Source organism: Variovorax sp. W1I1 (genome assembly GCF_030815625.1).
Taxonomy (GTDB): domain Bacteria; phylum Pseudomonadota; class Gammaproteobacteria; order Burkholderiales; family Burkholderiaceae_C; genus Variovorax; species Variovorax paradoxus_C.
Window position 1 is genome coordinate 4382656 of the sequence record NZ_JAUSWZ010000001.1, and the last position, 115343, is coordinate 4497998.

Annotated in this window: 95 protein-coding genes and 4 pseudogenes (2 of these 99 only partly in view); 50 read left to right on the forward strand and 49 right to left on the reverse strand. The window is 66.2% G+C overall.

Annotation, left to right across the window (positions count from 1 at the left end):
• Positions 1–3154, reverse strand: a pseudogene (locus QFZ83_RS32780) (hypothetical protein); its annotated part reaches 5621 nt to the left of the window's first position; the annotation flags it as partial.
• Positions 3155–3158: 4 nt separating this feature from the next.
• On the opposite strand from QFZ83_RS32780, the gene QFZ83_RS20645 reads away from it, so the two are divergent.
• Positions 3159–3887 (forward strand): hypothetical protein, encoded by a 729-nt coding sequence (locus QFZ83_RS20645; RefSeq protein ID WP_307509611.1) that lies wholly within the window; start codon positions 3159–3161, stop codon positions 3885–3887.
• Between the two features lie 611 nt (positions 3888–4498).
• Here QFZ83_RS20645 and QFZ83_RS20650 read toward each other — a convergent pair.
• Positions 4499–4609: pseudogene (locus tag QFZ83_RS20650) on the reverse strand (ESPR domain-containing protein); the annotation flags it as partial.
• A 342-nt stretch (positions 4610–4951) separates the two neighbouring features.
• Here QFZ83_RS20650 and QFZ83_RS20655 point away from each other — a divergent pair.
• Complete coding sequence (locus tag QFZ83_RS20655) at positions 4952–6088, forward strand: DUF2827 domain-containing protein (protein WP_307509613.1); 1137 nt, start codon at positions 4952–4954, stop codon at positions 6086–6088.
• A gap of 15 nt (positions 6089–6103) precedes the next feature.
• Complete coding sequence (locus tag QFZ83_RS20660; protein ID WP_307509616.1) at positions 6104–6961, forward strand: hypothetical protein; 858 nt, start codon at positions 6104–6106, stop codon at positions 6959–6961.
• A gap of 69 nt (positions 6962–7030) precedes the next feature.
• On the opposite strand, the gene QFZ83_RS20665 is transcribed toward QFZ83_RS20660, so the two are convergent.
• The 5 genes from QFZ83_RS20665 to QFZ83_RS20685 form a co-directional block, all read right to left on the reverse strand.
• Positions 7031–9613 (reverse strand): bifunctional aconitate hydratase 2/2-methylisocitrate dehydratase, encoded by a 2583-nt coding sequence (locus QFZ83_RS20665; protein WP_307509617.1) that lies wholly within the window; start codon positions 9611–9613, stop codon positions 7031–7033.
• A gap of 75 nt (positions 9614–9688) precedes the next feature.
• On the reverse strand, positions 9689–10249 hold the full coding sequence (locus tag QFZ83_RS20670) for a hypothetical protein (protein WP_013540031.1): 561 nt from the start codon (positions 10247–10249) through the stop codon (positions 9689–9691).
• A gap of 38 nt (positions 10250–10287) precedes the next feature.
• Positions 10288–11286, reverse strand: a complete 999-nt coding sequence (locus QFZ83_RS20675; RefSeq protein ID WP_307509619.1) for a CoA ester lyase — start codon at positions 11284–11286, stop codon at positions 10288–10290.
• The gene (tam, locus tag QFZ83_RS20680) at positions 11283–12062 is read right to left on the reverse strand and encodes a trans-aconitate 2-methyltransferase (protein ID WP_307509623.1); all 780 of its coding nucleotides are present in this window, start codon (positions 12060–12062) and stop codon (positions 11283–11285) included. Before tam ends, QFZ83_RS20675 begins: the two co-directional genes overlap by 4 nt.
• A gap of 19 nt (positions 12063–12081) precedes the next feature.
• Entirely contained in the window at positions 12082–13068 is a 987-nt protein-coding gene (locus QFZ83_RS20685; RefSeq protein ID WP_042578072.1) for a malate dehydrogenase, read from the reverse strand.
• Positions 13069–13251: 183 nt separating this feature from the next.
• Between QFZ83_RS20685 and QFZ83_RS20690 the strand changes: the two genes are divergently transcribed.
• The 19 genes from QFZ83_RS20690 (at position 13252) to accD (ending at position 34170) form a co-directional block, all read left to right on the forward strand.
• Positions 13252–14019 carry a GntR family transcriptional regulator gene (locus QFZ83_RS20690; protein ID WP_306879727.1) on the forward strand — a complete coding sequence of 256 codons (768 nt, stop codon included), beginning with the start codon at positions 13252–13254 and terminating at the stop codon, positions 14017–14019.
• Between the two features lie 228 nt (positions 14020–14247).
• Complete coding sequence (gene sdhC / locus QFZ83_RS20695) at positions 14248–14694, forward strand: succinate dehydrogenase, cytochrome b556 subunit (protein ID WP_307509624.1); 447 nt, start codon at positions 14248–14250, stop codon at positions 14692–14694.
• Between the two features lie 13 nt (positions 14695–14707).
• Positions 14708–15073 carry a succinate dehydrogenase, hydrophobic membrane anchor protein gene (gene sdhD, locus QFZ83_RS20700; RefSeq protein ID WP_013540025.1) on the forward strand — a complete coding sequence of 122 codons (366 nt, stop codon included), beginning with the start codon at positions 14708–14710 and terminating at the stop codon, positions 15071–15073.
• A gap of 15 nt (positions 15074–15088) precedes the next feature.
• Positions 15089–16897 (forward strand): succinate dehydrogenase flavoprotein subunit, encoded by a 1809-nt coding sequence (gene sdhA / locus QFZ83_RS20705; RefSeq protein ID WP_013540024.1) that lies wholly within the window; start codon positions 15089–15091, stop codon positions 16895–16897.
• Positions 16898–16944: 47 nt separating this feature from the next.
• Positions 16945–17646, forward strand: a complete 702-nt coding sequence (locus QFZ83_RS20710) for a succinate dehydrogenase iron-sulfur subunit (RefSeq protein ID WP_013540023.1) — start codon at positions 16945–16947, stop codon at positions 17644–17646.
• 23 nt (positions 17647–17669) lie between these two features.
• Positions 17670–17984 carry a succinate dehydrogenase assembly factor 2 gene (locus tag QFZ83_RS20715; RefSeq protein WP_013540022.1) on the forward strand — a complete coding sequence of 105 codons (315 nt, stop codon included), beginning with the start codon at positions 17670–17672 and terminating at the stop codon, positions 17982–17984.
• Positions 17985–18008: 24 nt separating this feature from the next.
• On the forward strand, positions 18009–19319 hold the full coding sequence (gltA, locus tag QFZ83_RS20720; RefSeq protein ID WP_306879734.1) for a citrate synthase: 1311 nt from the start codon (positions 18009–18011) through the stop codon (positions 19317–19319).
• Positions 19320–19447: 128 nt separating this feature from the next.
• Entirely contained in the window at positions 19448–20893 is a 1446-nt protein-coding gene (locus QFZ83_RS20725) for an IS1182 family transposase (RefSeq protein ID WP_307503597.1), read from the forward strand.
• A gap of 232 nt (positions 20894–21125) precedes the next feature.
• Positions 21126–22088, forward strand: coding sequence for a LysR substrate-binding domain-containing protein (locus QFZ83_RS20730; RefSeq protein ID WP_307509628.1), 963 nt, complete (start codon positions 21126–21128; stop codon positions 22086–22088).
• Between the two features lie 37 nt (positions 22089–22125).
• Positions 22126–23547 (forward strand): 3-isopropylmalate dehydratase large subunit, encoded by a 1422-nt coding sequence (leuC, locus tag QFZ83_RS20735; RefSeq protein ID WP_307509631.1) that lies wholly within the window; start codon positions 22126–22128, stop codon positions 23545–23547.
• A gap of 14 nt (positions 23548–23561) precedes the next feature.
• Positions 23562–24212, forward strand: coding sequence for a 3-isopropylmalate dehydratase small subunit (gene leuD / locus QFZ83_RS20740; RefSeq protein WP_306879740.1), 651 nt, complete (start codon positions 23562–23564; stop codon positions 24210–24212).
• 46 nt (positions 24213–24258) lie between these two features.
• On the forward strand, positions 24259–25347 hold the full coding sequence (leuB, locus tag QFZ83_RS20745; protein ID WP_307509634.1) for a 3-isopropylmalate dehydrogenase: 1089 nt from the start codon (positions 24259–24261) through the stop codon (positions 25345–25347).
• Positions 25348–25437: 90 nt separating this feature from the next.
• Positions 25438–26580: an aspartate-semialdehyde dehydrogenase gene (gene asd / locus QFZ83_RS20750; RefSeq protein ID WP_306879744.1), complete on the forward strand. Its 1143-nt coding sequence runs from the start codon at positions 25438–25440 to the stop codon at positions 26578–26580.
• Between the two features lie 277 nt (positions 26581–26857).
• Positions 26858–29506, forward strand: a complete 2649-nt coding sequence (locus QFZ83_RS20755) for a FimV/HubP family polar landmark protein (RefSeq protein ID WP_373424165.1) — start codon at positions 26858–26860, stop codon at positions 29504–29506.
• Between the two features lie 27 nt (positions 29507–29533).
• Positions 29534–30355: a tRNA pseudouridine(38-40) synthase TruA gene (truA, locus tag QFZ83_RS20760; protein WP_307509639.1), complete on the forward strand. Its 822-nt coding sequence runs from the start codon at positions 29534–29536 to the stop codon at positions 30353–30355.
• Positions 30352–31053 carry a phosphoribosylanthranilate isomerase gene (locus tag QFZ83_RS20765; protein WP_307509641.1) on the forward strand — a complete coding sequence of 234 codons (702 nt, stop codon included), beginning with the start codon at positions 30352–30354 and terminating at the stop codon, positions 31051–31053. Before truA ends, QFZ83_RS20765 begins: the two co-directional genes overlap by 4 nt.
• A gap of 48 nt (positions 31054–31101) precedes the next feature.
• Positions 31102–32388: a tryptophan synthase subunit beta gene (gene trpB / locus QFZ83_RS20770; RefSeq protein WP_307509643.1), complete on the forward strand. Its 1287-nt coding sequence runs from the start codon at positions 31102–31104 to the stop codon at positions 32386–32388.
• Positions 32388–33233 (forward strand): tryptophan synthase subunit alpha, encoded by an 846-nt coding sequence (gene trpA, locus QFZ83_RS20775; protein WP_307509644.1) that lies wholly within the window; start codon positions 32388–32390, stop codon positions 33231–33233. Before trpB ends, trpA begins: the two co-directional genes overlap by 1 nt.
• Before the next feature lie 64 nt (positions 33234–33297).
• A complete protein-coding gene (gene accD, locus QFZ83_RS20780; protein WP_013540010.1) occupies positions 33298–34170 on the forward strand; it encodes an acetyl-CoA carboxylase, carboxyltransferase subunit beta in 873 nt (290 codons plus the stop codon).
• Positions 34171–34260: 90 nt separating this feature from the next.
• Here the strand turns inward: accD and QFZ83_RS20785 are convergent.
• Positions 34261–34822, reverse strand: a pseudogene (locus tag QFZ83_RS20785) (YggT family protein).
• Between the two features lie 88 nt (positions 34823–34910).
• Here QFZ83_RS20785 and QFZ83_RS20790 point away from each other — a divergent pair.
• From QFZ83_RS20790 to QFZ83_RS20815, 6 genes are all read left to right on the forward strand, one after another.
• Positions 34911–35876 carry a glycosyltransferase gene (locus QFZ83_RS20790; RefSeq protein ID WP_307509646.1) on the forward strand — a complete coding sequence of 322 codons (966 nt, stop codon included), beginning with the start codon at positions 34911–34913 and terminating at the stop codon, positions 35874–35876.
• Between the two features lie 27 nt (positions 35877–35903).
• Positions 35904–36530, forward strand: a complete 627-nt coding sequence (locus QFZ83_RS20795) for an LON peptidase substrate-binding domain-containing protein (RefSeq protein WP_307509648.1) — start codon at positions 35904–35906, stop codon at positions 36528–36530.
• A gap of 123 nt (positions 36531–36653) precedes the next feature.
• Positions 36654–38216 (forward strand): lysine--tRNA ligase, encoded by a 1563-nt coding sequence (lysS, locus tag QFZ83_RS20800; protein WP_306879762.1) that lies wholly within the window; start codon positions 36654–36656, stop codon positions 38214–38216.
• Positions 38213–39490, forward strand: coding sequence for an Hsp70 family protein (locus QFZ83_RS20805; protein WP_373425392.1), 1278 nt, complete (start codon positions 38213–38215; stop codon positions 39488–39490). Before lysS ends, QFZ83_RS20805 begins: the two co-directional genes overlap by 4 nt.
• Position 39491: 1 nt before the next feature.
• Complete coding sequence (locus tag QFZ83_RS20810) at positions 39492–40031, forward strand: M48 family metallopeptidase (RefSeq protein WP_307509651.1); 540 nt, start codon at positions 39492–39494, stop codon at positions 40029–40031.
• Between the two features lie 17 nt (positions 40032–40048).
• On the forward strand, positions 40049–40735 hold the full coding sequence (locus QFZ83_RS20815) for a class I SAM-dependent methyltransferase (RefSeq protein WP_307509654.1): 687 nt from the start codon (positions 40049–40051) through the stop codon (positions 40733–40735).
• 5 nt (positions 40736–40740) lie between these two features.
• Here QFZ83_RS20815 and QFZ83_RS20820 read toward each other — a convergent pair whose 3' ends face one another.
• The 24 genes and pseudogenes from QFZ83_RS20820 to QFZ83_RS20935 form a co-directional block, all read right to left on the reverse strand.
• Entirely contained in the window at positions 40741–41610 is an 870-nt protein-coding gene (locus tag QFZ83_RS20820; RefSeq protein ID WP_307509657.1) for a hypothetical protein, read from the reverse strand.
• A gap of 22 nt (positions 41611–41632) precedes the next feature.
• Entirely contained in the window at positions 41633–42982 is a 1350-nt protein-coding gene (locus QFZ83_RS20825) for a galactosyl transferase GMA12/MNN10 family protein (RefSeq protein ID WP_307509659.1), read from the reverse strand.
• A gap of 27 nt (positions 42983–43009) precedes the next feature.
• Complete coding sequence (nagZ, locus tag QFZ83_RS20830) at positions 43010–44104, reverse strand: beta-N-acetylhexosaminidase (protein ID WP_307509661.1); 1095 nt, start codon at positions 44102–44104, stop codon at positions 43010–43012.
• Complete coding sequence (acpS, locus tag QFZ83_RS20835) at positions 44101–44511, reverse strand: holo-ACP synthase (protein ID WP_306879776.1); 411 nt, start codon at positions 44509–44511, stop codon at positions 44101–44103. Before acpS ends, nagZ begins: the two co-directional genes overlap by 4 nt.
• Entirely contained in the window at positions 44508–45296 is a 789-nt protein-coding gene (locus QFZ83_RS20840; RefSeq protein ID WP_307509664.1) for a pyridoxine 5'-phosphate synthase, read from the reverse strand. Before QFZ83_RS20840 ends, acpS begins: the two co-directional genes overlap by 4 nt.
• Positions 45293–46066: a DNA repair protein RecO gene (recO, locus tag QFZ83_RS20845; RefSeq protein ID WP_307509667.1), complete on the reverse strand. Its 774-nt coding sequence runs from the start codon at positions 46064–46066 to the stop codon at positions 45293–45295. The genes QFZ83_RS20840 and recO overlap by 4 nt, the downstream gene beginning before the upstream one ends.
• Position 46067: 1 nt before the next feature.
• Positions 46068–47042, reverse strand: coding sequence for a GTPase Era (gene era, locus QFZ83_RS20850; protein WP_307509670.1), 975 nt, complete (start codon positions 47040–47042; stop codon positions 46068–46070).
• Between the two features lie 7 nt (positions 47043–47049).
• Positions 47050–47736 carry a ribonuclease III gene (rnc, locus tag QFZ83_RS20855; RefSeq protein WP_306879781.1) on the reverse strand — a complete coding sequence of 229 codons (687 nt, stop codon included), beginning with the start codon at positions 47734–47736 and terminating at the stop codon, positions 47050–47052.
• Between the two features lie 17 nt (positions 47737–47753).
• Entirely contained in the window at positions 47754–48122 is a 369-nt protein-coding gene (locus QFZ83_RS20860; RefSeq protein WP_013539994.1) for a DUF4845 domain-containing protein, read from the reverse strand.
• 34 nt (positions 48123–48156) lie between these two features.
• Complete coding sequence (gene lepB / locus QFZ83_RS20865) at positions 48157–49122, reverse strand: signal peptidase I (RefSeq protein ID WP_307509674.1); 966 nt, start codon at positions 49120–49122, stop codon at positions 48157–48159.
• Positions 49123–49129: 7 nt separating this feature from the next.
• Positions 49130–50941, reverse strand: a complete 1812-nt coding sequence (gene lepA, locus QFZ83_RS20870; protein WP_013539992.1) for a translation elongation factor 4 — start codon at positions 50939–50941, stop codon at positions 49130–49132.
• Positions 50942–51463: 522 nt separating this feature from the next.
• Entirely contained in the window at positions 51464–52948 is a 1485-nt protein-coding gene (locus tag QFZ83_RS20875; protein WP_307509677.1) for a DegQ family serine endoprotease, read from the reverse strand.
• Positions 52949–53055: 107 nt separating this feature from the next.
• On the reverse strand, positions 53056–54126 hold the full coding sequence (locus tag QFZ83_RS20880; RefSeq protein ID WP_306879788.1) for a MucB/RseB C-terminal domain-containing protein: 1071 nt from the start codon (positions 54124–54126) through the stop codon (positions 53056–53058).
• 23 nt (positions 54127–54149) lie between these two features.
• Positions 54150–54815: a sigma-E factor negative regulatory protein gene (locus tag QFZ83_RS20885; protein WP_306879790.1), complete on the reverse strand. Its 666-nt coding sequence runs from the start codon at positions 54813–54815 to the stop codon at positions 54150–54152.
• A gap of 17 nt (positions 54816–54832) precedes the next feature.
• Positions 54833–55507: an RNA polymerase sigma factor RpoE gene (gene rpoE / locus QFZ83_RS20890; RefSeq protein ID WP_080898215.1), complete on the reverse strand. Its 675-nt coding sequence runs from the start codon at positions 55505–55507 to the stop codon at positions 54833–54835.
• A gap of 10 nt (positions 55508–55517) precedes the next feature.
• On the reverse strand, positions 55518–55862 hold the full coding sequence (locus QFZ83_RS20895; RefSeq protein ID WP_307509682.1) for a hypothetical protein: 345 nt from the start codon (positions 55860–55862) through the stop codon (positions 55518–55520).
• A 151-nt stretch (positions 55863–56013) separates the two neighbouring features.
• Entirely contained in the window at positions 56014–57258 is a 1245-nt protein-coding gene (fabF, locus tag QFZ83_RS20900) for a beta-ketoacyl-ACP synthase II (RefSeq protein WP_013539986.1), read from the reverse strand.
• Between the two features lie 96 nt (positions 57259–57354).
• Positions 57355–57594, reverse strand: a complete 240-nt coding sequence (acpP, locus tag QFZ83_RS20905) for an acyl carrier protein (protein ID WP_007830471.1) — start codon at positions 57592–57594, stop codon at positions 57355–57357.
• A gap of 99 nt (positions 57595–57693) precedes the next feature.
• Positions 57694–58438 (reverse strand): annotated as a pseudogene (gene fabG / locus QFZ83_RS20910) (3-oxoacyl-ACP reductase FabG).
• 27 nt (positions 58439–58465) lie between these two features.
• Positions 58466–59419 (reverse strand): ACP S-malonyltransferase, encoded by a 954-nt coding sequence (fabD, locus tag QFZ83_RS20915; RefSeq protein WP_306879811.1) that lies wholly within the window; start codon positions 59417–59419, stop codon positions 58466–58468.
• A 50-nt stretch (positions 59420–59469) separates the two neighbouring features.
• Positions 59470–60447 (reverse strand): beta-ketoacyl-ACP synthase III, encoded by a 978-nt coding sequence (locus QFZ83_RS20920; protein WP_306880271.1) that lies wholly within the window; start codon positions 60445–60447, stop codon positions 59470–59472.
• Positions 60447–61544 carry a phosphate acyltransferase PlsX gene (plsX, locus tag QFZ83_RS20925; RefSeq protein WP_306879813.1) on the reverse strand — a complete coding sequence of 366 codons (1098 nt, stop codon included), beginning with the start codon at positions 61542–61544 and terminating at the stop codon, positions 60447–60449. The genes QFZ83_RS20920 and plsX overlap by 1 nt, the downstream gene beginning before the upstream one ends.
• 61 nt (positions 61545–61605) lie before the next feature.
• Entirely contained in the window at positions 61606–61788 is a 183-nt protein-coding gene (gene rpmF / locus QFZ83_RS20930) for a 50S ribosomal protein L32 (RefSeq protein WP_007830466.1), read from the reverse strand.
• Positions 61789–61952: 164 nt separating this feature from the next.
• On the reverse strand, positions 61953–62510 hold the full coding sequence (locus tag QFZ83_RS20935) for a DUF177 domain-containing protein (protein ID WP_306880272.1): 558 nt from the start codon (positions 62508–62510) through the stop codon (positions 61953–61955).
• An 83-nt stretch (positions 62511–62593) separates the two neighbouring features.
• Here QFZ83_RS20935 and QFZ83_RS20940 point away from each other — a divergent pair, with 83 nt between their 5' ends.
• From QFZ83_RS20940 to QFZ83_RS20950, 3 genes are read left to right on the forward strand one after another with little or no spacing between them, the layout of a single operon-like run.
• Positions 62594–63175: a nucleoside triphosphate pyrophosphatase gene (locus tag QFZ83_RS20940; protein WP_307509686.1), complete on the forward strand. Its 582-nt coding sequence runs from the start codon at positions 62594–62596 to the stop codon at positions 63173–63175.
• Positions 63172–63933 (forward strand): SAM-dependent methyltransferase, encoded by a 762-nt coding sequence (locus tag QFZ83_RS20945; RefSeq protein WP_307509690.1) that lies wholly within the window; start codon positions 63172–63174, stop codon positions 63931–63933. Before QFZ83_RS20940 ends, QFZ83_RS20945 begins: the two co-directional genes overlap by 4 nt.
• Before the next feature lie 2 nt (positions 63934–63935).
• Positions 63936–65087 (forward strand): MFS transporter, encoded by a 1152-nt coding sequence (locus tag QFZ83_RS20950; RefSeq protein WP_307509693.1) that lies wholly within the window; start codon positions 63936–63938, stop codon positions 65085–65087.
• Positions 65088–65102: 15 nt separating this feature from the next.
• On the opposite strand, the gene QFZ83_RS20955 is transcribed toward QFZ83_RS20950, so the two are convergent.
• Genes QFZ83_RS20955 through QFZ83_RS20970 form a run of 4 tightly spaced genes read right to left on the reverse strand, consistent with a single transcriptional unit; the run spans position 65103 to position 68281 of the window.
• Positions 65103–66134, reverse strand: coding sequence for a S49 family peptidase (locus QFZ83_RS20955; protein ID WP_307509696.1), 1032 nt, complete (start codon positions 66132–66134; stop codon positions 65103–65105).
• A 3-nt stretch (positions 66135–66137) separates the two neighbouring features.
• Complete coding sequence (locus tag QFZ83_RS20960; RefSeq protein WP_307509699.1) at positions 66138–66506, reverse strand: Rieske 2Fe-2S domain-containing protein; 369 nt, start codon at positions 66504–66506, stop codon at positions 66138–66140.
• A gap of 10 nt (positions 66507–66516) precedes the next feature.
• The gene (locus QFZ83_RS20965; protein WP_013539975.1) at positions 66517–67191 is read right to left on the reverse strand and encodes an HAD family hydrolase; all 675 of its coding nucleotides are present in this window, start codon (positions 67189–67191) and stop codon (positions 66517–66519) included.
• Entirely contained in the window at positions 67184–68281 is a 1098-nt protein-coding gene (locus QFZ83_RS20970) for an RluA family pseudouridine synthase (RefSeq protein WP_307509703.1), read from the reverse strand. Before QFZ83_RS20970 ends, QFZ83_RS20965 begins: the two co-directional genes overlap by 8 nt.
• A 546-nt stretch (positions 68282–68827) precedes the next feature.
• Here QFZ83_RS20970 and QFZ83_RS20975 point away from each other — a divergent pair.
• Positions 68828–72109 (forward strand): Rne/Rng family ribonuclease, encoded by a 3282-nt coding sequence (locus QFZ83_RS20975; protein ID WP_307509706.1) that lies wholly within the window; start codon positions 68828–68830, stop codon positions 72107–72109.
• 64 nt (positions 72110–72173) lie between these two features.
• Here the strand turns inward: QFZ83_RS20975 and QFZ83_RS20980 are convergent, their stop codons facing one another.
• The gene (locus QFZ83_RS20980; RefSeq protein ID WP_307509708.1) at positions 72174–73040 is read right to left on the reverse strand and encodes a LysR family transcriptional regulator; all 867 of its coding nucleotides are present in this window, start codon (positions 73038–73040) and stop codon (positions 72174–72176) included.
• Between the two features lie 109 nt (positions 73041–73149).
• On the opposite strand from QFZ83_RS20980, the gene QFZ83_RS20985 reads away from it, so the two are divergent.
• Positions 73150–74697 (forward strand): MFS transporter, encoded by a 1548-nt coding sequence (locus QFZ83_RS20985; RefSeq protein ID WP_307509711.1) that lies wholly within the window; start codon positions 73150–73152, stop codon positions 74695–74697.
• Positions 74698–74709: 12 nt separating this feature from the next.
• Here QFZ83_RS20985 and QFZ83_RS20990 read toward each other — a convergent pair whose 3' ends face one another.
• The 4 genes from QFZ83_RS20990 to hemC are packed head-to-tail and all read right to left on the reverse strand — an operon-like array spanning position 74710 to position 78823.
• Complete coding sequence (locus QFZ83_RS20990) at positions 74710–75993, reverse strand: heme biosynthesis protein HemY (RefSeq protein WP_307509714.1); 1284 nt, start codon at positions 75991–75993, stop codon at positions 74710–74712.
• 7 nt (positions 75994–76000) lie between these two features.
• Positions 76001–77101 carry a uroporphyrinogen-III C-methyltransferase gene (locus QFZ83_RS20995; protein WP_307509718.1) on the reverse strand — a complete coding sequence of 367 codons (1101 nt, stop codon included), beginning with the start codon at positions 77099–77101 and terminating at the stop codon, positions 76001–76003.
• Entirely contained in the window at positions 77098–77880 is a 783-nt protein-coding gene (locus QFZ83_RS21000; protein WP_307509721.1) for a uroporphyrinogen-III synthase, read from the reverse strand. Before QFZ83_RS21000 ends, QFZ83_RS20995 begins: the two co-directional genes overlap by 4 nt.
• A 16-nt stretch (positions 77881–77896) precedes the next feature.
• Positions 77897–78823 (reverse strand): hydroxymethylbilane synthase, encoded by a 927-nt coding sequence (gene hemC / locus QFZ83_RS21005; RefSeq protein WP_307509724.1) that lies wholly within the window; start codon positions 78821–78823, stop codon positions 77897–77899.
• Between the two features lie 83 nt (positions 78824–78906).
• Between hemC and ppc the strand changes: the two genes are divergently transcribed.
• The 6 genes from ppc to QFZ83_RS21035 all read left to right on the forward strand — a co-directional run bounded on the left by ppc (position 78907) and on the right by QFZ83_RS21035 (position 92781).
• The gene (gene ppc / locus QFZ83_RS21010) at positions 78907–81750 is read left to right on the forward strand and encodes a phosphoenolpyruvate carboxylase (RefSeq protein WP_306879830.1); all 2844 of its coding nucleotides are present in this window, start codon (positions 78907–78909) and stop codon (positions 81748–81750) included.
• A 164-nt stretch (positions 81751–81914) separates the two neighbouring features.
• Positions 81915–82133 carry a hypothetical protein gene (locus QFZ83_RS21015; protein ID WP_306879831.1) on the forward strand — a complete coding sequence of 73 codons (219 nt, stop codon included), beginning with the start codon at positions 81915–81917 and terminating at the stop codon, positions 82131–82133.
• Positions 82130–90325 carry a GH36-type glycosyl hydrolase domain-containing protein gene (locus tag QFZ83_RS21020; protein WP_307509727.1) on the forward strand — a complete coding sequence of 2732 codons (8196 nt, stop codon included), beginning with the start codon at positions 82130–82132 and terminating at the stop codon, positions 90323–90325. The genes QFZ83_RS21015 and QFZ83_RS21020 overlap by 4 nt, the downstream gene beginning before the upstream one ends.
• A gap of 87 nt (positions 90326–90412) precedes the next feature.
• Positions 90413–90814 (forward strand): GFA family protein, encoded by a 402-nt coding sequence (locus QFZ83_RS21025; RefSeq protein ID WP_307509730.1) that lies wholly within the window; start codon positions 90413–90415, stop codon positions 90812–90814.
• The gene (locus QFZ83_RS21030; protein WP_307509732.1) at positions 90811–91338 is read left to right on the forward strand and encodes a hypothetical protein; all 528 of its coding nucleotides are present in this window, start codon (positions 90811–90813) and stop codon (positions 91336–91338) included. Before QFZ83_RS21025 ends, QFZ83_RS21030 begins: the two co-directional genes overlap by 4 nt.
• Positions 91339–91536: 198 nt before the next feature.
• Entirely contained in the window at positions 91537–92781 is a 1245-nt protein-coding gene (locus QFZ83_RS21035) for an MFS transporter (protein WP_307509735.1), read from the forward strand.
• On the opposite strand, the gene QFZ83_RS21040 is transcribed toward QFZ83_RS21035, so the two are convergent.
• Positions 92765–93703: a LysR family transcriptional regulator gene (locus QFZ83_RS21040; RefSeq protein WP_307509739.1), complete on the reverse strand. Its 939-nt coding sequence runs from the start codon at positions 93701–93703 to the stop codon at positions 92765–92767. The two genes, QFZ83_RS21035 and QFZ83_RS21040, sit on opposite strands and share 17 nt — an antisense overlap.
• 48 nt (positions 93704–93751) lie before the next feature.
• On the opposite strand from QFZ83_RS21040, the gene QFZ83_RS21045 reads away from it, so the two are divergent.
• Both QFZ83_RS21045 and QFZ83_RS21050 read left to right on the forward strand, forming a co-directional pair.
• Positions 93752–94300 carry a GNAT family N-acetyltransferase gene (locus QFZ83_RS21045; protein ID WP_307509742.1) on the forward strand — a complete coding sequence of 183 codons (549 nt, stop codon included), beginning with the start codon at positions 93752–93754 and terminating at the stop codon, positions 94298–94300.
• 278 nt (positions 94301–94578) lie between these two features.
• Positions 94579–96903 carry a hypothetical protein gene (locus QFZ83_RS21050; RefSeq protein WP_306879841.1) on the forward strand — a complete coding sequence of 775 codons (2325 nt, stop codon included), beginning with the start codon at positions 94579–94581 and terminating at the stop codon, positions 96901–96903.
• A gap of 78 nt (positions 96904–96981) precedes the next feature.
• Here QFZ83_RS21050 and QFZ83_RS21055 read toward each other — a convergent pair whose 3' ends face one another.
• Entirely contained in the window at positions 96982–97374 is a 393-nt protein-coding gene (locus QFZ83_RS21055; RefSeq protein ID WP_307509745.1) for a tautomerase, read from the reverse strand.
• A gap of 98 nt (positions 97375–97472) precedes the next feature.
• On the opposite strand from QFZ83_RS21055, the gene QFZ83_RS21060 reads away from it, so the two are divergent.
• On the forward strand, positions 97473–97985 hold the full coding sequence (locus QFZ83_RS21060; RefSeq protein WP_013539959.1) for a helix-turn-helix domain-containing protein: 513 nt from the start codon (positions 97473–97475) through the stop codon (positions 97983–97985).
• A gap of 6 nt (positions 97986–97991) precedes the next feature.
• Here the strand turns inward: QFZ83_RS21060 and QFZ83_RS21065 are convergent, their stop codons facing one another.
• From QFZ83_RS21065 to QFZ83_RS21075, 3 genes are read right to left on the reverse strand one after another with little or no spacing between them, the layout of a single operon-like run.
• Complete coding sequence (locus tag QFZ83_RS21065; RefSeq protein ID WP_307509747.1) at positions 97992–99275, reverse strand: AI-2E family transporter; 1284 nt, start codon at positions 99273–99275, stop codon at positions 97992–97994.
• Positions 99272–100018, reverse strand: a complete 747-nt coding sequence (locus tag QFZ83_RS21070) for a LytTR family DNA-binding domain-containing protein (RefSeq protein ID WP_013539957.1) — start codon at positions 100016–100018, stop codon at positions 99272–99274. Before QFZ83_RS21070 ends, QFZ83_RS21065 begins: the two co-directional genes overlap by 4 nt.
• On the reverse strand, positions 100015–101091 hold the full coding sequence (locus QFZ83_RS21075; protein ID WP_373457530.1) for a sensor histidine kinase: 1077 nt from the start codon (positions 101089–101091) through the stop codon (positions 100015–100017). Before QFZ83_RS21075 ends, QFZ83_RS21070 begins: the two co-directional genes overlap by 4 nt.
• 58 nt (positions 101092–101149) lie before the next feature.
• Here QFZ83_RS21075 and argH point away from each other — a divergent pair, with 58 nt between their 5' ends.
• From argH to QFZ83_RS21100, 5 genes are all read left to right on the forward strand, one after another.
• Positions 101150–102547 (forward strand): argininosuccinate lyase, encoded by a 1398-nt coding sequence (gene argH, locus QFZ83_RS21080; protein ID WP_307509753.1) that lies wholly within the window; start codon positions 101150–101152, stop codon positions 102545–102547.
• Positions 102548–102587: 40 nt separating this feature from the next.
• On the forward strand, positions 102588–104066 hold the full coding sequence (locus QFZ83_RS21085; RefSeq protein WP_306879848.1) for a rhomboid family intramembrane serine protease: 1479 nt from the start codon (positions 102588–102590) through the stop codon (positions 104064–104066).
• 183 nt (positions 104067–104249) lie between these two features.
• Positions 104250–105476: an efflux RND transporter periplasmic adaptor subunit gene (locus tag QFZ83_RS21090; protein ID WP_307509756.1), complete on the forward strand. Its 1227-nt coding sequence runs from the start codon at positions 104250–104252 to the stop codon at positions 105474–105476.
• Between the two features lie 9 nt (positions 105477–105485).
• Complete coding sequence (locus tag QFZ83_RS21095; protein WP_306879851.1) at positions 105486–108665, forward strand: efflux RND transporter permease subunit; 3180 nt, start codon at positions 105486–105488, stop codon at positions 108663–108665.
• Positions 108665–110104, forward strand: coding sequence for an efflux transporter outer membrane subunit (locus QFZ83_RS21100; RefSeq protein WP_306879852.1), 1440 nt, complete (start codon positions 108665–108667; stop codon positions 110102–110104). Before QFZ83_RS21095 ends, QFZ83_RS21100 begins: the two co-directional genes overlap by 1 nt.
• Here the strand turns inward: QFZ83_RS21100 and QFZ83_RS21105 are convergent, their stop codons facing one another.
• Positions 110105–111418 (reverse strand): hypothetical protein, encoded by a 1314-nt coding sequence (locus QFZ83_RS21105; protein WP_306879854.1) that lies wholly within the window; start codon positions 111416–111418, stop codon positions 110105–110107. It abuts the gene before it with no gap.
• 13 nt (positions 111419–111431) lie between these two features.
• Positions 111432–111971: a hypothetical protein gene (locus tag QFZ83_RS21110; RefSeq protein ID WP_013539945.1), complete on the reverse strand. Its 540-nt coding sequence runs from the start codon at positions 111969–111971 to the stop codon at positions 111432–111434.
• Positions 111972–112137: 166 nt separating this feature from the next.
• Between QFZ83_RS21110 and QFZ83_RS21115 the strand changes: the two genes are divergently transcribed.
• From QFZ83_RS21115 to QFZ83_RS21125, 3 genes are read left to right on the forward strand one after another with little or no spacing between them, the layout of a single operon-like run.
• Complete coding sequence (locus tag QFZ83_RS21115; RefSeq protein WP_234974970.1) at positions 112138–112713, forward strand: RNA polymerase sigma factor; 576 nt, start codon at positions 112138–112140, stop codon at positions 112711–112713.
• Between the two features lie 7 nt (positions 112714–112720).
• Positions 112721–113485 carry an anti-sigma factor domain-containing protein gene (locus QFZ83_RS21120; protein WP_306879855.1) on the forward strand — a complete coding sequence of 255 codons (765 nt, stop codon included), beginning with the start codon at positions 112721–112723 and terminating at the stop codon, positions 113483–113485.
• Between the two features lie 31 nt (positions 113486–113516).
• The gene (locus QFZ83_RS21125; RefSeq protein WP_306879856.1) at positions 113517–114281 is read left to right on the forward strand and encodes an SGNH/GDSL hydrolase family protein; all 765 of its coding nucleotides are present in this window, start codon (positions 113517–113519) and stop codon (positions 114279–114281) included.
• A gap of 7 nt (positions 114282–114288) precedes the next feature.
• Here QFZ83_RS21125 and opgC read toward each other — a convergent pair whose 3' ends face one another.
• A protein-coding gene (gene opgC / locus QFZ83_RS21130; protein WP_306879857.1) for an OpgC domain-containing protein crosses the window boundary here: on the reverse strand, positions 114289–115343 show its 3' portion. It continues 88 nt past the right edge of the window; 1055 of the gene's 1143 nt are visible here — the last part of the coding sequence; its start codon lies beyond the right edge, outside the window; it ends in the stop codon at positions 114289–114291.

Consider the following 115343-nt stretch of genomic DNA (forward strand, 5'->3'; position numbering starts at 1 on the left):
CACTGGAAGTCGAGGTCGACAGGCTATCAATGCTGCTGGTAGCAGTGCTCAAGCCGCTCGAAGTAGACGTCGACAGGCTACCGATGCTGCTCGTCGCCGTGCTCAGGCCAGACGACGTGGAGGTTGAGAGGCTGCTGATACCGCTGGATGTAGACGTCGACAGACTGCTGATACTGCTTGTGGCTGTGCTCAGGCCGGACGACGTCGAAGTCGAAAGGCTGCCGATGCTGCTCGTAGCAGTGCTCAAGCCAGACGAGGTCGAAGTCGACAAGCTGCTGATGCCGCTGGTCGCCGTGCTCAAGCCACTTGAGGTCGAGGTCGACAAGCTGTCAATGCTGCTCGTCGCGGTGCTCAGACCCGAAGAGGTCGAAGTCGACAGGCTGGAGATACCGCTGGTCGCAGTGCTCAGGCCAGACGACGTCGAGCTCGACAGGCTGCCAATGCTGCTGGTTGCAGTGCTCAGACCAGAGGACGTCGAAGTCGACAGGCTGCCAATGCTGCTGGTTGCAGTGCTCAGACCGGACGACGTGGAGGTCGACAAGCTGCCGATGCTGCTCGTCGCAGTGCTCAATCCCGACGATGTCGACGTCGACAAGCTGCCGATGCTGCTCGTCGCAGTGCTCAATCCCGACGATGTCGACGTCGACAAGCTGTCGATGCTGCTCGTCGCGGTGCTCAGACCCGAAGAGGTCGACGTCGACAGGCTGCCGATGCTGCTGGTCGCAGTGCTCAGGCCGGACGACGTCGAAGTCGACAAGCTGCCGATGCTGCTCGTGGCGGTGCTCAGGCCGGACGAGGTCGAAGTCGACAAGCTGCCGATGCTGCTGGTCGCAGTGCTCAGGCCAGACGACGTCGAAGTCGACAGGCTGTCGATACTGCTCGTGGCTGTGCTCAGGCCCGACGACGTCGACGTCGACAAGCTCCCGAGGCTGCTCGTTGCTGTGCTCAAACCACTCGACGTGGACGTCGACAGGCTGCCAACGTTGCTGCTGACCGTGCTCAGGCCGCTGGACAATGAGGCGGTGACGGTTTTCAACTGCAAGACGTTGACTGCGTCCTGGTCTGCACTGCCCGGAGCCACGCCTGTGACCTGGCGATTGCCCACATTCACTTCGCCTGCCGAACTCTGCTTGCCGGCCAGACCGAAAGCGAGGTAATTGATCAGCGCGCCCACATTGGCGGCGGACCCTGCTCCCAGAGCTACGCTGTTGGGCATGTTGGTCACAGCGCCCCTGCCGATGGCAACGCTGTCGGTGCCATTCGAGATGGCCCCCTGCCCGATCGCCACGCTGTCGGCGCCGAGTGCCTGGCTGTCGGCCCCCGTGCTGTTGGCATGGAAATACTTCGTGCCCTTGTCGTTGATGGTGTTGACGGTGGTGCTCAGGGCGCCCAGATTGCTGTTGGTCGTGCTCAGCCCCGTCGACAGGCTGCCGATACCGCTGACGGAAGAGCTCAGCCCCGTCGAGAGGCTGCTCACGCTGCTGTTGGTCGTACTCAAGCCGGTGGACAGACTCGAGATCCCGCTGGTCGCCGTACTCAGTCCGCTCGAGGTCGAGGTCGACAAGCTACCAACGCTACTCGTAGCGGTGCTCAGACCGGACGAGGTGGAGGTCGACAGGCTGCTGATGCCACTCGAGGTGGACGTCGACAGGCTACCGATGCTGCTCGTCGCAGTGCTCAGGCCAGAAGACGTCGAGGTCGAAAGGCTGCCGATGCTGCTGGTGGCCGTGCTCAGGCCGGACGAGGTGGAGGTCGAGAGGCTGCTGATTCCGCTCGAGGTGGACGTCGACAGGCTGCCGATGCTGCTCGTAGCCGTGCTCAGACCAGACGACGTCGAGGTCGAGAGGCTGCTGATGCCGCTCGAGGTGGACGTCGACAGGCTACCGATGCTGCTCGTTGTCGTGCTCAGGCCCGACGACGTAGACGTCGAGAGGCTGCTAATGCCGCTCGAAGTGGAGGTCGACAGACTTCCGATACTGCTCGTAGCAGTGCTCAGGCCAGACGACGTCGAAGTCGACAGGCTAGAGATACCGCTGGTGGCCGTGCTCAAACCGGACGAGGTGGAGGTCGACAGGCTGGAGATGCTGCTCGTTGCCGTGCTCAGGCCGCTCGAGGCCGAGGTCGACAAGCTCCCGATGCTGCTCGTAGCGGTGCTCAGACCACTCGAAGTCGAGGTCGACAGGCTGGAGATACCGCTGGTTGCCGTGCTCAGACCAGACGACGTGGAAGTCGACAGGCTGGAGATGCTGCTCGTGGCCGTGCTCAAGCCACTCGAAGTAGAAGTCGAGAGGCTGCTGATGCCGCTCGAGGTGGAGGTCGACAGGCTACCGATGCTGCTGGTCGCGGTACTCAGACCAGAAGAGGTCGAGGTCGACAAGCTGCCGATGCTGCTCGTCGCAGTGCTCAGACCAGACGAGGTGGAAGTCGACAAGCTGCTGATGCTGCTCGTTGCCGTGCTCAAGCCAGACGACGTAGAGGTGGACAGGCTGCTGATGCCGCTCGAGGTCGAAGTCGACAAGCTGCCAATGCTGCTGGTCGCGGTGCTCAGACCCGAGGAGGTCGATGTCGACAGGCTGCCGATGCTGCTCGTAGCCGTGCTCAGGCCCGACGACGTAGAGGTCGACAGGCTGCGGATGCTACTGGTCGCAGTGCTCAGGCCCGACGACGTGGAGGTCGACAAGCTGCTGATACCGCTGGAGGTAGACGTCGACAGGCTTCCGATGCTGCTGGTTGCAGTGCTCAAACCAGACGACGTAGAAGTCGACAAGCTGCTGATGCCGCTCGAGGTAGACGTCGAAAGGCTGTTGATGCTGCTCGTGGCAGTGCTCAGGCCGCTCGACGTCGAGGTCGACAGGCTCGTGATGCTGGTCGAGAGACTCGTGTTGCTGGTGCTCAACTGCGCCACGGTCACCGCGTCCTGCTGCGCAGCGCCATCGGCCAGGTTGGTGATGCGTCGCGTCGGCGTGGCGCCGGACGCACCCACCGAGACTTCCGACGCCGGAGCTGCCGTGCCGGTCATGAAACCCTTACCGGTCGGCGAAGCCGCTGCGGTGGTCGAGCCCGAACCCAGCGCCACCGAATTGTCGGTCCGCACCAGTGCTCCAGCACCCAGGGCGACGGCGTTCACGCCCGTGCCTTGAGCTCCCTGCCCCATCGCGATGGCACCCGACTGGGTGGCATTGGCGTTGGTGCCCAAGGCGATCGCGCTGGTATTGCTGGCGTTGGCCTGGTCGCCCAGTGCGACGCTGCGCAAGCCCGATGCCTTGCTCTGGTTGCCCACCGCCACCGCGGCGAAATTCGACGCGACGTTGCCAACGCCCAGTGCCAAGGAATTGCCACCGCTGGCGTTGGCACCGTTGCCGAACGCGGAGTCCGAGCCGCCGGTGGCCCTGGCGGTGACGCCGACCGCCGTGTCCTGTGTTCCCGATGCCAACGCGCCGTTGCCGAGTGCCGTTGCGTCGGTGTTGGCCGCGTTGGCGTTGACGCCGATCGCCGTACTGGTCCCAACGCTCGCTTTCGCCCCATTGCCGATGGCGATGATGCCGCTGCCACTGCCGGATGCGTTCGCCCCATCACCGATGGCGAGGCCAAAGATGCTGTTGACGGTCGCACCGCGTCCGACTGCGATGCCCGAGGAGGCCACCGCCGTAGCGACTGCCTGGCCGCCGATTGCAATAGAGTCCGAGCCCAATGCGCGCGCCGAGGCCGTACCGTTGGCGCCAATAGCGGTCGCACCGATGCCATTGGCATTGGCTCCCGCTCCCACTGCCGTTGCGAAATTTGCATTTGCAACGGCGTCCGCCCCAAAGGCGGAGGAATTCGCGCCAGCCGCCTTCGTGGTGTTGGTGCCCACAGCCACGGCGTTCAGGCCGCTCGCCACAACTTGACCACCAATAGCGACGGAATCCTGGCCTGACGCGTTGGCGCCGGTTCCGATCGCCAGGGAATCGCCCGCGGTCGTCGTGGCCGAATAGGCCTTGGCGCCGGCGCCAATGGCAATCGCAGTACCGGCACTGATCGCGGCGGCATTTGCGCCATTGCCAATGGCGACGTTGTTTGTCGAAGCAGCTATCGAGTTGAAGCCGACAGCCACACTGCCTTGACCGGCAGCGTTGGCTTGCAGCCCCGAAGCCGTCGCCCATTTGGCAGCCGATGCAGCAAAACCCATTGCGGTGCCGCCGTCGCCGGTGACGTTGGTGTACGTCCCGAAGTTCGTGACACCCAAGAAGTTGTTGCCTCGGGCATAGCAACCCGCGACCACCGAGAAATTTCCGCTTCCATCGGAGGGCGCCACGGCGGTGTAGCTGGTGACACCATCCGGCCCTGTTCCCACCGAGCCAGTTGCCCCGCAGACCGCGCCCGCAGGCGTCCCACCGGTTCCCAGCCCAATCGTGCTGGCATGAACACTTGGTGCGGAACCGACCACAAACGCCAGCATCGCAGCCGCAAAGACACTCTGGAAATTGAATCTAGCGAACACCGGGCCGTCAACGACAGCGTTGGATGCGTGCCCTGCTTTAGCGGCCTTGCCCCGTGCCTTGGTGATTTCGGCGGCGGCAACCCAAGCGCCAAGAGCTTCGTTCCAGATACTTCTAAATGACTTATTCATGTGCTTTGAGCTCGTGGCGAATGGCCGGCAGGGATCGATCGAAGAGCAACGGTTGTCAGCGGACGACAACCGCTCGTTGACCAGTCAGGCGCAACGTGCGCCAGCGTTTACAGGAACGCTGGAATGTACGCAGTCATTTACATTCCTGATGCGATGCAACAAGGCTAAAAAAGCAGAGGGATGATTTAGTTCACAAAATCGAACGATCAACGCCAAACGCTGATCCAGACCGTTGCAACCAAGAGACGATGGGGGCGCCGCGACCTAAAATCGCCGGCCCTTCTTCTTTCTGGCCTTTTGGTCATCGGCGGGCTGCAAAGGCCGTATCTCGCAAAACAAACAATGACCCCCAGCACCGGCCTGCGCATCGGCATCACCATCGGCCTGCACCACGAAGCCGAAACCCTCTGGAACAACGGCATCAAGCAGAACGCCGTCTTCCTGGCCGAAGCGCTGAAGCACTGCCCGAGCGTTGCCTCGGTCGTGCTGGTCAACACCACGGCCATCCCCATCACCTCAGCCCTGCCCTGGGACCAGACGCGCTGGCCCACCGTGACCTTCGAGGCGGCCAAGGACAACGTCGATGTGCTGATCGAACTCGGCGGCCAGATCGACTGCGCGCAGACCGACCACCTCAAGCGGCGCGGCGCACGCCTCGTGTCGTACTGCTGCGGCTTCGAGTACGTGCACGCCATGGAGTCGATGCTGTTCAACAAGCCCCTCTGGGGCCAGAACCTGTACATCAACCAGCGCTACGACGACATCTGGATGGTTCCGCAGGTCGCCAACATCAGCCAGCCGTTCTTCGAGGTGCTGCGCCGCACCGAGGCCCGCCCAGTGCCTTTCGTCTGGAGCCCGGTGTTCCTCAACGAACGCAGCCGCGCCCTGCCCGATGCCGGCGTGTACCAGCCGCGCAGCGGACCGCGCCGGCTCAGCGTGATGGAGCCGAACATCAACGTGGTGAAGTTCTGCCTCTATCCGATCCTCGTTGCCGAGTTGTCGTACCGCGCGCGGCCTGACGCCATCGCCCTGCTGCAGGTCACCAACTCCGAGCGGATGGCCAAGGAGAACATGGAGTTCATCACGCTGATGAACCAGCTCGACCTGGTCCGCCAGCACAAGGCGGTGTTCCTGGGCCGGCATGAAACGCCCGTGTTCCTCGCGCAGAACACCGACATCGTGGTGTCCCACCAGTGGGAGAACCCGCTCAATTACTTCTACCTGGAAACCTGCTGGCAGGGGTACCCGCTGGTGCACAACGCGCACCTGTGCGCCGACCTCGGTTACTACTACCAAGGCAACGACGTGGCCGCGGGCAGTGCCCGGGTGCTCGAAGCCATCGACACCCACGATGCCGAGGCCACCGCCTACCGCGAGCGCCAGCGCGGACTGATCGACCGTTACCTTCCCGGCAACGCAGCGGCCACCGAGGTCTACAACCAGTTGCTGCTCGGCCTGATGCAGCGTCCTGCCCGATGAACGAACACCTTTTCCATGCTTGATCCTTCCGAGCTTCGGCAGTTTTTCCCGGTGGTCGTGTCACCCAGCCATGACGGCAAGTTCTTCCAGAACTATGTGACCTCGCTGCTGAACTTCGCGATCGAGTCCGAACGCGCCGGCATGCGCATGCAGGTGCTGTTCCACCAGGGCGAGAGCCTGGTCACACGCGCGCGAAACAACTGCGTGGCCCAGTTCCTGGCCAATCCGAACTGGACGCACCTGTTCTGGATCGACGCCGACATCGGTTTCTCGGCGCAAGCCGCGTTCCGGCTGCTGCTGTCGGGCTACGACATCGCGGCCGGCGTCTATCCGCTCAAGCGCGAGAACTGGCCCGCCGAAGGTGTTCCGGCAGGCACGACGCAGCAGCAGTTCGAAGCCACCTTCACCCGCTACACGGTCAACGCAAAGGCGTCCGAGCTCACCTCGCAGGTCGAGCTCGAGGTGCAGCCCGACGGCTTCATGAAGATGACCGAGGCGCCGACCGGCTTCATGGTGATCAAGCGCGCCGTGTTCGAGCGCCTCATCGCAAGCTATCCCGACCTGAACTACGTGCCCGACAGCATCGGCGAAACCGACCAGGGCCTGCACTACCGCTTTTTCGACGTGATGGTCGACCCCGAGACGCGCCGCTACCTGTCGGAAGACTACGGCTTCTGCCGCCTGTGGTCGGGATTGGGCGAGTCGATCTACATCGACGCGAACTCCAACCTGAGCCACCAGGGCGCCAAGATGTACCGCGGCGATTTCGCCAGTTCGCTGCTGACCTCGCTGCCGCACGCGGTGGGTGGCCCTGCCGGCGCGACGATGGTGCTCAAGGGCCAGGAATACCTACAGCCGAACCTGCCAGGTTGAGCCAGGCGCAGCACCCAAGAAAAAGCCCCGTCGAGACGGGGCTTTTTCAATGGGCCTGCGGGATGAAGATCAGGCTGCCGCCGTCTCCGCCACCTTGTAGTCCTCGATCTTGTCGAAGTTCAGGTATTGGTAGATCTGGCTGCTCGATGCATCGAGCACGCCGGTTGCGGCCATGTATTCCTCGCGCGTCGGGATGCGGCCCAGCCGCGAGCAGATCGCGGCCAGTTCGGCCGAGCCGAGGTACACGTTCGTGTTCTTGCCCAGGCGGTTGGGGAAGTTGCGGGTGCTGGTCGACATCACCGTCGCGCCTTCGCGCACCTGCGCCTGGTTGCCCATGCACAGCGAGCAGCCCGGCATTTCGGTGCGGGCGCCAGCATTGCCGAACACACCGTAGTGGCCTTCTTCGGTAAGCTGCTGCGCATCCATCTTGGTCGGCGGCGCGATCCACAGCTTGACCGGGATGTCGCGCTTGCCTTCGAGCAGCTTCGATGCGGCGCGGAAGTGGCCGATGTTGGTCATGCACGAACCGATGAACACTTCGTCGATCACGGCACCGGCCACGTCGCTCAGCGTCTTCACGTCGTCCGGATCGTTCGGGCAGGCCACGATGGGTTCGTGGATCTCGGCCAGGTCGATCTCGATGACGGCGGCGTAGTCGGCGTCGGCATCGCCCTGGAGCAGTTGCGGATCCTTCAGCCAGGCTTCCTGCGCGGCGATGCGGCGCGCCAGTGTGCGGGCGTCGGCATAGCCTTCGGCAATCATCCACTTCATCAGCGTGATGTTGCTGTTGATGTACTCCTGGATCGGTTCCTTGTTCAGGTGCACCGTGCAACCGGCGGCCGAGCGTTCGGCCGAGGCGTCGCTCAGCTCGAAGGCTTGCTCCACCTTCAGGTCGGGCAGGCCTTCGATTTCCAGGATGCGGCCCGAGAAGATGTTCTTCTTGCCTTGCTTGGCCACGGTCAACAGGCCCGACTTGATGGCGTACAGCGGAATCGCGTTGACCAGGTCACGCAACGTGACGCCCGGCTGCATCTTGCCCTTGAAGCGCACGAGCACCGATTCAGGCATGTCCAGTGGCATCACGCCGGTGGCAGCCGCGAAGGCCACGAGGCCGGAGCCTGCGGGGAAGCTGATGCCGATGGGGAAACGGGTGTGGCTGTCGCCGCCCGTGCCCACGGTGTCGGGGGTCAGCAGGCGGTTGAGCCAGGAATGGATCACGCCATCGCCCGGACGCAGCGAGACGCCGCCGCGGTTGGCCATGAAGTCGGGCAGTTCGTGGTGCATCTTGACGTCGACCTTCTTCGGGTACGCCGCCGTGTGGCAGAACGACTGCATCACGAGGTCGGCCGAGAAGCCGAGGCAAGCCAGGTCCTTCAGCTCGTCGCGCGTCATCGGGCCGGTGGTGTCCTGCGAGCCGACCGAGGTCATCTTGGGTTCGCAGTACGTGCCCGGGCGAACGCCCGTGCCTTCGGGCAGACCGCAGGCGCGGCCGACCATCTTCTGCGCGAGCGAGTAGCCCTTCTTGGTGTCGACCGGGCTGGTCGGCAGGCGGAACAGCGTGGAGACCGGCAGGCCCAGCGCTTCGCGCGCCTTGGCCGTCAGGCCGCGGCCGATGATCAGCGGAATGCGGCCGCCGGCGCGCACTTCGTCGAACAGCACCTCGCTCTTGACCTGGAATTCGGCGATGACCTTGCCGTCCTTCAGCGCCTTGCCTTCGTAGGGACGCAGCTCGACCACGTCGCCCATGTTCATCTGCGCCACATCGAGCTCGATGGGCAGTGCGCCCGAGTCTTCCATGGTGTTGTAGAAGATCGGCGCGATCTTGCCGCCGAGGCAGACGCCGCCGAAGCGCTTGTTGGGCACGAACGGAATGTCTTCGCCGGTGAACCACAGCACCGAGTTGGTGGCGCTCTTGCGCGACGAACCCGTGCCGACCACGTCGCCGGCATAAGCCACGAGGTGGCCGCGCGCGCGCAGGTCTTCGATGAACTTCACCGGGCCGCGCTTGCCGTCTTCTTCGGGGACGATGCCGGGGCGTGCGTTCTTGTGCATCGCAAGCGCGTGCATCGGGATGTCGGGACGCGTGGTGGCGTCGGGTGCGGGCGACAGGTCGTCGGTGTTGATTTCGCCAGCCACCTTGAAGATGCTGACGGTGATGCTCTCGGGCACTTCGGGGCGGCTGGTGAACCACTCGGCATCGGCCCAGCTTTGGAGCACGCCCTTGGCGTTGGCGTTGCCCTTGTCGGCCTTTTCCTTGACGTCGTGGAACTGGTCGAACATCAACAGGGTTTTCTTCAGACCTTCGGCCGCCACGGCGCCGACTTCGGCGTCGTCCAGCAGGTCGATCATCGGGCTGATGTTGTAGCCGCCGAGCATGGTGCCGAGCAGTTCGGTGGCACGGGCGCGCGAAAGAAACTCGCTCTTCTCGGTGCCATGCGCCACGGCGGCGAGGTAGCTCGCCTTGACCTTCGCCGCATCGTCCACGCCGGCAGGCACGCGATAGGTGAGCAGGTCCAGCAGGAAGGCGCCGTCCTTTTCGTTCGCGCTCTTGAGGAGCTCGATCGCTTCAGAGGTCTGCTTCGCGCTCAGGGGCAGCGGCGGGATACCGAGCGCGGCGCGTTCGGCAACATGGTCAACGTAGGCTTGCAACATCTTCTTTTCTCCGGAAACTGACTGGCGGGTGTGCAGCGCGGCAAGCAAGAGCCGCGCCGCATCCCGTGAGGACTCTTACTTCTTGGCCGGGTCGGCGCCTTCAAAAAGGCTCTTCGGCGGGTTCTTCTTCATCTCTTCGGCAAAGGCGACCTGGGCGGCCGTCTGGCACTCGTCGGCGATGCGCAGGCCAGCCTTCTGGTTCATCAGCATCGACTTGTTGCCCAGCTGGAGCCACATGGCGCCGGCACGCGGGTCTTCGAGGCGGATGGCGCCGGTGCGGCTTTCGACCGGGTGCATGCGGTACTTCAGGCCCTTGGTGGTCACGTTGAAGAAGCCGGGCTTCTTCTCGTCTTCGGTGACGGTGACGTCAGCGCCGAGTTCGCACTGGGCCTTGCCGGTGGACACGCGCTTGGCGACTTCCAGGTCGGCGTCGGTCAGCACGACATTCGTTTCGTCGGCGATCGGCGTGACTTCCTCGACAGCCTTGGCGGCCTTGCGGGTCACTTGGCGCTTGGGCGGGGCCTTCTTCTTTGCTTCGGTGGACTTCGCGGCCGGCTTGGCAGGCGCCGCGCTTTGTGCCATGGCACCGAACGGCAGAGCCAGGGCCAGTGCGGCGATCAGGGCAATTTTCTTCATGTGTGGGTTTCCTTGAGGCTGGGTTCGAAGGTTTCGTTTCAGGAGGCCGCGAATGCAAACCAGGCTTTCGCCTCGGAGGGCAACGCGCGCCCTGTTGCGTGGGCGCGCGTCAGAACCTGCCAGAAGTGGCGGTAGCTCGCGCGGTCGTGCAATGTGCCATCAATTTGTGTCGGCGCCCAATCGGCGGCTGCGGCTTTTGCAATGATTTGTGTAGCAACCTGGATCTGCGCCTCGTCGGGCGCGAAGGCCTCGAGGATGGGGCGGATCTGGTTCGGATGGATGCTCCACATGCGCGTGTAGCCGAATTCGGTGGCCGCCTTGCGGGCCGCGACGCGCATCGCGTCGGTGTCGTTGAACTCGGTCACGACGCAGTGCGAAGGCACCTTGCCGTAGGCGTGCGCCGCCGAGGCGATGGCCAGCTTGGCACGCACCACCAACGGATGCGTGAACTGCCCGGCAGCGCCCATGCCGTCGGCGGGAATGGCGCCGGCATGCGCCGACACGAAATCCATCAGGCCGAAACTGAGCGACTGCACGCGCGGATGCGCTGCAATTTCGAAGGCGTTGTGCACCGCCAGAGGCGACTCGATCAGCACGTGCAGCGGCAGCGCGTCGGCATCGGCCGCTTCGAGCGCGGCCACGGCCTGCAACACGTCGGTAACCGATTCGACCTTGGGCACCATCAAGTGGCTCAGGCGCTGGCCGGCACGGCCGGCGATGGTGATCACGTCGCCCGCGAAGGCCGGGTGATCGACCGGGTGCACGCGCACGCCGACACGCATGCCGGGCTTGGCGGCCAGCGCCAGCTCGGTGACGAGCGCGGCATGCTCGGCCTCGCCGCCCACCGGGGCGCCGTCTTCGCAATCGAGGGTGACATCGAACACGCAGGCGCCGAATTCCTCGGCCATCTCGGCCTGGAGCGCGAGGCTCTTCTTCATGCGCGCTTCGACGCCGCTGTAGTGGTCGCACACGGGCAAGGTCACGGCGCCGGCTTGCGCGCCGAGCAGCACTTCACCTGGGTGAACGGCGTTGGTCATGCCTTCTTCTGCGCCACGATGAACATGCGCGGAAACGCGAGCAGCCGCTTGCCGTCGGTGCGCGCCGGATAGGCCTCGTTCACACGGCGTTCGTATTCGGCGAGGTAGCTGGCTTGCAGGTCGGGCGGCAGCCGGTCGACGAAGGGCTTCAGGCCCGTGCCGCGCACCCATTCGACGATGGAAGCCGCGTCGGCCATGCGGTGCTGATAGATCGTGTGCCAGACATCGACGTTGGCCGCATGCGGCGCCAAGAGGTCGTAATAACCGCCGAGCGGCAGCAGCTTGGTGCGCAGCCGGTCGGCATCGCCGATGGGCTCGGCCCAGGGCGCTTCGGCAGCCAGCGAGCGCATCAGGCGGTGCGTGGGCTCCTGGCGGTTGTCGGGCATCTGGACGGCGAGCACGCCGCCCGGGGCCAGCGCGTCGAACAGGCGGGGGATCAGCGTTTCGTGATCCGGCACCCATTGCAGGGACGCATTGGCATAAATGAGGTCGGGCGCTTTGTCTTGCGGCGCCCAGGTCGCGATGTCGCTCAACTCGAAGCGCGCACTGGGCAGGCGCTCGCGAGCGCTGACCAGCATGGCCTCGGAGTTGTCGGTCCCGAGGGCTTCTGCCTTCGGGAACCGGTTGACCAGCAGTTCGGTGGAGTTGCCCGGCCCGCAGCCGAGGTCGACCACGCGGTCGGCTTCGGCCAATGGCACCCGCGCCAGGAGTTCCTGTGCGGGTCGGGTGCGCTCGTCTTCGTAGCGACGGTAGAGCGCGGGGTTCCAGTCGAGCATGCGGTCAGCTTTACTTGGCTTACAGCAGGTGGGCGACGCCAGCGCGTTCGCCTTCGAGCTCTTCGAGGGTCTTGTTGATGCGTTCCTGGCTGAATGCATCGATTTCCAGGCCTTCGACCAGCTTGTACTCACCGTTTTCGCAGGTGACGGGGAAGCCGAACATCACGTCCTTCGGAATGCCGTACTGGCCGTCCGACGGGATGCCCATCGTGACCCACTTGCCGTTGGTGCCCAGGGCCCAGTCGCGCATGTGGTCGATGGCGGCGTTGGCGGCAGAAGCAGCCGACGACAGGCCGCGTGCTTCGATGATGGCCGCGCCGCGCTTGCCGACGGTCGGAAGGAAGGTGTTGGCGTTCCATTCCTGGTCGTTGATCATCTTGGCGACGCTTTCGCCGTTGATGGTGGCGAAGCGGTAGTCGGCGTACATCGTGGGCGAGTGGTTGCCCCAGACGGTGAGCTTCTCGATGTCGGCCACGGCCTTGCCGGTCTTGGCGGCGATCTGGCTGGCGGCGCGGTTGTGGTCCAGGCGCAGCATGGCGGTGAAGTTCTTGCGCGGCAGGTCGGGTGCGCTCTTCATGGCGATGTAGGCGTTGGTGTTGGCCGGGTTGCCGACCACAAGCACCTTGACATTGCGGCTGGCAACGGCGTTCAGCGCCTTGCCCTGTGCCGTGAAGATGGCGCCGTTAACGGCCAGCAGTTCGGCACGTTCCATGCCGGGGCCGCGGGGACGCGAACCGACGAGCAGGGCGTAGTCGGCATCCTTGAAGGCGGTCATCGGGTCGCCGTGGGCTTCCATGCCGGCCAGCAGCGGGAAGGCGCAGTCGTCCAGTTCCATCATCACGCCCTTGAGCGCCTTCTGGGCCTTCTCGTCGGGGATTTCAAGCAGTTGCAGGATGACCGGCTGGTCTTTGCCGAGCATTTCGCCGGAAGCGATACGGAACAACAGGGCGTAACCGATTTGACCGGCGGCACCGGTAACGGCAACGCGGACAGGCTTTTTGCTCATGGGAAGACTCCAGAAGGTGGTGAAACGGGGTCGGCGCTCTCGTGGGGCGCCAAGGTCCGACGGGGGAAACAGTGTCCCGCGGCGCGAGACCGGCCCGCATTTTAAGCCGATTCAATGAGCCTCGTCTTATGTCTTATATAAGATATCCTCGGGGGCGACGCCAAGGCGCACCCCACCGCTGCCATGAACACCCCCACCGCCCTCGACGAGCCCCCTACGCCGTCTACGCCGTCCTTCAGCCCGCTCTACCAGCAGATCAAGACATTGATCCTGCAGAGCCTGCAGGCGGGCGAGTGGAAGCCGGGCGAACCCATTCCGAGCGAAATGGACCTGGCCGTGCGCTATCGCGTGAGCCAGGGCACGGTGCGCAAGGCCATCGACGAACTCTCGGCTGAAAACCTGGTGGTGCGGCGCCAGGGCAAGGGCACCTTCGTCGCCACGCATGCCGAGCAGCATGTGCAGTACCGCTTCCTCAAGCTGGTGCCCGATGCGGGCGACCCGAACATCGAAGGCCCCGCCGAACGCACGATCGTCGACTGCAAACGCCTGCGCGCGTCGGCCGACGTGGCGCGCGCGCTCGGCCTTCGCACCGGCGACGCCGTGCTGCAGGTGCGCCGCGTGCTCGCCTATGCGAGCGTGCCGACCATCCTGGAAGACCTCTGGCTGCCCGGCGCGCCCTTCAAGGGGCTCACGGCCGAGCGCCTGCGCGCATGGCCCGGCCCGATGTATGCGCTCTTCGAAACCGAGTTCGGCGTGCGCATGGTGCGCGCCGAAGAAAAAATCCGTGCGGTGCTGCCCGATGCGGAGCAAGCTGCGCTGCTCGCGGTGACGTCGCAGATGCCGTTGCTGAGCGTCGAACGCGTGGCGCACACGTATCACGACATGCCGATGGAGCTGCGCCGAGGCCTCTATCGCACCGACACGCACCACTATCGCAACCAGCTCGGCTGACGACGCATCGACATGGACCACCGAACCGACCGCCTCGAAGCGCCCGCACTGCGTGCACAACACGCTACGAAGTCAATAGCATCCGACTGCTGCGGTGCGCCGACTCGAACGCGTCCGATACGCAATGGTGCATTGCAATAGAATTTTGCGTTGTTTGCATTTCCGCAGAAGAGAAACAAAAGCGTTCGCTCTCAGAACAAGCCACCAACAAGCCACGAAAGCCCCTCAATGACAGAGCTTGCATCTCCCCCCCGGCCACCGCGTCGCGAATTCCGAAACATCAATGCGTTCACCGATCTCACGACCTACCGGCTCCCGCCGGCCGGCATCGTGTCGATCCTGCACCGCGTCAGCGGCGTGCTGATGTTCCTGTTGCTGCCGTTCATCATCTGGATGTTCGACACCTCGCTCTCTTCGGACTATTCGTTCGCCAAATTCAAGGCCGCATTCAACAGCGGCCTTGGTTTCGTTCCGGGATGGTTTTTCAAGCTCGTCGCGCTCGCGCTGATCTGGGCCTACCTGCACCACTTCATCGCGGGCCTGCGCCACCTTTGGATGGACGTGAGCCACGCCGCCGTGACCAAGGAATTCGGTCACACCTCCGCGCTCTTCACGCTGGGCGCGAGCATCATCCTCACGCTGGCGCTGGGCGCCAAGCTGTTCGGCCTGTACTGAGAAGGAGCCACCCATGTCTGTGAATTACGGCTCCAAGCGCATCGTCGTCGGCGCTCATTACGGTTTGCGCGACTGGCTCAGCCAGCGCATCACGGGCGGCCTGATGGCGCTCTTCACGGTCATCCTGCTCGCGCAGATGATCTTCACGCGCGGCCCCATCGGCTACGACCTCTGGGCCGGCATCTTCGCCGCGCAGTGGATGAAGGTGCTGACCTTCTCCGTGATCGTCTCCCTGCTCTATCACGTGTGGGTCGGCATGCGCGACGTGTGGATGGACTATGTCCAGCCCGTCGGCATCCGTCTTGTGCTGCAAATTTTCACCATCGTCTGGCTTGTCGGTTGTGCGGGTTGGGCCATTCAAGTGCTTTGGAAGATCTGACCTGACATCCCCACCATGACCTATACAAAAGAACAAATCACCAAGCGCAAGTTCGACGTCGTGATCGTCGGCGCCGGCGGCTCCGGCATGCGCGCCTCGCTGCAACTGGCACGCGCCGGCCTCAACGTAGCCGTGCTTTCCAAGGTGTTCCCCACGCGTTCGCACACCGTCGCCGCGCAAGGCGGCGTGGGCGCATCGCTCGGCAACATGAGCGAGGACAACTGGCACTACCACTTCTACGACACGATCAAGGGCTCCGACTGGCTCGGCGACCAGGACGCGATCGAGTTCATGTGCCGCGAAGCGCCGAAGGTCGTGTACGAGCTCGAGCACTTCGGCATGCCCTTCGACCGCAACCCCGACGGCACGATCTACCAGCGCCCGTTCGGCGGCCACACGGCCAACTACGGCGAGAAGCCCGTGCAGCGCGCCTGCGCCGCGGCCGACCGCACCGGCCACGCGATGCTGCACACGCTCTATCAAAAGAACGTCGAGGCGCGCACCCAGTTCTTCGTCGAATGGATGGCGCTGGACCTCATCCGTGACGACGAAGGCGATGTGGTCGGCGTGACCGCGCTCGAAATGGAAACCGGCGACCTGCACATCCTGCAGGCCAAGACCGTGCTGCTGGCCACCGGCGGCGCGGGCCGCATCTTTCAGGCCTCGACCAATGCCTTCATCAACACCGGCGACGGTTTGGGCATGGCGGCGCGCTCGGGCATTCCGCTGCAGGACATGGAGTTCTGGCAGTTCCACCCGACCGGCGTGGCCGGCGCGGGCGTGCTGCTGACCGAAGGCTGCCGCGGCGAAGGCGCCATCCTGCTGAACAGCAACGGCGAACGCTTCATGGAGCGCTATGCGCCCACGCTGAAGGACCTGGCACCGCGCGACTTCGTCTCGCGCTCGATGGACCAGGAAATCAAGGAAGGCCGAGGCTGCGGTCCCAACAAGGACTACGTGCTGCTCAAGCTCGACCACCTGGGCGCCGACACCATCCACAAGCGCCTGCCTTCGGTGTACGAGATCGGCGTCAACTTCGCCAACGTCGACATCACGAAGGAACCGATTCCCGTCGTGCCGACCATCCACTACCAGATGGGCGGCATCCCGACCAACATCAACGGCCAGGTCGTCATCCAGAAGGGCGAGGACAATAGCGCCGTGGTGAACGGCCTCTACGCGGTGGGCGAATGCTCCTGCGTGAGCGTGCACGGCGCGAACCGCCTGGGCACGAACTCGCTGCTCGACCTCTTGGTGTTCGGCCGCGCGGCCGGCAACCACATCGTCGAGTTCAACGACAAGCTGAAGGAACACAAGGAACTCCCGAAGGATGCGGCCGACCGCACGCTGGAGCGCCTGAACCGCCTCGAATCGACCACCACCGGCGAATACGCGCAGGACGTGGCCGGCGAAATCCGCGCCGTCATGCAGCAGCACGCCGCGGTGTTCCGCAAGCAAGCCTCGATGGACGAAGGCGTGGTCAAGATCGCCGCCGTGCGCGAGCGCGTCAATTCGATCGGCCTGAAGGACAAGTCCAAGGTGTTCAACACCGCGCGCATCGAAGCGCTGGAAGTCGACAACCTGATCGAAGTGGCGCAGGCCACGATGGTCTCGGCCGCCGCCCGCCGCGAATGCCGCGGCGCCCACACGGTGGAAGACTACGAGCGTCCCGCGGACGACCCGGTCGCACCGCTCGGCCGCGACGACGCCAACTGGATGAAGCACACGCTCTGGTACAGCCAGGACAACCGCCTCTCGTACAAGCCGGTCAAGCTGCAGCCGCTCACGGTGGCCTCGGTTCCGCCGAAGGTCCGCACGTTCTAAGTCACGGCTCACAGTCAGCCAATAAAAGCATTCACAAGGTCACTACGATGAAGCGCACATTCCAGATCTACCGCTACGACCCGGACAAGGACGCCAAGCCCTACATGCAGACCATCGAGATCGAACTCGACGGCCACGAACGCATGCTGCTGGACGCCCTGATGAAGCTCAAGGCGCAGGACCCGACGCTGTCGTTCCGCCGCTCGTGCCGCGAAGGCGTCTGCGGCTCCGACGCGATGAACATCAACGGCAAGAACGGCCTGGCCTGCCTCACCAACATGCTCACGCTCAAGGGCACGATCGTGTTGAAGCCGCTGCCGGGCCTGCCCGTCATTCGCGACCTGATCGTGGACATGACGCAGTTCTTCAAGCAGTACAACTCGATCAAGCCGTACCTGCAGAACGACAACGTGCCGCCTGAGAAGGAGCGCCTGCAGTCGCCCGAAGAGCGCGAAGAGCTCAACGGCCTGTACGAATGCATCCTGTGCGCGAGCTGCTCCACGAGCTGCCCGAGCTTCTGGTGGAACCCCGACAAGTTCGTGGGCCCGGCAGGCCTCTTGCAGGCCTACCGCTTCATCGCCGACAGCCGCGACGAAGCCACCGCCGAGCGCCTGGACAACCTGGAAGACCCGTACCGCCTGTTCCGCTGCCACACGATCATGAACTGCGTCGACGTGTGCCCGAAGAACCTGAACCCCACCAAGGCCATCGGCAAGATCAAGGAATTGATGGTGCGTCGCGCCATCTGATCCTTCTTCAAGAAGAAACCACCATGCAAACCGCCGACGAACTCCAGCAGCCGCTCAGCGAACGTGCGCTGAGCAAGCTGAAATGGCGTTGCCGGCGCGGCCTGCTCGAAAACGACCTGTTCATCGCCCGCTTTTTCGAGCGGCACGAATCCCACATGACCAATGGTCAAGCGGGAGCGATGGAGACATTGATGGACCTGTCGGACAACGACCTCCTCGACCTTTTGCTGCGCAGGAAGGAGCCCGAGCCCGAATGGGCCGGTGCCGAGGTGGTCGCATTGCTGCAATTGATGCGCACCGACGGCGCCCAGCGCCCCGCAATTTCTCCTTCGTCCTGAATCCTCCTCTGAAAGTAAATCGAAATGAAAGCATCCGATACCAAGGCCACGCTGTCGTTCAGCAACGGCGGCGACAGCGTCGAACTGCCGATCTACAAGGGCACCGTCGGCCCCGACGTGATCGACATCCGCAAGCTGTACGCACAGACCGGCATGTTCACCTATGACCCGGGCTTCATGTCGACCGCCGCCTGCCAGTCGGCCATCACCTACATCGATGGCGACAAGGGCGAGCTGCTGTACCGCGGCTACCCCATCGAGCAGCTCGCGACCAACTGCGACTTCCTGGAAACCTGCCACCTGCTGCTGTACGGTGAACTGCCCGACGCCGGCAAGAAGGCCAACTTCACCAAGCTCGTGACGAACCACACGATGGTGAACGAGCAGATGCAGTTCTTCCTGCGCGGCTTCCGCCGTGATGCCCATCCAATGGCCATCATGACCGGCTTGGTGGGCGCGCTGTCGGCCTTCTATCACGACAGCACGGACATCAACAATCCCGAGCACCGCGAGATCGCCGCGATCCGCCTGATCGCGAAGATGCCCACGCTCGTGGCCATGGCCTACAAGTACACGATCGGCCAGCCGTACATGTACCCGAAGAACGACCTGAGCTACGCCGGCAACTTCCTGCACATGATGTTCGCCACGCCCTGCGAGGAGTACAAGGTGAACCCGGTGCTCGAGCGCGCGCTCGACCGCATTTTCATCCTGCACGCAGACCACGAGCAGAACGCCTCGACCTCGACCGTGCGCCTGTGCGGCTCGTCGGGCACCAACCCCTTCGCAGCCATTGCGGCCGGCGTGGCCTGCCTCTGGGGCCCGGCCCACGGCGGCGCGAACGAAGCAGCGCTCAACATGCTGTACGACATCCAGCGCGAAGGCGGCGTGGAAAAGATCGGCGAGTTCATCAAGAAGGTCAAGGACAAGAACTCGAACGTCAAGCTCATGGGCTTCGGCCACCGCGTGTACAAGAACTACGACCCGCGCGCCAAGCTGATGCAGGAAACCTGCAACGAAGTGCTGACCGAGTTGGGCCTGGAGCAAGACCCGCTGTTCAAGCTGGCCAAGGAACTGGAAAAGATCGCCCTCGAAGACGAGTACTTCGTCTCGCGCAAGCTCTACCCGAACGTGGACTTCTACTCAGGCATCGTGCAGCGCGCCATCGGCATCCCGGTGCCGCTGTTCACCGCGATCTTCGCGCTGGCCCGCACGGTCGGCTGGATCGCCCAGCTGAACGAAATGATCGGCGACCCCGAGTACAAGATCGGCCGCCCGCGCCAGTTGTTCGAAGGTTCGCCCAAGCGCGATGTGAAGCCGATTTCGGCCCGCTGAGCGGTTCGCGAAACCCTCGCCCCTCAAAAAAGCTGCCTTCGCAGGCTGTGTAAATAGTCTGCATTGAGTCCGCGAGATATGCCCCTCAGGCGTTTGTCTGAGGGGCATTTTTCATTGGAGGCTGACCAATGGGACATCGACACGGGCAGCACCGAGGGCAAGCAATGCTGTTTCCTCTGATGCTCGATGAACTGGTGGGGCGGGACGCGTTGGTTCGAGTGGTGGACGCTTGGGTGCAGGCGCTGGATTTGAAGGCACTGGGCTTTGCCAAGGCGCAAACGCAGCGCCTGGGTACACCGCCCTACGACCCGGGCGATCTGCTGCGGCTGTACATCTGGGGCTACCTGAGCGCGATCCGCTCCTCGCGGGCACTGGAGCGCGAGTGCCATCGCAACGTGGAGTGCATGTGGCTGCTGGGGCGCCTGGCACCGGATCACAAGACGATCGCCGAGTTCAGGCGCCAGAACACGGCTGCCTTGGTGGCCAGCTGCGCGGCGTTCGTGCAGTTCGCGCGCCAGAGCCGGCTGATCCGGGGCAGCACGGTGGCCATCGATGGCACGAAGGTGCAGGCGGCGGCCTCGCGCAAGGCGGTGGTGGGCCAGCGCGAGCTGGCGGCCCAGGCGCAGCGCAACGCGCAGGAGATTGCCGCCTACCTGCGGCTGCTGGACAGCCAGGACAGCGACGATGACCAAGGCGGCGAAGGGCCTGGCGGCGGCCCTGGCGCGCCAGATGAAGTGCGCGCCGCCCTCAAGCGCCTGAAGGCCCAGGGCCGAGCCATTGCCAACGAGGCGCAGCAGCTCATGCGCAGCGGCGCGAGCACCGTGGTGCGTGGCGAGCCCGAGGCACGTCCGATGCGCAGTCTGAACAGCCAGCCGGGCTACAACCTGCAAACGGCGGTGGAGACGCAAAGCCACCTGATCGTGGCCCATGAGGTGGTCTGCGAGGTGAGCGATCAGCGCCAGTTGCAGCCCATGGCCGAGGCGGCCAGCAGGGTCCTGGAGCAGCCCTGCACGGTGGTGGCCGACGCGGGCTATGCCAATGGGCAGCAGATCGCGGCGCTGCAGGCCCAAGGCATCACCAGTTACGTGGCGGTCAACCGTTCGGTGAACAACCAAGGCGATGGAAGCCTGTACCAGCCAAGTGCCTTCGTCTATGACGCAACCAGCGACAGCTTCACCTGCCCGGCGGGCCAGTTGCTCCAACGCAAGCAGCTCTCGCGCAAAAACAAGATGGTGATCTATGCCGCGCAGCAAAGCGACTGCGCCGACTGCCAGCGCAAGGCCCAGTGCACCACGGCCAAGCAGCGCTTCGTCTCGCGCCACCTGTACGAAGAGGCATTGCAGGCCAATGCGAGCAGATTGGCCGCGCAGCCCTGGATGATGGCGCTCAGGCGCCAGACGGTGGAACACCCCTTCGCCAGCATCAAGCACCTGATTCTGGGCAATGCCCGGCTGCTGATGAGGCACACGAGCGGAGCGCGCGCCGAGTTCAGCCTGGCAGTGATGGCCTACAACCTCAAGCGGGTGTTCAACATGAAGGGCGCCGCCTGGATGCACCAGGCGCTGCGGGGCTGAGGCCCTTCGCGCATTTGCTCGCCCAATGAAAAATGCCCCGCTATCGCGGGGCATCTCGACTCAAGCGGCCAGCAGACTATTTACACAGCCTGTTCGGGCAGCTTTTTTATTGCCCGTTCGAGATGCCTCTCTTCGCAGGCCGGCAGCAATGCCATCTCAGATGACGATGGTGACAGCAGGAAATAGGTAAGAAAATAGCCGTCTCATCGCAAAACGCGATGCCCCACACCCCATGAGCACCTCCGAACGCAACTTTGCCCGCCGCATCGACCTCACGTCGTTGCAGTTGTTCGTGGCCGTGTGCGAGCTGGGCAGCATCGGCCGTGCAGCGGAGCGCGAATTCATCGCGGCATCGGCCATCAGCAAGAGGCTGTCGGACCTCGAGGCCACGCTCGGCACCACCCTGCTCTACCGCCATGCGCGCGGCGTCGATCTCACGCCCGCGGGCGAAAGCCTCCTGCACCACGCTCGCTCGGTGCTCTACAGCCTCGAGAAGATGCAAGGCGAGCTCAGCGAATACGCGGACGGCGTGCGCGGCCATGTGCGGGTGCACGCCAACATCTCGGCCATCGTGCAGTTCCTGCCCGAGGACCTGGGCGTTTTCACGCGGGCGCATGAAGCCATCAAGATCGACCTCGAGGAGCACCTGAGCAGCGAGGTGATCCGCGCGGTGCAGGAAGGCGCGGCCGACCTCGGCGTGTGCCATGTGGCGGGCGGCGCGGGCGAGTTGCAGAGCCTGTCGTACCGGCACGACCGCCTCGCGCTGATCGTGCCCATGGGGCATGCGCTGGCGTCGCAAGGCGCCGTCGACTTCATCGACTCGCTGGACTTCGACCACGTCGGCCTGCACACCAATAGCTCGATCTACGTCGCGATGCACGAAGCGGCGCTGGGCGCGGGGCGCAGCGTCAAGCTGCGCATCCACGTCACCGGCCTCGATGCCATGTGCCGGATGATCGAAAACGGCCTGGGCATCGGCGTGATGCCGCAGCGCGCCTTCGAACTCATGCAGAACGGCATCGGCCGAAGGCTCGTGAGCATGACGCTCAACGACGCCTGGGCGGCGCGCGAAATCCGCCTCGTGGCGCGCGACTTCTCCACGCTGCCGGTGGCGGCGCGCACGCTGGTGAACCACCTGCACGCGGCGGCCGATTCTGCCGACGCCCCCGAACAACTCGCGGCCCGGGCCGCATAGACAGACAATCCATTTCCCCACGAAAGAAGAGACCGACATGGCACGCACGCTCTACGACAAGATCTGGGACGAACACGTCGTCCACACCGAGGAAGACGGCACCGCGATCCTCTACATCGACCGCCACCTGGTGCACGAAGTCACCAGCCCGCAAGCCTTCGAAGGCCTGCGCGAAGCGGGCCGGAAGCTCTGGCGCATCAGCTCGGTGGTGGCCACGGCCGACCACAACACGCCGACCACTGGCTGGGAGCGCGGCTACGAAGGCATCGCCGACCCGACCAGCAAGGAGCAGGTCACCACGCTGGACAAGAACATTGCCGAATTCGGCGCCGCCGCTTTCTTTCCGTTCCTGAGCAAGCGCCAGGGCATCGTGCACGTGATCGGCCCGGAGTCGGGCGCAACGCTGCCGGGCATGACGGTCGTCTGCGGCGACTCGCACACCTCCACGCACGGTGCGTTCGGCGCGCTGGCGCACGGCATCGGCACCAGCGAGGTCGAGCACGTCATGGCCACGCAGACGCTGCTGGGCAAGAAGGCGAAGAACATGCTGGTGAAGGTCGAAGGCAAGCTGCCCCTCGGCTGCACGGCCAAGGACATCGTGCTGGCCATCATCGGCAAGATCGGCACCGCCGGCGGCACGGGCTACACCATCGAATTCGCGGGCTCCGCCATTCGCGACCTGAGCATGGAAGGCCGCATGACGGTCTGCAACATGGCGATCGAAGCCGGCGCGCGCGCAGGCCTCGTGGCCGTCGACGAGAAGACCATCAGCTACATCAAGGGCCGACCGCTCGCGCCCACCGGCGTGGAGTGGGACCAGGCCGCGACCTACTGGCGCACGCTGCAGTCCGACCCCGGCGCGGCCTTCGACGCCGTGGTCGAGCTCGACGCCGCGCAGATCCCGCCGCAGGTCACCTGGGGCACCTCGCCCGAGATGGTGGTCGACATCAACGGCCGCGTGCCCGATCCCGACAAGGAAAAGGACACCAGCAAGCGCGGCGCCATCGAGCGCGCGCTGGTCTACATGGGCCTGGAGCCGAACAAGGCGATGAACGACATCTTCATCGACAAGGTGTTCATCGGCTCGTGCACCAACAGCCGCATCGAAGACATGCGCGAAGCCGCCGCGGTCGTGAAGAAGCTCGGCCAGAAGGTCGCCAAGAACGTGAAGCTCGCGATGGTCGTGCCCGGCTCCGGCGTGGTGAAGGAGCAGGCCGAGCGCGAAGGCCTGGACGTGATCTTCAAGGCTGCCGGCTTCGAATGGCGCGAACCCGGCTGCTCGATGTGCCTCGCGATGAACGCCGACCGGCTCGAACCCGGTGAGCGCTGCGCATCGACCTCGAACCGCAACTTCGAAGGCCGCCAGGGCGCCGGTGGCCGCACCCACCTCGTGAGCCCCGCGATGGCCGCCGCTGCCGCCGTGCACGGCCACTTCGTCGACGTGCGCACCTTCGCCTGACCTGGAGACATCACATGCAGAAATTCACCGTGCACAAGGGCCTCGTGGCCCCCATGGACCGCGAGAACGTCGACACCGACGCGATCATTCCCAAGCAGTTTCTCAAGTCGATCAAGAAGACCGGCTTCGGCGTGAACCTGTTCGACGAATGGCGCTACCTGGATGCGGGCTTTCCGGGCCAGGACCCGGCTACCCGCAAGCCGAACCCGGACTTCGTGCTGAACCAGCCGCGCTATGCAGGCGCCTCCGTGCTGCTCGCCCGCAAGAACTTCGGCTGCGGCTCGTCGCGCGAACACGCGCCGTGGGCGCTCGATCAGTACGGCTTTCGCGCGATCATCGCGCCGAGCTACGCGGACATCTTCTTCAACAACAGCTTCAAGAACGGCCTGCTGCCGATCGTGCTGAGCGAGGCGCAAGTGGCGCAGCTGTTCGATGAGGCCTTTGCGTTCCCGGGCTATTCGCTGACCATCGACCTGGAGCGCCAGGTGGTCGTGAAGCCGGACGGCGGCGAGCTCGCGTTCGACGTGCAGGCCTTCCGCAAGTACTGCCTGATCAACGGGCTGGACGACATCGGCCTCACGCTGCGCCACAAGGACAAGATCAAGGCCTTCGAGACCGAGCGCCTGGCGCAAAAGCCCTGGCTCGCGCACACGATGATCTCGTGATCGTTCGCCTCACCATTTCCGCATTCAAAAAACCTCAGACCAACTTATGAAAATCGCAGTTCTCCCGGGTGACGGCATCGGCACCGAAATCGTGGCGGAAGCCGTCAGGGTGCTCGACGTGCTCGACCTGAAGTTCGAGATGGAGTCGGCGCTGGTCGGTGGCGCAGCCTACGAGGCGCACGGCCACCCGCTGCCTGAATCGACGCTCAAGCTCGCCAAGGAATCCGACGCGGTGCTGTTCGGCGCGGTCGGCGACTGGAAGTACGACAAGCTCGACCGGCCGCTGCGTCCCGAGCAGGCCATCCTGGGGCTGCGCAAGAACCTGGGGCTCTTCGCGAACTTCCGGCCGGCGATCTGCTACGAAGAACTGGTCGACGCTTCGAGCCTGAAGCCCGAACTGATCGCGGGGCTGGACATCCTCATCATTCGCGAACTGACCGGCGACATCTACTTCGGCCAGCCGCGCGGCCGCCGCATCGCGACGGATGGGCACTTTCCAGGCGCCGAGGAAGCCTTCGACACGATGCGCTACTCGCGTCCCGAAATCGAGCGCATCGGGCGCGTGGCCTTCGACGCGGCCCGCAAGCGCAGCAAGCGCGTGACCAGCGTCGACAAGAACAACGTGCTGGAAACCTCGCAGCTATGGAAAGACGTGATGCTCGACATCGCGAAGGAATATCCGGACGTGGAACTCGACCACATGCTGGTCGACAACGCAGCCATGCAGCTCGTGAAGGCGCCCAAGAAATTCGACGTGGTGGTCACCGGCAACATGTTCGGCGACATCCTCTCGGACGAGGCCGCGATGCTCACCGGCTCGATCGGCATGCTGCCTTCGGCGTCGCTCAATTCGAGCAACCAGGGCCTGTACGAGCCGAGCCACGGCAGCGCGCCTGACATTGCCGGCAAAGGGGTTGCCAATCCTTTGGCTACAATCCTGTCCGCTGCCATGATGCTCCGCTTTTCACTCAACGAACCTGAAGCTGCCGACCGTATCGAGTCGGCGGTCAAGGACGTGCTCGCTTCCGGCCTGCGCACGGGTGACATCTGGTCAGAAGGTACGAAGCGCGTCGGCACCCGCGAAATGGGCGACGCGGTCGTTGCAGCAATCACCAAAAAGACGATTACCGGCTAACCGCAGCCCGCTTCGTCACGCCCCTCCCCGGCTCGACGAGTCGGGGGCAAGAAAAGACAACTTCTTTCTTTTTCATAAGGGCAAACTGAAATGGCGAACGCATCTCAACCTCTGGTCGGCCTCGTAGGCTGGCGCGGCATGGTCGGCTCGGTCCTGATGGACCGCATGCAGGCCGAAGGCGACTTCGGTCTCATCGAGCCGGTCTTCTTCTCGACTTCCAACGCCGGCGGCAAGGCCCCGGCGATGGCCAAGAACGAAACCGCGCTGAAGGATGCGAACGACATCGACGCCCTGAAGAAGTGCGACATCGTCATCACCTGCCAGGGCGGCGACTACACCAGCGAAGTCTTCCCCAAGCTGCGCGCCGCCGGCTGGACCGGCCACTGGATCGACGCCGCCTCGACCCTGCGCATGCAGGACGACGCGGTCATCGTGCTGGACCCGGTCAACCTGCCCGTGATCCAGAACGCGCTCACCAACGGCGGCAAGAACTGGATCGGCGGCAACTGCACCGTGAGCTGCATGCTCATGGGCGTTGGCGCCCTCTACAAGGCCGGCCTGGTCGAGTGGATGACCAGCATGACCTACCAGGCAGCCTCGGGCGGCGGCGCGCAGCACATGCGCGAGCTGCTGACCCAGTTCGGCACCCTCAACACCGAAGTGCGCGCGCTGCTGGACGACCCCAAGTCGGCCATCCTCGAGATCGATCGCAAGGTGCTGCACAAGCAGCAGAACCTGAGCGCGGCCGAAACGGCCAACTTCGGCGCCCCGCTCGGCGGCTCGCTGATCCCCTGGATCGACAAGGACCTGGGCGACGGCATGTCGAAGGAAGAATGGAAGGCCGGCGCCGAAACCAACAAGATCCTCGGCCAGGGCGCGGGCTTCGGCACCGCCGCCGTGCCGGTCGACGGTTTCTGCGTGCGCATCGGCGCCATGCGCTGCCATAGCCAGGCGCTGACCTTCAAGCTCAAGAAGGACGTGCCCGTGGCCGACATCGAAGCGATGATCGCCGCGGACAACCCCTGGGCCAGCGTGGTGCCGAACACCCGTGAAGCGACCCTCAAGGACCTGACGCCGGTGGCCGTGACGGGCACCATGAACATTCCGGTCGGCCGCATCCGCAAGCTGGCGATGGGCCCCGAATACGTCGGCGCCTTCACCATCGGCGACCAGTTGCTGTGGGGGGCCGCGGAACCGCTGCGCCGCATGTTGCGCATCCTGCTCGAAGCCTGATGCGGGTCGCTCAGGCCTTCGAATCCCGGATTGTTGCAGTTTGGCAACGATAAGTGTGTTCGTAAGTATGCGCGCACTGGGTAGAACAGGCGCATTGCCTTGTCAGCCCGGGGTGATGATGCTAACGTCCTCTTACAAATTCTGGGCCTGAGCCGCCCCTATCAGCATGACAAGACATCTGTTGCCCGCGGCCCGCCCATCGGCCGTTCGCCCCCCCCCATCGTTCAGCGGTTGGCGCCTTTCCATATTGGGTGCGGCCGCCGCCGTGACCCTGGGAATGGCCAGCACCGACGCCAGCGCGTTCACGCTGGGACAGTTGAAGGTGCAATCGGCGCTGGGTGAACCCCTTCGCGCAGAGATCGATGTGACCGAGATCGCGGCCGCCGAAGCGGACGGCCTGAAGATCAACATCGCTACAGCCGAAGCCTTCAAGAACGCAGGCATCCCCTACAACTCGGCATTGAGCGACGTCAAGGCGACGCTGCAGCGCCGCGCGGGCGGCCAGTATGTGGTGCGCCTGAGCGGCAGCCGTCCACTCAGCGACCCCTTCATCGACCTGCTGCTCGAAGCCAACGGCTCTTCGGGCCGCATCGTGCGCGACTACACCGTGCTGCTCGATCCGCCAGTCACGCGACAGGCAGCGGCTCCGGCCGTGCCGATCGCGCCCCAGATCAGCACCCCGGTCGAGCGCCCTGCCGTGGCGGCAGCCCGCGCACGCCGTGAACGTGCCGCGGCCGTCGCATCCGCAGCGCCCCCCGTCGCAGCAGCTGCGCCCGCACCCTCAACCCCGGCCACCGCTCCTGCAGCGGCGGCAGCAACGGCGCCCCGCGCGGGCGGCGAGCAAGTCACGGTTCAGCGCGGCGATACCGCCGGCAAGATTGCCGGTGCCCACAAGCCGGCCGACGTGTCGCTCGACCAGATGCTGGTCGCCCTGCTGCTCGCCAACCCCGATGCGTTCATTGGCGGCAACGTCAACCGCATCAAGGCAGGCGCCGTGCTCGAACTGCCGGGCGCCACCGAAGCGAGCGCCGTTCCCGCCGCCGAGGCACGCCGCACGGTCACTGCGCAAAGCCGTGACTTCGGCAACTACCGCCAGCGCCTTGCAGAGAACGCACCGACGTCGAACGTCGCCGCCGCCAGCCGCAAGGCCTCGGGCAAACTGCAGGCGAACGTCGAAGACCGCAATGCAGCGGCCAGCGCACCCGACAAGCTCACGATTTCGCAAGGCAGCGCCTCCACCCGTGCAGCCGACGAAAAGGTCGCGCAGGCTCGCCAGGCGCAGGAAAGCAGCAACCGCGTGGCGGAGCTGTCCAAGAACATCAACGAGCTGAACAAGCTCAAGGCTGGCGCCGGCTCCTCGGCACCCGCTGCCGCACCAGCACCTGCCGCGCCCGGCATTCCTGTGCCGACGCCATCCCCCAGCGCCACGACGCCGCCGTCAGTCGCCGCCAACCCGGCGCCCGCAGTCGTTGTCCCCACGCCCGCACCTGTGGCAGCACCAGCTCCCGCAGCGGCAGCCGCCGCACCGACGCCTGAGGCAACGGCCGCACCCACGCCTGCGCCAGCAGCGGACCCGGCCGTCACGCCCCCCGCTGCCGCCGCAGTGCCCGCGGCAGCCGCCAGCGCCGCGGTCGCGACGCCTGCACCGGCTGCCGCTCCGAAGCCGGTGGTCAAGGCCGCTCCGCCTCCGCCGCCGGAACGCAGCTTCTTCGAAGAACTGCTCGACAACCCGCTGATGCTCGGCGGCGCCGCGCTGATTGCGCTCCTGGTCGGCTTCCTGCTGTACCGCGTGCTGGGCCGCCGCCGGGAGGAAATGAGCGAAAGCGTGTTCCTCGAGAGCCGCATTCCGAAAGACTCGTTCTTCGGTGCCAGCGGCGGCGAATCGGTCGACACCAAGCACCGCGGCGACTCAAGCGTGTCGTCGCTGTCTTACTCGCCGAGCCAGCTCGATGCGGGCGACGTCGACCCCGTCGCCGAAGCGGACGTCTACCTGGCCTACGGCCGCGACCTGCAAGCCGAGGAAATCCTGCGCGAAGCACTGCGCCTGAACCCGGACCGCACCGCCATCCACCTCAAGCTGCTCGAGATCCACGCCAAGCGCCGCGACGTGCGCGCCTACGAAGGCCTGGCCACCGAAGTGCACAAGCTGACCGGCGGCTCGGGTTCCGACTGGAACCGCGTGGTCGACATGGGCAAGGACCTCGATCCGGGCAACCCGCTGTACGAATCGGGCGCGCCCCGCAGTGCAAGCCAGGCCGAAACGGCCGCCTTCGCAGGCGCCCTGGCGTCCGCCGCCAAGCCGCCGGTCGCCGCAGTGCCGACGCCCGTCGCACCGCCGCCGATCGCCTCGGCCCCGCCGCCGGCCTTCGTGCCTTCCGTGGCACCGCTGGACTTCGACCTGGACCTGAGCCAACCGATGCCGCTGGCACCGGCACCAAGCCACGCACCGGTCGGCGCGAGCCTGCCGAAGTCGGCCTATGCACCCGCTCCGACGACGGCACGCCCCGCAGCACCGCTGTCCAATGGCCATGTGACGCCGCCCGTCGACCTCGAGAACGATTTCGACACGGCCCCCGGCGCCCTCGCGCCCAATACGCGCCCCTTGAACCTGAACGATGCGGACAACACGCGCCCGGCCACGCTGGGCAATGCGTTGCCTGCCGACTCGGGCTTCATCGAGTTCGACATGAGCGCCCTGGCAGGCCTGCCGGCCCGCTCCAACGGCGCGTCCGAACCGGCGCGCGCCGCCAGCTCCTTCGACGACGAAGGCGAAGACAGCCCCCACGCCGTCAAGCTCTCGCTGGCGCGCGAACTGCAAGCCATCGGCGACGTCGAAGGCGCGCGTTCGCTGGTCGAGGAAGTCGAAGCCGAAAGCGCTGGCGACCTCAAGTCGCAAGCCAAGCAACTGCTCGCGGAACTGCGCTGAGCCATTGCTGTTTCCGTTCCTGAATTCGTGAGGCTGGCGCTCGGCATCCGCTACAACGGCCAGGCGTACGAGGGCTGGCAAAGTCAGCGCTCGGGCCGCACGGTGCAGGACAAGCTCGAAGCGGCCCTCGCGAAGTTCGCCGCCGACCCATCAGGGCGTATCGGCACGCTGTGCGCCGGCCGCACCGATGCCGGCGTGCATGCGCTGATGCAGGTGGTGCACTTCGACACCGAGGTCGAACGCGAGCCCTTCTCCTGGATGCGCGGCACCAACCGCTTCCTGCCCGACGACATCGCGGTGCAGTGGGCCCAGCCGGTGCCCGACGAGTTCCATTGCCGCGCCAGTGCCCTCGCGCGCCGCTACCTCTACGTGCTGTCGCAATCGCCGGTGCGGCCGAGCCTGGATTCGGGCCGGGTCGGCTGGTCGATGCATCCGCTCGACGGCGATGCGATGCGCAAAGCCGCCGCCGTGCTCATCGGCACGCATGACTTCAGTTCGTTCCGCGCCTCGGCCTGCCAGGCCAAATCGCCGGTGAAGAATCTGCGCCGCATCGAGATCACGCGGGTCGGTGAAGGCGAGCGCTGCCGCTGGCACTTCGAGTTCGAGGCCGACGCCTTCCTGCACCACATGATCCGCAACCTGATGGGCTGCCTCGTACGCATCGGCCGCGGCGATGAGCGGCCCGAATGGATCGCCGAGGTGCTCGAGGCGCGCAGCCGCAAGGTGGCGGCGCCGACCTTCTCCGCGGATGGCCTGTACTTTCTCGGCCCGTTGTACGACGCCAAGTGGGGTCTGCCGGCCGAGGCCACGCTGCAGGCTGGCGGCGCTCTTTATGATGGCCCGCCATGACGTCATCGCTCCCCCGCACCCGCATAAAGATCTGTGGCCTCACGCGCGAGGCCGACGTGGATGCCGCGGTCGAAGCGGGTGCCGATGCCGTCGGTTTCGTGCTCTACGCCAAAAGCCCTCGCGCCATCACGGCTGAACGTGCCGCCGAACTTGCCGCTCGCCTCCCCCCCTTCATCACGCCAGTGCTGCTGTTCGTGAACGAGGACGCTCCCAAAGTCATAGCGTCGCTTGCCCATGTGAAGGGCGCCATCGCACAGTTCCATGGCGAAGAGACTCCCGAACAGTGCGACGAAGCCACCGGCCCCGGCCTCTTTCGCTACATGCGCGCCGCCCGCATTCCGCTGGGGGCTGCCGGTGCCGGCTTCGACCTCGTAAAATACGCGTCCGATTACTCCCACGCCCAGGCCATCCTGCTCGACGCGCATGTCGAAGGTTATGGCGGTGGCGGCAAGGCTTTCGATTGGTCACTTCTTCCACCCGCCGTCGACGCTCACCTCGTCTTGAGTGGTGGGCTCACACCTGCAAACGTGAGCGATGGCATTCGCATCCTGCGGACGCGCTGCAAGACGCTGTCCGTTGATGTGAGCTCGGGCGTCGAAATCGACGGTCCCGGGAACAAGGGCCTGAAGGACGCCGGAAAGATCCGGCAATTCGTCGCAGCCGTCAGAGCGGCAGACGCCTCGTCCCTCTCCAGTTAGCCGCCGCACCCGATCGTCATTCGGGCTGCGGCCCAACGATCGAGAACCATGCAAAGCAATTTCCAGGACTATCAGCAACCCGACGCCACCGGCCACTTCGGCAACTACGGCGGCACCTTCGCGAGCGAAACGCTCACCCACGCGATCAACGAGCTGCGCGAGGCGTACGCCAAGTTCAAGGACGATCCGGCGTTCCTCGCCGAATTCCATTACGAGCTGAAGCACTTCGTCGGCCGGCCCTCGCCGATCTACCACGCCGCGCGCACCAGCCGCGAAATGGGCGGCGCGCAGATCTACCTCAAGCGTGAAGACCTCAACCACACTGGCGCGCACAAGATCAACAACGTGATCGGCCAGGCGATGCTCGCGCGGCGCATGGGCAAGCCTCGCGTGATCGCCGAGACCGGGGCCGGCCAGCACGGCGTGGCCACTGCCACGATCTGCGCGCGCTACGGCCTCGAATGCGTGGTCTACATGGGCAGCCAGGACGTGAAGCGCCAGAGCCCCAACGTCTACCGCATGAACCTGCTGGGCGCGACCGTGGTGCCGGTCGAATCGGGCAGCAAGACGCTGAAGGACGCGCTCAACGAGGCGATGCGCGACTGGGTCACGAACGTGGAAAACACCTTCTACATCATCGGCACCGTGGCCGGCCCGCACCCCTATCCGACGATGGTGCGCGACTTCCAGAGCGTGATCGGCACCGAGTGCATCGACCAGATGCCCGCCATGCTCGCGGCCGACGGCATCACCGGCGAGGCCGAGGGCAAGCAGCCCGACGTGGTGGTCGCCTGCGTGGGCGGCGGCAGCAATGCGATCGGCATCTTCCACCCCTACATTCCGTTCGCCGGCACCCGGCTCATCGGCGTGGAAGCGGCGGGCGAAGGCCTGGACAGCGGCAAGCACGCCGCCTCGATCCTGCGCGGCAGCCCCGGCGTGCTGCACGGCAACCGCACCTACCTGCTGCAGAACGAGGACGGCCAGATCACCGAGACCCACAGCATCAGCGCCGGCCTCGACTATCCCGGCGTCGGCCCGGAGCACGCGCACCTGGCCGACATCGGCCGTGCCGAGTACGTCGGCGTCACCGACGTCGAGGCGCTCGAAGCCTTCCACTACCTGTGTCGAACGGAGGGCATCATTCCCGCGCTCGAATCCAGCCATGCCGTGGCCTATGCGCTGAAGCTTGCGAAAACCATGCGCCCCGACCAGTCGATCCTGGTGAACCTCTCGGGCCGCGGCGACAAGGACATCGGCACCGTCGCCGACCTGTCGGGCGTCGATTTCTACGACCGGCCTTCGATGCGCGGTCTGAGCGTGAAGGGAGGCAAGTGATGAGCCGCATTGCCGCCACCTTCAAGACGCTTGAGGCGCAGGGCCGCAAGGCGCTGATTCCGTACGTCACCGCCGGCTTCCCCTTCGCCGACATCACGCCCGAGCTGATGCACGGCATGGTCGAGGCAGGCGCCGACGTGATCGAGCTGGGCGTGCCCTTCTCCGACCCCATGGCCGACGGCCCCGTGATCCAGAAGGCCGGCGAGGCCGCGCTGGCGCTGGGCATCGGCATGAAGCAGGTGCTCGCCATCGTGGCGGCTTTCCGCCAGAAGGACGCGACCACGCCGGTCGTGCTGATGGGCTACGCGAACCCGGTCGAGCGCTACGACCTCGTGCACGGCAAACAAGCCTTCATCCGCGATGCGTCGGCGGCCGGCGTCGATGGCCTGCTGGTCGTCGACTACCCGCCCGAGGAATGCGAGGCCTTCGCCGCCGACCTGAAGGCGGCGAACATCGACCTGATCTTCCTGCTGGCGCCCACGAGCACCGACGAGCGCATGGCGCAGGTCGCGCGCATCGCGAGCGGCTACGTCTACTACGTGTCGCTCAAGGGCGTGACAGGCGCTGGCCACCTCGATACCGAGGCGGTCGGCCAGATGATCCCGCGCATCCGCCGGCATGTGAGCATCCCGGTCGGCGTGGGCTTCGGCATCCGCGACGCCCGCACCGCGCAGGCGGTCGGTTCGGCGGCGGACGCCGTCGTGATCGGCACCAAGATCATCCAGCTGATCGACGGGCAACCGCGCGAGAACGTGGTGCCCGCGGTGCGCGAATTCCTCGCCGGCATCCGCGAGGCGCTGGACGCCCTGCCGGCGGCTACCCCCAAAAATGCGGCTGGCCGATAATCTCGGTTGCCCTCACCCCCAGCCCCTCTCCTTCCAAGGAGAGGGGAGCTAATTCCGGAGTCCTATGAGCTGGCTTGAAAAACTGCTACCCGCCAAGATCGCACAAACCGACCCTGCCGAGCGCCGCCAGGTGCCCGAGGGCCTGTGGATCAAATGCCCGGCCTGCGAGACGGTGCTCTACAAAACCGACCTGGAACACAACCAGAACGTCTGCCCGAGTTGCAGCCACCATCACCGCATCGGCGCCCGCGCGCGGCTCGACGCGTTCCTCGACGCCGAAGGCCGCTACGAAGTCGGCCAGGAAGTGCTCCCGGTCGACGCCCTCAAGTTCAAGGACAGCCGCAAGTACCCCGAGCGCCTGAAGGAAGCCCTGGAAAACACCGGCGAGACCGACGCGCTGGTCGTCATCGGCGGTTCGGTCCACAGCATCAACGTGGTCGTCGCCTGCTTCGAATTCGAATTCATGGGCGGCAGCATGGGCAGCGTGGTCGGCGAGCGCTTCGTGCGCGGCGTCGAGACCGCCATCGAGCAGAAGGTACCGTTCATCTGCTTCACCGCCACCGGCGGCGCGCGCATGCAGGAAGGCCTGCTCTCGCTGATGCAGATGGCCAAGACCAATGCCGCGCTCACGCGCCTGGCGAAAAAGGGCCTGCCCTACATCAGCGTGCTGACCGACCCGACCATGGGCGGCGTGAGCGCCGGCTTCGCCTTCGTGGGCGATGTGGTCATCGCCGAACCCAAGGCGCTGATCGGCTTTGCCGGCCCGCGCGTGATCGAATCGACCGTGCGCGTGACGCTGCCCGAAGGCTTCCAGCGCGCCGAGTTCCTGCAGACCAAGGGCGCGATCGACTTCATCAGCGACCGGCGCGAACTGCGCAAGACGATTGCCAGCACGCTCGCGATGCTGCTGCGCCAGCCAGCCGACGCGGTGAGCTGAACGACGCGCACGAAACGCGACAAGCCAAAGCAAAAGGGCCTGGGTGCAATGCACCCGGGCCCTTTTTGTTTGTTTTTTGCTGGCTGCGGCTCAGAAAGTCAGTTGATAGGCAAACACCAGCAGATTGCTCAACACGATCGCAATTACCTGCAGCACCACGATGGCGGCAAGGGGCCGACAGGTCCACGCCGCCGATCAGCGGGATGAAGCGGCGGAATGGCCGCACCAGCGGGTCCGCCAAACGGGAAATCAGGTCGAGCAGCATAGGCGACGCGCCCGGCACCCACGACAGCACGGCATAGACCACCAGGAGCGCGGTCAGCCCCGAGATCGCGAGCTGCAGCAATCCCACGAGCGACACCAGCGGCAAGGTGGCGATGCGGCCGAGATTGCCGATCAGGAGCCACAGCAGCAGGAACTTCAGCAGCACCAGCAGCCAGGCGGCGATCAGGCTCGCCAGGTCCCAGCGCTTGACCGAAGGCACGATGCGCCGCAGCGGCAGCACGATCCAGTCGGTGATCGCGAAGATGAAGCGGCCGAGCGGGTTGCCGAACGGCACCCGGTGGTACTGCATGTACAGGCGCAAGAGGCAGGCGCCGCCGAGCAGGCCGACGATCACGTCGAGGAGGAAAGAAGGTATCTGGTACAACATGTCGATTGGGAGAAAGGTGCAGTTGCACGACTGCTCCGATTCTGGCCCACAAGCGCCTCGCGGCCACCCACCTGCCCCACAGAACACCATGCCTTTGCTGAGCGTTGTCCTTCCTACCTTCAACAGCGGCGAGTTCGTCGTCGAAACGCTCCAGTCGCTGCTGGCCCAGACCTTCTCCGATTTCGAACTGCTCATCATGGACGACGCAAGCTCGGACGGCACCTGGGAGCGCCTGGCCAACTTCGACGATCCGCGCATCAGCCGGCATCGCAACGGCTGCAACGTCGGTCTGCCCACCAACATGAACATCGCCATGGCAATGGCGAAGGGCAAGTATCTGGCGCGTGTGGACCACGACGACTGCGCATTGCCCGAGCGGTTCGCCCTGCAAGTAGGCTTTCTGGAGAAGAACCCCGACATCACCGTCGTAGGCAGCCAGCTGGAGCACTTTCACGACGAGGCAGGCGTCACCGGCCTACCGCTCGACGATGCCACGATCAAGGCGCGCATGGTGGAAGGTGCCAACTATCTGGCGAACCAAAGCACGCTCGGGCGTCTGGACTTCTACCGCGCGCACGCACTTCAGTTCGACCCGAACCTCTACGTCGTCGACGACCTGGGTTTCTGGATGGACTGCATGCTGCACGGTGCGCGCTTCGCCAACCTGCCCGAGCCACTGACACGCTACCGCATTCACCCGAACATGACGTCGCGCACGTTGCGTCTGGATCGGCTCTATGCCTCGAAGGACCGGATTTATCGACGCTTCCTGCCGCTGCTGTTTCCGCAATTGCGGGGACACGATTGCGAGCAGCTGTTGGCCCTGTACCGACGTGCAGAGGATATGCCCCAGACGCTGGCCCATCTGGTGAACCTGCACCGCGCGGCCCGCGTCGCTCTGTCCGAGATCGACACTCGCTGGGGTCAAAGCGCGGATGGCTGCCGGACGTCGATCATCAACCTGTTAAACCGCGCGCGACAGGGTTTTGAGGCGCGCGGGATACTGGGCTCAGAACACGCGACAGTTCTCGATTTGATCTTTCAATCTCATTGACTTCGGCATCACGGCCCAACCCTCAACGTGCCCATTCCTCTTTTCCCGCTTGGAACAGTCTTGTTTCCCGGCGGCCTGCTCCCACTGCGCATCTTCGAGGTGCGTTATCTCGACATGGTCGGCAAATGCCGCAAGGCCGACGCGCCATTCGGCGTGGTCAGCCTCACGAGCGGCAGCGAGGTCCGCAAGGCCGGCGCCGATGCGGAGAGCTTCGCGGCCGTCGGCACGCTCGCCGTCATCCGCGAATTCGAATCGCCGCAAAGCGGTTTGCTGCAAATCGAATGCATTGGCACCCAGCGCTTTCGCGTTCGCAGCACCGAGTTGCAGAAGCACGGCCTGTGGGTCGCCGAGGTGGAGGCGGTGATCGAAGACGTCGCGCTCGAAATCCCGGACGACCTCAAGCACACGGCCAGTGCACTGCGGCGCTTGGTCGACACGCTCGAAGAACGCCGCCGGGCCCAGGGCGCCAAGACGGTGCGGCTGCCCATCGGCGAGCCCTACCGGTTCGACGACTGCGGCTGGGTCGCGAACCGCTGGTGCGAGCTGGTGCCGATGCAGCTCGAGCTGCGGCAGCGGCTGATGGAGCTCGACAGCCCGCTGATGCGGCTCGAGCTGGTGAGTGATCTGCTCGCACGCACGGGCATCGCTGAATAGTTCGCTATATTTTCCGTAGCGCATCGCGCAGGATTGGCGGGCGCTTTGAGCCAGTTTCATTCGAATCTGATCGGCTAAAATCCCGGGCTCGCGCACGCTCCCGTTGCGCCTCACCCGCTCCCCATGTCCGATCACCTGACCCCTCCCATTCCTACGCTCGCTGCAGCCCCTGTCGCAGCCCCCGCCGTCGACGACAACAAGCTCATCGCCGAACGCCGCGAAAAGCTCAAGCTGCTGCGCACCGCGCAGGTCGAGGGCAAGGGCGTCGCGTTTCCCAACGACTTCAAGCCGGGCCATCGCGCCGCGGCGCTCGTCGCGGCGCACGATGCGGTCGAAGCCGAAGCGCTCGAGGCACAAGCCATTTCCGTCAGCGTGGCGGGCCGCATGATGCTCAAGCGCGTGATGGGCAAGGCCAGCTTCGCGACCCTGCAGGACGCCACCGGCCGCATCCAGCTCTACGTGACACGCGACGCCGTCGGCGAAGAAGCCTATGCAGAGTTCAAGCGCTGGGACCTCGGCGACATCCTCGGGGCTGAAGGCACGCTGATGAAGACCAAGACCGGCGAACTGTCGGTCAAGGTGACCAAGCTTCGCCTTCTCACCAAGAGCCTGCGCCCGCTGCCCGGCGATTTCTACGGCATGGCCGACCAGGAGCAGAAGTACCGCCAGCGCTATGTCGACCTGATCACCGACGAAGCGGCCCGCGTTCGCTTCACCGCGCGCAGCAAGGCCGTGAGCGCCCTGCGCGAATTCATGGTCGCCAACGACTTCCTCGAAGTCGAAACGCCCATGCTGCACCCGATTCCGGGCGGCGCGAACGCAAAGCCCTTCAAGACGCATCACAACGCGCTCGACCAGGAGATGTTCCTGCGCATCGCGCCCGAGCTGTACTTGAAGCGCCTGATCGTCGGCGGTTTCGAGCGCGTGTTCGAGATCAACCGGAGCTACCGCAACGAGGGCATCTCGGTGCGGCACAACCCCGAGTTCACGATGATGGAGTTCTACGCGGCCTACTGGAACTACCGCGACCTGATGGACTTCACCGAGACGCTGATCCGCACCATCGCCGACAAGGCCGTGGGCTCGCAGCAGCTGACGTACGGCGGCAAGCCCGTCGACCTGAGCCAGCCCTTCGAGCGCCTGACGATCCGCGAAGCGATCCTGAAGCACACCGACGCTGGCGATGGCGTGGACGACACCGCCTGGCTCATCAACGGCCTGCGCAAGCTGGGCCTGAGCGAAGAAAAGGACAAGCTCTCGCAGCGCAGCCTCGCGAGCCTGCAGGTGATGTATTTCGAAGAGACCGTCGAGGAGAAGCTCTGGCAGCCGACCTTCATCATGGAACACCCGACCGAGATCTCTCCGCTGGCACGCGCCAACGACGAGCGCCCCGAGGTCACCGAGCGTTTCGAGCTCTACATCACGGGCCGCGAATTCGGCAACGGCTTCAGCGAGCTGAACGACGCCGAAGACCAGGCCGCGCGCTTCAACGCGCAGGTGGCCGCCAAGGACAGCGGCGACGATGAAGCCATGTATTACGACCACGACTTCGTGCGCGCGCTCGAATACGGCATGCCGCCCACCGGCGGCTGCGGCATCGGCATCGACCGGTTGATGATGCTGCTGACCGATTCGCCGAGCATCCGCGACGTGATCCTGTTCCCGGCGCTGCGCAGGGAGTCTTGAGCGTGCCCTCACCGTCGTCGCTGCCGACGATCGGCATCGACTTCGGCACCTCCAATTCCGCCGTGGCCTGCCGGGTCGATGGCGTAGCCCGCCTGCTGCCTATCGAAGGCAGCGCCACCACACTGCCGACCGCGATCTTCTTCAACGCCGAAGACCGCACCACCCATTTCGGCCGCGAGGCCATCGCCCTGTACCTCTCGGGCGTCGAGGGGCGCCTGATGCGATCGCTCAAGAGCCTGCTCGGCAGCGCCCTGATGCAGGAGAAGACGGCCGTCTACGACGGGCTCGTGAGCTTCGAGGACATCATCGCCCGCTTCCTGCGCGAGATGGCGGTGCGTGCCGGGCGCGAGCTCGGCGGGATTCCCGAGCAGGTCGTGATCGGGCGGCCGGTTCACTTCGTGGACGACGACGCCAAGCGAGACGAACGGGCCGAAGAGAGCCTGCGCCACGCGGCTCGCGCGGCGGGTTTTCGCGACGTGGCCTTCCAGCTCGAACCGATCGCGGCCGCCTTCGACTACGAGCAGCGCATCACGAAGGAATCGGTGGTGCTGATCGTCGACATTGGCGGCGGCACCTCGGACTTCACGGTCGTGCGCGTGGGTCCCAACCGTGCAACGCGCACCGACCGCAGCGACGACGTGCTGGCCACCAGCGGCGTGCACATCGGCGGCACCGACTTCGATCAGCGCCTGAACCTCGAACGCGTGATGCCGGCGTTCGGCTTTCGCCACCACGGGCCGCAGGGCCGCGAGGTGCCGAGCAAGGTGTTCTTCGAGTTGTCGTCGTGGCACTTGATCAACTGGCTCTATGCCGCCAAGGCGGTTCGCCAGGCGAAGGAGCTGCGCACCAACTATGCCGACACGCAGCTGCACGACCGGCTGATGACGGTGCTGGAAGAGCGCCACGGCCATCGCATTGCCAGCGAGGTCGAGCAGGCCAAGATCGACGCCTCCGTGACCGATGCGCAGACCTCGATCGACCTCTCGTGCGCAGAAGCGGGGTTGACGGCCACGCTCTCACCCGCCGACATGGCGCAGCAGCTTTCCGCCCAACTCGAGAACGTGATCGCTAGCGCGCACGCCTGCGTCAAGCGCGCGGGCCTGCGCAGCGGCGACCTCGATGCGATCTACCTCACGGGCGGCTCGTCGGCGCTGCGCCCGTTCCAGCATGCGCTGCGCAGGAGCTTCGCCGGCGTGAACCTGGTCGAGGGCGACCTGTTCGGCGGTGTAGCCGCCGGGCTGGCCTGCGCGACACCGCAACGGCGCCGGGCATGAAATGAAATACCTTGCGGGTTATCCGGCGTCCCTGCAGGAGCAGGTCAGCCAGCTGATCGCGCAAGACAAGCTCTCGGCGCTGCTGGGCCAGCGCTATCCCGGCGGCACGCACGACATCCAGTCGGACCGGGCGCTCTACGACTACGTGGCTGGGCTCAAGAACGAGTTCATGCGCAAGGCCGAGCCGCTGGCCAAGGTGATGTTCGACAACAAGCTGCACGTGATCCGCAATGCGCTGGGCACACACACCACGGTCTCGCGCGTCCAGGGTGGCAAGCTCAAGGCCAAGCGGGAGATCCGGGTGGCCAGCCTGTTCAAGGAGGTGCCTCTCGTCCTGCTGCGCATGATCGTCGTGCATGAATTGGCACACATGAAGGAGCGTGAGCACGACAAGGCCTTCTATGCGTTGTGCACGTACATGGAGCCAAGCTACCATCGATTGGAGTTCGACCTCCGGTTGTACCTGACCCATCTGGACGCACGCGGCGAGCCCCTGTGGGCCAGCGTCGCGTCGAACGCGCCGCCGCGCGACTCCCCGTAGCAACAGACAAGGCCTTCATGTCCTCCCAACCGATCGAGACCATCTTCTCCAACATCTTTACCGCTAACACCTGGGGCTCCGCGGAAAGCGCCTCGGGAGCGGGCTCCGAATTGAGCAACACCGCGCAGGTGATTCGGGAACTGCCCGTACTGCTGCGCGACCTGCAGGTGCAATCGCTGCTGGACGCACCCTGCGGAGACTTCAATTGGATGCAGCACGTCGATCTCGCCGGCATCGACTACCTCGGTGCGGACATCGTCGACACGCTGGTGCAACGCAACACCGAGCGCTTTGCGCGCGCCGGCCGCCGGTTCAGCAAGCTGGACCTGTTGACCGACAACCTGCCCAAGGTCGACTTGGTGCTCTGCCGCGACTGCCTGTTCCACTTTTCCCATGCGGATGTGTTCCGGGCACTGCATGCGCTCGTGGCAAGCCGCTCGAAGTGGCTGTTGACCACTACCTTCACCTACCGCACCCTTCCGCGCAACGGCAACATCGCAACCGGCGAGTGGACGCCGATCAATCTCGAATTGCCGCCGTACAACCTGCCGCCTCCCAGGCGCCTGATCATCGAGGGCAACGTGACCGAAGCGATCATCTATCCCTCGGCGCAAGGCCAGTACCAGATGCCCCAGAACGACCGTTGCCTTGGCCTGTGGCTGCTCGACGATATCGGTGAGACTCTGGCGCGCTTGGGACGCTGAAGCCTTCAGACTGCGGCCTTGGCCTTGAGCTCTTCCACATCGGCCACAACGAGGCCGTGGCAGTAACCGCCCAGCGTGCGCATGTCGATATCGCCGGGGGCCATGTCGGCGTACTTGCCGGCACGGAATTGATGCTTGGACCAATACTGGTCTGTATGCCACGCATGGATGTGCAGAACATCGCTTCCGAGCGCACGGCTCGCATACGGCAGATGGTCCAGGAGCCCCAGTGAACACTGCTGGGGATATGTGCGGCGGACCGCCAGTTCGCCCGCGTACATCGTCAGCACGTTCTTACACCAGCCGGGCCAAGCCCCCTGGAAATCACGGAACTCCTCCTCCAGCAGCTTGTTGCAGAAGTCCATCTGGGCATCCAGGAAGTTGCAGACGAATTCAGAGGGCCCCAGGACCGATGCGCCGACGTTGTGCATGCCCGCGTGCGGAAAGCCCCAGCGCAGGCTGCACTCGGACAGCTTTCTTCGCACCTGTTCTTCATACGCGTAGCCACCGAAGCCGAAGCACAGGCCGGTGGGCGTGAATTCCACCAGTGCCGGTGTGACGAAAGTGTCGCAATCGGTCTTCAGGATGACGTCGTACTTGCGGCACTCCTGGACAACCGCCGCGTCGCACAGGTTCGCCACCGAGTTGATGTAGCCGTACCCGGCCCATTCGGCATGGGTGTCCACGTAGGGCTGGCTCGGAATGACCACGATTCTTTCGTCCGCCGGCAGCCGGTGAACGACGTTCGGATGGCACACCGCAATGATCTTTGCCCGAGCGAACAGGCCCGAGAAAATCATGCTCTTGTAGAGCCATGAGAACTCGTCGACGATTTCTTCCTTGTCGTCGATGTACACCAGCACACCCATCGTCATCGTTTTTCCTTGATTGAAGGCGCTATCGGAGCCGCTGCGCGCGTGCGTCCAACGCAGCCATGTAGGCCGAGCGGTAAGGCTCGCCAAGATTGATGAAATGCACGAGCAGCGTTTCTTCGGTCGCCAGGTGCGGCGGCGTATTGATGCTCAGGTTGTCCAGAATGTTCTCCGGACCGACCAGCCCCTCGGCCGTCAGCACCTCGTTGGTGTAGTACTGGTCGCCCTGGCTCGCGTAGACGGTCGATTTGTCGTCCACACCGCCGATCCGCGCCCAGATGCTTGCCAGCAGCTCCGCGTTGCGAGCCGTGTTCCTGAAGCCCATCACGCCCGAATTGAACGACCAGGCCCCGACGTCCTTGCCCAGCAGCAGGTCGCGACCTTGCAGCAGGTCGTCGATGCGACGGGTCTGGTTGAGGAACAGGGTGTCCGCATCGATCCAGATGATCCAGTCGTGCTGCGCGAGGTGCTGTTGCAGCAGCCATGTCCGCACCCACGAGCCATTGATGCTCGGGCCGATCTCCTCCGGCACGGCCCTGTACACGTGATAGGTGTACCCGTGCCTCTCGCAATAGCGCTTCACGTTGTGCTCGGAAATGCGCGCGTAGCTGTTGATGTGATGTGTGTAGAGGGTTAGGAACGCGATGTGCCCGCCCGGGTTGTGGGTCGTGAGCGCATCGCTGGAGAGTTCAGGATAGGCCGCCGACTGCATGACGGGGCGCCCGTGCATCAGCGCGTCATTGACCTGGTCGACCAGCAGGCGCTGCAGGTTGAAGTCGTGCAGCATGTCTTCGCGCAACCCGCTGCCCGGCGCGGCGATCGGCAAAGGCCCCAGGTTCACCACGAAGATACGGGCGTGGAACCACTGGCTGATGCGCCAGGAGACGTTCACGTAGATGTCGCCTATCGTCGCGTTGCACGCCAGCATGCCCGCGGGGCGAAGGCGCGCCGCCTCGTCGAGCCGGTCGGTCACGAGCGCGATCACCCGGCCGCAGTCCTCGATCAGTTGATGCAGCAGGGCCCTATTGGCGGGCATATTGCGCAGCACCATCATGTTGGTCATCGCCAGGCCCGAATGCTCGCCGACGGCGGGGCCTTCGAGCACCAGCAGGTCGCGGCCCTCCATCAGGGTCTCGATGGCAACGGGGTGGAAGACCACCGAATCGCCATCGAGGTAAAGCAACCAGTCGCCGTCGACCAGCTTGCGCAGGCGGCGAAGGATTTCGCTGTACCGGGCGCCGTCGCGCAAGGCGGGGTGGAGAATGTGGTCGGCGTCCGTCCACTGGTGGTCGTAACCGAACGAGCGGCAGTAGTGCGCGTGATTGCGCAATACCGCATCGTCCTTGCGCTGGAAGAAGCTGAGGCACAAGGGCATGGTCGATCTTCTCGGGGATGGAGCGCGTTAGTGGTTGCCGACGTGTGAAAGCTGCCGCCTGGCGCCACGATAAGCGGCCGATGCCGTCAACGCGGACCATTTCGAGGCTGGCGCCTGGGGCAGCAGCGCCTGCCGGCGCGTTTCGCTCGCAGCCTGCCCCTTCCATCGCCCTGTAGCCGCAGCGGCGCCAAAGCCCTCGAGCAGTTCGTCCAGCAGCGCGCCGTCGTCGCCGACGCTCTGGTTGCAGACCATGGCCAGGTCGCATCCCGCATCCAGCGCCGCCAACGCCGCATCGGTGAAGCTCAACAGCTCGCCATCGATGTACCGTCCCGCCTCCATGCTCAGGTCGTCGCTGAAGATCGCGCCATCGAAGGCGAGCCGGGTACGCAGCACGTCCTGCAGCCACTTCGACGAAAAGCCTGCCGGCCGCGCATCAACCTTGGGATAGATGACGTGCCCCGGCATCACTGCGGCGAGCGTGCCGGCGAGCCAGTCGTAGGGCTTGGCGTCATCGGCCAGGATTGCCTTGAGGCTGCGCCTGTCGACCGGAATCTCGACATGCGAGTCGGCATTCACGAACCCGTGCCCCGGAAAGTGCTTCCCGCAATTGCGCATGCCCATCTGCAGCATGCCGTGCATCACGCTCTTGGCCAGCAGCGACACCACGCGCGGGTCGCGGTGGAAGCTGCGGTTGCCGATCACGCTGCTGCCGCCGTAATCCAGGTCGAGCACCGGTGCAAAGCTGAAGTCGATGCCGCAGGCCCGCAATTCGCCGGCAAGCACTTGGCCCGCCGCTGTCGCGGCCTGCGTGGCACGCATCGCGTCGCGCATCCACAGCTCGCCCAGCGAACGCATCGAAGGCAGGTGCGTGAACCCGTCCGTGCGAAAGCGCTGCACGCGCCCGCCTTCGTGGTCGACGCAGATCAGCAGGTCGGGGCGAATCGCCTTGATCTCGGCATTGAGCGCGGTCATCTGCGCGCGGTCCTGCCAGTTGCGGGTGAAATGGATCACGCCGCCGACCAGCGGGTTGGCGAGGCGCCGGCGGTCGGCGTCGTTGAGTTCGGTGCCCGCCACATCGATGATGAGCGGCGCGTGGATGCTACTGGTCGTCGTCGCGGTCATGTTTCGTTCTTGATGTCTTTGTGCTCCACCACGACGAAGCTCGCGGCGTATTCGGTTTCGTCGGTCACCGTGACGTGGGCGGTGAGGCCCTTGGCCTCGAACCAATCCTTGAGCTCGCCGTGCAGCACGATGACCGGCTTGCCGCTGCGCAGGTTGGCGATCTCGCACAGGCGCCAGGTCATTGGCATGCGCATGCCGAGGCCGATGGCCTTGCTGAAGGCCTCCTTGGCAGAAAAGCGGGTGGCGAGATAGCTGAGCCCCCGCTTGGGCCAGCGCGCACTGCGGGCTTGCCAGACCGCGAATTCGCCATCGCTCAGCACCTTGCGCGCGAACCGTTCGCCCTGGCGCTCGAAGGTCGCGGCGATGCGGCGCAGGTCGCAGATGTCGGTGCCGATGCCGTAGATCATGCAGGCCGAGCCTGTTGTTGCGCCTCTGTGATGCAGCGCAGGTATTCGCGCGTGGTCGCGGTGTAGCCGAGTTCGAGCGCGTCGGCGACGAAGGCGTGGCCGATTGAGACCTCGTGAACGCCGCGCACGGCGCGGAGGAACGCGGTCAGGTTGTCGCGGCTCAGGTCGTGGCCGGCGTTGACGCCCAAGCCGGCGGCCCGCGCTGCGCGTGCCGAATCCACGTAGCGCGCGAGCACGGCCTCTTCGTCGGTCGTGCCGCGCGATGCGGCGTAGCCCTCGGTGTAGAGCTCGACGCGGTCCGCGCCCACCGCCTTGACCGCGGCCATCATCTCGGGAATCGGGTCCATGAACAGGCTGACGCGCACACCCAGCGCCTTGGCTTCGGCGATCAGCGGGCGCAGGCGCTCGGCGTCGTCGGGGAAGCTCCAGCCATGGTCGCTGGTCGACTGGGATTCGCTGTCGGGCACGAAGGTCGCCTGGTGCGGACGCAGTTCGCGCACGAAGTCCATCAGGTTGTGGAAGGGATTGCCTTCGATGTTGAACTCGATGCCCGGCCAGTCTTTCGCGAGCAGCGCGGACAGGTCGCTCACGTCATGCGCGCGGATGTGGCGCGCGTCGGGCCGGGGGTGCACGGTGATGCCCTGGGCGCCGGCGGCAAGGCATGCATTGGCTGCGGTCAGCACGCTCGGAATGCCCAGGTGGCGCGTGTTGCGCACCAAGGCCACCTTGTTGAGGTTGACCGAGAGGGAGGTGGTCGTGGTGCCGGCGTTGCCTGAAGTGCTCATAGTGCTTGCAGATCTCTCATCATTTGCCGCGTGCGCAGCGTGGACACGCCGCAATGGTAGTTGAGCAAGGCGCGCAGCTGGTTTCTGAGGGCGCTGTTGCTGCCGGCGTTCATGGTGGCGATTTCTCGCAGGGTGGCGGTAAAGGGCGCGCGGTCGTCGAGCACCGACTGAAGGGCCTGCCAGTCAGCGCCGACCAGGCCGGCCTCGCCCTCCATCGCCGTACGAAGTCCCGCCTCGGGCACGAGGCTGTAGCGCACGCCGGTGTCGAGCGGCTCCAGCGTCAGCGTCTGCACGTCGAGCGAGGGCAACAGACCGACTTCGCGCAGCAGGATCAGCTCGAATGCCCGCAGCGCGGCGGCCTGGGTTGCCGCCTGGGCCCCGGCATGGTCGCCCGCCAGCACCTGCACCACGCCGGCATAGGCGTCGAAGAGCGCCTCGTGCGCGTCGTCCCGCGCCAGCAGGCGCAGCAGCAGTTCATTGATGTAGTAGCCCGAGAGCAGTGCCTCGCCTGTCGGCATGACATGGCCGCCCATCCACTCCGCGCCCTTGAGCGTGCGGATCTCGGCATCGCCGCCATAGTTGAGTTGCAGCGGCTGCAGCGGCAGCAGCACCGGCCTGAAATTGGAACTGGGCCGCTTCGCCCCCTTGGCCACCAGCGCGATGCGCCCGTGGTGCCGGGTGAAGACCTCCAGGATCAGGCTCGACTCGCTCCAGTCGTAGCGATGGAGCACGTATGCCGGTTCGTGCGAAACGCGGTGGGCAGCGGCCACTTCATTCGTAGCCGAAGGAGCGTACGCGCGCCTCGTCGTCGGCCCAGCCGGAACGCACCTTCACCCACAGTTCGAGGAACACCTTGGCGTCGGCCAGCTTCTCCAGTTCGACGCGCGTTTCCATGCCGATGCGCTTGATGCGCTCGCCCTTGTCGCCGATCACCATGGCCTTGTGGCCGTCGCGCTCGACCACGATGGTGGCGGCGATGCGCAAGAGGCGCTTCTGGCCCTTCTTCTGGGGCGGCTCTTCCTCGAACTTGTCGATGATGACGGTCGAGGTGTAGGGCAGCTCGTCGCCGGTGAGGCGGAAGAGCTTTTCGCGCACCAGTTCGCCGGCCAGGAATTTCTCGCTGCGGTCGGTGAGCTCGTCCTCGGCGTAGAACCAGGGCTGCTCGGGCAGGTACTTTTCGCAGATACCGAAGAGGCGCTCGACGTCCTTGGCGTTCTTGGCCGACATCGGCACGAACTCGGCGAAGGCGTGCTTCGCCTGCATGGTCTGCAGCCAGGGGGCGATGTCGCCGCGGCGGTGCACGTTGTCCAGCTTGTTGGCGAGCAACACGGTCGGAATGCCCTTGCCCAGGAGCTTGAGCACCCGCTCGTCGGCGGGCGTGAAGCTGCCCGCCTCGACCACGAACAGGATCAGGTCCACGTCGCCCACCGCGCCCTGCACAGTCTTGTTGAGCGACTTGTTCAGCGCGTTGGCGTGCAGGGTCTGGAAGCCCGGCGTATCGACGAACACGAACTGCGTCGCCCCCAGCGTGCGCATGCCGGTGATGCGGTGGCGCGTGGTCTGCGCCTTGCGCGAGGTGATGCTGATTTTCTGGCCGACCAGCGCATTGAGAAGCGTCGACTTGCCCACATTGGGCTTGCCGACGATGGCGATGAGGCCACAGTGTTGGGGGCCGCCTGCGGCGGCGCCTTCGCCGTCGCCTGCTGCATCTTGGGGTCCGGCTTCTGGATTGGTAACGTCGTTCATTGTGATTTCACGCGGCTCCGCGTGCCTTGAGCCGGATCAGCATGGCAGCCGCGGCAGCCTGCTCGCCGGCGCGGCGCGAGCCGCCGATGCCGCGTTCGCGAAGGCCCAACTCGGGCACCTCGCACTCGACATCGAAAGTCTGTTTGTGCGCTGCACCCAGCGTCGCCGCCACGCGATACATCGGCAGCTTCATTTTGTGGCCCTGCAGCCATTCCTGCAATTCGGTTTTCGGGTCCTTGGCCGCCGCTTCCATGCGCGGAGTGATCTCGACCGATTCGTACAGGCGGCGCACCAGCGCCTCGGCGGCTGCAAAGCCCGCATCGAGGTAGACCGCACCGATCAGCGCCTCGAGCGCGTCGGCCAGGATCGAGGGTCGATTCGGACCGCCCGAACGCGCCTCGCCCTCGCCGAGCCGCAGCAGCGGCGACAGCTGAAGTTCGAGCGCCAGGCGGTGCAGGGTGTCCTGTTTGACCAGGTTGGCCCGCACCCGCGACAAGTCGCCCTCAGGCAGGGCCGACAGTCGCGTGTACAGCAGGTGCGACACCGCCAAGTTGAGCACCGAATCGCCGAGAAACTCCAGGCGCTCGTTGTGGTCGGCCGAGAAACTGCGGTGCGTGAGCGCGAGCTGCAGCAGCCGCGTATCGGAGAACGAATGCTTGAGGCGCGCCTGCAGCGCGACGAGGCTGCCGTCCACCTTTTTCAGCGCCGCGTTCAGCGGGTCTCGCCCTTGTACTTGAGCGTCAGGTAGGCCGGGCCGAACAAGGGAATCTCGCGTTCGTAGGCATACGAGACGACAACCTTGTCGCCGACCTTCTTGATGTCGAGATCGCGGCCGCTGACCGACTTGAAGTCGTCGATGGCCTGGGCACGATCGAAGATGGCGCGCACTTCGGGCACCGTCGCGCCCTCCTTGGCCTTGTTGGCGGCCTTGTCGATGGCCTGCCATTCGATCAATGTCGGAATGACCTGCGCGACGACCACGCCCAGGCAGCCAAGTACGACCGCAACGAACAGCAGGCCGATGAACGAAATGCCGCGCTGGTGCGCGGCCCTGCTGCGGATGGACCGGTTTGCTCTCATGCCCTCTTACCCCTCGAACAGTGTTGATGACTGCTTATTGAAATGGACCGATGCGGCCGAAATCGCCGAAATTCATCCAGACGAAGAAGGCCCTGCCCACGATGTTCTTGTCTGGAACGAAGCCCCAGAAGCGCGAATCCGCCGAATTATCGCGGTTGTCGCCCATCATGAAATACTGGCCGGCGGGCACCTTGCAGACCACGCCTTCGACGGAGTAGCGGCAGTTCTCGCGGAACGGGAAGTCGCTGGCGCCCGGCACGAAGGACGGTGCGCCTTCGTCATTGAGGATCTTGTGCTGCTTGTCGCCAAGCTTCTCGTCGAATTGCTTGAGCAGTCGCATCGATTCGCCGTCGAGGTAGTCGGGCGCCGCGTCCTTGGAGACCGGCTGGCCGTTGATCGTGAGCTTCTTGTTCAGGTAGGCCACTTCGTCGCCCGGGATGCCGACCACACGCTTGATGTAGTCCATGCTGGGCTTGGGCGGATACCGGAACACGACCACATCGCCACGCGCAAGCGGCGTGCCGTCGGTGATCTTGGTGTTGATGACCGGCAGGCGCAGGCCGTAGGTGAACTTGTTGACCAGGATCAGGTCGCCGGTCAGCAGCGTGGGCATCATCGAGCCGGAGGGAATCTTGAAGGGCTCGTAGAGGAACGAGCGCAAAAGAAACACCACCAGGATCACCGGGAAGAGGCCCGCCGTCCAGTCGAGCCACCAGGGCTGCATCAGCAGTCGCTCGCTGGCCTTGGTGTCGGCCGTGTCGACCTGGGTGATGCCCTGCCCGGCCAGCCGCGCATTGCGCTCGGCCATCGAGGCTTCGAGCCTGGCGGCAGCCGCCTCCCGCTTTGGCAGGAAATAGAAGCGCTCGGCCAGCCAGTAGAGGCCGGTGACCACCGCGGCCACGAACAGCAGCAATGCGAAGTTGCCTTCGATCGCGCCGAAATACCAGGCGCCGACATAGCTGGCGAATGCCGCAAGGACCAGGGAGGTGATGAGTGCCATTTTTTGATCAGTCTTCGACTTGCAGAATCGCCAGGAAGGCCTCTTGCGGGACCTCGACGGAACCGATCTGCTTCATTCTTTTCTTGCCCGCCTTCTGCTTCTCGAGCAGCTTCTTCTTGCGGGTGATGTCGCCGCCGTAGCACTTGGCCAGCACGTTCTTGCGGAGGGCCTTGATTGTCTCACGCGCAATGATGTTGACCCCGATGGCGGCCTGGATCGCCACGTCGAACATCTGGCGCGAAATGATCTCGCGCATCTTCGATACCACCGCCCGGCCGCGGTACTGCGACTGGGTGCGGTGAACGATGATCGAGAGCGCATCGACCTTCTCGCCGTTCAGCAGGATGTCGACCTTGACCACGTCGGACGCGCGGTACTCCTTGAACTCGTAGTCCATGGAGGCATAGCCCCGGCTGACCGATTTCAGCTTGTCGAAGAAGTCGAGCACGATCTCGCCGAGCGGCATCTCGTAGGTCAGCATGACCTGACGGCCGTGGTAGGCCATGTTCATCTGCACGCCGCGCTTCTGGTTGGCCAACGTCATGACGGCGCCGACGTATTCCTGCGGCATGTAGAGATGCACCGTCACGATCGGCTCGCGGATCTCGCTCATCTTGCCGACGTCGGGCATCTTGGACGGGTTCTCCACCATGATGACTTCACCGTCGTTGCGCACCACCTGGTAGACCACGCTGGGCGCGGTCGTGATGAGGTCCTGGTCGAACTCGCGCTCCAGACGCTCCTGCACGATTTCCATGTGCAGCAGGCCGAGGAAACCGCAACGGAAGCCGAAGCCCAGCGCCTGGCTCACCTCGGGCTCGTAGCGCAGCGATGAATCGTTGAGCTTGAGCTTTTCGAGCGCGTCGCGCAGCGAGTCGTACTCGCTGGCTTCGGTCGGATAGAGACCGGCAAACACCTGCGGCTGGATTTCCTTGAAACCCGGCAGCGCCTCGGTGGCTGTGGCAGCGGCGCCGCCCGTGCCCGCCTTGATCAGCGTCACGGTGTCGCCGACCTTGGCGGCCTGCAATTCCTTGATGCCCGCGATGATGAAGCCCACCTCGCCCGCCTCGAGCGAAGCGCGCGGTTCGGTGGCGGGCGTGAAGACACCGATGTTGTCGGCGTTGTACATCGCGCCGGACGCCATCATCTTGATGCGCTCGCCCTTCACCAGCCGGCCATCGACCACGCGCACCAGCATGACGACGCCGACGTACGGATCGAACCAGCTGTCCACGATCATCGCGCGCAGCGGGCCATCGGGGTTGCCGCGCGGCGCCGGCATCTTGTGCACGATGGCTTCGAGGATCTCGTCGATGCCGAGACCGGTTTTGGCGGAACACGGAATCGCATCGGTCGCGTCGATGCCGATGACGTCTTCGATTTCGGTGCGCGCGTTGTCGGGATCGGCGTTCGGCAAATCCATCTTGTTGAGCACCGGCACCACTTCGACGCCGAGGTCGAGCGCGGTGTAGCAGTTGGCCACCGTCTGCGCTTCGACGCCTTGCGATGCATCGACGACGAGCAGCGCACCTTCGCATGCCGACAGCGAGCGGCTCACTTCATAAGAGAAGTCGACGTGGCCCGGCGTGTCGATCAGATTGAGGTTGTAGACCTGTCCATCGAGTGCCTTGTAGTGCAGCGCGGCGGTCTGTGCCTTGATGGTTATCCCACGCTCTTTTTCGATGTCCATCGAGTCGAGCACCTGCGCTTCCATCTCGCGTTCTGCGAGGCCGCCGCAACGCTGGATCAAACGGTCTGCGAGCGTCGACTTGCCGTGATCGATGTGCGCAATGATCGAAAAATTTCTGATGTGATTCATCAACGGGAACGCTTAAGTACTTGAATTGGCTCGTGCCCAGCAGTGAGCGGGCAAGAAAAAAGGGCGCGTCTTCTGGAGACGCGCCCTGAACCAACAAGCAATGGCAACTGCAGTAGTTGGAACTTCATTGTAGGCAAAAAGGGAGGCACGTACATCCGGGAACAGGGTCCAAAGGGCTCGTTGCGGGTCCACAACATCAAAGATATATACAGGTTATCCACAGAATCGGTGGAGCAGTCTATGAACAACTTGTGGGCGATCTGTGGAGCACCGGTGGACTGCTGTCTGACATCTCGCATCGTGAAGGTCGTTGCACTCCTTATGCGCTGACCGGCCGCCGCAAGTGCTCTATTCTACCGAAAACCGTCCTTAGCCCTCAAAAATGTTAGTGAGCGCAAACAAAAATCGAGGTGTTTGGAGGCCCAGATTTTTTTAGGGACCTGCGCCTGATCGTCGTAAACACCTCAAAAAAACGGCCCCAAACCCGACTGCCGGGTGGGGCCACTTGACGGCGGCGCCGTATCAGCGTCCGGGACGGATCAGGGCGTATTGCGCCCAGTCGCCGCGACGGAACAGCACGCTGAGTGCCTTGCTCTTGTCGGCCTTGGCCAGTGCGGCCTCGAATTCGCGGGTGTTGGCCACCTCGATGTTGCCCACGGCCAGGATGATGTCGCCTTCACGCAGCCCTGCACGTGCAGCACCTTCGCTGGCGGCATCGACCTTCACGCCGCCCTTGAGCTTGAGCTCCTTCTTCTGCGCATCGTTGAGGTCGCTCACGGCGAGGCCGATCGACTTGGCCGCGGCGGAAGCCGAGGGCTTTGGCGCTGACTCGTCGCGATCGGACGCGCGCTTGGCCGGCTTGTCGGGCTCGATCTCGGCAATGGTCACGCTCAGGTCGCGCGAGTTGCCGCGGCGGAACACCGTGAGCGTGCTCTTCGTGCCGGGCTTGGTGTTGCCCACCAGACGCGGCAGGTCGCTCGGCTTCTCGATGGCCTTGCCGTCGAACTTGGTGATGACGTCGCCCGGCTCCACGCCGGCCTTCTCGCCCGGCGAGCCGGCTTCGACGCCGCGCACCAGCGCGCCCTGCGCCTTGCTCAGGCCGATGGCTTCGGCCACATCCTTCGTGACCTGGTCGATCTGCACGCCGATGCGGCCGCGGGACACGCGACCCGAGGTACGCAGTTGCTCGCTCACTCGGATCGCCTCGTCGATCGGGATCGAGAACGAGATGCCCATGAAGCCGCCCGAGCGCGAGTAGATCTGGCTGTTGATGCCCACCACTTCGCCGCGCATGTTGATCAGCGGGCCGCCCGAATTGCCGGGGTTGATGGCCACGTCGGTCTGGATGAACGGAAGGTATTCGCCGGTGTCGCGCTGCTTGGCGCTCACGATGCCGGCCGTCACGGTGTTCTCCAGCCCGAAGGGCGAACCGATGGCCATCACCCATTCGCCGACGCGCAGCTTGGAGATGTCGCCGACCTTCACCGCGGGCAGGCCCGTGGCTTCGATCTTGACGACAGCGACGTCGGTGCGCTTGTCGGCGCCCACGATCTTGGCCTTGAACTCGCGCTTGTCTGGCAGCGTGACCAGCACTTCGGAGGCGTCTTCCACGACGTGCGCGTTGGTCATGACGTAGCCATCTGCCGTCAGGATGAAGCCGGAGCCGACACCGCGCGGGCGCTCCTCTTCCTGGGGCTGCTGCGGCCTGTTGGGACGCGGCCCCTGGCGCGGCGTGCCCGGCGCGGGCTGCCCGAAGAAACGACGGAAGAACTCCTGCATCTCCTCGTCCATCTCGCCGTTGCCGGCGCCGCGCTGGGCGACCTTCTCGACCGTACGGATGTTGACGACGGAGGGGCCGACCTGGTCGACCAGATCGGTGAAGTCAGGCAGCGTGCGCGTTTGCGCGTGGACGGGCTCGACCGGAAGGAAAGTGGCCCCGGCTGTGAGTGCGAGCGCGAAAGCCAGCACGCCGGAACGAAGCTTGTGTCCCTCGACTTTGAACATCATGGGTTTTCTTTCAAAAGAACAGAGAGCGGCTAAAACAACAAAGGGCTATGAGTCTGCGTTGCGAGCTTGGTTCAGCGCAATCCGCGGGGCAATGGCCAGCCAGTGTGTCAACGCGTGCGGGCGAGGCTTTGGGCGAATGCGTTGAGCGTTTGCGGCGGCACTTCGCCTACCGCGGTCAGCCACCAGTCGCTCGCAGGTTCGGGCAACCGCCGGCGGATGGCGTTGGTGGCGCCGATGGTCAGCACGCCGTCCCGCGGCGCGCGCGCGGCATCGTAGCGCTCGATGAAAAGCGAGACCGAGGCCAAGCCGTCGGAGAAGGTCCACTGGACCGTGGCCGCATCCTGCTTCGATTTGTCGCTGCTGGTAGCGGGCCGGCGGAAGAAACTGCGGGGCTTGAAGCCGGCCACGGGCGCGCTGAGCGTCCAGCCTTCATCCTGTGCGGTCGTGCGCTCGAGCTCGAGCTTTTCGACGCGGTAGCCCGCGGTGTTGGTCATCATCTGCGCGAGCGCCTGCGCCTTCACCGGCGCATCGAGCTGCAGTTCGGAAAACGCCGACTGCTCCACCACCCGCGATTCGCTGTCGATGGTCTGCAGCTTCACCACCAGGCCCGAACGGCGCTCGCTCCAGATGCGATAGCCGAAACGCAGGCCGTCGTGCGGCACCAGTTGCACCACATCGGCATCGAAGCCGGCCACGCGGTCCTTGCCGATCGCGCGCACGTCGTAAAAATCGCCGATCGACGAATCGGTCTTGTCCGGCAGGTTGGGAAAGAGATCGAGGTTCTCGCGCTTTTCCACCTTCACGACCTTCGCCTCGGGCAGGAAGGTCATGACATTGCGATTGCGCCGAAAGGTCGAGCGCGGCGGCCCCGACAGGGCTTCGATGCGCTCGATCTGGTGATCGCCGTCCCTCACATGCCAAATGCGCGCGCTCGACAGGTCGCCGCCCGGCGCCGACACCACGAAGGTGCCCACGTAGTTGCGTTGCCGCGCACCGGTGTGCATGCGCTGCAGCCAGTCGGCCACGCTCATCGCCGGCGGCTCGTCCGTCTGTGCCGAAGCCGCATTCTTGGTGGTCGCCGGCCCTGAGCGGTTTTGTGCGGTGGCAACCTGCGCGAAGCAGAAGGCTGCAAACACAAGCACGAACGCGCGTGCGGAGATCGGCATCTGAACGGTCATTGCGGGCAGTGACGGGCGCGCGATCAGCGCGTAGGTCCCTCGAAGGTGGCGTTGCGCAGGAAACCGGAAGGCATTTGCGAAGCGCCGCCGGCCTGCTGGTGCGCTTCGAGCAGTTGATCGAGGCGCGGATCACGCAGCATGACTTGTGGATTGCCGTTGCCGACCATCACGCGGGTCGGCGTCAGCGTGGTGCCTGCGGGCTGCTGGCTGTTGACGGCCGCTGCCGCCAGAACCGAATTCACCGCCGGCTGCTGCTGCGCCGCGATCTGCGCGCCAGCCTGCGAACCGGCCGTGCCGCTGCCGATCAGCGTCCAGCTGATCGCTGCCACGGCGACCATCGATGCGGCGCCTGCCACCAGCTTCCATCGGAAGACCGGCTCATTGGCCGCATCGGCCCTGCGTTGGACCTGAACGGCGACCGGTGGGGTCACCGGCTGCAGCGCAGGCATCGCGACCACCGGCTCCGCGGCCAGCCGCTGCTGGAAGCGCGCGAGGAACGCCGCACTGTCGCTGCACGGCGAATGAGAACCCGAGCGCAGCACATCGCCCACCACGTGGTACGCATGCCAAGCCGCGCGCGACTCGCCCTCGGTGCAGACGGCTTCGATCGCCTCTGCGAACGCCTCGCCCTGCAAATGACCATCCGCAAGTGCGGACACCTGTTCCCGAACCGTCATCGTCTGATTCATTTCATTCACCTGCTTACTTACCAACGCTTGCCGGACTGGTTGTCGAGCAGCGGTTTGACCCTGGCCGAAATGGCTTCGCGCGCCCGGAAAATACGTGAGCGCACCGTGCCGATAGGGCAATCCATGACCTCGGCAATCTCTTCGTAACTCATCCCCTCGATCTCGCGCAGCGTGACGGCCTGGCGCAACTCGGCAGGGAGCGCTTCCATGGCCGCCTCGACGGCGCTGGCGATTTCATTCGCCGCCATGACCGATTCGGGGGTTTCGTCGCTGATTGGTTCGTTTCCGGGACGGTAAGTTTCATCGTCGTCCTCAGAAGAAGGCCTCAGGGCGCTTTCGGAGATGGTCGGATCGCGCTTCATGTCCACCAGCGCCTTCTTGGCGGTGTTGACCGCGATCCGGTAAAGCCAGGTGTAGAACTGCGCCTCGCCACGGAACTGATGCAGCGCGCGGTAGGCGCGAATGAAAGTTTCCTGGGCAATGTCCTCGACCAGGTCGACATCGCGCACCATGCGGCCGATCAGCCGCTCGATGCGGCGCTGGTACTTGATGACCAGGAGTTCGAAGGCCTTCTGGTCGCCCGCGACCGTGCGCTGGACCAACTGGAAATCGACCTCGCCCGGGCGCGGCGCCTCGGCCGACGCGTCGGTCAGGCCGGACTCCGGCGGTACGGGCGGGGGAGATGTTGTCATCGACGGGATTTCAGGGCGCGTCGGCGGGAGCCGTTGCGCGCCACGGATCGCCCGTGGGCTCGGCGGCCGGCGCGCGCGAATAGACCGCCCGACGCACATCGCGCCAGCGCTCCGGCATGGCCCGCTGCTCGAGCCAGACCCAGCGCGCGGCGCGGCTAGGCTCCGAGAGCCTGACCAGCATCAGCGACTGAAAATCGAGCGCGACCATGGCCCGCGCTGCGCGAACACCACGGGTCGGATCGGCCCCCGTCAAGGACCAATAGAGCCCGTCGAAGTGCAGTGTGGCGGTGCCATCGCGCCGCAAGCCGAAGCCCGCGGCCACGCCAGAGAAGACGACGCTGAGAACCAGCAGCAATTGGCGCCATCCCGCGCTATCAAAGAGATAGCAGGATGCGCCTGCGCAGCAGGCACCCAAGGTCCAGAGAACGACAAGAATCCGGGTAGCGCCACGTGAGCGCCCCACCGGATAGGTCACCGACGGCGCGCTGTGCATGAGAGAGCAATGCTCAAGCGCGCTTGAACACCAGCGTGCCGTTGGTGCCGCCGAAGCCGAAGTTGTTCTTGACCGCGACATCGATCTTCAGATCGCGCGCCTCGTTGGCGCAGTAGTCGAGATCGCACTCCGGATCCTGGTTGAAGATGTTGATGGTCGGCGGGCTCTTCTGCTCGTGCAGCGCAAGCACCGTGAACACCGATTCGATGCCGCCCGCGCCGCCCAGCAAGTGGCCGGTCATGGACTTGGTCGAATTCACAACGAGCTTCTTCGCGTGATCGCCGAAGGCGAGCTTGACCGCGTTGGTCTCGTTGAGGTCGCCGATCTGCGTCGAGGTGCCGTGCGCGTTCAGGTACTGGACCTGGTCGGCATTGACACCCGCGTTGGCCAGTGCCATCGCCATCGAACGGCGGGGGCCGTCGACGTCGGGCGCGGTCATGTGGTACGCGTCGCCAGTCAGGCCGAAGCCCGCGACTTCCGCGTAAATCTTGGCGCCGCGCGCCTTGGCGTGTTCGTACTCCTCGAGCACCAGCACGCCGGCGCCCTCGCCCAGCACGAAACCGTCGCGGTCCTTGTCCCACGGGCGCGAGGCCGTGGCGGGATCGTCGTTCCGTGTGCTCAGCGCGCGAGGCGCGGTGAAGCCGCCGATGCCGAGCGGGGAAATGGTCGACTCGGCGCCGCCGGCGATCATGACGTCGGCATCGCCGTACTCGATCATGCGTGCCGACGTGCCAATGGCATGCAGGCCCGTGGTGCAGGCGGTGACGACGGCGATGTTCGGGCCTTTGAAGCCGTACTTGATCGACACATGCCCCGAGATCATGTTGATGATCGATGCCGGCACGAAAAACGGCGAAATGCGGCGCGGGCCGCGGCTCGCGTATTCGGCGTGCGTCTCTTCGATCATCGGCAGACCGCCGATGCCCGAGCCGATGTTGCAGCCGATGCGAACGGCCTTTTCATAGGACAGCGCTTCGCCGGTCGGCAGTCCGCTGTCCTGCACCGCCTGGATGGCGGCGGCAAGCCCCAGATGAATGAAGCGGTCCATGTGACGCGCTTCTTTCTCCGAGATGTATTGGGTGATGTCGAAACCCTTCACCTCACCGGCGAACTTGCAGGCGAAGGCGCTTGCATCGAACGCGGTGATGTTCGCAATGCCCGACTTCCCGGCCAACAAGTTGGCCCAGGATTCGGTTGCGGTGTTTCCGACAGGAGCGATGCAACCGAGTCCGGTCACGACGACGCGGCGTTTGGTCATGCCGGCAAACCTTTCTGGAAGCGCTGAACAGTTGCTGGTCGGCGCGTGCGGTTCGATAAAAAGCCGCCGGCCGCAATCGCAGTGTCAGCTGGCCAATCAGGCCTTTTGATTCTTGGTGGCGTAGTCGACGGCGTTTTGCACCGTGGTGATCTTCTCGGCATCTTCATCGGGGATCTCAATGCCGAACTCGTCTTCGAGTGCCATCACGAGTTCGACCGTGTCGAGCGAGTCAGCGCCGAGGTCGGCCACGAAGGCCTTTTCGTTCGTCACTTGGGACTCTTCCACGCCGAGTTGCTCGGCGATGATTTTCTTGACACGTGCTTCGATATCGCTCATTTGGTTCCCTCTGAGGGTTGTAGGTAATCGGTGGATTTTAGCCGGGCGGATTGTGGCATTTGCCTCACCCCCGGTACGGGAAAAGATTGCGCCTTGCGGCTACATGTGCATGCCGCCATTCACATGCAACTCCTGCCCGGTCACGTAGGACGCCTGGGGCGATGCGAGGTACGCCACCGCATGCGCGATGTCGGCCGGCTTGCCCAGATGTCCCAGCGGGATCTGCTGCAGAAGTGCTTGTTGCTGCGCCTCGGGGAGGCTTGCCGTCATGTCGGTTTCGATAAAGCCCGGCGCGACGCAATTGACGGTGATGTTACGGCTGCCCAGTTCGCGGGCCAGGGCGCGGGTCATGCCCGCGACGCCCGCCTTGGCGGCTGCGTAGTTGGCCTGGCCGGCATTGCCGGAGGCGCCCACCACGCTCGTGATGCTGATGATGCGGCCGTAGCGCTGCTTCATCATCGGGCGGATCACCGCGCGCGAGAGGCGGAAGACGGCCTTGAGATTGGTGTCGAGCACCGCATCCCAGTCGTCGTCCTTCATGCGCATGGCGAGCGTGTCGCGCGTGATACCGGCGTTGTTGACCAGCACATGGATCGCGCCGTAGGCCTGCACGATCTCATCGATCAGCGCCTCGACGGCTGCGGCGTCATTCACATTGAGTGCACGGCCACGACCATCGAATGCGCTCAGGGCCGAAGTGATCTTTGCAGCGCTGTCTTCGGTGGTGCCGGTGCCGACGACCTTCAGGCCGGCGCTGCGCCAGCTCGAGCGCAATCGCTGCGCCGATGCCGCGCGATGCGCCGGTGACCAGGGCGACTTGCCCTTCGAATTTGGGAATGCTCATATAAAAAGTATCGGGGCCTTGCGCCGTTCAGCCGGCGAGCGATTGTCGGGTGTCCGCGAGCGTCGCCGGGTCGTACACCGACGTAGCTTCCAGATCGGGGGCGATGCGCTTGACCATGCCGGCCAGCACCTTGCCGGGCCCGCACTCGATGATGGCGGCTACACCGCGCAGTTTCAAGGCCTGCACGCTTTCGACCCAGCGAACCGGGCCGGCGGCCTGACGCACCAGGGCGTCGCGGATGCGATCCGGATCATTCTCGACAGCCACGTCGATGTTGTTCAGCACCGGAATCTGAGGCGCGGCGAGCGTGAGGGTGGCGAGCTTTTCGCGCAGCGCCTCGGCAGCGGGCTTCATCAGACTCGAATGGAATGGCGCCGAAACGGGCAGCAGCAGCGCGCGCTTCGCACCATTTGCCTTGAGCAGTTCGCAAGCCTTGTCGACAGCGGCCTTGCTGCCGGCGATCACGGTCTGCGCAGGGTCGTTGAAATTCACGGCCTCGACAATCTCAGCACTGCCTGCGCCGAAGGAAGCCGTCGCTTCTGCGCAGCCCGCCACGACCTTGCCGGACTCCATGCCCAGCACGGCAGCCATGGCGCCGACACCGACAGGAACGGCCTGCTGCATGGCCTGTGCACGGAAACGCACCAGCGGGGCGGCTTGCGCCAGCGTCAGCACGCCGGAAGCCACCAGCGCCGAGTACTCGCCGAGCGAATGACCTGCCACGACGGAAGGCGTCGCGCCGCCTTCGGACAGCCAGGCACGCCAAGCCGCGACACCGGCAACCAGCATCACGGGCTGTGTGTTGGTGGTGAGTGCCAGCTCTTCCTTGGGGCCGTTCTTGATCAGCGCGCCGATGTCTTCGCCCAGCGCTTCGGAAGCTTCGCGCAGCGTTTCGGCCACGGCCGGATGGTCGCCCCAGGCGTCGAGCATGCCGACAGCCTGCGAGCCCTGACCCGGAAATACAAAAGCAAAGGATTTCATTGTTCTATGCGTCATATCGCATCGCAGCCCTGAAGAGGACCACAAATACGCTACAGATTGAGCAGCACGGCGCCCCAGGTGAAACCACCGCCCACGCCTTCCAGCATGAGGGTCTCGCCCTTCTTCACCTTGCCGGAGCGCACTGCCTCGTCGAGCGCCAGCGGAATCGAGGCGGCAGAGGTGTTGCCGTGCTCGTTGACCGTGACAATCAGCTTCTCGCGTGGCAGCTTCAGCTTCTTGGCCGTGCCTTCCATGATGCGGATGTTGGCCTGGTGCGGAATGAGCCAGTCGATATCCGCCTCGGTCTTGCCAGCCTTGGCCAGCGCAGTTCGCGCCGCCTCTTCGAGCACCCGAACCGCCAGCTTGAAGACGGCCTGGCCGTCCATGTGCAGCAGCGGCGTGCCCAGCACATTGCCGCCGGACACATGACCCGGCACACAAAGAATGCCGACATGCTTGCCGTCGGCATGAAGATCGCTCGACAGGATGCCGGGCTCGTCGCTGGCCTCGAGGACCACCGCACCCGCGCCGTCGCCGAACAGCACGCACGTCGTGCGGTCGTTGAAATCGAGGATACGGGAGAACACTTCGGCGCCGATCACCAGCGCACAACGCGCGGTGCCGGTGCGAATCATCGCGTCCGCTACGGTCAGCGCATAGACAAAGCCGCTGCAGACCGCCTGGACGTCGAACGCCGGGCAGCCGGCAATGCCAAGCTTGTTCTGAAGGATGGCGGCCGACGACGGAAACACCATGTCGGGCGTCGAGGTCGCGACGATGATCAGGTCGACATCGCTCGCCTTGCGGCCCGCAGCTTCGAGGGCGTGCTTCGCAGCTTCGAGACCGAGATCGCTGCTGCCGACGTCCGGCGCGGCAAAGTGGCGCGCGTGGATGCCAGTGCGCTCGACGATCCACTGATCGGAGGTTTCGATTCCGCGCGACGCCAGTTCCTTGGCGAGATCGTCATTGGTCACGCGGCGTGGGGGCAGATAGCTGCCGGTGCCGGTGATGCGTGAAAAAGGGGTCATCAAACGTGAAGGGCCGTCGCGTCGACCGGCACCGCCGGTTCCTGCCGCGCGAGCAAAGGCGCGGCGTGGGCGATGCGGGCCCGCACGCGATCGAGCAGGTTGTTGCGAGCGGCATCATAAGCGCGATCCAGCGCATGTCCGAAAGCCACTTCGTCGGCCGAGCCATGGCTCTTGAAAACCAAGCCGCGAAGACCCAACAAGGCCGCTCCGTTGTACCGACGGTGATCCAGGCGGCTTTTGAACGCTTTTAGAACCGGATAGGCAACAATTGCCGCAGCCTTCGTAAAAACGCTCCGCGAAAATTCAACGCGAATGAACTCGCCGATCATCGAGGCGACGCCCTCACTAGCTTTCAGGGCCACGTTTCCGACGAAGCCATCACAGACGACGATGTCGGTCGTGCCCTTGAAAATATCATTGCCTTCGACGTTGCCGTAGAAGTTCAAATCTTTGGAATTAGCAGCTGTACGCAGCAGTTGGCTTGCCTTTTTGATCGTTTCGCTGCCCTTGATAGCCTCTTCGCCAATATTGAGCAGACCGACCGAAGGCGCCTCGTTCCCAGTCAGCGCCGAGACCAGCGCCGAGCCGAGCACTGCGAACTGAAGCAGATCCTCGGCATCGCAATCGACGTTCGCACCCAAATCGAGCACGGTGGTCGCGCCACCTTTCGCATTCGGAAGTTGCGGCGCGATCGCGGGACGATCGATGCCGTCGAGTGTCTTGAGCAGGTAGCGCGCGATCGCCATCAAGGCGCCGGTGTTGCCGGCGGAAATGGCCGCTTGAGCGGCGCCGTCCTTGACCTGCTGGATCGCAACGCGCATCGAAGAGTCTTTCTTCTTGCGCAATGCGATTTCAATGGGATCGTCCATACCCACCACTTCGCTGGCGGCAACGATGCGAGCGCGTGGATGTGCGGCGAACCCCGCCAATGCGGCTGGCGCACCAACCAGCAGCAACGAGGCTTCGCTGTGCCGCTCGAGAAACGCGCGGCAGGCCGCGAGCGTGACACGCGGCCCGTGGTCGCCCCCCATGCAATCCACGGCAAGCGTGATTGCGGAAGGCGCAGCAGTGAATTCGGGAGAAGAAGGCGTAGCCATCAAAACAAAGGCCCGACGCTACAGGAAAAGTAGCTTCGGGCCTTGGCCTTGGAGTGCGAAATCAGGCTTCGGACTTGTTCTTGAGCACCTGACGGCCACGGTAGAAACCGTTCGGGCTGATGTGGTGGCGCAGGTGCGTTTCGCCAGTGGTCGGTTCCACGGCGATACCGGGCACGACCAGTGCATTGTGGGAACGGTGCATGCCGCGCTTGGAAGGCGACTTCTTGTTTTGCTGGACGGCCATGATGGCTCCTGGACTGTTAGGTGAGTGACTGGATACGGGCTCAAGCGGTGGCAATACAAAAAAGTGAGCGGCATGTATGGAATGCCCCTGTTTGTCATCTCTGTATCGCTGCTCACGGCGGCGCGCGCGAAGCCCATGATTATAGCCTAGGCGCCGGGAAAGGGCTACTTGCCCTCATCCGGCTTGCGCGAACGCAACGTTCCAAGCACCGCGAACGGGTTCGGCTTGGCTTCCTCGGCTGCGTTGAAATCCTCATCGCTGGAGGACAAGCGAACCGGCTCGGGGCAGACGTCGTGGACGGGCATGACGGGAATTTCCATCAACAGTTCGTCCTCGATCAGGGTGTGAAGGTCGAAATCCCTGCTGATGACCAGCAGGTCTTCGTCGGCTTCATCGTCTTCGGCCTCCGCCGTGGCTTCGTCGGCAACGAAACGGAACCAGCGGTCCACCACGAGTTCCGTGTCGACGGGTGCCAGGCAGCGCTGGCAAGTCAGTGGAACGATCGCCTCGGCTTCCAGGTGCAGCCAGGGCGCGGCCTTGCCGTCGGCGCCCGGGCGTTCCTCGCCGGTGGCTTCCCAGTGGACGACGGCGCTAGCGGCCGGATCCGCCAGTTCAGCCACAAGGCGCATGTAGTTAGGAACCGGGTCGGCGGCATTCAGGGTTGCGGCTGCGGCGGCGAAGCCGGCCACGTCGAGCCGTTCGGGGGCAAATTCTCTCTTCATCCGCGCCAGTCTAGCGCGCCAACAGCTTCGCTGGCAGGGTGCGAGCCAGAAGGTTTTTGCGTGGCTCACGCACAATCCTCCCCATGCAACGCCCCGTGATCCTCGCCTCGACCTCGCGCTATCGCCGCGAACTGATGAACCGCCTGCACCTGCCCTTCGATGTGCACGCCCCGGAAGTCGACGAAACCGCGCTGGTCGGCGAAACGCCCCGCGCCCTTGCCGAACGCCTTGCTCTGGAAAAAGCCAACGCCGTCGCCGCCCGCTTTCCCGAAGCGGTGGTGATCGGCTCCGACCAGGTGGCCGACCTCGCCGGCGAGGCGCTCGGCAAGCCCGGCGACCATGCCCGCGCCACCGCCCAATTGCGCCGGATGCGCGGACAGACGCTGATATTCCAGACCGCAGTCGCCGTCGTCTGCCACGCCACCGGCTTCGTTCAGCGCGACCTGGCGCCCGTGCGCGTCGTGTTCCGTGAGCTCAGCGACGCCGCCATCGACCGCTATCTGCTAGTCGAGCAGCCCTACGACTGCGCCGGCAGCGCCAAGAGCGAAGGCCTCGGCATCGCCCTCTTGAGCGCCATCGACAGCGACGATCCGACCGCATTGGTCGGCCTCCCGTTGATCCGCACCTGCCAGATGCTGCGCGCCGCGGGGGTCGAACTCCTGTGACCCACGGCAAGCTCTACCTCGTTCCCGCGCCGCTCGATTTCGGCTGCGACGTCCAGGCTCCCCTGCAGGACGCGCTGCCGCTCGGCACCCTGCAGGTGGCCGCCGGCATCACGCACTGGATCTGCGAGAACGCGAAATCCGCCCGTGCCTACCTCAAGCGCATTGACGCGGTCGCGCCGCTGGCCGCTCCGCTGCAGGCGCAGGTCATCCAGGAACTGCCGCGCGAAGTGCACAAGAAAGGCGATCACGCCGGCCAGTTCGACGCCCGGCCGCTGCTGGCCGCCGCGCTCGAAGGCCACGACGTCGGCTTGCTGAGCGAAGCCGGCATGCCGGCGGTGGCCGATCCGGGCTCCTCGGTGGCGCGCGCCGCGCACGACCTGGGGATCACTGTCGTGCCGCTGACCGGCCCGGTCTCGTTGCTGCTGGCGCTGGCTGCGAGCGGCCTGAATGGCCAGAACTTCGCCTTCGTCGGCTACCTGCCGCAGGACGCGAGCGAGCGCCAGACCCGCATCCGCGAGCTCGAAGCGATTGCTCTCAAGACCGGCCAGACGCAGCTTTTCATAGAAACGCCCTATCGCAATGCTGCCCTGCTGCAAGCCTTGGTCCAAACGATGCACCAGAACACCCGCCTCGCCGTCGCGCGCGGCCTGACCCTCGCAACTTCCCATGTGCGCAGCGAAACGGTGAAATCCTGGCGCGCCAAGCCACAGACCGCAACCGACGAACGCCTGCCCGCCGTGTTCGCGATCGGGCGCTGACGATGGTGGTGGTGACCGCCGGCACGCGCTGGGCCTCGCGCGCGCAGTTCTTTTCTTCCGGCTTCATCTTCGCGACCTGGGGCGTGCATGTGCCCACGGTCAAGGCGCACTACGGCCTGGACGAAGCCCAACTCGGGCTGGCCCTGCTCGCCGCAGGCGCCGGCGCCATGTTCGGCCTGACCAGCGCGGGCCGCTGGATCGGCCGCCACGGTCCGCGACGGATCGCCGTCCTTTCGGGCTGCGTCTATGCGCTGCTGCTCGCCGGCTTGATCGCCATGCCGGGCTACTTCGCGCTGATGGGTTTGCTGGCCGCGTTCGGCCTCGTCACCAGCGTGTTCGACGTGGCCATCAACACTGAAGCGGCGCAGCTCGAAATGCAAAGCGGCACGCCGCTGATGAGTGGCATGCACGGCATGTTCAGCTTGGGCGGCATGGCAGGCGCCGCGAGCGGCAGTGCAGTGCTTGCAGCGGGAATGGGAGCACAGACGCACCTGCTGCTCGTTGCCGCGGTGATGGTGCTGCTGGTTGCCCTGTCCTCGACACGCATGCTGCCCAAGGCGGCCACGGGCAACACAACCGGCGCCGACCACAGCTTTCGCCTGCCCCGCGGCCCGCTCGCGGTGCTCGGCGTTCTGGCCGCACTGGGCCTGATCGCCGAAGGCGCGATCTACGACTGGAGCGTTCTCTATATGCAGCAGGAGCTCGGCAGCCCGCAGAAGCAGGCGGCGCTGGCGTATGCGGCCTTCTCCGCGGCCATGGCGGCTGCGCGTTTCGGCGGCGACGCGATGCGCGCCCGCTTCACCCCGGTTGCCTTGTTGCGTGGAAGCGGTGTGCTCGCGGCGGCCGCGATGACGCTGGTGCTGCTGACAGACCTGCCCTGGCTCGCGCTGGTCGGCTTCGCAGGCGTCGGAGTCGGTTTTGCGAACGTGGTGCCGATCCTGTTCGGCGCTTCGGCCCGCGTTCCGGGTGTCGAACCTGCCAGCGGCATCGCTTCGGTTTCGGCCGTGGCTTATCTGGGATTCATGGCCGGCCCCGCGGTGATCGGCCTGCTGGCGCGGGCCAGTTCACTGACTGCCGCGCTCTATGTGGTGGTGATCTTCGCCGCAGCGCTGGCTGCCTCGGCCCGCTTCACGCGCAGCGAAGAAGCGGGCTGAGAGCTCTGATCTGCTTCAGCGCAACGCAGGCGTCGCGACCTGCAGCGAGCGCACCGAGGCTTCGCCCATCGCGGCGCCGAACTTCTTGGCCAGCTTCTCGGCCACGTTGTCGCGGCGGGTGTAGTCGATGACCTCTTCGGCCTTGATCACCTCGCGCGCCACGAAGTCGACGTTGCCGAGCTGATCGGCCAGGCCGTACTCGACCGCCTGCTCGCCGCTCCAGAAAAGGCCGCTGAACAGGCCCGGGGTGTCGAGCTTCAGCCGATCGCCGCGGCCGGTCTTCACCACGTTGATGAACTGCGCGTGGATCTGGTTGAGCATCGTCTGGGCGTGTGCACGCTGCGCATCGCTCATCGGGCTGAACGGATCGAGGAAGCCCTTGTTCTCGCCAGCGGTGAGCAGGCGGCGCTCCACGCCGACCTTGTCCATCACGCCGGTGAAGCCGAAGCCGTCCATCAGCACGCCGATGCTGCCGACGATGCTGGCCTTGTCGACGAAGATCTTGTCGGCGCCGGCGGCAATGTAATAGGCGGCCGAAGCGCAGGTCTCCTCGACCACCGCGTAGACCGGCTTCTTGTGCTTGGCCTTCAGGCGCTTGATCTCGTCGTTGATGATGCCGGCCTGCACCGGGCTGCCGCCCGGCGAGTTGATCAGCAACACCACGCCCTTGGCGCCTTCGTCCTCGAAGGCGGTCTTCATGGCGGCCACGACGAACTCGGCGCTGGCGTCGCCGCCCGCGGCGATCTCGCCCTTGATCTCGACGACGGCCGTGTGGGCCGTGGTCTTGGCTGTGCTCGGCGTGCTGCGCGAGAGCGCGAACCAGGCCAGGAAGATGAAGAACGCGAGCCACGAAAGACGCACGAAGGTCTTCCAGCGGCGTGTGGCCTTCTGCTCGCCGAGCGCGGCGAAGGCGAGCTTTTCAAGCGTTGCGCGTTCCCAGCCGGGGCGCTGTGTAGGGTCTTGAGCCATGTTCTTGGGGGTGGTGAGGGGAGCTACCGGTTCCAACGGATCGAAACCCTCGGGGTCCCTGCGATTCGGGTCGGTCATGTGTCAGAAGGTGAGAGGTTGGAGGTTCCAGGCAGTATGCCAGTGCACCACGCCGTCTCGTTCGCTCAAGGCGATCTTCACGAGGCCGCCGCGGCAGGGGCCGCCCATGCATTCGCCGGTGTCGGGCTGGTAGACCGCGCCGTGAGTGGCGCACAGCAGCCACTGGCCGGTGTCGTCGAAGAAGCGGTCGGGCTGGAAGTCCATTTCCATCGCCACATGGCTGCACCGGTTGAGGTATGCATGAGGCTGGCCCTCGAAGCGCACCGCGAAGGCGCGGCAGGTTTCGCCGCCGTGAACCACATCGAAGGGCACAGCCCGGCCGCCCTCGACCAGGTCCGTGGCGTTGCACAACGGGATGCACTCTTCGCTCATGACGAAATCTTCAGGCGTTGTCGAGGAGCCACGTTTCGAGCGCGGGCACCGAATGGGCGACGAACAGCGGCTTGAACTCGTCGAAGCTCGACGGCTCGTGCGCGCCGTAGCTCACACCCACGCTGGCGCAGCCGGCATTCGTTGCCAGCTGCAGATCGTGCGTGGTGTCGCCGATCATCAGCGTGCGCTCGGCGGGCACGTCGAGTTCTTCCATCAGCTCCAGCAGCATGCGCGGATGTGGTTTGCCGAAGGTCTCGTCGGCGGTGCGCGAGGCATCGAAGCGGTCGCGCAGGGCGACGGACTTCAGCGCCTCGTTCAGCCCGCGTCGCGACTTGCCGGTGGCCACGGCCAGCTTGTGGCCGCGCGCGCGCAGGGCGTCGAGCATCTGCAGCACGCCGTCGAACAGCACCAGGTCATCTTGATGTTGCAGATAGTGGTAGCGGTAGCGCGCGCCGAGCTCGGCGTACTTTTCCTTCGGCACATCGGGCGCCGCGCGCGCGAGCGCCTCCGCGAGCCCGAGGCCGATCACCCAGGCGGCGTCGTTCTCGGTGGGCTTGGCGCCGCCGACATCGATTACCGCGGCCTGGATGCAGCGCACGATCAGGCGCGTGGAGTCGTAGAGCGTGCCGTCCCAGTCGAAGGCGATCAGGTCGAAGCGGGGAGGTCTGGCGGAAGAATCAGTCATGGGCCGTGGGAGTGGGGTGTTGGGCCAGCGCCTGGAGCGCGGAAGGCGGCATCAGCGCGTGCAGTTCGGGCGGCAGGTCGGCCTGCAGCGCAACGCGCTCGCCACCCGCCGGGTGATTGAACTGCAAGCGCCATGCGTGAAGAAACATGCGCTTCAAGCCGAGCTTCTGCAACGTGCGCTGGCGGTCGAAGTCGCCGTATTTGTCGTCGCCCGCGATCGCGTGGCCGGCCGAGGCCAGGTGCACGCGGATCTGGTGGGTGCGGCCGGTCTTGATCGTCACCGCCAGCAATGACAGCGGTGTGGCGTCGCCCGGCAGCGTGAGCCGCGCGAGCACGCGAACCAGCGTGATGGCGCGCATCGCGTCGGGATGGTCCTTGGCGACCACGCGCACGCGGCGTTCGCCGGCACCGGCGCCGGAACCGTCGGGCAACAAATACTTGGCGAGCGGCGCATCGAGCACCTTCTTGTTGACGGGCCAGTCGCCTTCGACCAGCGCCAGGTAGGTCTTGCCCGTTTCGCGCTCGCGGAACTGGTCCTGCAGCGCGACCAGCGCGCTGCGCTTCTTGGCGACCAGCAGGATGCCGGAGGTTTCGCGGTCCAGCCGGTGGACCAGTTCCAGAAATTTGGCGCCCGGTCGCGCGGTGCGCAACTGCTCGATCACGCCGAAGCTCACGCCGCTGCCGCCATGCACCGCGACGCCGGCGGGTTTATCGATGGCCAGCACGGCATCGTCTTCGAGCAGCACCGGAAATTCGCGGGCCGGTGCCGGAGGTGTGGCGCCCTCTTCCGCGCGCGGCGAAATCCGCACCGGCGGAAGCCTGAGTACATCGCCGACCTCGATGCGAGTCTCGGCCTGGACGCGCCCTTTGTTGATGCGCACCTCGCCCGACCGGATGATCCGGTAGACATGCGTCTTCGGCACGCCTTTCAGATGACGGAACAGGAAGTTGTCAAGCCGCTGCCCCGCGGACTCCGCGTCGACGGTGATGAATTTGATGGCTCCATGCGCGCCTGCCTCGGCCCCGGCATTTCGATCTGCGGGATTTGGAGCGGTCTCGGGGCTTTGCTTCGCACCTATAATGTTTTTCACCAGCGCGGTCGTGTAAGTGCTTGATTAGACAGAAGTTTAGAGCACTGACGATCATGCTGTGAGGTCGATGCCGCTTTGGCGCCGAGCTGCAAACCCCGCGCAATTGCGCAAAGTGGCAGGCCCGGCACCCAAGTCAAGCCGACACCCACGAAACACCGATACGGAATACCCAGCCTGCAGCTTCCAAGCTGCCGGCGGATCGAAGCGAGTCCCTTGTTGTGTTGATGCTGCTGATTCAAATATGCCTTCGCTGGCCGACCTGGCTTCTGCCAGCGGCCTCCGGCATTGAATCATCCGCAGCGCGCGCTCCCCTTGCGCAACCGGCCATCGAAAAGGTGGCCACTCAACACCGAATCTGGCTCGCGCCCATCCACGCGCCCCCACCCCGGCTGTCTTCTTGAGCTGACGCTCGAGAGGCCTGCTCGCGCCTGGCGCGGCAGCGACAGCATCCGGGGCCAAGCGGCAATTCCCTGGTTTCGCGGGCGTCGTCCGTGCATCGTTGGCTCGTCAAGAGCCGGTAAACGATACATATAAGGACAACGCATCATGAAGCGGATGCTGATCAATGCCACGCAAGCCGAAGAACGGCGCCTGGCCATCGTCGACGGGCAAAAGCTCCTCGACTACGAAATCGAGATCGAAGGGCGCGAACAGCGCAAGGGCAACATCTACAAGGCGGTCGTGACCCGCGTCGAGCCCAGCCTCGAAGCCTGTTTCGTCGACTACGGCGAAGACCGCCACGGTTTCCTGCCGTTCAAGGAAATCTCCAAGCAGTACTTCGCCGAAGGTGTGTCGGCCAGCCAGGCCCGCATCCAGGATGCGATCCGCGAAGGCCAGGAACTCACCGTCCAGGTCGAAAAAGAAGAACGCGGCAACAAGGGCGCGGCCCTCACCACCTTCATCTCGCTGGCCGGCCGCTATGTCGTGCTGATGCCGAACAACCCCCGCGGCGGTGGCGTTTCGCGCCGCATCGAGGGCGACGACCGCGCCGAGCTCAAGGAGGCGATGGACCAGCTCGAGTACCCCAAGGGCATGAGCATCATCGCGCGCACCGCCGGCATCGGCCGCTCGGCGCCCGAACTCCAGTGGGACCTGAACTACCTGCTCAAGCTCTGGTCCGCCATCGACGGCGCGGGCAAGGGCGGCAAGGGCGCCTTCCTGATTTATCAGGAATCGTCGCTCGTCATCCGCGCGATCCGTGATTACTTCAATCACGACATCGGCGACATCCTGATCGACACCGACGACATCTACGACCAGGCGCAGCAGTTCATGGCGCACGTCATGCCCGAGCATGCCGCCCGCGTGAAGCGCTACCGCGACGACGCGGCCCTGTTCAGCCGCTTCCAGATCGAGCACCAGATCGAATCGGCCTACGCCCGCACCGTGCAGTTGCCCTCGGGCGGCGCCATCGTGATCGACCACACCGAGGCGCTGGTCTCGGTCGACGTGAACTCGGCCCGCGCCATCAAGGGCGGCGACATCGAAGAAACCGCCACCCGCACCAACCTCGAAGCCGCCGACGAAGTGGCCCGCCAGATGCGCCTGCGCGACCTGGGCGGCCTGATCGTCATCGACTTCATCGACATGGACGAGTCGAAGAACCGCCGCGAAGTCGAAAGCCGCCTGCGCGACGCGCTGCGGCAAGACCGCGCCCGCGTGCAGTTCGGCTCGATCAGCAAGTTCGGCCTGATGGAAATGAGCCGCCAGCGCCTGAAGCCGGCGCTGAGCGAAGGCTCGTCGATCCCCTGCCCCCGTTGCGGCGGCTCGGGCCACATCCGTGACACCGAATCGAGCGCGCTCCAAATCCTGCGCATCATTCAAGAAGAGTGCCTGAAGGACAACACGGCCGCCGTGCATGTCCAGGTGCCGGTCGAAGTGGCTTCGTTCCTCTTGAACGAAAAGCGCCCCGAAATCGCCAAGATCGAACTCAAGCAGCGCGTCACCGTGCTGATGGTGCCCAACAAGACGCTCGAAACGCCCAACTACAAGCTCGAGCGCCTCAAGCACGATGATCCGCGCCTCGATCACATCGAAGCCAGCTACAAGATGGCTGACGAGATCGAAGATCCGACGGCAGTCACCCGCCGCTCGCAGGAGCCGACCAACAAGCAGACGCCGGTCATCAAGGGCGTGCTGCCCGACGCACCCGCGCCGGTCGTTCCGCCTAAGCCCGAAGCGGTGCGTGCGCCTGTCGCGGCACCCGCACCGGTCGCACCGCCTGTCGTGAGCGCGCCGGTTCCGGCGCAGGGCGGCTTCTTCGGCTGGATCAAGAGCCTGTTCGGCGGCGCGCCCGCTGAAGCGAAGGCGCCCGCACCGGCTGCGATTCCGGTCGAGGCACCGAAGCCCCGCCGCGATGGCCGTCCGGGCCGCGATGGCGAAGCCCGCGGCGGTGCGCGTGACGGCGAACAGCGCCGTGGCGGCCGCGGTGGCGAAGGCCGCGGCGAAGCGCGCGGTGAAGGCGGCGAACGCCGTGGTGGCCGTGACGGCGAACGCCGCGGCGGCCGCGGTGGCGAGCGCCGCGAAGGTGGCCGTGGCGAAGGACGCAGCGAAAACCGCGAAGGCCGCAGCAGCGAACTGCGCAACGACGCAGCCGCAGGCCAACCGCGTGAACAACGCGAGCCGCGCGAACAGCGTGAACCCCGCGAACCGCGTGAGGCACGCGCCCCGCGCGACGGCGAACAACGCCGTGGCGGCCGTGGCGAGCGCCGCGAAGGCGAAGGCCGCAATGCACCGGCCGAGGCACTGGTCGACGGCAACGTCAACCTCGAAGCCCAGCAGGCAGCGCCCGGCGCCGACGAAGGCAACGCAGCGGAACGCGCACCGCGCGCTCGCGGCGAGCGTCGTGAACGCGGCGAGCGCAGCGACCGTGGCGAACGCGGCGAGCGCAGCAACGACCGCGGCGGCGAACGCAACGGCGACGCACAACCGCGCGGCGAAGCCATCGCCGGTGACGACGCCTCGCAAGGCGAACGCCAGCCCCGCAACGGCCGCGACGAGCAACGCGCCCTGCGCGGTGACCGTGCCGAACGCGGCGAGCGCAACGACGGCCGCCGCGAGCGCCGCAACGACGCACCGCCCGCCGCCAACGAAGGCGAAGCGCGCGTGGCCGAAGTGGCCTCCGCCGATGGCGAACAAGGCGGCGACAACGCGGGCAACGACCAGGCACCGCGCCGCGAAGGCGAAGAACAGCGCCGTGGTCGTTCGCGTGACCGTTACGGCCGCGATCGCCGCGAACGCGGTCCGCGCGACGAGAACGAAGCCAACAACGCAGCCGAGACACCGGCAGCCGAAGGCGCCGTCGCAGCGGCCATGGAAGCCACCGGCGAATCGTACGAAGCGCCGGTCGCCCGCCAGCAGCAGCAACTGCCGCTGGCGTCGGAATCTGTCGCCGAACGCCAGGTGAGCAAAGTCGCCGCAGCCCCCGAAGTGCGCGAACCCGCACCGCAGCAGCAGCCGCGCTTCGAGCGCCCTGCAGCCGCGCCGGTCGCAGCGCCCATCGTGGTCGAAACCGCCAAGGCAGTACCCGCCGGCAACGGCCGCGCCCTGCCCAAGGTGCAGGCCTTCGAACTGCCGCTGAACGAACTCGCGCAGATCGCCGAGAGCTCGGGCCTGCAGTGGGTCAACTCGGATGCCGATCGCATCGCGCAAGCGCGCGCCGCGATCGCCGCCGAGCCGAAGCCGGTACATGTGCCGCGCGAACGCCCACCGGTGATCGTGCTCGACGAAGGTCCGCTGGTGCTGATCGAAACCCGCCGTGACCTCGGTTCGATGTCACTGCCGTTCGAGAAGACGGCCACCGACGCGCAGGCGCCAGGCGCGCACTGAGCACCACCAAGCAAGCTCGAAGCTTGCAAATGAAGAACGGCGCCCCTGATCTGGCGCCGTTTTTTTATGCCCGCGCGCCGACCGCCAGGTCGGGCATCTCCAGGATCATCTGGCCGAAGCGGCAGGCGCACGGCGTCTTGCCGCTCTCGCTCCAGATCAGCGCGAACTCGACGCTCGGCAGCGGCGGCAGGCCGTAGCGGCCGTCGACGATCTTCATGCCCGGCTCGACCTCTTCGCGCGTGAGCACCGTCACCGCGAGCCCCGCGAGCACGGCCGCGCGAATGCCTTGCGGGCTGGCCGAGGTGAAGACCACGTGCCAGTCGATGGCGGTGAGATCGAGCGCCGACCCGGCCACCTGCCGGTTGACGCAGGGCTTGGGAAAGAAGGCCAGCGGCAGCGATGCGCCCTTCGGCGCCTCGAAGGTTTCGGCCGCGGCCCAGACCAGCTGCGTGCGCCGCAGGCACGTGCCCTCCGCCACGTTGGGCGGCGACATCACTACCGCAAGATCGAGCTCGCCGGACCGGATCGCTGCGCGCAGGTCGGTGTGCATGCTCACGCAGACCTCCATCCGCACCGCCGGAAACGCCCGTGCGAATTGCGACAGCAACGGCGGCAGGCGGTCGCCCATGAAGTTGTCCGGCACGCCGAAACGCACCGCGCCCGTGATCGGCGAGGGCTGGAAGCGCCGCGTCATCGCGTCGAGCGTGTCGAGGATCTGCTGCGCATAGCGCAGGAAATCCTCGCCGTCTTCCGTCACGGTGAGGCGGCGCGTCGTGCGGTGCAGAAGCTGCCGGCCCACCTGCTCCTCGAGCTTGCGGATCTGGTGGCTGACAGCGGACTGCGTCAGGTGCAGCCGCTCGGCCGCGCGCGTGAAGCCGCCGGTTTCCTTGACAGCCACGAAGGCGCGCAGGAGCGTGGGGTCGAAGTCCATGGGTCGGCAATAAATGACGGTTTGAAATGAATCTCAGGAAATTAAATCATTTCCATCATGAAGATGCTTTCCACAGAATCGCCCGGACCTGATTCCGGAAAGCCTTTCGATGCCCCTCTCCCATATCGGCAAGAACCGCGTTGCCCTCGCCGCAGTCTGTCTCGTTGCCCTGATGTTCGGCCTGGAAATCTCCAGTGTGCCGGTGATCCTGCCCACGCTCGAGAAAGTCCTGCACGGCGACTTCAAGGACATGCAATGGATCATGAACGCCTACACCATCGCCTGCACCACGGTGTTGATGGCTGCCGGCACGCTGGCCGACCGCTACGGCCGCAAGCGCATCCTCGTCGTCGGCATCGTCCTGTTCGGCATCACCTCGCTGGTCTGCGGTATCGCGCAGGACGCACTGGTGCTGATCGCGAGCCGCTTCCTGCAGGGCCTGAGCGGCGGCGTGATGCTGATCTGTCAGCTCGCGGTGCTGTCGCACCAGTTCCAGGAGGGGCCGGAGCGCAGCAAGGCCTTCGCGATCTGGGGCGTGGTCTTCGGCATGGGGCTGGGTTTCGGGCCGATCATCGGCGGCGCCATCGCAGCGCTGGCGAGCTGGGAATGGGTGTTCCTGGTGCATGTGCCGCTGAGCGTTCTGGCGCTGGCGCTCGTGCTGGGCAGCATCGAGGAGTCGCGCGATCCGCATGCCAAGCGGCTCGACCTGCCGGGCATCGTCACGTTGTCGCTGGCGGTGTTCGGGCTCACATGGTTCATCACGCAGGGGCCGGACATCGGCTTCACGAGCCCGCTGGCGCTCGGCATCCTCGCCGCTTCGGCCGCCAGCTTCGCGGTGTTCCTGTGGGTGGAGAAGATCAACCCGCATCCGATGTTCGATTTCTCGGTCTTCCGCATCCGCAATTTCTCGGGTGCGATCCTCGGTTCCATCGGCATGAACTTCAGCTTCTGGCCGTTCATGATCTACCTGCCGATCTATTTCCAGAGTGGCCTGGGCTACGGCGCCGTCACCGCAGGCTCAGCCTTGCTCGCCTACACGCTGCCCACGCTGCTGATGCCGCCGCTGGCCGAGCGCCTCTCGCTGCGCTGGCGGCCGGGCGCGGTCATTCCGCTGGGCATGTTCGTGATTGGCGTGGGCTTCTTCGCGATGCGCTACGGCAGCAGCGCAGCGCAGGCGAGCTGGATGACCATGCTGCCCGGCTGCCTGCTGGCCGGCATCGGCCTCGGCCTGACCAACACGCCCGTGACGAACACCACGACCGGCTCGGTGCCCAGCAACCGCGCCGGCATGGCGTCGGGCATCGACATGAGCGCGCGGCTGATCACGCTGGCGGTCAACATCGCGCTGATGGGGTTCATCCTGCTCGGGGGCATCTTCTCGTCGCTGAGGAATGCCCTGCCCGCGTCGTTCGACGCGCAGCAGCTGCGCCTGCTCGCGGAGAAGATCGCGGCCGGCAACTTCGCATCGCTCGCACAGGGCTTTCCGGACCTCGCGCAGTTCGATCCGTCCGGTGCGATCGTCCATGCGGCGCTGCTGCACGGCTTCGGACTGGTGATGCTCTATGGCGGCATCGGTATCTGGGTGCTGGCGGCGATCAGCTTCGTGATCTTCGGCAGCCGCAGGCCGTCGGTGCAGGCTTCGGGTGCGTGCCCCTGAAGCCGGACAAGATCAGTTGCTGGGCGCCTGCGCCGCGCGCTTCCAGGCGGCGGCGGCCTGCTCGGCATCCTCGCGCGCTTCGGCCAGCTCGGCCAGCGCGAGCCAGGCGCGGCGATAGAGCTCTGCGTCTTGCAATGCGAGCCCGGCCTGCGTCAGCAGTTGCTGCGCCTTGCCCCAGAGCTGGCGCTTCATGCAGGCCATGCCGGCGAGGTACTGCAGGTTCGCGTCGCGCGGGTTGTTGCGCTGGGCACTTTCGATGCGGGCGAGCCAGTCGGCGTCCACCGAGTCGAGCCCCGCTTCGAGTGCGCGCGCGAGCTTCACGCGCAACGCATCGCCGAGGCCGCGCGGGTTCGCCACCATGCGCTCCCAGGCGGGCAGCAGCCAGCCACGCGCGAGCGACAGGTCGCCGTGAAGCAGCACCATGCGTTGCGCGCCATGGATCGCCACCTCGGGCATTTCGCGTTCGTTGGTGTCGAGTTCGGACCAGGCGCGCATCAACTGCGCCGGGTCGTGCGCGCCAGACAGCAGCTCGGTCGCGAGACCGCGCACGATGCTTTGCGCCGCCGCATCCGAGAAGGCGCGGTGCTTGGCCAGCAAGCGGGCTGTTTCGAGGGCTTCGAGCGTGCGCCGGTCCTGGCGTGCCGCCTTCAGGCGAAGGCGCAGGGCCAGCGTGCGCCGCTGTGCGCCCTGCGGAAGTTCTTCGAGGCGGGCAAGCGCGGCGGCCGCATCGCGGTCTTCGAGCGCCCAGCGCGCAGCGCGCAGCTGCACGCCTTCGCGTGTCTCGGGGCTTGCAAGCAATGTGCGATCGACGCTTTCATTGAGAGCCTGCTGCAGATGCGCATCGCGCGCCGGCTTGTCCTGCAAAGCCTGCGCGCTCTCGGCTGCGAGCAAATGCGACAGCACGCGCACCTGCTGCGCCTGGGGCAGGTTCGCATCGAGTGCGGCCAATGTTTTTTCCTGCACCAGCGCGGACTGGGCCGCCTTGCGTGCGCGCGAGAAGCGGCCGGCGATCAACTGCACCATCGCATCGAGCAAGGCCGCATGCAATGTGCGTTCCTTCTGCTGGAGGCGCCACTGGCGCGCCTGCGTCGGCAGCGAGAACAACGCGGCCAGCGCACGCAGCGCCACGTGCAGCAACACGAAAGTGCCCAGCAGGATCACGAGCACGAGGTTCAGCGACAGGTCGACGCGCCAGGGCGGCCAGAACACCGTGATCGTGCCCTGGTTGTTGCCCGCGAAAAGAGCGACTGCCGCGGCGACGGCGAACAGCGCGAGGAGCCAGATTGCAGCGCGCATGACCGGATCAGCGTCCCGCGGCCGCAGTGGCCAGTGCCGCGAGCGTGTCGTCGACGCGTGCCGGCTCGGTGGTCTTCACCTGTGCCTGCAGTTGCTGCAGCAGCGTGGCCGCTGCCTGCGTGCGACGCGATGCGGGGTCGAAATAGCGGTTGAGCGACGCGCCCACCTGGGCCAGTTCGGTGCGCGTGGCATCGACTTGGCGCGACAGCAGCGAAAGGCGCGCGTTGAGCAGCTTGAGCTTGAGGTTCTCGCGCAGGAAGTAGGTCTGCTCGGGCGCCAGCAGGATCGCCTCGGGGCTCTGGATGCGGCCGACGCGCACCAGCGAACGCGCTTCGCCGCGCACCGTGAGCAGCGCACGCCGCCACCATGGTGCATCGGCCGGAATCGGTTCGGGCTGCCACGCGTTGACGCCCGTGCCGCGCACCGCCACCGCATTGATCGCGGGCAGGTCGTCCACGTTGCGCATCAGTTCGTCGAGCTTCTGCAGTGCTTCGGCGCTGTCGACGCTCGAGTTGCTGCGGAGGCGGTCTGCGTCGCGCTGCATCGCGCGCTGCAGCGGTGCGAGCCGCGGCTGCGCGGCGCGCGAGATGCGCAGGTCGCCGGCCTTCAGTGCAGCCAGCAAGGGTTCGACGTTGCCGGTGACCTGCGCCTGCTGCAGCGCAAGGCGCACGGCCGACTCGATATCGACCACGAGGTTTTCATCGCGCGAACGCGAGAGGCTCTGCATCAGCTCCTCGAGTTGCGAACGCTGCAGTGCGACTTCGGCCACGCGGGTTTCGATGAGCGCCACGCGGGCCGCGGCATCGCGCACCGTGTCGCTGGCTTGGCGCGCCAGCGTGCGCGCTTCCATCGACTGGGCGGTGGCCTCGGCGCTCTGGCGTGCCAGCTGCTCCTTCATGCCGCTGACCTTGTTCCACAGCGCGATGGTCATCACCAATGCGAGCAGCGCCATGAGAGTGAGGAGCCCCAGGCCGATGCGGGACAGCAAAGTGGCTGCGGCGGCCATGGCGGCGGGCGTCTGATGCGGCGCCAGCGTGGCGGGCACCGGCGCCGTTGCGGCAGTGGGAGAAGGAGGAGAAATGTCGTCTGACGGGGACGCGGCGCTCATGCCAACGATTCTATCGACGCGATCAACGCATCCCGCAGGGGTGTGCAGACACGCAACGCACCAAAACCCGCGGCCCGCGCGGCTTCGCCAATGCGTGCGTGCGTGGCGACCGCGCTCGCGGCGTGCCAGCCGGTGCCGGGCATCGCGCGCTGAAGATTGGCGATCGCTTCCGAGCTGCTGAAGAGCCAGATCGCGCGCCCTTGCGCACCGTCGACAGCGAGCTGGTGTTGTCCGACATCGAACAACGGCGGCAATCGGCGATAGGCCACCACGGTGTCGCGACGCCCGTTCGCCGCGTCGATCTCCTTGGCCAGCCAGTCGCGGCCGGCGGGCTGCCCGGCTTCATCGCCGCCGCGCACGATGAGCACGCGCACGCCGGCCGACACCTGCGCCTGCACGCGCTCCCACAGCGCTTCGGAGTCGAAGCGCGTGGCCTCGGGCGGCGGTGCGTCGATGGCTTCGGGCGGCACGCCGGCGCGCAGCAAGGCGCGCGTCGTGCCGGGCCCCGTGGCCCAGAAGCGGCAACCGGCCATCGCTTCGTCGGATGAATCCGCGTCCCTGCTCTGGAAGAAATGCTCGACCGCCGTGGCGCTGACGAACATCAGCGCGGCGTAGTCTTCGATGCGCCGCCAGGCCGCGCGCAGCGGCTCGGCATCGTGAACCGGCTCGATGACGATCAATGGAAGCGCCACCGCATCGAACCCGGCGGCGCGCAAGTCGTCGACCCATTGCACCGCCTCGCGCGCGGGCCGCGTGACGATGACGGGCCGCGCAGTCATCGGACGACCACGGGTTTCAGTGGGCGCCTGCGTCGCGCAGCAGCGCGGCGGCGTGTTCGCCGAGCGCGTCGGCGCGTCCGAAGTCACCGACGTCGGCCTGCGCATGAACGCGAACGAGCGGCGCATTGCCTTCAGGGTCGCCCCAGGCCGCATCGATGCGCAATGCGCCATCGGCCTGCCAGCGGGCATGCGCCGCGAGCGGCATCGAACAACTGCCACCCATCGCACGGCTCACTGCGCGTTCGGCGGCGGTCGAGAGCCAGTCGCCGCGATGCGCGAGCGGTGCGAGCAGTTCGATCAGATCCTCGCGGTCGGCGCGCACTTCGATGCCCAGAGCGCCCTGCCCCGCTGCCGGCAGCATGTCGTCGGGTTCGAAGGCCACGCGGATGCGGTCTTCGAGGCCGAGACGCTTCAAGCCCGCGGCCGCCAGGATGATCGCGTCGTACTGCCCCTCGTCGAGCTTGCGCAGGCGCGTATCGAGGTTGCCTCGCAGCGGTTCGATGCGCACGTCGGGCCGCCTGGCCTTGAGCAGCACCACGCGGCGCAGGCTGGAGGTGCCGACCACCGCGCCGTGCGGCAGTTCGTCGAGCGAGGCGTATCGGGGGGAGACCATTGCATCGCGCGGATCTTCGCGCTCCAGCACGCAGGCGAGGACGAAGCCTTCGGGCAGGTCCATCGGCACATCTTTGAGCGAATGCACCGCGATGTCGGCGCGACCGTCTTCGATCGCCGTTTCGAGTTCCTTCACGAAGAGGCCCTTGCCGCCGACCTTGCTCAGGCTCTTGTCGAGGATCTGGTCGCCCCGGGTCGTCATGCCCAGGAGGCTGACCGTATGGCCTCGTTCTTGCAGAAGCGCTTGCACGTGTTCGGCTTGCCAAAGGGCCAACCGGCTTTCGCGCGTCGCGATCACGATATTGCTCAAGACCGCTCCCAAAAAGTACATGTTTTCAGACGCCGGAATGCTAGCATGTTGCGCCGCAGCAACGCAGGCGGCGCGTCCATTCAAGTCCCCAGGAACAACATCGAATGAAAGCCAGCAAGACCCCTGCCCTCCCCAAGCGCCGACAGGCCGAAGACCAGCCACTGATCGACGACATCCGGCTGTTGGGCCGGATCCTCGGCGATGTGATCCGGGAGCAGGAAGGAGACGAAACCTATGCGTTGGTGGAGAAGATCCGCACCCTGTCCGTGGCCTTTCGCCGCGACGCGGACCAGGCGGCCGACCGGGCGCTCAAAAACCTGCTCAAGGGCCTGAGCGCCGCCGAGACGGTGCGCGTGATTCGCGCCTTCACCTACTTCAGCCACCTGGCCAATCTTGCAGAAGACCGCCACCAGATCCGCCGCCGCACCGAGGCCGATCGCGAAGGCGTGCTGGCCGACGGCGACCTGCAGACCGCCCTCGCGCGCATCCGCAAGGCGGGCGTGAAGCCCGACGAAATCGTCGCCTCGCTCGCCCACAGCTACGTGTCGCCCGTGCTCACCGCGCACCCGACGGAAGTGCAGCGCAAGAGCATCCTGGATGCCGAGCGCGCCATTGCCCTGCTGCTCACCACGCGCGATGAAATCAAGCTGCGCCAGAGCGCCTACGCGAGCGGAAAGGATGCGCTCTCGCCCATCGAGCTCGCCGACAACGAAACGCAGATGCGCACGCGCGTCACGCAGATCTGGCAGACGCGCCTCCTGCGCTTTTCCAAGCTCACCGTGGCCGATGAAATCGAGAACGCGCTGAGCTACTACGAAGCCACCTTCCTTCGCGAGATTCCGCGCGTCTATGCCGACCTCGAAAAGGCGCTGACGCAAGGCGGCCACACGCCGTCGGTTGCGCCTTTCCTGCGCATGGGCCAGTGGATCGGCGGCGACCGCGACGGCAACCCGAACGTCACCGCCGAAACGCTCGAATACGCGCTCGGCCGGCAGGCCGAACTGGCGCTGCGCTACTACCTCACCGAGGTGCATTACCTGGGCGGCGAGCTTTCACTTTCGGCCACGCTGGTCGACGTGTCAGTGGAGATGCAGGCGCTGGCCGAGCGCTCGCCCGACACCAGCGAGCACCGCAAGGACGAGCCCTACCGCCGCGCGCTCACGGGCGTGTATGCGCGCCTGGCGGCCACGTTGCGCGAGCTCACCGGCGGCGAGGCCGCGCGCCATGCGGTCGCACCGCAGAACCCGTATGCGAAAGCCGAGGAATTCCTCGCCGACCTGCGCACGGTGGAAGAGTCGCTCGGCGAAAAGCACGGCAGCGTGCTCGCCGCGCCGCGCCTGCGGCCGCTGATCCGCGCGGTGGAAGTGTTCGGCTTCCACCTCGCCACGGTCGACCTGCGCCAGAGCTCCGACAAGCACGAGGCGGTGATCGCCGAGCTGCTCGCCACCGCACGCATCGAGCCTTCTTACGCCTCGCTCGCCGAAGAGGCCAAGCAGACGCTGCTGCTCAAGCTGCTCGACGATGCGCGCCCCTTGCGCGTGCCCGATGCCGGCTACTCGCCGCTCGCAAAAAGCGAGTTGGCCATCTTCGCCGCCGCCCGTACCGCGCGTGCGCGCTACGGCGCCGCGGCCATTCGCCACTACATCATCAGCCACACCGAAACGGTGAGCGACCTGCTCGAAGCGCTGCTGCTGCAAAAGGAAGTGGGCCTCCTGCGCGGTGCGATGGCCACCAATGCGGTGTGCGACCTGATCGTCGTGCCGCTGTTCGAAACCATCGAAGACCTGCGCAATGCCGCGCCCATCGTGCGTGCCTTCTATGCGCTGCCGAACATCCAGGCGCTCATCGAGCGCTCGGGCGGCGAGCAGGACGTGATGCTCGGCTACAGCGACAGCAACAAGGACGGCGGCATCTTCACCAGCAACTGGGAGCTGTACCGCGCGGGCATCGCGCTGGTGTCGCTGTTCGACGAACTCAACAAGAAGAAGGCCAACCCGATTCGCCTGCGCATGTTCCATGGCCGCGGCGGCACGGTGGGACGCGGCGGCGGCCCGAGCTACCAGGCGATCCTCGCGCAGCCGCCGGGCACTGTGCGCGGCCAGATCCGTCTCACGGAGCAAGGCGAAGTCATCGGCTCGAAGTACGCCAACCGCGAGATCGGACGCCGCAACCTCGAGACGCTCGTGGCCGCCACGCTCGAGGCCACGCTGCTGCCGCAGGGCAAGTCGGCGCCTGCCACCTTCCTTTCGGCCGCGAGCGAACTCTCGGCCGCCAGCATGGCCGCGTACCGCAAGCTGGTGTACGAGACCCCCGGTTTCGGCGACTACTTCTTCGGCTCCACGCCGATCCGCGAAATCGCCGAACTCAACATCGGCTCGCGCCCGGCCTCCCGCAACCCGAGCCACAAGATCGACGACCTGCGCGCGGTGCCGTGGAGCTTCAGCTGGGGCCAGTGCCGCCTCACGATTCCGGGCTGGTTCGGCTTCGGCGCCGGCGTGGAGCAGTTCCTCGCCTCGGCCGGTAACGCCGCCGGCAAGAAGGAGCGCGTGGCGCTGCTGCAGCGCATGTACGCGCAGTGGCCGTTCTTTCGCACGCTGCTGTCGAACATGGACATGGTGCTCGCCAAGAGCGACCTCGCGCTGGCCTCGCGCTACGCGGAACTCGTGACCGACCGCAAGCTGCGCCAGAAGGTGTTCTCGATGATCGATGCCGAATGGCACCGCACCTCGGATGCGCTCACGCTCATCACCGGCGCGAAGCAGCGGCTCGAAGGCAATGCGGAGATGCAGCGTTCGGTGCGCCATCGTTTCCCGTACATCGATCCGCTGCATCACCTGCAGGTCGAATTGATGCGCCGTTATCGCGCGGGCGACGGCGGCGAGCGGCTGCAGCGCGGCATTCACATCTCGATCAACGGGGTGGCCGCGGGGCTGCGCAACACGGGCTGATCAGGCTCGGCCAACAAAGACGGAGGGCGCCTTGTGCGCCCTCTCCTACGTGAACAGTCGCCAATGAGGAACCCGTAAGGTCATTTAAAAGCGTACGGTCGGACACGTTCACAGTTCTCGCAATCGCGCGGCAGCTCGAAGTCGTTTCACAGGAGCCCGTTGCAATGTCCGTCCCGCAGTCCCTTACCCATTCGCAAGTCGATTTCGTCAACGACGATTTCGAAGCCCTGGCCTCCCACATGCGCCATTGCGCACGCGCCCATGGCCGATGGTTCTCGGTGCGAAGCCACATGCAACGTGTGCGCGCACTCGCTGCGGGCCGCATCGTCACGATGGCCTGCATGGCCGTGGTCCTCGGCATCGGTCTCTTCGCGATCGCTTGAGCGCCGCAGCCGTTGCCGACCGCCTCCAGGGGCTCAGTCACTACGCCCGGACGCTTCTGCTGGGTCCGCATGACCCGGTAGCCCTCCCGATCCGCGCCGAACTCTTCGGCGCCCAACGTTTCGAGCAGCACGGCCACAGCCTCGCGCGCGCGCAGGTGGTGGAAGATGACCATCGCCGCACCAGCGAAGCTGCACCGTTTTTTCCGCGCGTGGACGAGAACCTCGAGTCGCTGCGCGCCGCCTTCGACTACATCGCGCTGATCTCGCAGAGCGGACGCTACGTGTCGCCGGCCGCCGAATGGCTGCTCGACAACTTCCACCTCGTCGAAGCGCAGCTCCAGCAGATTCACGACGGCGTGCCGCGCAGCTACTACGCGCGCCTGCCCAAGCTGGCCACGCCGCCGCTCGCGGGCCTGCCGCGCGTGTACGGCATCGCCTGGGCCTATGTGGCGCACACCGACAGCGTGCTCAACAAGACGCTGTTCACCGCCTTCCTCAACGCCTACCAGGACATCGACGAACTCACGCTCGGTGAACTCTGGGCGCTGCCTACCACGCTGCGCGTCGTTCTGCTCGAGAACCTGCGCCGCGTGGCCGAAAGCATTGCCGAGAACAAGGTCGCGCGCGAGATTGCGCACGCCGCCTGGGATGCGGCGCCGCATCTCTCGGCGCAGGACCTCGACGTGCTCTACCGCGCGCTGCAGAGCCACGGCTTGCAGGCCCCCTACCTCACGCAGCTCTGGCAGCGCCTGCCGGTCGAGCACGGCGAGAACATGCCGGCGCTCGTGCGCTGGACCGAGCAGCACTGCCCCAACGGCCCCGCGCTCATCAACGACGCGCAGAACGCACAGGCCGCCGCCAACCTCACGGTCGGCAACATCATCACCACGCTGCGCATGATCGGCCAGGTCGAGTGGAGCGACCTGATCGAACCGGTGAGCCGCTCGCTGCGCGTGCTGCGCGAACTGCCGAGCTTTGCGAGCGAGAGCGAGCGCACCCGCCAGCAGATCACGCATGCGATGGAGCGGGTGGCGCGCGACACCGAACAGCCCGAGCGCGAAGTGGCCGAGGCCGTCGTGCGCATGGCCGCAAGCGCACCGGCCGACGATGCCGCTGCCGAAACCGACCGCGCGGATGGCACCGCGGGCTACTACCTTTTCGGCCAGGGCCGACCGGCGTTGATTGCCGCATTGCAGTCCGGTGGACAGGCGGGCCGCAATGGCCGCGCGGCTCCTGCCCGGCCCGCACGCAGCCATCGCAGCTGGCGCCTTCCCGCGTACCTGCTGTCCGTCGCCGTGGGCACCGCATTGCTGCTGTTCGCCGTGGCGCAGGGCCTCGCGCATCGCGGCGACTGGACCATTGTGGCCGTCCTCGTGCTGCTCGCATGGCCGCTCTCGGAAGCGGTGATCGCGCTGGCGCAACGGATCATGGCGGAGTCGGTGCGCATGCAGGCGCTGCCGCGCCTAGACTTCGCAGCCGGAATTCCCGAGCGGCACCGCGCGCTCGTCGTCATTCCCACATTGCTGACCTCGACTGCGAACAACGTGCAGCTCGCCCACCGGCTCGAACTGCACTGGCTCGCCAACCGTGAGCAGCACGCGCAGTTCGCGCTGCTCACCGACTGGGCCGACGCCTCGCAGGCCTCGCGGCCCGAAGACGCACCGCTGCTGGCCGACGCCATCGAGCGCATCGCCGCGCTCAACGCGAAGTACCCCGCGGCCGACGGCGCGGCGCCCCGCTTCCTCGTGCTGCATCGCCCGCGCACCTGGAGCGACACCGAAGAGCGCTGGATGGGCTGGGAGCGCAAGCGGGGCAAGCTCGAGATGCTGGTCCGCCTGCTCGCGACCGGCGATGCGAGTGGCTTCCTGCCGCTTGCGCCGGGCCAGCAACTGGCTGCGGGTCGCACGCCTTATGTGCTGACCCTCGACAGCGACACGGGCCTGCCGCCCGGCGCGCTGCGCGACCTGGTGTCGATTGCCGCGCATCCGCTCAACGCACCCGAGGTGGATGCGCAAAGCCGCCGCGTCGTCGCTGGCTTCGGCATCCTGCAGCCGCGCATCGTCACGCCGTTTCCGATGCGCAACGAGCGCTCGCCCTTCCACTGGATGTTCGCCGGCCAATGCGGGCTCGACCCGTACGGCAGCGGCGCATCGGACATCTACCAGGACGTGTTCGGCAGCGGCTCCTTCACCGGCAAGGGCCTGCTGAACGTGCGCGCGGTGCACGCCACGCTGGACCAGCGCATCCCCGACAGCGCCGTGCTGAGCCACGACCTGCTCGAAGGCACGGTCGCGCGCTGCGCGATGGTGAGCGACGTGGTGCTGATCGAAGACCACCCGCACCACGCCGGCGTCGCCGCCTCGCGCGTGCACCGCTGGGTGCGCGGCGACTGGCAGCTGCTGCCGCTGATGTGGCGCGCCCGGCGCTTCGGCATCGATGCGCTCGGCCTCTGGAAGATGGGCGACAACCTGCGCCGCTCGCAGGTGGTGCCGACTTCTTTCGCGTTGCTGGTGCTGGTGATCTTCACGCAGGCGATGCCACTCGGCTGGGCGCTGGCGGCCGTTGGTGCGGCGCTCACGCTCGGGCCGCTGCTCGGCGCGCTCGCCGGGCTAGTGCCGACGCGGCGCGCCATCGAGCTGCGCCACTTCTTCGACGTGGGCGCGGTCGAGCTGCTGCGCGCCCTGGCCAGTGCGGCATGGCAGTTCGTGCAACTCGCGGCGCAGACGCGGCTGCTGCTCGACGCGGCGTTTCTCGCGACGTGGCGGCTGGTCGTGAGCCGCAAGCACCTGCTGCAATGGACCACCGCCGCGCAGGCGCAGGCCCAGTCCAGCCAGCAACTGTTGCCGTTCCTTCGCAGCGGCGCTCTCAGCAGCGTGGCCTGTCTCGCGCTCGCCGTCGCGGCGCACTGGAGCGCGTACCCGATCGTCGGCCCACTGCTCTTCGTCGTATGGGCGCTCGCGCCTGTCGCCGCGTGGTGGAGCAGCCGCGTCGATGCCGAGGTGCCCGATCCGCTGAACGCCGGGCAGCGCACCTACCTCGAGAAACTGGCGCACGACACCTGGCTGTTCTTCGAGCACGTGGTCGGCCCCGACGACAACCACCTGCCGCCCGACAACCTGCAGCTGGAGCCGCAGCCCACCATCGCCCATCGCACCTCGCCGACCAACATCGGCATGTACCTGCTGGCGGTGTGCTGCGCGCGCGAGTTCCGCTGGATCGACACGGCCACGCTGCTCGCCCGCATCGGCGCCACGCTCGACACCGTCGACCGCATGCAGAAGCACCGGGGCCATCTCTTCAACTGGTACGACACGCAGACGCTCAAGCCGCTGCCGCCGGATTACGTCTCCAGCGTGGACAGCGGCAACTTCGCGGGCCACCTCGTGGCGGTGGCGCAGGCCTGCCGCGCCTTTTCCGCGGAGGGCTGCGAGAGCCACGAAGCGCCCGCGCTCGAAGCGCTTGCGCAACGCTGCGACGCGCTGCATGCGGGCATGGATTTCAGCGGCCTCTACGACGCCAAGCGCCACCTGTTCCACATTGGCCTGCGCGTCGAGGAGAACGTGCTCGACGCGAGCTACTACGACCTGCTTGCCTCCGAGTCGCGCCTCCTGAGCTTCCTGGCGATCGCCAAGGGCGACGTGCCGCGTCGCCACTGGATGGCGCTCGGCCGGCCGTTCCTGCTGGTGGGCTTCCAGCCCAGCCTCAAGTCGTGGTCCGGCTCGATGTTCGAGTACGTGATGCCCGCGCTCGTGATGCACGAACCCGAAGATGGCCTGCTGCAGGTCGCCAACAGCGCCGCCATCGCCGAGCAGCAGGCATTCGGCCGCGCGCAGAACCTGCCGTGGGGCGTTTCGGAATCGGCTTACTTCGCGCAGGACCACTCGCTCGCCTATCAGTACTCACCCTTCGGCGTGCCGCGCCTGGCGCTGCGCCGCACGCCGCCCACCGACCGCGTGGTCGCGCCCTACGCAAGCGTGATGGCCGCGGTGCTCGCGCCCGTGGCCGCGGTGGCCAATCTCGAACGGCTCGAAGCGCTCGGCGCGCGCGGCGAGTTCGGCTTTCACGACGCGGTGGACTTCACCGCCTCGCGCCAGGCCGAGGGCCAGGAATTCACCGTGGTGCGCAACTTCATGGCGCACCACCAGGGCATGTCGCTCGTGGCGCTGTGCAACGTGCTGTGCACCGACGGCCCGCGCCGCTGGTTCGGCAGCGCCGCGCTGGTGCAGGCGCACGAGTCGCTGCTGCACGAGCGCACGCCGCGGCAGATCATCGGCAGCGCCGATCCGCGCACGCCGCCCGAGCCCAGCCAGACGGAACTGGCGCCGCTGTTCCAGCCGCGCCTGGTCGACCCGATGGCGGCCGGCTTCCAACCCACGCACCTGCTGTCGAACGGCCGCTACACGGTGGCGCTGCGCGCCAACGGCGCGGGCGTGAGCCGCTGGCGTTCGTTCAACGTGACGCGCTGGCGCGACGACCCGCTGCGCGACAGCCACGGCACCTTCTTCTACATCCGTGACGAAGGCCAGCGCGAGCTCACCTCCCTCACCGCCCTGCCCGCGCCCGGCGCCGACTGGCTCTACCGCACCCGCTTTCTCGCCGACCAGGTGCAGTTCGATGCGGCCGGCCCGGGCCTGCAGGTGCGCACCACGGTGCTGATCAGCCCCGAGGACGACACCGAGCTGCGCAACATCACGCTGCACAACTCGGGCGATGAAACTCGCACGCTCGAACTCATTTCGTACTTCGAGCCGGTGCTCTCGAACCCCAAGGCCGACGAGGCGCATCCGGCCTTCGCCAACCTGTTCGTCGAATCGCGCTGGGAGCCCGCGTGGCGTGCGCTGCTGATGTCGCGCAGGCCCCGCCTGCACGGCGACCCGGTGGTGGCGGCCGCGCACTTCGTCGCCTCGGTCGATGCACATGTGCTTTCCATCGACTGCATGACCGACCGGCGCGCCTTCATCGGCCGCAACCGCTCGCTCGCGAGCCCCGCACTCGATGCGCAGCCGCTGCATATCAACGGCACGCCGGTGAATGGCCTGGACCCGATCGCGTGCCTGCGCGTGCGCCTGTCGATCGCGCCCGGCGCCACCGCACGCCTGAGCTTCGCGACCGCCGCCGACGAGAGCATCGAGGCGCTGATGCCCAGCATCGACCGCTACCTGCAGCCCATGCACGTGGAGCGCGCCACGCGCATGGCCGCCACGCTGGCGCAGGTGCGGCTGCGCGACCTGAGCATCGCGCCCGCGCAGAACCTTGCGCTGCAGGACCTGACGACCATCCTCACCTACACCACGCCGCGCGTGATGAAGGACCGCGGGCTCATCGACCTCCGGCAGATCTGGCGCTTCGGCATCTCCGGCGACAAGCCCATCGTGCTGGTCTACATCCATTCGATGAACGGCATGGGGCTCATCAACACGCTCTTGCGCGCGCAGCCGTGGTGGGGCTTCGGCGGCGTGGCCTGCGACCTGGTGGTGCTCAACAGCGAGCCCAATTCGTACCTGATGCCGCTGCAGCGCGAGATCGAAGCGCTGCGCACGCGGGTGCAGCAGCAGACCCAGAACAGCTTTCCGCGCAACGACACGGCAGGCTTCTACCTGCTGCGCGACCACGAGGTGGCGCCTTCGGAAAAGGCCGCGCTCTCCAGCCTCGCGCGCGTGGTGTTCACTGCCGACGGCCGCGCGCTCGAAGTGCAGGTGGCCGCGCTGCACGAAGCGCGCAGCCCGACGATTGCCGACGACAGCAGCGCGCCGGTGCCGCAGCGCACGCCGCTGCTCATGCGCTCGGCCGCGGCTCAATCGGCGCAGCCCGCGACGACGCCGATGACGGCGCCGGCCGGCCGCTTCGACGCGGAGAGCGGCGAGTTCCGCTTCGACGTCGACATGGACAACCGCACGCCGCGCCCCTGGGTCAACGTGATCGCCAATGCGAACTTCGGCTTCCAGGTGTCCGAGTGGGGCACCGGCTTCACCTGGGCCGGCAACAGCCGCATGCACCAGGTCACGCCGTGGTCGAACGACCCGGTGCAGGACCCGGCCTTCGAGCACTACCTGCTGCAGGACCTGGCCACGCGCGAGCTGCTGCCGCTCACGCCCGCCGGTCAGGGCGCCAGTGGCTCCGAAGCCGTGCGTCACCGCGTTCGGCATGGCCAGGGCTACTCGGTCTTCGAATGCCGGCTGCACAACCTGACGCTCAAGACCACCTTCTTCGCGGACCGCGACGATGCCGTGAAGCTGGTGCACGTGCGCGTGCAAAACGAGGGCTCCGGCCAGCGGCGCCTGCGCACGCTGGGCATGGTCGAGTGGCAAATGGGCGCGGCGCGCGGCGAACGGCGCACCGTGCATTGCTGGAAGCCGGAAGACCAGCCGGCGGTGTTCGGCCAGCAGCGCGAATCGGGCGGGGGCTTCGGCGGAAGCACAGCCTTTTTGCTACTCGCCGGCTTGTCCGGAGCCACGCAATGGACCTGCGACCGCAACGAGTTCTTCGCGGGGCACGGCATCGTCGAGGTGCCCGAGACGCTCGCGCGGCGCGCGGGCAGCGGGCTCGACGCGTGCGCGGCCATCGGCGGCGAGTTCGTCGTCGGTGCGGGCGAGAGCGCGGAATTCACCTTCGTGTTGGGCCATGCCGGTACCGCCGAGGCCGCGCTCGACCTGGCGCACCGCTGGCGGCAACGCGATGTCCCTGAAGCATTGGCGCAGGTGCGCGGGTTCTGGGACGAACTGCTCGGCCGCCTCACCGTGCGCACGCCCGATCCGCTGTTCGACGCGATGGTCAACCGCTGGCTCATCTACCAGACGCTGGCCTGCCGGCTCTGGTCGAAGGCCGGCTTCTACCAGGCGGGCGGCGCCTTCGGTTTTCGCGACCAGCTGCAGGACGCGATGGCTTTCTCGCTCACCGATCCGGCGCGGCTGCGCGAGCAGATCCTCGTCAACGCCGCGCGCCAGTTCCCCGAAGGCGACGTGCAGCACTGGTGGCACATGCCCGGCGGTGCCGGCGTGCGCACGCATTTCTCGGACGACCTGCTGTGGCTGCCGTTCGCGACGGCGCACTATGTCGAGGTGACCGGCGATGCCTCGCTGCTCGACCAGGTGGTCGGCTTCATCGAAGGCCCGGTGATTCCCGATGGCGCCGAAGACGCCTACTACGCGCCGCAGAACAACGGCCGCACGGCCACCGTGTTCGACCACGGCGCGCGCGCCATCGACCGGAGCCTGAAAACCGGCGTGCACGGCCTGCCGCTGATGGGCACGGGCGACTGGAACGACGGCATGAACCGCGTGGGCCACGAAGGCCGCGGCGAATCGGTGTGGCTCGCGTGGTTCCTTTGCAGCGTGGTCGAGCACTACGCGCCCATCGCCGAAGCACGCGGCGAACACGAACGCGCCGCACGCTGGACCGAAGCGCGCCGCGGCTGGATCGCCGCGCTGCACGATGCGGGCTGGGACGGTGCATGGTTCCGCCGTGCCTTCTTCGACAACGGCGCGCCACTGGGCTCGTCGGCCAACGACGAATGCCGCATCGACCTGATCGCGCAGGCGTGGTCGGTGCTCTCCGGCGCTTCGGACGCGGCGCACACCGGCCCCGCGATGGCGGCCGTGAAGAAACACCTGCACGACGAGCCCGCAGGCCTGTTGCGCCTTTTGACGCCGCCCTTCGCGCACTCGACCAACAACCCGGGCTACATCCAGGCCTATCCGCCCGGCGTGCGCGAGAACGGCGGGCAGTACTCGCACGGCGCGGTCTGGGCGCTGATGGCGCAGGCGCTGCAAGGCGACCATGAAGCGGCGTGGCAGAGCTTCGAGGGGCTGAGCCCGGCGCACCGCGGCACGCATCCGGAGCGCGGGCCAGCCTACGAACTGGAGCCCTACGTGATGGCGGGCGACATCTACGGCGCCGCGCCGTATGTGGGCCGGGGCGGCTGGAGCTGGTACACCGGCTCGGCCGCTTGGCTGCATCGCGCGTCCGTCGAAACGCTGCTGGGGCTGAGCGTGAAGGGCAGGCAGCTTTCGCTGACGCCGCACGTGCCTGCGCACTGGCCGGGCTTCGAGATCGCGCTGCGGCTCGGCGAGCGCCGCCTCACGCTGCAGTGGGGCGCGCCCGAGGTCGCTGCGACACCCACCCACCATGTGGCGGTGGGCGAATGGATCGACTGGCAGGCGCTGCCGGCGGAGGCGGTGCTGCGGGTCGGCTGAGTGGAACTGAGTGGCGCTGAATGGGGCTGAGTGGGGCTGCGTAGACTCACAGCCCACGACCACCCTGACCACCCGAAGGAAAACACGATGCGAGGCTCCTGTCTCTGCGGCACCGTCCGGTACGAAGCCACGCGGCTTGCCGGACCGATCGTCCACTGCCATTGCCAGACCTGCCGCAAGGCCCATGCGGCGGCCTTCACCTCCACGGCGCGAGCCGACCGGGCGGACTTCCGCTGGACTGCCGGCGACGAAGCCCGCGGCGCCTTCGAATCCACGCCGGGCAAGCTGCGCCACTTCTGCACGCGATGCGGCACCCATCTCGTGGCCGAATGGGTGGCGCAGCCGCAGGTGATATTGCGCGTTGCCACGCTCGACGACGACCCCGGGGCCCGCCCGAGCGCCCACATCTGGCTCTCGCACGAAGTGCCATGGCTGGAATACACCGCCGACGTCCCCTCCTTCACCGAAGCGCTACCGCCCAAGGCATGACCAAGATCCAGTTCCGCCGCAAGCTCATCGTCATCATCCTGCTGTGCGTGGCGGTCACGGGGGCGGTGGTGCGGCACTACGCGGAGCGCGGCACGACCACCCGCGACATCGCCACGCTGCTGATGGTGCTGTGGGTGCCGATCATCGGCAACGTGATCGCGTGGCTCATCGGCAAGCTGCCTCGGCGCGCGCCGCCGCCCGAACCTGCCACCTTCGATGCGCTGGGTGTGTTCACGCCACATCTGCTGGCCGACATCACGCTGCGCCCGCCGGCGCTGCCGGTGCACGACGTGCCGCTCGGCGCCGGGGAGTACCGCTGTGCACTGGTGATCGACAACCAAGGTTTTTCGGCGCGATGGTTCGTGCCGCAAGGCGAGGTGCTGGAGCGCGGGAAGGCGCATGTGCTCGACATCGAATTCCTGACACCGGATCTTGCGAAGCCCCGTTTTCCGCAAGGTGCGGACTTTCGTGTGCTGGTCGGCGATTCGTTCATTGCCGACGGCCGGGTGCTGCAACTCCGATAGCACCTGATGGCGGCGATAGCCGCCACGGCGAGCGGGCCAGCAGCCACGGAGTTGCAAAAAGGCCCGATTGTTCGCCCACGGGAAACTGACTACTGCCGCGAGCCCCCTTTGTCGCGAGGGCATCCGCTTTCACACTCCCTGGACTCCCGCAACAAGCATCGGCACGCGCTTCGCCGATGCGCCCCAGGACCCCTTCCCATGATGAATGCACCCAGCAGCACTCCCTGCATCGACGACTTGCCGTCGCCGCCGTCCGGGCTGGTCAAGACCACCCGTTCCGCCTGGCTCGCGGTCGGCTCCATCGCCGTCGGCACCTTCGCGATGGTCTCCACCGAGTTCATGCCCATCGGGCTTCTCACCGACATCGCGCGCGGCCTGAACGTCTCCGACGGCACGGCCGGCCTCATGGTCACGATGCCCGGCGTGCTCGCCGCCTTCGCCGGGCCGGCGCTGATCGTCGCGTCGGGCAAGCTCGACCGGCGCACGGTGCTGATCGCGCTCACCACCTTGCTGATCGCCTCGAACCTGCTCGCGGCCTTTGCGCCCAACTTCGCCACCATGCTCGTCGCGCGCCTGCTGCTCGGCCTGTGCGTGGGCGGCTTCTGGACCTTCGCACCCGCCGCCGCCACGCAGTTGGTGCCCGACGCCTCGAAGGCACGCGCCATGTCGCTGGTGCTGGCTGGTGTTTCCGCCGCCACCGTGCTCGGCGTGCCCGCGGGTTCGTTCCTCGGCACGCTCTTCGGCTGGCGCGCTTCGTTCGCCGTGACCGGCGCGCTTGCCGCAGTGGTGCTGCTGGTGCAACTGTGGCTCTTGCCCGCGATTCCGCCGGTGCGCGCCATCGGCGCACGCGATCTGCTCACGCCGCTCACGCGCCGCATGGCGCAGGTCGGGCTGCTCGCGGTGCTGTTCTTCATCGCCGGGCACTTCGCGGCCTACACGTACCTCAAGCCGCTGCTGCAGCAGGTGTTCGGCCTGGAGCCCAACGCGGTCTCGACGCTCCTGCTGGTCTACGGCGCGGTCGGCTTCATCGGCACCTTCGTCGGCGGCAGCCTGGTGGCGCGCAGCGTGCGCGGCACCACCTTGCTGGCTGCGCTGATGCTGGCGACGGCACTGCTGCTGTCGACGCTGATCGGCAGTGGCTTCGTGCCGGGAGCGGTCGTGGTCTTCATCTGGGGCGTCGCCTTCGGCCTCATCCCGGTGGCGCTCACCGGCTGGATGATGGAAGCCGTGCCCGATGCCCCCGAAGCCGGCCAGGCGCTGCTCGTGAGCGGCTTCCAGGTGGCGATCGCCTCGGGCGCTCTCATCGGCGGCCTCACGGTCGACAACTTCGGCATCTCCAGCGCGATGGTGCTCAGCGGCGTGCTGGTGCTGATCGCCGCGCTGATCGTCGGCACGCTGGGCCGGGCGCGTGGAGGTCCGGTGCTGGCTACCTTGCCCGAGTAACCGCCCCCGCCTTCTTGCCCGCTGCCGCGATCGCATCGAGCACCACGCGCAGGGCCTTGTTGACCGGCTTGTCGCGCCGGATGACGACGGCCAGCGTGCGGTGCATGCGCGGTGCGAGGCGGCTGATCTTCAGGTCGGGGTGGGCGCCGCGACCGGCCATCGCCATGCGCGGCACGATGCCGTAGCCCAGCCCCGCGGCCACCATCTCCTTCATCGCCTCGACGCTGCCCAGTTCCATCACGGGCTGCGGCTGCAGGCCTTCGGCCGCGAACCAACGGTCGACCAGCTTGCGCGTGTTGGCCGCGGGCTCGAACAGCACCAGCGGCAGCCCGCCCAGGTCGGCCGGCGTCACCCGCGCCTTCAGCGGTGCGAGGTCGCTGCGGCCGATGGCGACGAACTCGTCGTCGAGCACCGGCGTCACGCTCAGCGAGCGGCCGGCGGCGGGCAGCGTGACCAGTGCGAGGTCGATGCTGTTCTCCTCGACCCTGCGCACATGGTCCTCGGTGTTGCCGGTGCTCACCACGATGCCGAGCGCCGGAAACTCTTCCCGCAGCGCGCGCAGCACGGCCGGAAGGAAATGCAGGCAGGCCGTGGCGCCGGTGCCCAGGCGCACGCGGCCCGTGACGCCGCTTGCGTGATCGGCCAGGGCGTCGATGGCGTTGTCGACCGCGGTCTCGATGTGGTGTGCGTGGCGCAGCAATTCCATGCCGGCCGGCGTGGCCCGCGCGCGCTTGCCGACCCGTTCGATCAATCGCACCGCAAGCCTGCGCTCCAGCTGGCGCACCTGCAGGCTGATGGCCGGCTGGGTGAGGCCGAGCCGGTCGGCCGCGGCCGAGAAGCTGCCGGTTTCGATCACCAGTCCGAAGGACTTGAGCTGGTCGAGGTTCAGTGTCTTTTCCAAAGTATTCCTTATGCCCTGCATAGGCAGGCCAAGCTTCACTTATCGGTGGTGGCGCGTCAAGATCGAGGCATGCAAGCACCGCCCCTTCTTTCCTCCGCCCTCGAAATCCTCGATGCCGAGCCGCACCACATGGCCTCGGTGCAGGCCATCTACAGCCACTATGTGCAGCACGACCTGTGCTCCTTCGAGGAAGAAGTGCCCACTGTGGAAGACATGCAGACGCGCCGAACCGAGGTGCTGCGCCGCGGTCTTCCCTATCTGGTCGCACTGAAGAACGGCGAGGTGGCTGGCTATGCCTACGCGAGCCCCTACCGCGCCCGCTCCGCCTACCGCCACACGGTGGAAGACTCGATCTACGTCGCGCGCGGCATGCACGGCCACGGTATCGGCAGGGCGCTCCTGCGGGCGGTGATCGCGCACTGCACCGAGGGCGGCTTCACGCAGATGGTGGCGGTGGTGGGCAACAGCGCGAACACCGGGTCGCAGCGCCTGCACGAAAGCCTCGGCTTCGAGACGGTCGGCGTGCTGCGCAGCGTCGGGTTCAAGTTCGGGCAGTGGGTCGATACGGTGTTGATGCAGCGTGCGCTGAACTGCACTCAACCTGTCTCGTCGTCTTGACCGACCCTCGCTGCTGTTCTCGACGAGTCCGCGCGATCGATGTATGACATCGAAAAATTACTGCAACGCAGTATCGGTATTTAATTTGCAACTGTATTGCGATTTAACAAAATCAGCGTTCTGGTGCAATTTCGTGTCGACTCGTGGGCACAAGATTTGCTGTTGCTGGCACGCCCCCGGCAATTTTTTCGCTGACGCATCAAGATATTGACTGCAGAAGTGATGCGGGTCCATCCGTGCCTGGGGCGTTGCGTCAATAAAGATTCAGGGGGAAATCAATGGTCATTCGACTGCGTCATCTGCTGGTCGCATTCAGCTTGTCAGCAGGCCTTGCCGGCTGCGGCGGCTCTTCTTCAAACAACGGCTTTTCGGGTATCGCGCCACCACCCGACAGCAGTACACCGACGAGCACCGGTCCCGTCGGCGGTACGGTAACGCCGTTCGTTCCCGAGACGCCACAGGCCACGCCGCCGTCGGCCACAACCTCGACCGAAACATCGACACCGCCGCCGAAGTTCTCGCCGGTCACCCGGTTTGAAAAACAGGTTCCCGCCGTTCAGGACGGTGCAATCTATGCAACGGAGGCTGGCGACTATGACCTAGGGTCGGTGATGGTGAGCACGGCCGACGCAACCCCCGCGGTCTTCATGGCGCGTATTCACGGCGGCCTCTGGTATCCAGGCAAGCCGCTTCTTGCCTCCAGCACACAGCCATCCACGTACCCTGTCGTCGTTCTCTTGCACGGCCAGCACTCGCCCGCTGTCCCCAACTACCAAGGGTACGAATATCTGGCAAGCAATCTGGCCGCACAGGGTTATGTCGTGTTGTCGATCGACGCGAACGACATCAACGCGGCCAGCTCGGGTGATTTCACCTCTCAATCTCGCGGTCAACTGGTTCTCGCCACGTTGGACAAACTCAAGAAGATCAACGACGGGACTCAGACCACCAACGGGATCGCATTGAGTTCTCTGGTCGGCAAGATCGACCTCGACCGCGTCGGCATCATGGGTCACTCGCGAGGTGGTCAAGGTATCAACGATGCCATCCAACTCAACGACCAGCGCATCGGCGTGACGCTGACACAACTTCGCTCCGCTCTGGGCACGGTGCAAAGGCAGAGAAACAGTTGGGTAAGCAGCGTCTGGTTTTCCGCTCCTGGCGCAACGAAGACAACAGGCACGAGACAGGCGTTCCTGGCGACGCTCGACGGCCTGCTCGCAACCTTGAGAACCCCGGTGCTCTCGGACGCTGACCTGTCGGCCTTCCTCGACAACCAGAACATCACGCTTGCCGCAGGCGCGGCGACTGGACCGGAAGCCCCGCCGAAATATGTATTCAAGGCGGCCGTTTCGCTCGCACCGACCGATGGCCGCCGCTTTTTGAGAATCGCCAACGTTCCGTTCATGGCGATGATCCCCACCTGTGACGGTGACGTCCGTAATCTGAACGGCGCTCATGCGTTCGATCGCAACCGGTTCGGCCAGGATGCGGCCGATACGGCACCGCGGTTCCAAATCGTTGTGAGGGGTGCGAATCACAACTTCTTCAATTCCCAATGGACGCGGGACGACTATCCAGACAGTGCATTCGACTACTGCTATTTGAATTCGATGACAGAGAGTGGCATCCGGCTCGCTCCTGCTGATCAGACAGCCGTTGGCCTGTTTGTGATCAACAGCTTCATGCGCCACTTCGTCGGACAAGAGGCCGCATTCGCCCCGTACTGGAATGGCTCGGCACCGCTACCGGCGAAGGCTTGTCCCGGCGGCCGTTGGCCGTGTGACAGCCGCGTTGCGCTGACGCTTCAGACCAATGGAAAGACGAACGGATTGAACAATCACAAGGTGATTGCGCCATTCGACGACACGTACGGGTTTAACCAGCCCTACGACGACGCAACCTCGATGCTTCATATGGGCGATCCGCTCGACCTGATCGATACCTTGGCCTTCGCGGGGAATCTTCATACATGTGCCACGGATCGGGCGCTGCCTGACAGCGCCATTCCGAGGAGTTGCACCCCGCTTATGCAGCCCGATGCATTTTTCAGGACGTCACCCATTGGCAACCGCAGCACCTACTCGGGTGGCCTCGTATCCTCCCCGAACCAGCTGCTGCTTGGCCTGAGCAAGCCCGACATGCCCTTGGCGATCACGTTGAAGGAACCCGTTGTCGGCACCGGGGCACCGGGCGTCAGCGCCGATGACCTCTCGACCGGCGGCTACGATACGCTGAGCTTCCGCATTGCCATGATCCGGCCCGATCTGGCAAAAGAACAACCGCAGCCGGCGCAGGAAGTCACCGTGACGCTCACCGACAGCAAGGGCGTGAACTCTCCCACTATCAAGGTCAGTGATTTCTCGGACGCTCTGGACAGCAGCATGGGTCTGACCATACCTGCCGGCAGTCGTGCAGCCGAATTGCTGAACATGGTCGCGATCCCTATCGCCGCATTCAAGCCCGATCCAACCAGCCCAAGCGCCTTCGATCCCGCACGCCTCAAAACGCTGACTCTGAAATTCGCCAACGCGCCAAACGACGGCACCAAGGTCGCGTTGACCGACGTGCAGCTGCAGATCTTCGGACGTACGCCGCACTGACGCAGGCTTTCGTCGAGCACGGGGTAGACGACAAAGGGACCCCAGACGACCTCAGAGGAGTCTGTTGTCCCGGTCGAGCTACGGGGCTTCATCCTCCGACCACTCCGGGCTGTAGCCGCCCAGCGTCGGGTGGTACATCTCATCGCCCGAATGCTGGGTGAATTCGACATTGAGCCGGTCTTCGCGCAGCCCCAGTATGTCGATGCAATCGCGGCACAGCGCCTTCGCGACTTCGAGCCGCAACTCGGCGGAGCGGCCGCGCCGGATGTCGCACATGAGCACCGACACCTCGGTGGCCTCGCCGTCCACCATGCGCCAGACGCCGCCCTCACCCACCTCGCGGATCGCGACGCTGATGCGGCGGATGTCGACGCTCATCAGTTGCGCATAGGTTTCGCAGAGCTGGCGCGCGAGGCGCTTCTTGTCGGCCACTTCGTGGCGGCCGTTCACGTCGAGCTGGAGATAAGGCATGCCGGGCACCTTACGGAAATTCGATGCCATCGGTTGCATTGCAGGCATTCAGGTTGTTATTTGCCACCGAAAGGCCATCCCCGGTCTAATACGGCCCCATGGCCAAGAGACGAAGCCTCAAATCAGACACCTGCCCGATGGCGCGCTCGCTCGACATCGTGGGCGACCAGTGGTCGCTGCTCATCATTCGCGACGCGTTCGACGGCATGAAGCGCTTCGGCGAATTCCAGCAGAGCCTGGGTGTGGCGAAGAACATCCTGGCGGACCGGCTGAAGAACCTGGTGCAGGAAGGCGTGCTCGCGCTCGCGCCCGCATCCGACGGCACGATGTACCAGGAGTACGTTCTCACGCCCAAGGGCAACGGTCTCTTCCCCGTGGTAGTGGGCCTCAGGCACTGGGGCGAGCAGCACCTCTACGGCAAGGGCGAGGCGCACTCGGTGCTGGTCGAGCGGGGCAGCGGCAAGCCGGTGCGCAAGCTCGACCTGCGCACGCACGACGGCAAGCCGCTCGATGCGGCCGACACGTTCGTGAAGAAGCTCCCGGTGAAAAAGCCGGCGGCGAAGAAGCTGCCGGTGAAACAAGCGGCGCGCGGCAAGGCGCAGCCGGGCTGAGCGCCCCTATTCGCCCAGCAGTTCGCCGATGGGCTGCAGGTCTTCCACCCGGTCGCAGATCGACTTGATCACCATCGTGATCGGAATGCCCAGCAGCAGCCCCCAGATGCCCCAGAGCCAGCCCCAGAAGATCACGCCCACGAACACCGCCACCGGGTTCATGCGGCTGGTTCGGCTGGTGAGCCAGGGCAGCAGCAGGTTGCCGATGATCGTGTGGATGGCCAGCGAAGTGCCGGCCACCGCAAGGCCCATCTGCAGGCTGTTGAACTGCAGGAAGGCCACGAGCCCCGCCGCAGCGAGCACGATGACCGAGCCGATGTACGGAATGAGGTTGGTCACCGCGGCGATGATTCCCCACACCGCGGCGTTCTCCAGCCCGATGGCCCAGAACGCAAGGCCGGTGGCCAATCCCACGAGCACGCTGGTGAAGATCTGCACCAGCAGGTAGCGCTCGATGTTGCGGGTGATGTCGTCCAGCACATGCACCGTGACCTTCTTCTTCTGCAGGCTCGAGCCGGTGATCTTGATGAGCTTGCGCCGGAAGGTGTCGCCGGAGCACAGCGCGAAGTAAGTGAGGAAGGCCACCAGCGTGAACTGGCCCAGCGCGCTCAGCAGGCCGACCGTGCCGCTCAGCAGGTAGTCGCGCACGTTGAAGCCCGGCCGTTCGATGATGACGCGGGCCACGCCGCGCCGCGAGGCGACGCGCGCGGAGTTCTCCTCGGCCGCCTTCTCCAGCTGCGCGGCGGCCTGCTGCACGCTTTCGAGCGGCGTGGCGCTGGCACCCTTGTCGCGGCGCATCGCCTGTCCGAGCTTCTGCGCGGCGACGGGCAGCGAATCGACCAGCTGCGACGCATTGCCCGACAGCGAATAGCCCGTCCAGCCGATGCCGCCGAACAGGCCCACGAGGATGAACGCGGCGCCGATCCAGCGCGGCAGGTGCCAGCGGTGGAGCATTTCGACCAGCGGCGACAGCGCGTAGGTCAGCAAAAGGCTCAGCATCAGCGGGATGAACACCGCCTGGCCCCACTGCAGCGCGAAGACGCTGGCCAGCACGGCGAGCACGACCAGCGAGGCGCTGCGCACGTCGACCGGCATATGCAGCATGAGGCGCCGGCGCTGGGCCGCGGTGGGCTCGGCAGCCGGCTCCTCCGGCGCGGCTGCGGCTTCCGGCGCAGGCGCGGCAGGAGAAGACGTCGCGGGAGGCTCGACGGCCGGAGGCTCCGGGGTGGGCTGCGGCGCCTCCGCAGCCTGAGGTTTGTCGGACGCGGGCGGCTTGTGTTCGTCGGTCATCGCGTTTCCTTGAGCACTTCGCGCACCGCGGCGAGTTGGCGCCGCGACACCGCGACGGGTTCGGGAATCGCATCCAACCGGAGGGCCCAGCCTTCGGCGTCTTCGCCGTCGTCGTATTTCTCGAGCGCGCGGATGGCCGAACGGGCCACCAGCGCATTGCGGTGCACCCGCAGGAAGCGGTTCGGATAGCGCTCCTCGAACTCGTTGAGCGAGCCATCGAGGATGTGGCTGCGTGTCGCGGTGCGCACTGTGAGGTACTTGTATTCGGATTTCAGGTACAGCACCTCGGAGAGCGGCACGCGCTCGGCGCGGCCGCGGTCCTGGATCAGCACGGTCTCGGGCGCGGCATCGGCCTGCAGCGCGCGGCGCTCCTTCAGGAAGCGCTCGGCCTTCAGCAGCGCCTGCTGCAGCCGCTCGGCGCGCACCGGCTTGGTCAGGTAGTCGACCGCGTCGAGCTCGAAAGCGGTGACTGCGTGCGTCGCGTGTGCGGTCACGAACACCACGGCTGGTGCATCGGGATTGCTGCGCAGCGCGCGCGCCACCTCGATGCCGTCGACGCCGGGCATGTGCACGTCGAGCAGCACGAGGTCGAGGTCCATCGTGGCCAGGTGCTGCTGCGCCTCGGCGCCCTGCGAGGCCTCGGCCACCACCTCGGCGGCGGGCGTGGTGCAGTCGCGCAGCAGGGTGCGCATGCGGGAGCGCGCCAGGGCTTCGTCGTCGACGATGAGGGTCTTGAGGGTCATGATGATTCGGCGGGGATCGCGATGCGCACCCGGTAGTTTTTCTGGTCCATGCCGGCGCTGAACTGCATCTGCATGTCGTGCAACAGGCGCAGCCGGTCGCGCACGTTGGCCAGCGCGATGCCGTGGCCGCGCGGCAGCGGCTCGTCGGCCCAGCGCAGCGGCGGCAGGCTGTTGACCACCTCGATCACGACCATGCTGCCGCGCCGCTCGGTGCGGATGCGCAGCTTGGCGCCCTCGGGGCTGGGCTCCACGCCGTGCTTGATGGCGTTCTCGACCAGCGGCTGCAGCAACAGCGGCGGCAGGCGTGCATTGCTGGCGGCGGCATCGAGGTCCCAGCGGATGCGCAGGCGCTCGCCGAAGCGCACCTGCTCGATCGCCAGGTAGCGCTCGGCCAGCGCGATCTCGTCGGCCAGCGTGCCCGATTCGCCCGGGTCGGCCAGCGCCTGGCGGAACAGCTCGGCCAGGTCTTCGAGCATGGTCTCGGCCTTGGCGGGCTCCTCGCGCACGAGGGCGATGGCGCTGTTGAGCGTGTTGAAGAGAAAGTGGGGGCGGATGCGCGACTGCAGTTCCTCGAGCCGGGCCGTGGTTGCGGCGGGCGTCTGGCCGCGTGCGCGCAGGGCCATCGCGGTCATCACGAGCCCTGCGAACAGCGCGCCGGCCAGCCCGCTGGCCAGCCACGGCGCATTGGCGAGCACGCCCGTCAGGCGCAACAGGCCGCAGCCATAGAGTGATGCGAGCGCACCCAGCACGGCGCCGGCGGCGTACTGCCACTGGCGCGGCAGGCGCCGCAATTGCTTCTTGAGCCCGCAGGCCGTCACCAGCCAGAGCAGGGTCGCGGGCAAGGCGCCGCCTGTGACGGTGGCGGTCTGCACCAGCCATTCGCCGGGCGTGGAGACCACGAAGAGCGCGGCGATGGCGACCACCACCTCGACGAACACCACGGTGCGCAGCACCACGCCGATCTGGCAGGCATCGAACAGCGACGGCTCGGCGCGCAGGGGCGCGCGAGCCCTCTCCGACGGCGTCGGGGGCGTGGAGCCAGAGGTGGCCGATAAAATCGCCGGGTTGCGCATCGCGGACATCACAGTTACATCGGGTGACCAACCCATTATTGCCTCCTGGACGGCTCCCATGACCCAAAACCAACTCGACAAGAAATCCGAAGCCTGGTCGGCCCTTTTCTCCGAACCGATGAGCGACCTGGTGAAGCGCTACACCTCCAGCGTCTTCTTCGACAAGCGCCTGTGGCAGGCCGACATCGAGGGCTCCCTCGCCCATGCCGGCATGCTCGCCGCCCAAGGGATCATCCAGAAGCAGGACCACGCCGAAATCGAGCGTGGGATGACGCAGATTCGCAGCGAAATCGAGTCCGGCGCCTTCGAGTGGAAGCTCGACCTGGAAGACGTGCACCTGAACATCGAGGCGCGTCTCACGCAGCTCGTCGGCGACGCCGGCAAGCGCCTGCACACCGGCCGCAGCCGCAACGACCAGGTCGCCACCGATGTGCGCCTCTGGCTGCGCGGCGAAATCGACCTCATCGGCGACCTGCTCACCGAACTGCAGAAAGCGCTGGTGGAAATCGCCGAGAAGAACGTCGAGGTGATCCTGCCCGGCTTCACCCACCTGCAGGTGGCCCAGCCGGTGAGCTTCGGCCACCACATGCTGGCGTATGTGGAAATGTTCAGCCGCGATGCCGAGCGCATGGGCGAGGTGCGCAAGCGTGTCAACCGCCTGCCGCTGGGCGCCGCCGCCCTTGCCGGCACCAGCTACCCGCTCGACCGCGAACTGGTCGCGAAGACCCTGAACATGGACGGCGTGTGCCAGAACAGCCTGGACGCCGTGAGCGACCGCGACTTCGCGATCGAATTCACCGCCGCGGCGAGCCTGTGCATGGTGCACATCAGCCGCATGAGCGAAGAACTCATCCTGTGGATGAGCCAGAACTTCGGCTTCATCCAGATCGCCGACCGCTTCACGACGGGCTCGTCGATCATGCCGCAGAAGAAGAACCCCGACGTGCCCGAGCTGGCCCGCGGCAAGACCGGCCGCGTGGTCGGCCACCTGATGGCGCTCATCACGCTCATGAAGGGCCAGCCGCTCGCCTACAACAAGGACAACCAGGAAGACAAGGAGCCGCTGTTCGACACCGTAGACACGCTCAAGGACACCCTGCGCATCTTTGCCGAGATGATCGGCGGCATCACCGTGAAGCCCGAGGCGATGGAAGCCGCGGCCCTGCGCGGCTACGCCACCGCCACCGACCTGGCCGACTACCTCGTGAAGAAGGGCCTGCCCTTCCGCGACGCGCACGAAACCGTGGCCCATGCCGTGAAGGCCGCCACCTCGCACAAGGTCGACCTGGCCGAGCTGCCGCTGGCCGTGCTGCAGCAGTTCAATCCGAACATCGAGAAGGACGTGTACGACGTGCTGAGCCTGCGCGGCTCGTTGAACGCACGCAACATCCTCGGCGGCACCGCGCCTGCGCAGGTGAAGGCGCAGATCGCGCGTCACCGCAAGCGCCTCGGCTGATCGCGGCACCGCATCAGCAGCAGCAACCGGCCACCCCACCGTGTTCTACGCCATCCCGCTCGAAAACAAACCGAGCTGGCGCAACCCACCGTGGCTGACGGTGCTGCTGATCCTCGTGAACATGATCGTCTGGTGGGGGCCGCAGACCAGCGAAGAGAACGGCCGCGAGCGCGCTGGCCAGTACTACGTGAAGAGCGCGCTGCCCGCGCTGGAACTGCCGCCTTTCGTGGAGTGGCTGAAGAAGACCGACGCGAAGCGCGGCAAGCTGGGCGAGCGCATGTTGAAGGCCGAGGCCTACGAGCAGTTGATCCAGGCCATGGAACACGACCGGGCCTTCCAGAAGAAGCTGAAGGCCGAAGAGATCATCACGCCCGCCCACCTGCAGTACGCCGAGTGGAAGCGCGACCGCCAGCAGTACGAGTCGATGCTGCCCGCCTCCTTCACCGAGCGCTGGGCGCAGGACTACGGCAAGGACGCAGGGTTCAGCAAGCCCTGGACGCTGATCACCTCGGCCTTCCTGCACGGCAGCACCGGCCACCTGCTGGGCAACATGCTGTTCCTCTTCCTGTTCGGCGCCTCGGTCGAGCTGGCCCTGGGCCGCAGCACCTACCTCACGTTCTACCTGCTGGGCTGCGTGGGCGCCTCGGCGCTGGCGGCCTGGGCCTATGCGGGCAAGGGCTCCTATGGCCTGGGCGCCTCGGGCGGGGTCTCGGCGCTGATGGGCATGTACGCGGTGATGTATCGGCTCCGGCGCATCCGCTTTTTCTATCAGCTGTTCTTCTATTTCAACTACGTCAGCGCGCCGGCCCTGCTCCTGCTGCCGGCCTGGATCGTCAACGAGCTGATGCAGCACTGGCTCGCCGACGAGGGCGTTGCCTATATGGCGCATCTGGGTGGCCTGCTCACCGGTGCCGCGCTGATGGCCGGCGCCATGCTGCTCGGCCGCGTGAAGACGCCCGAGACGGTGAAGTCGGAAATGGTGAACGACGACGACCGCTTCGATGCGCACGTGGCCGCTGCCCGTCGGCTGGGCGCCGCGATGAAGTTCGAGCAGGCCGCCGCCGAGTGGCGCGCCGCCGCGGCCCTGCGCCCCGGCGACACCGACACGCTGCGCGCCTGGTTCAACACCGCGCGCCTGCAGCCCGCGAGCGAAGACTTCCACCAGGCCGCGCGCCGCATCTTCCGCCTGCCCGCCACCGATGCCGAGACGATCGCCCTGCAGCACGCGAGCTACCGCACCTACCTCGACCAGGCCAAGCCAGGCCTGCGCCTGAAGCCCGACGACATGGCCCGCCTCGCGCGCCGGTTCGCGCGCATTCGCGAGTTCGGCGATGCCGACATGCTATGCCGCATCCTGCTGAAGACGGCGCCTGACCATCCGCAGCTGGCCGACACGCTCTCGGTGTGCGCCAACGGCCTGCTGCACGCGGGCGAGCGCGAGAAGGCGATCGGCCTCTTGCCGCACCTGCTGCGGCTCGCGCCCAACGACATGGTCACGCGCGCCCTGCAGCGCGCCTGAAATCGCGACGATCCCCTGGGGGTTGTCATGCCCCTGTAGACCGCCGCTGACACCATGGGCATTGCAGGCACTGCAATTGCTGCGTCTCGCGTGTAAAGCCGGCCCTTGCGCCCGCGCCTCGTTGAACTTGAGGCTGCCCGCTCGCTCCATCTGGAGCTTTTTCCTACTTCCGCTGCCTGATTCATGCCTGACCACACCCCCTCCCGCTTCGCCCTGCTTGTTACAGCCCTGGCCATCGCCGCGCTCGCAGGGTGTTCACGCACCAGCGTGGAGGCGCCCGGCACCGCCAAGGCGGCCGCCGCCGCACCAGAAAAGGAAGTCGGCGCCGTCACCCTGAAGCACGAGACCCTCGCGCTGAGCACCGAACTCCCCGGCCGCACCGCCGCGCCGCTCATCGCCGAGATCCGCCCGCAGGTCGGCGGCATCCTGAAGGAGCGGCTCTTTACAGAAGGCTCGCAGGTCAAGGCCGGACAGGTGCTCTACCAGCTCGACCCGGCCTCGCTGCAGGCGGCGCACGCCAGCGCCCAGGCGAGCGTGCGCAAAGCCGAATCGGCCCTGGCCACGGCCCGCACGGTGGCCAAGCGCAATGCGGAGCTGGTGAAGATCGACGCCATCAGCCGCCAGGTGTTCGATGAATCGCAGGCCGCCGAGCAGCAGGCCGAAGCCGACCTCGGCGTGGCCCGCGCGGCCGAACAGACCGCGCGCATCCAGCTGGGCTACACCCGCATCACCTCGCCGATCACCGGCTGGGCCGAGCTCTCGACCGTGACCCCGGGCGCGCTGGTCACCGCCAACCAGGCGGCGGCGATGACCACCGTGCAGCAGCTCGACCCGATCCATGTGCATGTCACGCAGTCGAGCAGCGAGCTCTTGCGCCTGAAGCGCGAACTCGCCAGCGGCCGGCTGCAGCGCGCGAACAATGCCGAGGCGAGCATCCAGTTGCTGCTCGAAGACGGCAGCAAGTACCCGCATGCCGGGCGCCTGACCTTCAGCGGAGTCACGGTCGATGCGGGCACCGGCAGCGTCACGCTGCGCGCGGTGGTGCCCAACCCCGACCGGCTGCTGATGCCCGGCATGTACGTGCGCGCGGTGCTGCAGGAAGGCGTGAACCAGGCCGCGCTGCTGGTGCCGCAGCAGGCCGTCACGCGCGCGCCGGACGGCAGCGCCTCGGCGCTGGTGATCGACACCGAGAACAAGGTCGCCAAACGCCCGATCACCGTGGGCCGCGCGGTCGGCACGCAATGGCAGGTGCTCGACGGCCTCGCAGCGGGCGACCGCGTGATGATGGAAGGCTCGCAGCGCGTGAAGGTCGGCGACAAGGTGCGCGTGGTCGACCTGGGCGCGAAGCCGGTCACAAGCCCCGTGGCGGCCGCAACGCCCGACGCCGCTTCCGCAACGCTCGCGCGCTGAGGCCCCGCCATGGCCCAGTTCTTCATCGACCGCCCCATCTTCGCGTGGGTGCTCTCCATCGTCGTCATGCTCGCGGGGTTGATGGCGATCCGCACGCTGCCGCTCGAGCAATACCCCGACATCGCGCCACCGCGCGTGTCGATCAACGCCACCTACACCGGCGCCTCGGCCAAGACGGTCGAAGACTCGGTCACCCAGGTCATCGAGCAGCAGATGAAGGGGCTGGACAACCTGCTCTACATGCAGTCGACCAGCAACTCCTCGGGCGTGGCGCGCCTGTCGCTCACCTTCAACGCGGGCACCAACATCGACGTGGCCCAGATGCAGGTGCAGAACAAGCTGCAGCAGGCCATGTCGCGCCTGCCGCAGCAGGTGCAAAGCCGCGGCGTCACCGTCACCAAGGGCGGCAACGACTTTTTGCTGATCGTCTCGATGTACTCGGGCGACGGCAGCGCTTCCGCGGTGGACGTGGGCGACTACATCAGCAGCAACCTGGTCGACGTGATCAGCCGCATCGACGGCGTGGGCGAGGTGCAGACGCTGGGCACCGGCTACGCGATGCGCCTCTGGCTCGACCCCGACAAGTTGCGCAAGTACGCGCTGATGCCCTCGGATGTGGGCAACGCCATCACCGCGCAGAACGCGCAGGTCTCGGCCGGCCAGTTGGGCGCACTGCCCGCCGGCGCGCAGCAGCAGCTCAATGCCACGATCACCGCGCGCAGCAAGCTGCAGACGGTTTCGCAGTTCGAGAACGTGGTGCTTCGCGCCACGCCCGACGGCGCCGTGGTGCGCCTGCGCGACGTGGCGCGCGTGGAGCTCGGCGCCGAGAACCTCACGGTGCGCTCGCAGCTCGGCGGCCGTCCCGGCGCGGGCCTGGGCGTGGTGCTGGCCGACGGCGCCAACGCGGTGCAGGTGGCCGAGGCGGTGAAGGCCAAGGTGGCCGAGCTGCAGCCGCTCTTTCCGAACCAGCTGCAGACCTTCGTGAGCTACGACACCACGCCCTTCGTGAGCGCGTCCATCGACGAGGTGGTGAAGGCGCTGGCCGAGGCCATGCTGCTGGTCGTGCTGGTGATGTACGTCTTTCTGCAGAACTTCCGCGCGACGCTGATCCCGGCCATTGCGGTGCCGGTGGTGCTGCTGGGCACCTTCGGCGTGCTCTCCATGGCCGGCTACTCGATCAACACGCTCACCATGTTCGGCATGGTGCTGGCGATCGGCCTTCTGGTGGACGACGCCATCGTGGTGGTCGAGAACGTCGAACGCGTGATGCATGAAGAAGGCCTCTCGCCCAAGGAGGCCACGCGCAAATCGATGGCCGAGATCACGCCCGCGCTCGTGGGCATCGCGCTGGTGCTGTCGGCGGTGTTCATCCCGATGGCCTTCTTCGGCGGCTCGACCGGCGTGATCTACCGGCAGTTCTCGATCACCATCGTCTCGGCGATGGCGCTGTCGGTGTTCGTGGCGCTCACGCTCACGCCGGCGCTGTGCGCGACGCTGCTCAAGCCCGTCGCCAAGGGCCAGCACGCGGTGGCACGCCGGGGCGTGCTGGGCACGGTCGACCGCTTCTTCGCGGGCTTCAACCGCAACTTCGACAAGGGCGCCGACCGCTACCAGGGCATCGTCGGCGGCATCGTGCGGCGCGGCAAGCGCAGCCTCGTGGTGTACCTGCTGATCGCGGCCGCGATGGCGGTGCTGTTCATGCGCCTGCCCACCTCCTTCCTGCCCGACGAGGACCAGGCCTTCCTGCAGGTACAGGTGACGCTGCCGCCGGGCGCCTCGGACGCGCGGCTGCAGCCGGTGGTCACGCAGATGCAGGACTACTTCACCAAGCAGCCCGAGGTGGTAAGCGTGAACGTCATCACCGGGCAGAACGGCGACCAGAGTTCGGCGCGCGCCTTCGTGAAACTCAAGGACTGGGCCGAGCGCGAAGGCGAGGGGCAATCGGCCGCCGCGCTCGCGCGCCGCGCCAACAAGGATCTCTCGACCATCCGCGATGCGCGCGTGTTCGTGCTGCTGCCGCCGGCGGTGCGCGGGCTGGGCGCCAACGCTGGCTTCAACTTCCACCTGAAGGACATCAACGGCCTCGGCCACGACGCGCTGGTGAAGGCGCGCGACCAGGCCATCGACCTGCTCTCCAAACGCTCCGACGTGGTCGTGAACGTGCGCAGCAACAACCTGGACGACACGCCGCAGTTCGCGGTGGACATCGACGATGCGCGCGCCGGCGCGGCGAGCCTCGCCACGGCCGACATCGACAGCACGCTCTCCAGCGCGATGGGCGGCACCTACATCAACGACTTCCTGGACAACGGGCGCGTGAAGCGCGTGTACATGCAGGGCGACACCGCCTTCCGCATGCTGCCCGCCGACATCGATCGCTGGAGCGTTCGCAACAGCCTCGGGCAGATGGTGCCGTTCCCCGCGTTCTCGAGTTCGCGCTGGACCTACGGCTCGCCGCAGCTGCAGCGCTACAACGGCAGCCCGAGCTACGAGTTCGTGGGCGATGCCGCACCGGGCGTGAGCTCGGGCGATGCGATGGCCGCGGTGGACGAGGTGATGAAGCAGATGCCGCCCGGCATCGGCTACGAATGGACCGGCGCGTCGTTCCAGGAGCGGCTCTCGGGCGCGCAGGCGCCTGTGCTCTATGCAATTTCGATCCTGTTCGTGTTCCTGTGCCTCGCGGCGCTCTACGAGAGCTGGTCGGTGCCGTTCTCGGTGATCCTGGTGGTGCCGCTTGGCATCGTGGGCGCGCTGCTGTTCACCAGCTTCCGGGGCCTGAGCAACGACGTGTACTTCCAGGTCGGCTTGCTGACGACGGTGGGGCTCTCGTCGAAGAACGCGATCCTGATCGTGGAGTTCGCCAAGCAGTTGCAGGAACAGGGCAAGGGCGTGATCGAGGCGACGCTGGAAGCGGTGCGCCTGCGGCTGCGCCCGATCCTCATGACTTCGCTGGCCTTCGGCTTCGGCGTGCTGCCGCTGGCCATCGGCACCGGCGCGGGCGCGGGTGGCCGCCAGTCGATCGGCACCGCGGTGCTGGGCGGCATGGTGGTGGGCACCGCGCTCGGCATCTTCTTCGTGCCGCTGTTCTTCGCGTTGATCCGCGGGTGGCTGGAGGGAAGGCGCAAGCCGGCGAAGGCCGAAGTGACGGACGCATTGCCGGCGACCACCGCGGAACAGGGAGGCCACTGATGCGGCGCACATCCCTTTCTCGTTTTCCGTTGCGCACGCTGGCCTGTGCGGCCATGGCTTCGGCCGTGCTCTCGGGGTGCATCAACCTCGCGCCCACGTATGAAACGCCCGCCTCGCCGGTGCCCGAGGCCCTGCCCTCCACGGGCGTCACCGCGGCCACGCCGCTCGACGTCAGCTGGCGCGATTTCTTCGTCGACAAGCAACTGCAAGGCGTGATCGAACTCGCGCTCGCCAATAACCGCGACCTGCGCGTGGCGGCACTCAACATCGAGCGCGCACGCGCCCAGTACGGCATTGCGCGCGCGGGCCTGTTCCCGACCGTCGAGGGTGGCGCGGGCGGCAGCCGCTCGCGCACGCCGGGCAGCCTCTCGACCAGCGGCGAGGCGCGCATCTCCTCGCAGTACAGCGCCGACCTGGGCATGACGGCCTACGAGCTCGACCTGTTCGGCCGCGTGCGCAACCTGAGCGAATCGGCGCTGCAGAGCTACTTCCAGACCGAGGAAACCCGGCGCAGCACGCAGATCAGCCTGGTGGCGTCCGTCGCCACCGCCTGGCTGCAGCTGGCCGCGGACGAGCAGCGCCTGGCGCTCGCGCGCAGCACGCTGGAGAGCCAACGCAAGTCCTACGACCTGATCCAGCGCAGCCATGCGCTGGGTTCGCAATCGGGCCTGGCGCTCGCTCAATCGCAAAGCACGGTCGACGCCGCACGGGCGGATGCCGCCGCGTTCGACAGCCTCGTGGAGCAGGACCGCAACGCGCTCACGCTGTTGGTCGGTACCACGCCGCCAGCAGAGCTGCTGCCGACCACAGCGACGGCCGAAGCCGCGCAACTGCTCGTGCCACCGGCCGGCCTCTCGTCGAGCGTGCTGCAGCAGCGCCCCGACGTCCGCGCCGCCGAGCACGCCCTTCGCGCAAGCAACGCCGACATCGGCGCGGCGCGCGCCGCCTTCTTTCCGCGCATCGCGCTCACGGCTTCGGCGGGCACGGCGAGCAGCACGCTCTCGGGCCTGTTTACGAGCGGCAGCAAGGCGTGGAGCTTTGCGCCTTCGGTGAGCGTGCCGATCTTCGACGGCGGCGCGAACCGCTCGAACCTGAAGGTGGCCGAGGCGCAGCAGAAGATCCAGCTCGCGACCTACGAGAAGACCGTGCAGACGGCCTTCCGCGAAGTGGCCGATGCGCTGGCCGAGCGCCGCACGCTGGCCGAACGGCTCGATGCGCAGCGCTCGCTGCTGGGCGCGACCTCGCGCAGCTTCGAGTTGTCGCAGTCGCTTTTCAGGAGCGGCGCGACGAGCTTCCTCGATGTGCTGGATGCGCAGCGCGCGCACTACGCGGCGCAGCAGACGCTGATTGGCCTGCAACTCACCGAGCAGACCAACCGGCTCACGATCTACAGGACGCTGGGCGGCGGCTGGAGCGAGGGCGGCGACGGGAACGGCTGACTAGGCCGCTGCCTCCGGCGCCGGCCGCAGCAGCCAGCGCACTTCCTGCGTCTGCTCGCTGTTCGGATAGCGCGACTCCATCGTGGTGAGGATGGGCTGCGCCATATCGGCGCGCCCCAGGCCCTGCACCAGCGCGCGGGCCGCGAGTTCATAAGCCTGAGGAATCGCCTCGTGGCCCCGAAATCGCCGATCGAAGCCCGACAGCAACGCCAGCGTGGCGTGCGCATCGCCGTTGCGCCATTCGGCACGCGCCATCGCGATCACCATGACGGCGTCGTCGAGCGCGAACGTCTTGTCCTTCTCGCGGCAGGCCTTGAAGACCTTGAGCGCTTCGGACGACAAATCGCGCCGCATCAGGAGCGGAATGAAGCGCTTGGCCTGGTCGAGCAGCGTGCTCTGCTTGTCCGGCATCATCGACAGCACCCGGTAATAGCGGCGCTGCGCGGCCAGGTCGTCGATGGGGGCAGTGCGCTGTGCCTCGTAGGCGGTGCCCAGCGCGGCGGCCAGGTCGCCTTCGGTGATGAACTGCGCCACCTCGGCATCGATGCGCTGCGCGGCGATCTGCGCGGGCGTGCGGCGATCCACCGGCATGCCCTCGCCCACACCGCCGCCGGGCACCACGTCGATGCCGAAGGCGTCGTGGTGCTGGTACATCACGTAGCCGAGCAGGCTCGCCATGACCCAGCCGAAGTAGATGAACGCGAAGTTGACGATCGGCAGGATGATCCGCCCGTCGAACATCGGCACCACCATCGAAATGGCGATCTGCGCGCCCGTGCTCAGCATGAACAGGAACAGGCACAGCAGCGCATAGGGCCAGCCGACGGTGCGGATCGCATCCCACACATGCCCCGGGTTCATCGCCTGGAAGAAACTGCCCGACTGCACCAGCACCAGCACCGCGGCCGGGAAGCTGAACGACATGACGAACAGCGCGACGGTGCCCAGCACCGGCTCGTACCACGCGAGCCAGGCGATCAGGACGCCCTGCACCAGCGAGATGGCGAAGAGCTTCCACGGGAGATACGTCCACTCGTCGCTCGACTCGCGCCCGAACTCGGACGACTGCCAGATGCCGCGTGCGCCCAGCGCGGTGATCTTGAAGCCGTAGCGGCTGGCGGCCAGCATGATGCCGATCTCGATGACGATGAATGCCAGCGCATCGGGCAGGAAGAAGATCGCCTCGAACAGCAGGCTGCAGAACGACAGCACGATGCCGTAGGCCAGCGGCCGCAACTGGAGCGGAAAGGCGAAGAAGCTGTTGAGGCGGTGCCAGAACGGCGGCGGGGGTGGCAGCGAATCCTGGACGATCATGGCCGGCCCTTGTTTATTTACGGAAGAACTCGCTCTGGCTCATGGCGCCGCGCCCACCGACGCGCACCACCGTGGCCTCTTCGGCATGCACCAGGCGCACCTGGCCCAACTCGCGCTCCAGGCGCTGGGTGAAGCTGGTCTTGAACTGCAGGAGCGACTCGCCCATCTTCAGCACGCTGGTGCCCTGCACGGAGGCGCTCTTGCGGTCGGGCGCGAGCTCGACCTTGTCGATCTGGTAGTCGTACTCGATGGCAAGGATGCTGCCGACCTGGTCGCTGATGCCACGCAGCTTCTCGAAGGTCCGGTGCTGGGCCTCGCAGGCCTCGTCGCGGTTGTGCGTGGTCTCCACCGTCTTGCCCATCATCGTGGTCTTGCTCTCGATGACGGCCTTGCGGCTGAGCTGCTTGCACAGCTTGTCGGCGTCGTTGGCGGAAATCGCGCGCGCTTCCTTGTGGTAATAGTCGCGCACCATCGGCTCGTCGAGCTTGCGGCCGCCGATAAAGAAGTACCACGCGCCCACGCAGAGCACGATGACGATCGCAATTTGCTTCATTCCACCTCCCGCGCTTGGCGGCCCGCTCCGATTTTGCGGGGCAGTATACGTTAACGAATGTTTCCAAAACCGGGGTTGACCGAGGTTCTGGCGGTCTGTTGTTTGAATCCGGCGACCCGGTGCGGCCGTACCTTGTCCATGCCCACCGATGCCCGACAATCCGCCGATGACAGCACCCAGCCCCGACGCCGAACTGATGGCGCTGATCGATCGGATCGGCCATCGCGACGAAGCCGCCCTGCGCCAGCTCTACGACCGCACCGCACCCAAGCTCATGGGCTTGGCGATGCGCGTGGTCCGGCAACGCGAATGGGCCGAGGATGTGTTGCAGGAGGCGTTTCTGACGGTCTGGCGCGTGGCCGGCGACTACCGCGCCTCGCTGAGCCCACCGCTCGCCTGGCTCGGCCTCATCGTGCGAAGCCGTGCGCTCGACCTCCTGCGCCGCCGTACCGCCGACCGCGCCCAGCTCACGCAGGAATTCGACGAGTTGATGGCCGACACGCTCGAATCCGATGCGCCCAACCCCGCCGACACAGCCGATGCGAGCGAACAGGCCTGGGCCCTGCACCAGTGCCTGAGTCAGCTCGAGAGCAAGCAGCGCGAAGTGGTCAGCCTCGCCTATCTGCGCGAAATGAGCCACGGCGAACTGGCCGAGCAGCTCAAGCTGCCGCTGGGCACGGTCAAGACCTGGATCCGGCGCGGCCTCGAGAAACTGCGCACCTGCATGGGACGCTTCGCGTGACATTCGTATGAAACTCACCGCCCACCCCGAACTGCTCGAACTGCTGGCCGCGAGCCACGCGCTCGGCACCTTGCGCGGCGGCGCGCGGCGCCGCTTCGAAGCCCTGGCGCGCGAACAGGCCCCGGTGCGCGCCGCGGCGCTTGTCTGGCAGAGCCGGCTCGCGAGCATGACCGAGCTGCAGAGCCCGATCGTTCCCGACGCCGCCGTCTGGACCCGCATCCGCAACATCATCGAAGCCGAAAAAGCGCAGCACGCCATCGAGCGGCAGCGCGACGACGCCAATGCCCGAGCCGCCGCCAAGCCCCAGCCACAAGGCGGGTGGCTCAGCAGCCTCACGCTCTGGCGCGGCGCCACGGCGGCCGGCGCGCTTGCGACCGTGCTGGCCGTGGTGGTCGGGCTGAACCTGCGCGACCAACTGGTCAACGCGCCGGCCGTGCAATACGTCGCCGTGCTGTCCGACGACCAGGCCGCCGCTTCGATGCTGGTGACCTTCGATCCGAAGAAAAAGCAGCTGGTGCTGCAGCGCGTGGGCACCTACAGCGAGGGCACCGACAAGTCGCTGCAGCTCTGGGCCCTGCCGCCCGGCGGCGCGCCGCGCTCGCTGGGCGTGCTCGACAACGCGCCGGCCCTGCGGCTGGCTGCGTCAGAATCCGATGTGCACCAGGTGCCGACCCTGGCCGTTACCCTGGAAGCCAAGGGCGGCGTGCCGCCGGGCAGCGGTCCGAAGGGCCCCGTCGTGTTCAAGGGCGCCCTGATCGAAAAAACAATCTGATTTGCTTTCTTCCGTCTTTCCGATGCCTTCGATGAAATCCGCGCTGGCCGCGGCCGCGCTGCTGATGGCGGCGCTCGCCTCCCACGCGCAAACCGCCTCGGCCGCCTTCCCCTACGAGGCAGACGGCGCCACCGCCGCCGACGCCACGTCCGAGTACCTCGCCGCCAAGGCGCGCTGGCACAACGAGCTCGCAGCCTTCGCGCGCGCCGACCAGGAGCGCCTGCCGCCCCCGGGCGGCGTGGTGTTCGTGGGCAGTTCCACCGTCCGCATGTGGACCCGCCTTGCGCAGGACTTTGCGCGCGTGCCAGGCGGCGTCGTCAACCGCGGCTTCGGTGGTTCGACGCTGGCCGACTGCAGCCTGTTCGCCCGCGAGCTGGTGGTGCGCTACAAGCCCCGGCAGGTGGTGGTGTACGCCGGCGACAACGACCTGGCCGAGGGCCGCACGCCGCTGCAGGTACTCGACAGCTTCGCGCGCTTTGCCAACACGGTGCGCGCCGAGTTGCCCGACGCCCGCATCAGCTTCATCTCGGTCAAGCCCAGCCCGTCGCGCGAGCAGCTGATGCCGCAGATCCGCGAGACCAACCACGTGATCTCGGCGTATCTCAACCTGCTGCCCAACAGCGAGTTCATCGACATCTACACGCCGATGCTCGGAGCCGACGGCCGGCCGCGGATGGAACTGTTTCGCGGGGACAGGCTGCACATGACGGATGAAGGCTACCGGCTGTGGCATTCGGTGATCGCGTCGCATCTGCCGGGCGCGAACCTGCCATCCGCGCCCGCCAGCCTGCCCTGAACCTGTTTCAGGCCTTCGCCGGCGCGGTCGGCATGTCGTCCGCCGGCGGCGGCACATCGGCGGCGCGCGTGAACCGCGCCACGAAATACATCCCCGCGAACACCGCCAGCAGCAAGAGGCCGTCGCCCCACCACGGCCGCGCGGTCTGGCTGTCGCCGTAGAAGGCCAGCACCAGCAGCACCGCCACGAGGTGCGCGCAGAACACCGGGAGCGACGCCGAACCCATCGCCTCGAGCCAATGCAGCCGCGGAATGCGGCGCATCAGCCAGGGCCCGAAACGCACCGCCAGGATGCCCAGCGCCACGAGGTTCACCAGGCGCAGCGGGCCGAGCTGCCACTTGTCGAACAGCAGGTTCAGTTCGACATCGCCGCCGAACGGCGCCTGGCCGTTGATGCCGGTGTGGCGCCAGTAGACCCCGTAGAGCGCGATGCCCGCCGCCAGCAACAGCAGCCACCACGGAAAGCGCAGCGGCCGCGCCTCGGGCCCGTTGCGGGTGGCGCCGATGCACAGGCCCGCGAACCAGAGGAACTGCCAGGCGTAGGTGTTGAAGGCGCCCATCTCGTGGAACGGCACCGGAATGTGCAGGTAGTGCACAGCGAGGCCGTAGATCCACTCGCTGACGCCGAACTGCGCCGCCGCCCAGACGACGACGCTGGCCACCATCACCAGCGTCCAGCCGTGGCGCATGGCGAAGGCCAGCACCCAGGGGCTCATGAGCATGAAGAAGATGTACATCGGCAGGATGTCGAGCAGCGCCGGCTCGTAGATCAGCAGCAGGCCGAAGAAGAAGCCGTCGCGCGGCTCCGCCAGGTAGTACGACACCAGGTTCTTCACCGCCGGCTGGTCGATGTGCAGTCCGAGCGCGGCGATCACGGTAAAGAGGAACAGCAGGATCGCCGCCTGGCACAGGTAGACCTTGACCACGCGCCGCCAGAACGCGACGCGCATCGATTCGACCCCGCGCACGTAGCCGATGCGGCTGTAGACCAGCCCCGCCACGAAGGCCGACAGCAAGACGAAGCCTTCTGCGGCCGAGACGAAGCCGAAGGGCTGTCCCAGCG

Bases quoted from the DNA above. Each gene is read 5' to 3' on its own strand.
- QFZ83_RS20885 (WP_306879790.1), bottom strand. From the start codon at position 54,815: ATGAATCAGACGATGACGGTTCGGGAACAGGTGTCCGCACTTGCGGAT.
- QFZ83_RS20985 (WP_307509711.1), top strand. From the start codon at position 73,150: ATGCCCCTCTCCCATATCGGCAAGAACCGCGTTGCCCTCGCCGCAGTC.
- rpmF (WP_007830466.1), bottom strand. From the start codon at position 61,788: ATGGCCGTCCAGCAAAACAAGAAGTCGCCTTCCAAGCGCGGCATGCAC.
- QFZ83_RS21045 (WP_307509742.1), top strand. From the start codon at position 93,752: ATGCAAGCACCGCCCCTTCTTTCCTCCGCCCTCGAAATCCTCGATGCC.
- lepB (WP_307509674.1), bottom strand. From the start codon at position 49,122: ATGGCACTCATCACCTCCCTGGTCCTTGCGGCATTCGCCAGCTATGTC.
- QFZ83_RS21110 (WP_013539945.1), bottom strand. From the start codon at position 111,971: ATGAAGCAAATTGCGATCGTCATCGTGCTCTGCGTGGGCGCGTGGTAC.
- QFZ83_RS20840 (WP_307509664.1), bottom strand. From the start codon at position 45,296: ATGAGCACTTCAGGCAACGCCGGCACCACGACCACCTCCCTCTCGGTC.
- QFZ83_RS21075 (WP_373457530.1), bottom strand. From the start codon at position 101,091: ATGCGCAACCCGGCGATTTTATCGGCCACCTCTGGCTCCACGCCCCCG.
- QFZ83_RS21070 (WP_013539957.1), bottom strand. From the start codon at position 100,018: ATGACCCTCAAGACCCTCATCGTCGACGACGAAGCCCTGGCGCGCTCC.
- QFZ83_RS20765 (WP_307509641.1), top strand. From the start codon at position 30,352: ATGACGTCATCGCTCCCCCGCACCCGCATAAAGATCTGTGGCCTCACG.
- lysS (WP_306879762.1), top strand. From the start codon at position 36,654: ATGTCCGATCACCTGACCCCTCCCATTCCTACGCTCGCTGCAGCCCCT.
- QFZ83_RS21060 (WP_013539959.1), top strand. From the start codon at position 97,473: ATGGCCAAGAGACGAAGCCTCAAATCAGACACCTGCCCGATGGCGCGC.
- asd (WP_306879744.1), top strand. From the start codon at position 25,438: ATGGCGAACGCATCTCAACCTCTGGTCGGCCTCGTAGGCTGGCGCGGC.
- QFZ83_RS21035 (WP_307509735.1), top strand. From the start codon at position 91,537: ATGATGAATGCACCCAGCAGCACTCCCTGCATCGACGACTTGCCGTCG.
- QFZ83_RS20815 (WP_307509654.1), top strand. From the start codon at position 40,049: ATGTCCTCCCAACCGATCGAGACCATCTTCTCCAACATCTTTACCGCT.
- QFZ83_RS20715 (WP_013540022.1), top strand. From the start codon at position 17,670: ATGCAAACCGCCGACGAACTCCAGCAGCCGCTCAGCGAACGTGCGCTG.
- tam (WP_307509623.1), bottom strand. From the start codon at position 12,062: ATGCTCGACTGGAACCCCGCGCTCTACCGTCGCTACGAAGACGAGCGC.
- QFZ83_RS21100 (WP_306879852.1), top strand. From the start codon at position 108,665: ATGCGGCGCACATCCCTTTCTCGTTTTCCGTTGCGCACGCTGGCCTGT.
- hemC (WP_307509724.1), bottom strand. From the start codon at position 78,823: ATGTACTTTTTGGGAGCGGTCTTGAGCAATATCGTGATCGCGACGCGC.
- QFZ83_RS20875 (WP_307509677.1), bottom strand. From the start codon at position 52,948: ATGATGTTCAAAGTCGAGGGACACAAGCTTCGTTCCGGCGTGCTGGCT.
- argH (WP_307509753.1), top strand. From the start codon at position 101,150: ATGACCCAAAACCAACTCGACAAGAAATCCGAAGCCTGGTCGGCCCTT.
- QFZ83_RS21040 (WP_307509739.1), bottom strand. From the start codon at position 93,703: ATGCAGGGCATAAGGAATACTTTGGAAAAGACACTGAACCTCGACCAG.
- QFZ83_RS20665 (WP_307509617.1), bottom strand. From the start codon at position 9,613: ATGTTGCAAGCCTACGTTGACCATGTTGCCGAACGCGCCGCGCTCGGT.
- QFZ83_RS20880 (WP_306879788.1), bottom strand. From the start codon at position 54,126: ATGACCGTTCAGATGCCGATCTCCGCACGCGCGTTCGTGCTTGTGTTT.
- leuB (WP_307509634.1), top strand. From the start codon at position 24,259: ATGAAAATCGCAGTTCTCCCGGGTGACGGCATCGGCACCGAAATCGTG.
- QFZ83_RS20965 (WP_013539975.1), bottom strand. From the start codon at position 67,191: ATGACTGATTCTTCCGCCAGACCTCCCCGCTTCGACCTGATCGCCTTC.
- sdhC (WP_307509624.1), top strand. From the start codon at position 14,248: ATGACAGAGCTTGCATCTCCCCCCCGGCCACCGCGTCGCGAATTCCGA.
- QFZ83_RS20820 (WP_307509657.1), bottom strand. From the start codon at position 41,610: ATGACGATGGGTGTGCTGGTGTACATCGACGACAAGGAAGAAATCGTC.
- QFZ83_RS21120 (WP_306879855.1), top strand. From the start codon at position 112,721: ATGAAACTCACCGCCCACCCCGAACTGCTCGAACTGCTGGCCGCGAGC.
- QFZ83_RS20675 (WP_307509619.1), bottom strand. From the start codon at position 11,286: ATGACCAACGCCGTTCACCCAGGTGAAGTGCTGCTCGGCGCGCAAGCC.
- QFZ83_RS21105 (WP_306879854.1), bottom strand. From the start codon at position 111,418: ATGATCGTCCAGGATTCGCTGCCACCCCCGCCGCCGTTCTGGCACCGC.
- acpS (WP_306879776.1), bottom strand. From the start codon at position 44,511: ATGATCTACGGCATCGGCACCGACATCTGCGACCTGCGCCGCATCGCC.
- QFZ83_RS21000 (WP_307509721.1), bottom strand. From the start codon at position 77,880: ATGACTGCGCGGCCCGTCATCGTCACGCGGCCCGCGCGCGAGGCGGTG.
- QFZ83_RS21055 (WP_307509745.1), bottom strand. From the start codon at position 97,374: ATGCCTTATCTCCAGCTCGACGTGAACGGCCGCCACGAAGTGGCCGAC.
- QFZ83_RS21015 (WP_306879831.1), top strand. From the start codon at position 81,915: ATGTCCGTCCCGCAGTCCCTTACCCATTCGCAAGTCGATTTCGTCAAC.
- QFZ83_RS21050 (WP_306879841.1), top strand. From the start codon at position 94,579: ATGGTCATTCGACTGCGTCATCTGCTGGTCGCATTCAGCTTGTCAGCA.
- QFZ83_RS21095 (WP_306879851.1), top strand. From the start codon at position 105,486: ATGGCCCAGTTCTTCATCGACCGCCCCATCTTCGCGTGGGTGCTCTCC.
- sdhD (WP_013540025.1), top strand. From the start codon at position 14,708: ATGTCTGTGAATTACGGCTCCAAGCGCATCGTCGTCGGCGCTCATTAC.
- QFZ83_RS21065 (WP_307509747.1), bottom strand. From the start codon at position 99,275: ATGACCGACGAACACAAGCCGCCCGCGTCCGACAAACCTCAGGCTGCG.
- QFZ83_RS20995 (WP_307509718.1), bottom strand. From the start codon at position 77,101: ATGAGCGCCGCGTCCCCGTCAGACGACATTTCTCCTCCTTCTCCCACT.
- QFZ83_RS20730 (WP_307509628.1), top strand. From the start codon at position 21,126: ATGAGCACCTCCGAACGCAACTTTGCCCGCCGCATCGACCTCACGTCG.
- QFZ83_RS20645 (WP_307509611.1), top strand. From the start codon at position 3,159: ATGGCACCCGACTGGGTGGCATTGGCGTTGGTGCCCAAGGCGATCGCG.
- QFZ83_RS20935 (WP_306880272.1), bottom strand. From the start codon at position 62,510: ATGAAGAGAGAATTTGCCCCCGAACGGCTCGACGTGGCCGGCTTCGCC.
- QFZ83_RS20825 (WP_307509659.1), bottom strand. From the start codon at position 42,982: ATGCCCTTGTGCCTCAGCTTCTTCCAGCGCAAGGACGATGCGGTATTG.
- QFZ83_RS20685 (WP_042578072.1), bottom strand. From the start codon at position 13,068: ATGAGCAAAAAGCCTGTCCGCGTTGCCGTTACCGGTGCCGCCGGTCAA.
- QFZ83_RS20755 (WP_373424165.1), top strand. From the start codon at position 26,858: ATGGCCAGCACCGACGCCAGCGCGTTCACGCTGGGACAGTTGAAGGTG.
- plsX (WP_306879813.1), bottom strand. From the start codon at position 61,544: ATGGCTACGCCTTCTTCTCCCGAATTCACTGCTGCGCCTTCCGCAATC.
- QFZ83_RS21030 (WP_307509732.1), top strand. From the start codon at position 90,811: ATGACCAAGATCCAGTTCCGCCGCAAGCTCATCGTCATCATCCTGCTG.
- leuC (WP_307509631.1), top strand. From the start codon at position 22,126: ATGGCACGCACGCTCTACGACAAGATCTGGGACGAACACGTCGTCCAC.
- QFZ83_RS21115 (WP_234974970.1), top strand. From the start codon at position 112,138: ATGACAGCACCCAGCCCCGACGCCGAACTGATGGCGCTGATCGATCGG.
- QFZ83_RS20960 (WP_307509699.1), bottom strand. From the start codon at position 66,506: ATGAGCGAAGAGTGCATCCCGTTGTGCAACGCCACGGACCTGGTCGAG.
- QFZ83_RS21090 (WP_307509756.1), top strand. From the start codon at position 104,250: ATGCCTGACCACACCCCCTCCCGCTTCGCCCTGCTTGTTACAGCCCTG.
- QFZ83_RS20975 (WP_307509706.1), top strand. From the start codon at position 68,828: ATGAAGCGGATGCTGATCAATGCCACGCAAGCCGAAGAACGGCGCCTG.
- era (WP_307509670.1), bottom strand. From the start codon at position 47,042: ATGAACGACGTTACCAATCCAGAAGCCGGACCCCAAGATGCAGCAGGC.
- QFZ83_RS20725 (WP_307503597.1), top strand. From the start codon at position 19,448: ATGGGACATCGACACGGGCAGCACCGAGGGCAAGCAATGCTGTTTCCT.
- accD (WP_013540010.1), top strand. From the start codon at position 33,298: ATGAGCTGGCTTGAAAAACTGCTACCCGCCAAGATCGCACAAACCGAC.
- fabD (WP_306879811.1), bottom strand. From the start codon at position 59,419: ATGAAATCCTTTGCTTTTGTATTTCCGGGTCAGGGCTCGCAGGCTGTC.
- QFZ83_RS20660 (WP_307509616.1), top strand. From the start codon at position 6,104: ATGCTTGATCCTTCCGAGCTTCGGCAGTTTTTCCCGGTGGTCGTGTCA.
- lepA (WP_013539992.1), bottom strand. From the start codon at position 50,941: ATGAATCACATCAGAAATTTTTCGATCATTGCGCACATCGATCACGGC.
- acpP (WP_007830471.1), bottom strand. From the start codon at position 57,594: ATGAGCGATATCGAAGCACGTGTCAAGAAAATCATCGCCGAGCAACTC.
- leuD (WP_306879740.1), top strand. From the start codon at position 23,562: ATGCAGAAATTCACCGTGCACAAGGGCCTCGTGGCCCCCATGGACCGC.
- QFZ83_RS20710 (WP_013540023.1), top strand. From the start codon at position 16,945: ATGAAGCGCACATTCCAGATCTACCGCTACGACCCGGACAAGGACGCC.
- QFZ83_RS20655 (WP_307509613.1), top strand. From the start codon at position 4,952: ATGACCCCCAGCACCGGCCTGCGCATCGGCATCACCATCGGCCTGCAC.
- fabF (WP_013539986.1), bottom strand. From the start codon at position 57,258: ATGACCAAACGCCGCGTCGTCGTGACCGGACTCGGTTGCATCGCTCCT.
- QFZ83_RS20690 (WP_306879727.1), top strand. From the start codon at position 13,252: ATGAACACCCCCACCGCCCTCGACGAGCCCCCTACGCCGTCTACGCCG.
- gltA (WP_306879734.1), top strand. From the start codon at position 18,009: ATGAAAGCATCCGATACCAAGGCCACGCTGTCGTTCAGCAACGGCGGC.
- QFZ83_RS21025 (WP_307509730.1), top strand. From the start codon at position 90,413: ATGCGAGGCTCCTGTCTCTGCGGCACCGTCCGGTACGAAGCCACGCGG.
- QFZ83_RS21125 (WP_306879856.1), top strand. From the start codon at position 113,517: ATGAAATCCGCGCTGGCCGCGGCCGCGCTGCTGATGGCGGCGCTCGCC.
- QFZ83_RS20940 (WP_307509686.1), top strand. From the start codon at position 62,594: ATGCAACGCCCCGTGATCCTCGCCTCGACCTCGCGCTATCGCCGCGAA.
- QFZ83_RS20980 (WP_307509708.1), bottom strand. From the start codon at position 73,040: ATGGACTTCGACCCCACGCTCCTGCGCGCCTTCGTGGCTGTCAAGGAA.
- QFZ83_RS20810 (WP_307509651.1), top strand. From the start codon at position 39,492: ATGAAATACCTTGCGGGTTATCCGGCGTCCCTGCAGGAGCAGGTCAGC.
- trpB (WP_307509643.1), top strand. From the start codon at position 31,102: ATGCAAAGCAATTTCCAGGACTATCAGCAACCCGACGCCACCGGCCAC.
- nagZ (WP_307509661.1), bottom strand. From the start codon at position 44,104: ATGACCGCGACGACGACCAGTAGCATCCACGCGCCGCTCATCATCGAT.
- rpoE (WP_080898215.1), bottom strand. From the start codon at position 55,507: ATGACAACATCTCCCCCGCCCGTACCGCCGGAGTCCGGCCTGACCGAC.
- sdhA (WP_013540024.1), top strand. From the start codon at position 15,089: ATGACCTATACAAAAGAACAAATCACCAAGCGCAAGTTCGACGTCGTG.
- QFZ83_RS20670 (WP_013540031.1), bottom strand. From the start codon at position 10,249: ATGAAGAAAATTGCCCTGATCGCCGCACTGGCCCTGGCTCTGCCGTTC.
- QFZ83_RS20990 (WP_307509714.1), bottom strand. From the start codon at position 75,993: ATGCGCGCTGCAATCTGGCTCCTCGCGCTGTTCGCCGTCGCCGCGGCA.
- QFZ83_RS20860 (WP_013539994.1), bottom strand. From the start codon at position 48,122: ATGAGAGCAAACCGGTCCATCCGCAGCAGGGCCGCGCACCAGCGCGGC.
- QFZ83_RS20950 (WP_307509693.1), top strand. From the start codon at position 63,936: ATGGTGGTGGTGACCGCCGGCACGCGCTGGGCCTCGCGCGCGCAGTTC.
- QFZ83_RS20920 (WP_306880271.1), bottom strand. From the start codon at position 60,447: ATGACCCCTTTTTCACGCATCACCGGCACCGGCAGCTATCTGCCCCCA.
- ppc (WP_306879830.1), top strand. From the start codon at position 78,907: ATGAAAGCCAGCAAGACCCCTGCCCTCCCCAAGCGCCGACAGGCCGAA.
- QFZ83_RS20955 (WP_307509696.1), bottom strand. From the start codon at position 66,134: ATGACCGACCCGAATCGCAGGGACCCCGAGGGTTTCGATCCGTTGGAA.
- QFZ83_RS20790 (WP_307509646.1), top strand. From the start codon at position 34,911: ATGCCTTTGCTGAGCGTTGTCCTTCCTACCTTCAACAGCGGCGAGTTC.
- trpA (WP_307509644.1), top strand. From the start codon at position 32,388: ATGAGCCGCATTGCCGCCACCTTCAAGACGCTTGAGGCGCAGGGCCGC.